108 protein-coding genes, 1 tRNA gene and 1 riboswitch (2 of these 110 running past the window's edge) are annotated in these 111,528 nt (G+C 71.7%); of the genes, 63 read left to right on the top strand and 46 right to left on the bottom strand.

Annotated elements, in window-relative coordinates; translation table 11 throughout:
• Together J3A75_RS07200 and J3A75_RS07195 are read right to left on the bottom strand one after the other, a co-directional pair.
• Positions 1–791, bottom strand: the 5' portion of a protein-coding gene (locus J3A75_RS07200) for an AtzE family amidohydrolase (RefSeq protein WP_029360680.1). It extends 610 nt beyond the left edge of the window; only the first 791 of its 1,401 coding nucleotides appear in the window; its start codon is at positions 789–791; its stop codon lies off the left edge, out of view.
• Entirely contained in the window at positions 788–982 is a 195-nt protein-coding gene (locus J3A75_RS07195; protein WP_012317659.1) for an AtzG-like protein, read from the bottom strand. Before J3A75_RS07195 ends, J3A75_RS07200 begins: the two co-directional genes overlap by 4 nt.
• A gap of 801 nt (positions 983–1,783) precedes the next feature.
• On the opposite strand from J3A75_RS07195, the gene J3A75_RS07190 reads away from it, so the two are divergent.
• The 3 genes from J3A75_RS07190 to J3A75_RS07180 all read left to right on the top strand — a co-directional run bounded on the left by J3A75_RS07190 (position 1,784) and on the right by J3A75_RS07180 (position 3,032).
• A complete protein-coding gene (locus tag J3A75_RS07190) occupies positions 1,784–2,164 on the top strand; it encodes a DUF6481 family protein (protein ID WP_012317658.1) in 381 nt (126 codons plus the stop codon).
• 170 nt (positions 2,165–2,334) lie between these two features.
• Positions 2,335–2,640 carry a hypothetical protein gene (locus J3A75_RS07185; protein ID WP_012317657.1) on the top strand — a complete coding sequence of 102 codons (306 nt, stop codon included), beginning with the start codon at positions 2,335–2,337 and terminating at the stop codon, positions 2,638–2,640.
• A 104-nt stretch (positions 2,641–2,744) separates the two neighbouring features.
• A complete protein-coding gene (locus J3A75_RS07180; RefSeq protein WP_012317656.1) occupies positions 2,745–3,032 on the top strand; it encodes a hypothetical protein in 288 nt (95 codons plus the stop codon).
• Between the two features lie 15 nt (positions 3,033–3,047).
• Here J3A75_RS07180 and J3A75_RS07175 read toward each other — a convergent pair whose 3' ends face one another.
• The 4 genes from J3A75_RS07175 to J3A75_RS07160 all read right to left on the bottom strand — a co-directional run bounded on the left by J3A75_RS07175 (position 3,048) and on the right by J3A75_RS07160 (position 5,276).
• Positions 3,048–3,254: a hypothetical protein gene (locus tag J3A75_RS07175; RefSeq protein ID WP_012317655.1), complete on the bottom strand. Its 207-nt coding sequence runs from the start codon at positions 3,252–3,254 to the stop codon at positions 3,048–3,050.
• A 189-nt stretch (positions 3,255–3,443) separates the two neighbouring features.
• Positions 3,444–4,109 (bottom strand): HAD family hydrolase, encoded by a 666-nt coding sequence (locus tag J3A75_RS07170; protein ID WP_063111572.1) that lies wholly within the window; start codon positions 4,107–4,109, stop codon positions 3,444–3,446.
• Positions 4,110–4,277: 168 nt separating this feature from the next.
• A complete protein-coding gene (locus tag J3A75_RS07165; RefSeq protein WP_063111573.1) occupies positions 4,278–4,703 on the bottom strand; it encodes a DUF2934 domain-containing protein in 426 nt (141 codons plus the stop codon).
• A gap of 111 nt (positions 4,704–4,814) precedes the next feature.
• Complete coding sequence (locus J3A75_RS07160) at positions 4,815–5,276, bottom strand: atp-dependent helicase (RefSeq protein ID WP_106427809.1); 462 nt, start codon at positions 5,274–5,276, stop codon at positions 4,815–4,817.
• 183 nt (positions 5,277–5,459) lie between these two features.
• Between J3A75_RS07160 and J3A75_RS07155 the strand changes: the two genes are divergently transcribed.
• The 11 genes from J3A75_RS07155 (at position 5,460) to J3A75_RS07105 (ending at position 17,729) form a co-directional block, all read left to right on the top strand.
• The gene (locus J3A75_RS07155; RefSeq protein WP_012317651.1) at positions 5,460–6,026 is read left to right on the top strand and encodes a NifU family protein; all 567 of its coding nucleotides are present in this window, start codon (positions 5,460–5,462) and stop codon (positions 6,024–6,026) included.
• Between the two features lie 347 nt (positions 6,027–6,373).
• Complete coding sequence (gene tsaB, locus J3A75_RS07150; RefSeq protein WP_012317650.1) at positions 6,374–7,048, top strand: tRNA (adenosine(37)-N6)-threonylcarbamoyltransferase complex dimerization subunit type 1 TsaB; 675 nt, start codon at positions 6,374–6,376, stop codon at positions 7,046–7,048.
• Positions 7,045–7,560, top strand: a complete 516-nt coding sequence (locus tag J3A75_RS07145; protein ID WP_012317649.1) for a GNAT family N-acetyltransferase — start codon at positions 7,045–7,047, stop codon at positions 7,558–7,560. Before tsaB ends, J3A75_RS07145 begins: the two co-directional genes overlap by 4 nt.
• A 4-nt stretch (positions 7,561–7,564) precedes the next feature.
• The gene (locus J3A75_RS07140) at positions 7,565–8,431 is read left to right on the top strand and encodes a lysophospholipid acyltransferase family protein (protein WP_209649870.1); all 867 of its coding nucleotides are present in this window, start codon (positions 7,565–7,567) and stop codon (positions 8,429–8,431) included.
• Between the two features lie 284 nt (positions 8,432–8,715).
• Complete coding sequence (locus J3A75_RS07135) at positions 8,716–10,452, top strand: L-lactate permease (RefSeq protein WP_012317647.1); 1,737 nt, start codon at positions 8,716–8,718, stop codon at positions 10,450–10,452.
• Between the two features lie 209 nt (positions 10,453–10,661).
• On the top strand, positions 10,662–11,999 hold the full coding sequence (gene miaB / locus J3A75_RS07130) for a tRNA (N6-isopentenyl adenosine(37)-C2)-methylthiotransferase MiaB (RefSeq protein ID WP_209649868.1): 1,338 nt from the start codon (positions 10,662–10,664) through the stop codon (positions 11,997–11,999).
• Positions 12,000–12,036: 37 nt separating this feature from the next.
• Positions 12,037–13,143 carry a PhoH family protein gene (locus tag J3A75_RS07125; protein WP_024831035.1) on the top strand — a complete coding sequence of 369 codons (1,107 nt, stop codon included), beginning with the start codon at positions 12,037–12,039 and terminating at the stop codon, positions 13,141–13,143.
• Positions 13,144–13,145: 2 nt separating this feature from the next.
• Positions 13,146–13,625: an rRNA maturation RNase YbeY gene (gene ybeY, locus J3A75_RS07120; protein WP_029361556.1), complete on the top strand. Its 480-nt coding sequence runs from the start codon at positions 13,146–13,148 to the stop codon at positions 13,623–13,625.
• A gap of 36 nt (positions 13,626–13,661) precedes the next feature.
• Complete coding sequence (locus J3A75_RS07115) at positions 13,662–14,795, top strand: hemolysin family protein (protein WP_209649866.1); 1,134 nt, start codon at positions 13,662–13,664, stop codon at positions 14,793–14,795.
• Between the two features lie 88 nt (positions 14,796–14,883).
• The gene (gene lnt / locus J3A75_RS07110; protein ID WP_245364355.1) at positions 14,884–16,515 is read left to right on the top strand and encodes an apolipoprotein N-acyltransferase; all 1,632 of its coding nucleotides are present in this window, start codon (positions 14,884–14,886) and stop codon (positions 16,513–16,515) included.
• Positions 16,512–17,729, top strand: a complete 1,218-nt coding sequence (locus tag J3A75_RS07105) for an MFS transporter (protein WP_012317641.1) — start codon at positions 16,512–16,514, stop codon at positions 17,727–17,729. Before lnt ends, J3A75_RS07105 begins: the two co-directional genes overlap by 4 nt.
• Here the strand turns inward: J3A75_RS07105 and J3A75_RS07100 are convergent.
• Together J3A75_RS07100 and J3A75_RS07095 are read right to left on the bottom strand one after the other, a co-directional pair.
• Positions 17,719–18,195, bottom strand: a complete 477-nt coding sequence (locus tag J3A75_RS07100; RefSeq protein ID WP_116655687.1) for a cupin domain-containing protein — start codon at positions 18,193–18,195, stop codon at positions 17,719–17,721. The two genes, J3A75_RS07105 and J3A75_RS07100, sit on opposite strands and share 11 nt — an antisense overlap.
• Before the next feature lie 84 nt (positions 18,196–18,279).
• Positions 18,280–19,869, bottom strand: a complete 1,590-nt coding sequence (locus J3A75_RS07095) for a catalase (protein ID WP_024831040.1) — start codon at positions 19,867–19,869, stop codon at positions 18,280–18,282.
• A gap of 136 nt (positions 19,870–20,005) precedes the next feature.
• Between J3A75_RS07095 and J3A75_RS07090 the strand changes: the two genes are divergently transcribed.
• From J3A75_RS07090 to ilvA, 5 genes are all read left to right on the top strand, one after another.
• Complete coding sequence (locus tag J3A75_RS07090; protein ID WP_012317638.1) at positions 20,006–20,941, top strand: LysR substrate-binding domain-containing protein; 936 nt, start codon at positions 20,006–20,008, stop codon at positions 20,939–20,941.
• An 89-nt stretch (positions 20,942–21,030) separates the two neighbouring features.
• Positions 21,031–22,521, top strand: coding sequence for an argininosuccinate lyase (locus tag J3A75_RS07085; protein ID WP_053620232.1), 1,491 nt, complete (start codon positions 21,031–21,033; stop codon positions 22,519–22,521).
• A gap of 110 nt (positions 22,522–22,631) precedes the next feature.
• On the top strand, positions 22,632–23,690 hold the full coding sequence (locus J3A75_RS07080; RefSeq protein ID WP_012317636.1) for an AbrB family transcriptional regulator: 1,059 nt from the start codon (positions 22,632–22,634) through the stop codon (positions 23,688–23,690).
• Positions 23,687–24,034 (top strand): diacylglycerol kinase, encoded by a 348-nt coding sequence (locus tag J3A75_RS07075; RefSeq protein WP_012317635.1) that lies wholly within the window; start codon positions 23,687–23,689, stop codon positions 24,032–24,034. Before J3A75_RS07080 ends, J3A75_RS07075 begins: the two co-directional genes overlap by 4 nt.
• 1 nt (position 24,035) lies before the next feature.
• Complete coding sequence (gene ilvA / locus J3A75_RS07070) at positions 24,036–25,652, top strand: threonine ammonia-lyase, biosynthetic (RefSeq protein ID WP_076729411.1); 1,617 nt, start codon at positions 24,036–24,038, stop codon at positions 25,650–25,652.
• Between the two features lie 18 nt (positions 25,653–25,670).
• Here ilvA and J3A75_RS07065 read toward each other — a convergent pair whose 3' ends face one another.
• The 3 genes from J3A75_RS07065 to J3A75_RS07055 all read right to left on the bottom strand — a co-directional run bounded on the left by J3A75_RS07065 (position 25,671) and on the right by J3A75_RS07055 (position 28,762).
• Positions 25,671–26,330, bottom strand: a complete 660-nt coding sequence (locus J3A75_RS07065) for an MgtC/SapB family protein (protein ID WP_012317633.1) — start codon at positions 26,328–26,330, stop codon at positions 25,671–25,673.
• An 82-nt stretch (positions 26,331–26,412) separates the two neighbouring features.
• Positions 26,413–27,351, bottom strand: a complete 939-nt coding sequence (locus tag J3A75_RS07060; RefSeq protein ID WP_209649862.1) for an EcsC family protein — start codon at positions 27,349–27,351, stop codon at positions 26,413–26,415.
• Positions 27,352–27,376: 25 nt separating this feature from the next.
• Complete coding sequence (locus J3A75_RS07055) at positions 27,377–28,762, bottom strand: AmpG family muropeptide MFS transporter (protein ID WP_024831043.1); 1,386 nt, start codon at positions 28,760–28,762, stop codon at positions 27,377–27,379.
• 203 nt (positions 28,763–28,965) lie between these two features.
• Here J3A75_RS07055 and J3A75_RS07050 point away from each other — a divergent pair, with 203 nt between their 5' ends.
• Positions 28,966–30,042, top strand: a complete 1,077-nt coding sequence (locus tag J3A75_RS07050; RefSeq protein ID WP_209649860.1) for a histidine kinase dimerization/phosphoacceptor domain -containing protein — start codon at positions 28,966–28,968, stop codon at positions 30,040–30,042.
• A 57-nt stretch (positions 30,043–30,099) separates the two neighbouring features.
• Positions 30,100–30,537, top strand: a complete 438-nt coding sequence (locus J3A75_RS07045; RefSeq protein WP_029359876.1) for a response regulator — start codon at positions 30,100–30,102, stop codon at positions 30,535–30,537.
• Positions 30,538–30,577: 40 nt separating this feature from the next.
• Here the strand turns inward: J3A75_RS07045 and mutS are convergent, their stop codons facing one another.
• From mutS to J3A75_RS07020, 5 genes are all read right to left on the bottom strand, one after another.
• On the bottom strand, positions 30,578–33,295 hold the full coding sequence (mutS, locus tag J3A75_RS07040; protein WP_058607327.1) for a DNA mismatch repair protein MutS: 2,718 nt from the start codon (positions 33,293–33,295) through the stop codon (positions 30,578–30,580).
• 142 nt (positions 33,296–33,437) lie between these two features.
• Positions 33,438–33,746, bottom strand: a complete 309-nt coding sequence (locus tag J3A75_RS07035) for a hypothetical protein (RefSeq protein ID WP_026604979.1) — start codon at positions 33,744–33,746, stop codon at positions 33,438–33,440.
• 239 nt (positions 33,747–33,985) lie between these two features.
• Positions 33,986–34,843: an alpha/beta fold hydrolase gene (locus tag J3A75_RS07030; RefSeq protein ID WP_058607352.1), complete on the bottom strand. Its 858-nt coding sequence runs from the start codon at positions 34,841–34,843 to the stop codon at positions 33,986–33,988.
• 69 nt (positions 34,844–34,912) lie between these two features.
• Positions 34,913–35,116, bottom strand: coding sequence for a hypothetical protein (locus J3A75_RS07025; protein ID WP_012317625.1), 204 nt, complete (start codon positions 35,114–35,116; stop codon positions 34,913–34,915).
• Positions 35,117–35,217: 101 nt separating this feature from the next.
• Positions 35,218–36,951 carry a patatin-like phospholipase family protein gene (locus J3A75_RS07020; protein ID WP_209649858.1) on the bottom strand — a complete coding sequence of 578 codons (1,734 nt, stop codon included), beginning with the start codon at positions 36,949–36,951 and terminating at the stop codon, positions 35,218–35,220.
• A gap of 210 nt (positions 36,952–37,161) precedes the next feature.
• On the opposite strand from J3A75_RS07020, the gene J3A75_RS07015 reads away from it, so the two are divergent.
• From J3A75_RS07015 to mmsB, 4 genes are all read left to right on the top strand, one after another.
• Positions 37,162–37,911 carry an SDR family oxidoreductase gene (locus J3A75_RS07015; RefSeq protein WP_024831046.1) on the top strand — a complete coding sequence of 250 codons (750 nt, stop codon included), beginning with the start codon at positions 37,162–37,164 and terminating at the stop codon, positions 37,909–37,911.
• 613 nt (positions 37,912–38,524) lie between these two features.
• Complete coding sequence (chvE, locus tag J3A75_RS07010) at positions 38,525–39,598, top strand: multiple monosaccharide ABC transporter substrate-binding protein (RefSeq protein ID WP_107088282.1); 1,074 nt, start codon at positions 38,525–38,527, stop codon at positions 39,596–39,598.
• Positions 39,599–39,699: 101 nt separating this feature from the next.
• Positions 39,700–41,235 (top strand): multiple monosaccharide ABC transporter ATP-binding protein, encoded by a 1,536-nt coding sequence (mmsA, locus tag J3A75_RS07005; protein WP_029359882.1) that lies wholly within the window; start codon positions 39,700–39,702, stop codon positions 41,233–41,235.
• On the top strand, positions 41,232–42,464 hold the full coding sequence (mmsB, locus tag J3A75_RS07000; RefSeq protein ID WP_053620236.1) for a multiple monosaccharide ABC transporter permease: 1,233 nt from the start codon (positions 41,232–41,234) through the stop codon (positions 42,462–42,464). The genes mmsA and mmsB overlap by 4 nt, the downstream gene beginning before the upstream one ends.
• A 202-nt stretch (positions 42,465–42,666) precedes the next feature.
• On the opposite strand, the gene J3A75_RS06995 is transcribed toward mmsB, so the two are convergent.
• A complete protein-coding gene (locus tag J3A75_RS06995) occupies positions 42,667–43,638 on the bottom strand; it encodes a polyprenyl synthetase family protein (protein WP_012317619.1) in 972 nt (323 codons plus the stop codon).
• A gap of 35 nt (positions 43,639–43,673) precedes the next feature.
• Here J3A75_RS06995 and mtgA point away from each other — a divergent pair, with 35 nt between their 5' ends.
• Positions 43,674–44,444: a monofunctional biosynthetic peptidoglycan transglycosylase gene (mtgA, locus tag J3A75_RS06990; protein ID WP_373866300.1), complete on the top strand. Its 771-nt coding sequence runs from the start codon at positions 43,674–43,676 to the stop codon at positions 44,442–44,444.
• 62 nt (positions 44,445–44,506) lie between these two features.
• Positions 44,507–45,151 carry a hypothetical protein gene (locus J3A75_RS06985; RefSeq protein ID WP_012317617.1) on the top strand — a complete coding sequence of 215 codons (645 nt, stop codon included), beginning with the start codon at positions 44,507–44,509 and terminating at the stop codon, positions 45,149–45,151.
• A gap of 46 nt (positions 45,152–45,197) precedes the next feature.
• Here J3A75_RS06985 and J3A75_RS06980 read toward each other — a convergent pair whose 3' ends face one another.
• Positions 45,198–46,436, bottom strand: coding sequence for an argininosuccinate synthase (locus tag J3A75_RS06980; protein ID WP_012317616.1), 1,239 nt, complete (start codon positions 46,434–46,436; stop codon positions 45,198–45,200).
• Between the two features lie 201 nt (positions 46,437–46,637).
• Here J3A75_RS06980 and J3A75_RS06975 point away from each other — a divergent pair, with 201 nt between their 5' ends.
• From J3A75_RS06975 to J3A75_RS06945, 7 genes are all read left to right on the top strand, one after another.
• A complete protein-coding gene (locus tag J3A75_RS06975; RefSeq protein WP_012317615.1) occupies positions 46,638–47,264 on the top strand; it encodes a 2-hydroxychromene-2-carboxylate isomerase in 627 nt (208 codons plus the stop codon).
• Between the two features lie 127 nt (positions 47,265–47,391).
• A complete protein-coding gene (locus tag J3A75_RS06970) occupies positions 47,392–48,090 on the top strand; it encodes a DsbA family protein (protein ID WP_012317614.1) in 699 nt (232 codons plus the stop codon).
• Positions 48,091–48,306: 216 nt separating this feature from the next.
• Complete coding sequence (locus J3A75_RS06965; protein WP_012317613.1) at positions 48,307–48,879, top strand: F0F1 ATP synthase subunit delta; 573 nt, start codon at positions 48,307–48,309, stop codon at positions 48,877–48,879.
• A 54-nt stretch (positions 48,880–48,933) separates the two neighbouring features.
• Positions 48,934–50,466: a F0F1 ATP synthase subunit alpha gene (gene atpA, locus J3A75_RS06960; RefSeq protein WP_012317612.1), complete on the top strand. Its 1,533-nt coding sequence runs from the start codon at positions 48,934–48,936 to the stop codon at positions 50,464–50,466.
• Between the two features lie 134 nt (positions 50,467–50,600).
• A complete protein-coding gene (locus tag J3A75_RS06955; protein WP_209649856.1) occupies positions 50,601–51,491 on the top strand; it encodes a F0F1 ATP synthase subunit gamma in 891 nt (296 codons plus the stop codon).
• Positions 51,492–51,533: 42 nt separating this feature from the next.
• Entirely contained in the window at positions 51,534–52,988 is a 1,455-nt protein-coding gene (atpD, locus tag J3A75_RS06950; protein ID WP_012317610.1) for a F0F1 ATP synthase subunit beta, read from the top strand.
• A gap of 141 nt (positions 52,989–53,129) precedes the next feature.
• Positions 53,130–53,531 carry a F0F1 ATP synthase subunit epsilon gene (locus J3A75_RS06945; protein WP_012317609.1) on the top strand — a complete coding sequence of 134 codons (402 nt, stop codon included), beginning with the start codon at positions 53,130–53,132 and terminating at the stop codon, positions 53,529–53,531.
• A 6-nt stretch (positions 53,532–53,537) separates the two neighbouring features.
• Here the strand turns inward: J3A75_RS06945 and J3A75_RS06940 are convergent, their stop codons facing one another.
• The 7 genes from J3A75_RS06940 to hrpB all read right to left on the bottom strand — a co-directional run bounded on the left by J3A75_RS06940 (position 53,538) and on the right by hrpB (position 60,612).
• Positions 53,538–54,776, bottom strand: a complete 1,239-nt coding sequence (locus tag J3A75_RS06940) for a CCA tRNA nucleotidyltransferase (RefSeq protein WP_024831052.1) — start codon at positions 54,774–54,776, stop codon at positions 53,538–53,540.
• Entirely contained in the window at positions 54,773–55,030 is a 258-nt protein-coding gene (locus tag J3A75_RS06935) for a DUF6111 family protein (protein WP_012317607.1), read from the bottom strand. The genes J3A75_RS06940 and J3A75_RS06935 overlap by 4 nt, the downstream gene beginning before the upstream one ends.
• 9 nt (positions 55,031–55,039) lie before the next feature.
• Positions 55,040–55,711 (bottom strand): CoA pyrophosphatase, encoded by a 672-nt coding sequence (locus tag J3A75_RS06930; RefSeq protein ID WP_024831053.1) that lies wholly within the window; start codon positions 55,709–55,711, stop codon positions 55,040–55,042.
• Positions 55,708–56,292 carry a DUF1285 domain-containing protein gene (locus J3A75_RS06925; protein ID WP_209649854.1) on the bottom strand — a complete coding sequence of 195 codons (585 nt, stop codon included), beginning with the start codon at positions 56,290–56,292 and terminating at the stop codon, positions 55,708–55,710. The genes J3A75_RS06930 and J3A75_RS06925 overlap by 4 nt, the downstream gene beginning before the upstream one ends.
• A 90-nt stretch (positions 56,293–56,382) precedes the next feature.
• Positions 56,383–57,606 (bottom strand): SMP-30/gluconolactonase/LRE family protein, encoded by a 1,224-nt coding sequence (locus J3A75_RS06920; RefSeq protein WP_012317604.1) that lies wholly within the window; start codon positions 57,604–57,606, stop codon positions 56,383–56,385.
• Between the two features lie 73 nt (positions 57,607–57,679).
• Complete coding sequence (locus tag J3A75_RS06915; protein WP_012317603.1) at positions 57,680–58,105, bottom strand: PaaI family thioesterase; 426 nt, start codon at positions 58,103–58,105, stop codon at positions 57,680–57,682.
• 41 nt (positions 58,106–58,146) lie between these two features.
• Entirely contained in the window at positions 58,147–60,612 is a 2,466-nt protein-coding gene (gene hrpB, locus J3A75_RS06910) for an ATP-dependent helicase HrpB (RefSeq protein ID WP_053620241.1), read from the bottom strand.
• 184 nt (positions 60,613–60,796) lie between these two features.
• Here hrpB and J3A75_RS06905 point away from each other — a divergent pair, with 184 nt between their 5' ends.
• From J3A75_RS06905 to J3A75_RS06890, 4 genes are all read left to right on the top strand, one after another.
• Positions 60,797–61,432, top strand: coding sequence for a carboxymuconolactone decarboxylase family protein (locus J3A75_RS06905; RefSeq protein ID WP_029361407.1), 636 nt, complete (start codon positions 60,797–60,799; stop codon positions 61,430–61,432).
• A 150-nt stretch (positions 61,433–61,582) separates the two neighbouring features.
• Entirely contained in the window at positions 61,583–61,816 is a 234-nt protein-coding gene (locus J3A75_RS06900) for a hypothetical protein (RefSeq protein ID WP_209649852.1), read from the top strand.
• A gap of 106 nt (positions 61,817–61,922) precedes the next feature.
• Positions 61,923–62,294 (top strand): hypothetical protein, encoded by a 372-nt coding sequence (locus tag J3A75_RS06895; protein ID WP_012317599.1) that lies wholly within the window; start codon positions 61,923–61,925, stop codon positions 62,292–62,294.
• A gap of 111 nt (positions 62,295–62,405) precedes the next feature.
• A complete protein-coding gene (locus tag J3A75_RS06890) occupies positions 62,406–63,104 on the top strand; it encodes a YoaK family protein (RefSeq protein ID WP_012317598.1) in 699 nt (232 codons plus the stop codon).
• On the opposite strand, the gene J3A75_RS06885 is transcribed toward J3A75_RS06890, so the two are convergent.
• The 5 genes from J3A75_RS06885 to J3A75_RS06865 form a co-directional block, all read right to left on the bottom strand.
• Positions 63,094–63,342, bottom strand: coding sequence for a hypothetical protein (locus tag J3A75_RS06885; protein WP_053620244.1), 249 nt, complete (start codon positions 63,340–63,342; stop codon positions 63,094–63,096). The two genes, J3A75_RS06890 and J3A75_RS06885, sit on opposite strands and share 11 nt — an antisense overlap.
• Before the next feature lie 102 nt (positions 63,343–63,444).
• Complete coding sequence (locus J3A75_RS06880) at positions 63,445–63,609, bottom strand: hypothetical protein (protein WP_012317596.1); 165 nt, start codon at positions 63,607–63,609, stop codon at positions 63,445–63,447.
• 43 nt (positions 63,610–63,652) lie between these two features.
• Positions 63,653–63,739 (bottom strand) — tRNA-Leu (locus J3A75_RS06875).
• 33 nt (positions 63,740–63,772) lie between these two features.
• Positions 63,773–64,966 carry an FAD-dependent monooxygenase gene (locus tag J3A75_RS06870; protein WP_029361405.1) on the bottom strand — a complete coding sequence of 398 codons (1,194 nt, stop codon included), beginning with the start codon at positions 64,964–64,966 and terminating at the stop codon, positions 63,773–63,775.
• 12 nt (positions 64,967–64,978) lie between these two features.
• Complete coding sequence (locus tag J3A75_RS06865; protein WP_024831057.1) at positions 64,979–65,236, bottom strand: zinc-finger domain-containing protein; 258 nt, start codon at positions 65,234–65,236, stop codon at positions 64,979–64,981.
• Between the two features lie 200 nt (positions 65,237–65,436).
• On the opposite strand from J3A75_RS06865, the gene map reads away from it, so the two are divergent.
• From map to J3A75_RS06835, 6 genes are all read left to right on the top strand, one after another.
• Entirely contained in the window at positions 65,437–66,264 is an 828-nt protein-coding gene (gene map, locus J3A75_RS06860) for a type I methionyl aminopeptidase (protein ID WP_012317593.1), read from the top strand.
• Between the two features lie 6 nt (positions 66,265–66,270).
• Positions 66,271–67,017, top strand: coding sequence for a RadC family protein (radC, locus tag J3A75_RS06855; RefSeq protein WP_209649850.1), 747 nt, complete (start codon positions 66,271–66,273; stop codon positions 67,015–67,017).
• Positions 67,018–67,113: 96 nt separating this feature from the next.
• Positions 67,114–68,553 carry a circularly permuted type 2 ATP-grasp protein gene (locus J3A75_RS06850; RefSeq protein ID WP_024831059.1) on the top strand — a complete coding sequence of 480 codons (1,440 nt, stop codon included), beginning with the start codon at positions 67,114–67,116 and terminating at the stop codon, positions 68,551–68,553.
• A gap of 65 nt (positions 68,554–68,618) precedes the next feature.
• Positions 68,619–69,566, top strand: coding sequence for an alpha-E domain-containing protein (locus tag J3A75_RS06845; protein ID WP_012317590.1), 948 nt, complete (start codon positions 68,619–68,621; stop codon positions 69,564–69,566).
• A 21-nt stretch (positions 69,567–69,587) separates the two neighbouring features.
• The gene (locus tag J3A75_RS06840; protein ID WP_012317589.1) at positions 69,588–70,415 is read left to right on the top strand and encodes a transglutaminase N-terminal domain-containing protein; all 828 of its coding nucleotides are present in this window, start codon (positions 69,588–69,590) and stop codon (positions 70,413–70,415) included.
• Positions 70,416–70,459: 44 nt separating this feature from the next.
• The gene (locus tag J3A75_RS06835) at positions 70,460–71,212 is read left to right on the top strand and encodes a peptidase (RefSeq protein ID WP_012317588.1); all 753 of its coding nucleotides are present in this window, start codon (positions 70,460–70,462) and stop codon (positions 71,210–71,212) included.
• Between the two features lie 136 nt (positions 71,213–71,348).
• On the opposite strand, the gene J3A75_RS06830 is transcribed toward J3A75_RS06835, so the two are convergent.
• From J3A75_RS06830 to thiO, 4 genes are read right to left on the bottom strand one after another with little or no spacing between them, the layout of a single operon-like run.
• Positions 71,349–71,978, bottom strand: a complete 630-nt coding sequence (locus J3A75_RS06830; RefSeq protein ID WP_053620247.1) for a thiamine phosphate synthase — start codon at positions 71,976–71,978, stop codon at positions 71,349–71,351.
• Positions 71,975–72,778 (bottom strand): thiazole synthase, encoded by an 804-nt coding sequence (locus J3A75_RS06825; protein WP_012317586.1) that lies wholly within the window; start codon positions 72,776–72,778, stop codon positions 71,975–71,977. Before J3A75_RS06825 ends, J3A75_RS06830 begins: the two co-directional genes overlap by 4 nt.
• Before the next feature lie 2 nt (positions 72,779–72,780).
• Positions 72,781–72,993, bottom strand: coding sequence for a sulfur carrier protein ThiS (thiS, locus tag J3A75_RS06820; protein WP_012317585.1), 213 nt, complete (start codon positions 72,991–72,993; stop codon positions 72,781–72,783).
• Positions 72,990–74,207 (bottom strand): glycine oxidase ThiO, encoded by a 1,218-nt coding sequence (thiO, locus tag J3A75_RS06815; RefSeq protein WP_012317584.1) that lies wholly within the window; start codon positions 74,205–74,207, stop codon positions 72,990–72,992. The genes thiS and thiO overlap by 4 nt, the downstream gene beginning before the upstream one ends.
• 70 nt (positions 74,208–74,277) lie before the next feature.
• A riboswitch (TPP riboswitch) is annotated at positions 74,278–74,406 on the bottom strand.
• Positions 74,407–74,639: 233 nt separating this feature from the next.
• Between thiO and J3A75_RS06810 the strand changes: the two genes are divergently transcribed.
• Both J3A75_RS06810 and J3A75_RS06805 read left to right on the top strand, forming a co-directional pair.
• Complete coding sequence (locus J3A75_RS06810) at positions 74,640–75,155, top strand: TIGR02281 family clan AA aspartic protease (RefSeq protein ID WP_076729403.1); 516 nt, start codon at positions 74,640–74,642, stop codon at positions 75,153–75,155.
• Between the two features lie 385 nt (positions 75,156–75,540).
• Complete coding sequence (locus J3A75_RS06805) at positions 75,541–76,662, top strand: glycosyltransferase (protein ID WP_245364356.1); 1,122 nt, start codon at positions 75,541–75,543, stop codon at positions 76,660–76,662.
• 96 nt (positions 76,663–76,758) lie between these two features.
• On the opposite strand, the gene J3A75_RS06800 is transcribed toward J3A75_RS06805, so the two are convergent.
• From J3A75_RS06800 to J3A75_RS06785, 4 genes are all read right to left on the bottom strand, one after another.
• Entirely contained in the window at positions 76,759–78,018 is a 1,260-nt protein-coding gene (locus tag J3A75_RS06800; protein WP_024831064.1) for an adenylate/guanylate cyclase domain-containing protein, read from the bottom strand.
• Between the two features lie 76 nt (positions 78,019–78,094).
• Positions 78,095–80,074, bottom strand: a complete 1,980-nt coding sequence (gene rpoD / locus J3A75_RS06795; protein WP_012317580.1) for an RNA polymerase sigma factor RpoD — start codon at positions 80,072–80,074, stop codon at positions 78,095–78,097.
• A 198-nt stretch (positions 80,075–80,272) separates the two neighbouring features.
• Positions 80,273–82,162, bottom strand: coding sequence for a DNA primase (gene dnaG / locus J3A75_RS06790; protein ID WP_209649848.1), 1,890 nt, complete (start codon positions 82,160–82,162; stop codon positions 80,273–80,275).
• A 114-nt stretch (positions 82,163–82,276) separates the two neighbouring features.
• Complete coding sequence (locus tag J3A75_RS06785) at positions 82,277–82,738, bottom strand: GatB/YqeY domain-containing protein (RefSeq protein WP_012317578.1); 462 nt, start codon at positions 82,736–82,738, stop codon at positions 82,277–82,279.
• 191 nt (positions 82,739–82,929) lie between these two features.
• On the opposite strand from J3A75_RS06785, the gene carA reads away from it, so the two are divergent.
• Both carA and J3A75_RS06775 read left to right on the top strand, forming a co-directional pair.
• On the top strand, positions 82,930–84,162 hold the full coding sequence (gene carA, locus J3A75_RS06780) for a glutamine-hydrolyzing carbamoyl-phosphate synthase small subunit (RefSeq protein ID WP_209649846.1): 1,233 nt from the start codon (positions 82,930–82,932) through the stop codon (positions 84,160–84,162).
• A gap of 205 nt (positions 84,163–84,367) precedes the next feature.
• Positions 84,368–84,745 carry a hypothetical protein gene (locus J3A75_RS06775; protein WP_012317576.1) on the top strand — a complete coding sequence of 126 codons (378 nt, stop codon included), beginning with the start codon at positions 84,368–84,370 and terminating at the stop codon, positions 84,743–84,745.
• Between the two features lie 38 nt (positions 84,746–84,783).
• Here J3A75_RS06775 and J3A75_RS06770 read toward each other — a convergent pair whose 3' ends face one another.
• Positions 84,784–85,218, bottom strand: a complete 435-nt coding sequence (locus J3A75_RS06770; RefSeq protein WP_024831066.1) for a pseudoazurin — start codon at positions 85,216–85,218, stop codon at positions 84,784–84,786.
• Positions 85,219–85,526: 308 nt separating this feature from the next.
• Here J3A75_RS06770 and carB point away from each other — a divergent pair, with 308 nt between their 5' ends.
• From carB to J3A75_RS06735, 7 genes are all read left to right on the top strand, one after another.
• The gene (carB, locus tag J3A75_RS06765; RefSeq protein ID WP_012317574.1) at positions 85,527–89,000 is read left to right on the top strand and encodes a carbamoyl-phosphate synthase large subunit; all 3,474 of its coding nucleotides are present in this window, start codon (positions 85,527–85,529) and stop codon (positions 88,998–89,000) included.
• Positions 89,001–89,090: 90 nt separating this feature from the next.
• Entirely contained in the window at positions 89,091–89,567 is a 477-nt protein-coding gene (gene greA, locus J3A75_RS06760; RefSeq protein WP_170855149.1) for a transcription elongation factor GreA, read from the top strand.
• Between the two features lie 4 nt (positions 89,568–89,571).
• Positions 89,572–90,072: a hypothetical protein gene (locus tag J3A75_RS06755; RefSeq protein WP_012317572.1), complete on the top strand. Its 501-nt coding sequence runs from the start codon at positions 89,572–89,574 to the stop codon at positions 90,070–90,072.
• A 51-nt stretch (positions 90,073–90,123) separates the two neighbouring features.
• Positions 90,124–91,173, top strand: coding sequence for a mitochondrial fission ELM1 family protein (locus tag J3A75_RS06750; protein ID WP_012317571.1), 1,050 nt, complete (start codon positions 90,124–90,126; stop codon positions 91,171–91,173).
• Between the two features lie 14 nt (positions 91,174–91,187).
• On the top strand, positions 91,188–92,168 hold the full coding sequence (gene trxB / locus J3A75_RS06745) for a thioredoxin-disulfide reductase (protein WP_209649845.1): 981 nt from the start codon (positions 91,188–91,190) through the stop codon (positions 92,166–92,168).
• A 267-nt stretch (positions 92,169–92,435) separates the two neighbouring features.
• Positions 92,436–93,326 (top strand): LysR family transcriptional regulator, encoded by an 891-nt coding sequence (locus J3A75_RS06740; RefSeq protein WP_012317569.1) that lies wholly within the window; start codon positions 92,436–92,438, stop codon positions 93,324–93,326.
• 41 nt (positions 93,327–93,367) lie between these two features.
• Complete coding sequence (locus tag J3A75_RS06735) at positions 93,368–93,628, top strand: YARHG domain-containing protein (protein ID WP_012317568.1); 261 nt, start codon at positions 93,368–93,370, stop codon at positions 93,626–93,628.
• Positions 93,629–93,724: 96 nt separating this feature from the next.
• Here the strand turns inward: J3A75_RS06735 and msrP are convergent, their stop codons facing one another.
• The 4 genes from msrP to J3A75_RS06715 all read right to left on the bottom strand — a co-directional run bounded on the left by msrP (position 93,725) and on the right by J3A75_RS06715 (position 98,986).
• Entirely contained in the window at positions 93,725–94,678 is a 954-nt protein-coding gene (msrP, locus tag J3A75_RS06730) for a protein-methionine-sulfoxide reductase catalytic subunit MsrP (RefSeq protein ID WP_043073117.1), read from the bottom strand.
• Between the two features lie 161 nt (positions 94,679–94,839).
• The gene (locus tag J3A75_RS06725) at positions 94,840–96,594 is read right to left on the bottom strand and encodes an AMP-binding protein (RefSeq protein WP_409518654.1); all 1,755 of its coding nucleotides are present in this window, start codon (positions 96,592–96,594) and stop codon (positions 94,840–94,842) included.
• Between the two features lie 99 nt (positions 96,595–96,693).
• Positions 96,694–97,425 carry a hypothetical protein gene (locus tag J3A75_RS06720; RefSeq protein ID WP_209649842.1) on the bottom strand — a complete coding sequence of 244 codons (732 nt, stop codon included), beginning with the start codon at positions 97,423–97,425 and terminating at the stop codon, positions 96,694–96,696.
• 49 nt (positions 97,426–97,474) lie between these two features.
• Positions 97,475–98,986, bottom strand: a complete 1,512-nt coding sequence (locus tag J3A75_RS06715; protein ID WP_043073116.1) for a leucyl aminopeptidase — start codon at positions 98,984–98,986, stop codon at positions 97,475–97,477.
• Between the two features lie 184 nt (positions 98,987–99,170).
• Here J3A75_RS06715 and lptF point away from each other — a divergent pair, with 184 nt between their 5' ends.
• The 5 genes from lptF to rsmA all read left to right on the top strand — a co-directional run bounded on the left by lptF (position 99,171) and on the right by rsmA (position 106,230).
• On the top strand, positions 99,171–100,331 hold the full coding sequence (gene lptF, locus J3A75_RS06710; RefSeq protein ID WP_012317563.1) for an LPS export ABC transporter permease LptF: 1,161 nt from the start codon (positions 99,171–99,173) through the stop codon (positions 100,329–100,331).
• Between the two features lie 8 nt (positions 100,332–100,339).
• Positions 100,340–101,428, top strand: a complete 1,089-nt coding sequence (gene lptG, locus J3A75_RS06705) for an LPS export ABC transporter permease LptG (RefSeq protein ID WP_024831071.1) — start codon at positions 100,340–100,342, stop codon at positions 101,426–101,428.
• Between the two features lie 77 nt (positions 101,429–101,505).
• On the top strand, positions 101,506–104,085 hold the full coding sequence (locus tag J3A75_RS06700) for an LPS-assembly protein LptD (RefSeq protein ID WP_076729400.1): 2,580 nt from the start codon (positions 101,506–101,508) through the stop codon (positions 104,083–104,085).
• Between the two features lie 140 nt (positions 104,086–104,225).
• Positions 104,226–105,341 (top strand): 4-hydroxythreonine-4-phosphate dehydrogenase PdxA, encoded by a 1,116-nt coding sequence (gene pdxA / locus J3A75_RS06695; protein WP_209649840.1) that lies wholly within the window; start codon positions 104,226–104,228, stop codon positions 105,339–105,341.
• 10 nt (positions 105,342–105,351) lie between these two features.
• Positions 105,352–106,230, top strand: a complete 879-nt coding sequence (gene rsmA / locus J3A75_RS06690) for a 16S rRNA (adenine(1518)-N(6)/adenine(1519)-N(6))-dimethyltransferase RsmA (RefSeq protein ID WP_012317559.1) — start codon at positions 105,352–105,354, stop codon at positions 106,228–106,230.
• A gap of 43 nt (positions 106,231–106,273) precedes the next feature.
• On the opposite strand, the gene J3A75_RS06685 is transcribed toward rsmA, so the two are convergent.
• The 3 genes from J3A75_RS06685 to J3A75_RS06675 form a co-directional block, all read right to left on the bottom strand.
• On the bottom strand, positions 106,274–107,248 hold the full coding sequence (locus J3A75_RS06685) for a TIM44-like domain-containing protein (protein ID WP_029358422.1): 975 nt from the start codon (positions 107,246–107,248) through the stop codon (positions 106,274–106,276).
• A gap of 173 nt (positions 107,249–107,421) precedes the next feature.
• Positions 107,422–108,519 (bottom strand): two-component system sensor histidine kinase NtrB, encoded by a 1,098-nt coding sequence (locus J3A75_RS06680; RefSeq protein ID WP_024831073.1) that lies wholly within the window; start codon positions 108,517–108,519, stop codon positions 107,422–107,424.
• 106 nt (positions 108,520–108,625) lie between these two features.
• Complete coding sequence (locus tag J3A75_RS06675; RefSeq protein ID WP_012317556.1) at positions 108,626–109,258, bottom strand: helix-turn-helix transcriptional regulator; 633 nt, start codon at positions 109,256–109,258, stop codon at positions 108,626–108,628.
• Positions 109,259–109,574: 316 nt separating this feature from the next.
• Between J3A75_RS06675 and J3A75_RS06670 the strand changes: the two genes are divergently transcribed.
• The 3 genes from J3A75_RS06670 to J3A75_RS06660 form a co-directional block, all read left to right on the top strand.
• The gene (locus J3A75_RS06670) at positions 109,575–109,925 is read left to right on the top strand and encodes a DUF952 domain-containing protein (protein ID WP_024831074.1); all 351 of its coding nucleotides are present in this window, start codon (positions 109,575–109,577) and stop codon (positions 109,923–109,925) included.
• Positions 109,922–110,998, top strand: a complete 1,077-nt coding sequence (locus J3A75_RS06665) for a quinone-dependent dihydroorotate dehydrogenase (protein ID WP_043073109.1) — start codon at positions 109,922–109,924, stop codon at positions 110,996–110,998. The genes J3A75_RS06670 and J3A75_RS06665 overlap by 4 nt, the downstream gene beginning before the upstream one ends.
• A gap of 245 nt (positions 110,999–111,243) precedes the next feature.
• Positions 111,244–111,528, top strand: partial view of an FdhF/YdeP family oxidoreductase gene (locus J3A75_RS06660; RefSeq protein WP_209649837.1) — the start only. It continues 2,013 nt past the right edge of the window; the window shows 285 of its 2,298 coding nt (coding positions 1–285); the start codon lies at positions 111,244–111,246; its stop codon lies beyond the right edge, outside the window.

The following is a 111,528-nucleotide window of genomic DNA, read 5'->3' as shown; positions in this document are numbered from 1 at the left end:
GCGACGCGCAGCCCGTCCAGGCCCGCGTCGAGCCCGGGCAGGACCGGCTCGGCCGGGCGGAGCGTCGCCACCGGATCGTCCGGATCGGGACCCTGCATGGCGTCGTAGGCGAGCGCGAGGTCGGTCACGCTCCGCGCCATCGGCCCGAGATGATCGAGGCTGCCCACGAACGGGAAGCTCCCGGCCCGCGACAGGCGGCCGTAGGTCGGCTTGAGGCCGAAGCAGCCGCAGAAGGCGGCCGGGACGCGGATCGAGCCGTTCGTGTCGGAGCCCAGGGTCAGGGGCACCATCCCGGCGGCGAGGGCCGCGCCCGAGCCGCCCGACGAGCCGCCGGTCATGTGATCCAGGGCGTGCGGGTTGTGGGCGTCGCCGTCGTGGATGTTCTCGCCGGTGAAGTCGTAGGCGTACTCGCCCATGTTGAGGGCGCCCACGAGGATCGCCCCCGCGGCCTCCAGGCGCCGGACCAGGGCGCCGTCCCGCTCGGCCGGCGGCCGCTCCCGGTTGATCTTCGATCCGGCGCGGGTGGGCAGGCCGTCGATGTCGATCAGATTCTTCACCGCGAAGGGCACGCCGGCCAGCGGGCCCGGCGGCGACCCGTTCCGCAGCGCCGCGTCCTGCGCGTCGGCCCGGGCCAGGGCGCGGGCGGACAGCACGTCGGTGAAGGCGCCGACCCGGCCGTCCAATCGGCCGATCCGGTCGAGCGCCGCCGCGACGACCTGGCGCGCGGTGGTTCGACCCTCCGCGATCGCTGCGGCGATCGTGGCGGCCGTCGCGGGGCTGCTCGCGCTCACGCTTCGAACCTCGGCGCCGCGTCGATCTCGTCGGCGAGCGGGAAGGCCTCCACCAACTCGGCCGCGGCGGCCAGGACGCGCAGGTTCGCGGTCACCGGCGCGATCCAAGCCGGATCGAGGGTGAGGCCGAGAAGGGCCGCCGCGGCCGCGGCGTAGCTCTCGGGTTCGTACGGGGGGGATGTCTCGGGCATGGCGTTCCTCAAGCCGACCGCACGGGTGGCGATCGATCGCGGCTAGCAGGCCCCGTGCCGCGAGCGCCCCGGCGCCTCCGCCCGCCGGCCGGGCGATCTGCCCAGAGCGTAGGCAGTTTCCCGGGTGCTGGCGATCGATTCGAAGGGCTTCACGGCACGTGCACAGAAAATAGGCTGTGGCGGATGGGCAGATCCTGGGCAGATGGTCGCCCCTGGGCGGGAGCCGGGCCGGGGCCGGGCGTCGGGGGAACCACGAGGAATACTCTGTCGAATTTGCAGGTCTGCTTTGTGATGGAAGTATAGGTCCATCCCTCAGCCATTGGTTCGGCGCTCGCCGGGCTGCGGCGCGCGTCGCTCGGCCAGGATGCACCCGCGGGGACCCGCCGGCGAATCTTGTCGTCGTCCCGTGCGCGACCTATCTGCCGCGTGCAGCGAAGTCCTCGGGGCGGATGCGGTCCAGGGCAGCGGGCCTCGGCCAGACGCCGGTCTGAGGTTTTTGCGCATCGCCGGCCAGGACTCTTACAGAGAGGGCCGGGATTGTCGCTGTGCCGGCCGCCTGCGCAGGTCTCGCCGATTGCATCTCGCGTGAAGCTCTGATTAAGGGCTTTGCGATCTTCGAACAATGGTCCGACCCGAGCGTTCAGACGCAGGCGAACGCTCGGGTCGGACCATCGGTACAGCCGGTGGATCGGTGCGGTTCCGGGGCGCGGGGATGGCGTCGGAACCTGCAGACTCAGTACGTGCCCGGCCCCGCCGGATGTCCCCGCGACACGCGAGACGTACCCAACTGAGAAAGGTCAGATGAGCGCATTCGACTACAGGAATTTCGACGACCGTCGCCAGAACTCGCAGAACGCCAAGGCCGCCCTGCTGGCCAAGTTCAAGGCACGCCCCGCGGCCGATGACCCCGAGGTGATCGCCAAGGCCAAGGCCCGCGCCGAAGTGGCCAAGGCCCGCGAGGAGCGCTCCCGCGAGCGCGAGGCCGCCCGGATCGCCGCCGAGCGCAAGGCCGCCGAGGAGAAGCGTCAGCGGGAGGAGGCGGAACTCGCCGCCCAGCTCGCCCGCGAGGCCGCCGAGCTGGCCGCCGCGCAGGAGCGCAAGTCGGCCGACCTGGCCGCCAAGAAGGCCCAGCGCGACGCGCGCTACGCGGCCCGCAAGGCGAAGGTGAAGACCAAGCGCTGAGCCCCGGCCGTCGGCTCCCCCGAGCATCGGACGCCCACGACGCCCGCCCGCAAGGCGGGCGTCGTCGCGTCCGGGGTCCGCTTCCGCCGCCGGCAACCAACGCGCGCGGTGACGCGTTGAGGGCGTCCGAATCGCGACGCGCCCGTGCGGCGCGGGCAGCCAAGGCCGCGATGCGATCCCGATCCCCGCTGGCGCCCATCGCGGCGCTCGTCCTCCTCGCCCTCCCCCTCGGCCTCGCGCCCCGGAACGCCCGCGCCCAGGGGACCGACTCGGTGATCGCCTGCGAGACTCTGATCGCCGCCCGCCGGATCGACGCGGCCTCGGGCAGCGGTGGCCCCGCCCCATCGGAGGCCGGCTGCAGGCGGATCCCGCGCGGCGCGATCGGCACCGTGGAGCAGCGGGCCCTGATCGGCGGCGCGCCCTACGAATGCCTGACCGTGTCCGGCGGGGGTCCGTGCCTCTGGATCGTGCCCTGAGGCGCGCGCCGTCGATTTTTGCCGGAGCCGGCACTCTGATTAAGCTTCACGGGTGATCGAGACGCTCTATCTCGGTCCTGAGCGAGTGAGGTCCGAACGTCCGTATGCCGAGTACCCTGGCAAGCACACGAGTATCGATCATCGCAGCGACCTGGATCGTCTCGGCCCTGGCCTGCGGGGCCGCCCGCGCCGAGCCGCCGATCCGGAGCCCGGAGGACGCGGCCTGCCGCAATGAGGCCCGCGCGAAGGTGTTCTCGGCGCCCAACCCGCAGGGTCTCGAACTGGAGGAGATCGGACGCCGCATCTACTTCGCCTGCATGGACCGCGTCGCGAAGGCGGCCGCACCGGCGGCGAGGAGCGGTGGCCGGCGCCATCGGCACCGGCGGCATTGACCCGCGGCGCGGGCGTCAGGCGTCGAGCGGCGCGCCGATCCGGGCGCGGAGCCGCAGCCGCAGGGCCTCGTTGCCGCCTTCGGCATCGAGGGCGGCCATCAGGCGGAGCAGCTGGCTGAGCGGGGTCGACCGGCTCTCGACCGCGTCGGCGATCTGCTCCGGCAGCGACTTGGCGGCCGGTACGAAGCGCGGTGCCGGGCCGGCCTGGTGAGTCTGGGGCATGCGAGGCGCTCGTCCTTCGAAGGAGTCCAGATTGGCGGGCGGGTCGCTACGCCTTTCGATCGACCGACACCAGTCCCTTTCGCGTGAATACGTAGCCGGCATCGCTCCGCGTCACCGCGCGGCAACAGCGTGGCGGGAAAGTGTGGACGACGTCGGGCCGGTCGCGGAATCTGCTTGCCGGTCTGCCGCTCAGCTGTCCGCCAGCGGCGACTGCGCGAATCGGTTGAGCAGATCCTCGGGGTCCCGGTAGATCGCCACGCAGCCGGCGCTTCTCAGGTCCGCCTCCGGGAAGCCGCCGCAGAGGAGGCCGACGGTGCGCAGCCCCGCCTTCGCAGCCGCCTCGGCATCGTAGGGGGTATCGCCGATGACGATGATCGCGTCGCGGGGCGCGCCGTCGAGCTTCTCCAGCGCGGCTTCGAAGATGTCCGGATGCGGCTTCGACCGGTCCGCGTCGTCCGAGCTGGTGGCCACATCGACGAGGTCGCCGATCTCCAGGATCTCGGTGTAGTGCTCGACCTCGGAGCGCTTGCCCGACGAGGCGAGCGCGATCGTCAGGCCGGCGGCGCGGATGTGCTCGAACAGCGGCCGGACACCGGGGAAGGGTCGGACCTCGGACAGGTAGCGACGCTTGAACAGGTCCGAGCGGTAGGCTTCGATCGTCTCGCCGTCCCGCGCGACCCGCTCCTCCGACAGGAAGACCGGCATCAGCTCGTCGCCGCCCTTGCCGATCTGCCGGCGGACGTCCGCGAAGTCGGTCGTCACGCCGAACTGCGCGAAGGCCTCCACCCAGGCGCGGGCATGCAGGTCGACGCTGTCGAGCAGGGTCCCGTCGATGTCGAAAATCACCGCGCGCATCGCAGCCCCGTCGCGGAGCCCGGCGCCCGCGTCAGGGCGGACAACCGATCGGCGCCGGGCCTGTTCCGTCCGGGCGCCGCGAACGCGGCTCCCTTCGACGACGGAAGCCCGCCCCTGCGCGAGGGACGGGCTTCGGAGAAGGTCCTGGCGGCGCCGGGGCGCCGGCCGTCAGTGCATCGAGGCCGGGGTCCGGGCGGGCTTCGCCTTGGCGGCGAGGCCGGCAGTCACCGCCGCCTTGGAGGCGCGGGCGGGCTTCGGGGCGGCCGGCTTCGCGGCGGCCTTCACGGTCGCGGGCTTCACGGTCGCGGGCTTGGCGACCGCGGTCTTGGCGGCGGCAGGCTTGGCGGCGGCCTTCGACGCGGCGGTCTTGGCGCTGGCAGGCTTAACGCTGGCAGGCTTGGCGGCGGTCTTCGCCGGCGCGGCCTTCGGGGCGGCCTCGGCGACCGCGACCGTCGCGGCGGCAGCGAGCATCGCGTTGGCGCGCAGCTCGGCCTCGGCGCGGATCCAGTGGGCGGCGGCCTGCCCGTGGATCCGGCCCTCGTTTTCCCAGATGTAGTAGGCGCACTCGCGCACGTGGTGCTCGCTGATCAGCATGCGATCGATCTCCTGTCCGTCCCGGGACGACGATGGGAGAGCCGGGTTAAGCGTCGGTTAACCCTGCCGCCCGCGCCCGGTCGCGGCGCGTCGGAGCCGTCGGAGCGGGGGCTACTCGGCGATCCCCAGCACCCGCCGCGCCTCGGTCAGCAGCACCGCGTGCCGGGCCGCGCCCGGGCCCTGATCCGGCGCCTCGCGGCCGGCCCGGGCGATCAGGTCCTGGAAGCGCCGCCGGTCGAGGGCCCGGTGCCCGATGCTCGCGAGCACCGCGCCGAGGACCGTCCGGACCGCCTCGGTGCGCTCGTCGGCCATCGCGGCGGCTTCGGACGAGGCCGCGCTCGCCTGGGCCTCCGCCCGCGCGACGGTCGCCGCCTCCGCGCGGGCCTGCGCATCCGCGAGCGCCGCGGCGAGGCGCTGTCCCTCCTGCCAGGCCTGGTCGTGCTGATGCGTGCGCAGCGCCAGCAGCACCTTGAGCGAGGCCGCTTCCGCCCGCGCCGCGTCCAGCTTGGTTTGGGCCTCGCGCAGATCCTTCAGCAAGTCCTGCGCGAGGGTCTGGTCCGCGGTCACGTCCACTGCCGGCTCCTCTGGCATTCGATGGCATTCGTCCTGTCGCGCCGCCGTCCGAATGTCCACTCTCGCGGGCCGGCGGGACGGGGCGACAGGTTGAGAAAATCCGCTCGCCGGTCCACATGGACAGTGGCGCCTCGGGCGCCTGTCCCGGCCGGCCTTGAACCGGCGCAGCGGAGTGTTGCCACCATGTTCATCCAGACCGAAGCCACGCCGAACCCGGCCACCCTGAAGTTCCTGCCCGGCCGCGTCGTGCTGGCGGAATCGACCTTCGAGGCGCGGGACGCCGAGGCGGCCGCCCGGTCGCCCCTCGCCGCGGCGCTGTTCACCGTCCCGGGCGTGGCGGGCGTCTATTTCGGGCACGATTTCATCTCGGTGACCAAGGCCGAGGACGGTTCGGAATGGGCGCAGGTCAAGCCGGCGGTGCTCGGCGCGATCATGGAGCACTTCCAGTCCGGCGCGCCCGTGATGGCCGAGGGCGGCCACGGCGAGATCGAGCCGGGCGACGAGTTCTACGACGAGGCGGACCACGACACCGTCGTGACCATCAAGGACCTGCTCGAGACCCGGGTCCGGCCGGCGGTGGCCGGCGACGGCGGCGACATCACCTTCCGCGGCTACAAGGAGGGTGTGGTCTACCTGGAGATGAAGGGGGCCTGCTCGGGCTGCCCGTCCTCCACCGCGACCCTGCGGCACGGCGTGCAGAACCTGTTCCGGCACTTCCTGCCGGAGATCCGCGAGGTCCAGGCGATCTGAGGGTCGACGCCCGCGCGGCGGTGTGAGCGGCCGAGCGGCCATGCCGCGCGGCCTGTTCCGCGTCCCTGAGGTTCCGCGTCACTGAGGCGGCCGCCGACCGGCCGGACCGGTCGGCGGCCGCGTTCCGGTCCCTGCCCCCGCGTCGGAGCTTCGGGCCGACGCGGCGGCCCTGTCCGGGGCCGCGGGCGCGCACCGGCGCAAGCCGGCAACACTCCGCCGGTGATCGGCGCGGCGCGGTCGCCCCGACGCTGACGAGGCGGCGGCTTTGTTCTAACACTGGAGGCTCTTGGCGCCCGTCGCGGCGCGGGAAGGCAGCGGCCGGTGCGGACCGGCTTGTGGGAGTGAGCGTGCGTATTCTGGCCATCGACACAGCGCTGGACACCTGCGCCGCCTGCGTCATGGCGGAGGAGGTCGAGGCGCCCCTCGCCGCCGAGTCGCTGCCGATGGCGCGCGGCCACGCGGAGTCGCTGCTGCCGCTGATCGAGCGGGTGATCGCCCGGGTCGAGGGCGGATTTGAGGCGATCGACCGGGTCGCCGTGACGGTCGGGCCGGGCAGCTATACCGGCCTGCGGGTCGGCCTGTCGGCGGCCCGCGCCATCGGCCTCTCGACCGGCAAGCCGGTCGTCGGCGTCGGGACCCTCTCGGCGCTCCTCGCGCCGCTCCTGGCCGAGACCGTCGAGGGGACGATCGCCGCGGTGATCGACGCCCGCCACGGTGCCGTCTACGTGCAGGCGCTGGGACCGGGCGACGGCCTCGCCCCCGCGCACCTGGCCGTCGAGGCCGCGGCCGAGCAGCTGGGCGCCGGCCCGGTGGTGCTGACCGGCTCGGGCGCGCCCATGCTGGCCGCCGCGCTCGCCGCGCGCGGCGTCGCGGCGCGCGTCGCCCATGTCGGCGGTCCCGATATCGCGTCGGTGGCCTCCCTCGGTCTCGTCGCCGACCCGGCGCAGGCGCTGGCCCGCCCCCTCTACCTGCGGGGACCGGATGCCCGGCCGCAGGACCACGCGCGGATCGCACGGCGATGACGCGCCCGCTGCCCTTCTGGCCCTTCGACTGGTGGTTCGCGTGGTGGGACGCGCTGACGCCGGAGCCCTACGTCGCCCCGCTGCGCGACGCCGCGCAGGCCCCCGCCCTCGCCCGTCTCCACGCGACCGCCTTCGCGCGGCCCTGGGACGCGCACGAGTTCGAGCGCATGCTCTGCGAGCGCTCGACCCACGCGCACGCCCTCTGGCGCGCGGGCGTGCTCCAGGGGTTCGTGCTCTCGCGCCGGGCCGCCGACGAGGCCGAGATCCTGACGGTCGTGCTGTCCCCGGCGCTGCGCGGCGGCGGCCACAGCCGCAAGCTGCTCCGCGAGCACTTGGCGAGCCTCGCCCTGGACGGCGTCGCCCGGGTTCATCTGGAGGTCGACGAGGGCAACGCCCCCGCCCTGCGGCTCTACGCCCGGCACGGCTTCCGGCAGGTGGGCTCGCGCACCGGCTACTATCTCAAGGCCGACGGCAGCCGGGCGACCGCGCTGACGATGAGCGCCGACCTGTGACGCCGTGAGCCGCCTCGGCATCGCCTGGCGGGTCGCGGCCCTCGCCCTCGCCTTCGCTGTGCTGGGACCGCCCCACTGGATCGCCCTGCGGCTCCTCGGCCGCCGCGCCACCCTGGCGCCGATCCTGTTCCACCGCGTCCTCCTGCGCCTGTTCGGCGTCCGCGTCACGCAGAGCGGCACGCCGCCAGCCCCCGGCGAGGCGGCGCTGGTGCTCGCCAACCACGTCTCGTGGCTCGACATCATCGCGGTCGGCTCGCTGCGGCCGCTCTCCTTCGTGGCGAAGTCCGAGATCGCCGGCTGGCCGCTGATCGGCGCTCTCGCGGGGCTGCAGCGGACGATCTACATCGACCGGCAGCGCCGCGGCGCGACCGCCGCGGTCAGCACCGCCATGGGGCACCGCCTCGCCGAAGGTGAGCTGGTCGTCCTGTTCGCGGAGGGGACGACCGGCGACGGCACCCGGCTCCTGCCGTTCCGCTCCTCCCTCGTCGGCGCGGCCCGCGCGGCGCTCCAGGCCGAGGCCGGGCGCGGCCGGGTGCGCCTCCAGCCCCTCGCCATCGCCTATCCCCGGCGCAACGGCCTGCCGGTGACGCGCGCCGAGCGCGCGGAGATCGCGTGGTACGGCGACATGGAGCTGGTGCCGCACCTCGCGGCCTTCGTGCAGGGCGGACCCATCGACGTGCACGTGGTCTGGGGGGCGCCGATCGCCTTCGAGGCGACCACCGACCGGAAGGCCGCCACGGCGGCCGCCGAGGCCGAGGTGCGCGCGGCCCTGCGGGGCGCCGGCAGCGGCGTCGGGACCCTGCCGGCGCCGGATCCCAGGCCGGCGGCCCCGGGGATCGGCCTCCAGGGGCCGGAGATCGCGACGGTCTGACCGGTCGGCGCCGCGGGAGCCGCGATACCCGCGCTGCTCAAGGGCTAAGGTCCTGAGCCGGCGGGGAATCCGGTCTCAGGGCTTGGATGTAGGCCCGCGCTGGACGGGTCAGATCCGCTCTCACCCGGAGAGGCGCTGTTGCGCCGGGTGAATCCGGGGATCCGCGCAAGAGTAATGTGTAGAAATCACCGCCAGAATACATGATGCAACGCATTGAGCGGTCGGAACGCCTCTGCTAGCTAGGCCGCAACCCGGAACAGACGGGACTTTGTGGAGGACGCCCGGTGCAAACCTGGAACCAGGTTTATGATCCGTTCGGGAGCCCGTGGCTCTCGACGCTCGCCGCTTCAGTGCCGGTCATCGCACTGCTCGCCATGATCGCCAGCGGGCGCGTGAAGGCCCATATCGCGGCCGTCATCGCCCTCGGCCTCGCCATGCTGGTGGCCATCGTCGGCTTCGGCATGCCGACCGATCTCGCCACCCGCGCCGCCATCCTCGGGATGGTCACGGGCTTCTTCCCGATCGGCTGGATCATCCTCAACGTGATCTTCCTCTACCGGCTGACGGTGGAGAAGGGCTGGTTCGCGATCCTGCAGCAATCGGTGGCCGGCATCACCGCCGACCGGCGGTTGCAGCTGCTCCTGGTGGCCTTCGCGTTCGGCGCCTTCTTCGAGGGCGCGGGCGGCTTCGGCACGCCGGTGGCCGTCACGGGCGCGATCCTGATCGGCCTGGGCTTCTCGCCGCTCGCCGCCTCCGGCCTGTCGCTGATCGCCAACACCGCCCCGGTGGCCTTCGGGGCGCTCGGCGCGCCGATCCAGGGCCTCGCCTCGGTCACCGGCTACCCGCCGGAGATCCTCGGCGCGATGATCGGCCGGCAGCTGCCGCTGTTCTCGCTGATCGTGCCGTTCTGGCTGATCTGGGTCTTCGCGGGCTTCCGCGGCATGATCCGGGTGTGGCCGCCGATCCTGGTCTGCGGCGCCTCCTTCGCGGTCGCGCAGTTCCTGATCTCGAACTACGTCAACCCGTGGATCGTCGATATCGGCGCCTCGCTCGCCTCGATGCTGGCCCTCGTGCTGTTCCTGAAGGTCTGGCAGCCCAAGGAGATCTGGTCGTCGCCGGCCCTGCGCGGCCACGATCCGTCGCTCGCCGTCGCCGGCCCGCGGCCCGTGGCGCTCGGCGCCGGCGTGCCCGGCACGCCCCCCGTCCATGTCGGCGCCCGCACCGCCTCGCAGGGCGAGATCCTGATGGCCTGGGTGCCGTGGATCGTCCTCTCGGTCATCGTCGCGATCTGGGGGACCGGCTGGTTCAAGGGCATCGTCAACCCGCTCTTCACCTGGAAGTACGAGGTGCCGGGCCTGCACAACGTGATCATGAAGGTGCCGCCGGTGGTGGCCAAGCCCGTCCCGGAGGGCGCGGTCTTCCTGTTCACCTACATGTCGTACACCGGCACGGGCGTGCTGATCGCGGCGATCATCTCCGGCCTGATCATGCGGTTCTCGCCGCTGCGCCTCGTCACGGCCTACTTCGAGACCATCTGGGCCCTCCGCTACTCGCTGATCACCATCGCGGCGATGCTCGCGCTCGGCGTCCTCACCCGCTACGCGGGCGTCGACGCCACGCTCGGCCTCGCCTTCGCGGGCACCGGCATCCTCTACCCGTTCTTCGGGACGCTGCTCGGCTGGCTCGGCGTGGCGCTCACGGGTTCGGACACGGCCTCGAACGTGCTGTTCGGCGGCCTCCAGAGGATCACCTCCGAGCAGCTCGGCCTCTCGGGCGTGCTGATGGCCGCCGCGAACTCGTCGGGCGGCGTGATGGGCAAGATGGTCGACGCCCAGTCGATCGTCGTCGCCTCCACGGCGACCGGCTATTTCGGTCAGGAAGGCAAGATCCTGCGCTTCGTGTTCTGGCACTCGATCGCGCTCGCCTGCCTCGTCGGCCTGTTCGTGATGCTGCAGGCCTACGTGCCGTTCTTCCAGCAGATGGTCATCGACCTGCCCGCCGCGGCACCGGCGGCCCACTGAGGCGGACCGGGGAGCGCCCCTCCCCGGGAGCCGCGCGCCGGACCGGGCGCCAGACTATGCGCCAAGCCATGCGCCGGCCGCCTGCGGGCGGCCGGTTGCGTCTCGAGGGCGCCGCGACGGGGCGCGCGAAGCGTGCTACAGGCCTCCCGCCGGCCCCGTCCCCGCGGGCCCGGCGCGGAGTGGGGCGGATCGGTTCGGGACGGCGCGCGTTGAAGAAGGCCTACGTCAAATCCTACGGTTGCCAGATGAACGCCTACGACGCGGCCCGCATGGCCGACGTCCTCGGCGCTGAGGGCTACGCGGCGACCGACACGGTCGAGGACGCGGACGTCGTGGTCCTCAACACCTGCCACATCCGCGAGAAGGCCGCCGAGAAGGTCTATTCCGAGCTCGGCCGCCTGCGTGTCCTCAAGGGCGAGCGGAAGGCGCAGGGTCTCGACACCCGCATCGTCGTGGCCGGCTGCGTCGCCCAGGCCGAGGGCGCCGAGATCCAGGCGCGCCAGCCCGCCGTCGACGTGGTGGTCGGCCCGCAGAGCTATCACCGCCTGCCGGACCTGCTGGCCCGCTCCCGCGAGCGCCGCGTCGTCGACACCGAATTCCCGGTCGAGGACAAGTTCGACCACCTGCCCCGCCGGCGGACCCTCGGGGCGTCGGCCGTCCTGACCGTGCAGGAGGGCTGCGACAAGTTCTGCGCCTTCTGCGTGGTCCCCTACACGCGGGGCGCGGAGGTCTCGCGCTCCGTGGCGGCGGTGCTCGCCGAGGCCGAGAAGCTCGCCGACGGGGGCGTGCGCGAGATCACGCTCATCGGCCAGAACGTCAACGCCTATCACGGCGACGGCCCCGACGGCGCGCCCGCGGGCCTCGCCGATCTGGTGCGCGCGGTGGCGAAGATCCCCGGCATCGCGCGGATCCGCTACACGACGAGCCACCCGAACGATTTCGACGACGCCCTGATCCGGGCCCACGCGGAGGTGCCGGCGCTGATGCCCTACCTGCACCTGCCGGTGCAGTCGGGCTCCGACCGGATCCTCGCCGCGATGAACCGCAAGCACACCGGCGACGCGTACCGCCGGCTGATCGAGCGGATCCGGGCCGCCCGGCCCGACATCGCCCTCTCGTCCGACTTCATCGTCGGCTTCCCGGGCGAGACCGACGCGGACTTCGCCGAGACCCTGCGGCTCGTGCGCGACGTCGGGTTCGAGAGCGCCTTCTCGTTCAAGTACAGCACGCGCCCCGGCACGCCGGCCGCGGACCGCACCGATCAGGTGCCGGAGGCCGTCATGGCGGCGCGGCTCGCCGAGCTGCAGGCGCTCCTCGACAGCCAGCGCCACGCCTATCAGCGGGCGGCCGCGGGCCGGGTCTTCGAAGTGCTGGTGGAGAAGCGCGGGCGCCATCCCGGCCAGGTCGCGGGCAAGACGCCGCACCTGCTGGCCGTCCAGTTCGACGCCGCGCCTCACCATATCGGGCAGGTCGTGCCGGTGCGGATCACCGAGGCGGGGTCCAACAGCCTGTTCGGGGAACTCGTCTCCGAGGCTGCGGCGGCGTGAGGATCGGAGCGGTGGGGATGATGGCGAGGATGACGGCTTGAGCGCATCGGACGGTGCGGGCGCGCGCGGCGCGCTCCGGGGTCGCGGCCCGGCGGCGCGGCCGACCGGATCGGACGAGGTGGTCGAGGTGCCGCTGACCTTCGACGACAACCGCCTCGCGAGCCTCGTCTTCGGACAGTACGACCAGAACGTCGCCCATATCGAGCGCCGGCTGGAAGTCACCGCCACCGCGCTCGGGAACCACCTCGTCATCAAGGGGCCGGCCGACGCCGCCGAGACGGCGCGGCGGGTCTTCCAGAAGCTCTACGCCCGGGTTCGGACCGGCGGCAGCACGCTGACCCTCGGCGAGGTGGACGGCGCCATCCGCGAGGCCACCGCGCAGGCGACCCTGTTCCCCGCCGAGGCGATCGCCGCCGAGGCCGACAGGCCGCATTTCGAGCAGATCGCCACCCGCAAGCGCGGGGCCGTGCGCGCGCGCAACCCGGCGCAGGACGCGTACATCAAGCTCCTGCGCACCAACGAGCTGGTCTTCGCCGAGGGCCCGGCCGGGACCGGCAAGACCTGGCTGGCCGTCGGTCACGCCGTCTCGCTCCTGGAACAGGGCCACGCCGAGCGGCTGATCCTGTCCCGGCCGGCGGTCGAGGCCGGCGAGCGCCTGGGCTTCCTGCCGGGCGACATGCGCGAGAAGGTCGACCCGTACCTGCGCCCGATCTACGACGCCCTCTACGACTTCATGGAGGCCCGCCACGTCGACCGCGGCCTGCAGACCGGCACGATCGAGATCGCGCCGCTCGCCTTCATGCGCGGCCGGACCCTCACCAACGCGGTGGTGCTCCTCGACGAGGCGCAGAACACGACCTCCATGCAGATGAAGATGTTCCTCACCCGCCTGGGCGAGGGCTCGCGCATGATCATCACCGGCGATCCCAGTCAGATCGACCTGCCGCCGGGTCAGAAATCCGGCCTCGTGGAAGCGGTCAGCGTGCTGGAGGGCGTCGAGGGGATCGGCCACGTGCGGTTCAAGGACGTCGACGTGGTCCGCCACGACCTCGTGCGCCGGATCGTCACCGCCTACGAGCGCGCCGCCCACGGCAGCGAGGAGGCCGACCGCAATCCGAATCCCCGCCGCCGGCCCCTGGCGTGACCATGCCCCACGAGATCGACCTCGCCGTCGAGGACGCGCGCTGGGAGACGGCGGTCGCCGACCTCGAGGCCCTCGTCACCCGCGCCGTCGAGGCCGGGCTCGCCGTGGCTCCCGAGAAGCCGGACGGACCCGTCGAGGTCAGCGTCCTGCTGACGGACGACGCCGCCGTCCGGGAGCTCAACCGGACCTGGCGCGGCAAGGACAAGCCGACCAACGTCCTGTCCTTCCCGGCCGCCCCGCAGCCGCGGCATGCCGGCACCGCCGCGCCCCTCGGCGACGTGGTCCTTGCGTACGAGACCCTGGTGCGCGAGAGTGCGGAGCAGTCGAAGCCGCTCCAGAATCACCTCGCCCACCTCCTCGTCCATGGCACCCTGCATTGTCTCGGTCAGGACCACGAGATCGGCGAGACCGAGGCCGATGCCATGGAAGCCCTCGAGGTCGCGGCACTCGCGACCCTCGGCATCCCGGATCCCTATGCCTGAGCGCGCGACGTCCGAGCGACCCCAGACCCGAGAGACATGAGCAACGATCGAAGTCGCGGCGCGGCCCTGGCCGCGCCCAGTTCCACCGAGGGCGAATCCCAGCACCGGGAGCCCTGGTACGACCGCCTGCTCCAGGCGCTCCACCTCAAGCCGCGCGATTCGCTGCGCGAGGGTCTTGAGGAGGCGCTGGCGGAGCCGGATGCCGGCGAGAGCGGCCTCACCCCGCTCGAGCGTGTCATGCTCAAGAACGTCCTCGGCCTGCACAAGGTGCGCGTCGACGACGTGATGGTCCCTCGGGCCGACATCGTCGCCGTCTCGAACGACACGAGCCTCGGCGACCTGCTCAAGCTGTTCCGCACGGCCGGCCATTCCCGGCTGCCGGTCTACGGCGAGACCCTCGACGATCCCCGCGGCATGGTCCACATCCGCGACCTCGTCGACCACATCGCCGCCAAGGCCGAGCCGGCCCGGCGCAGCGCGCCCGCCGTCGCGAAGCCGATCGAGGTCGCGGGCGACGGCGCGGCGGACGCGCCGGCCGCCCCGCGCCCGCGCCGGCCCGCGGCGCGCCTGCCGCGCGGGCTGGACCTCGGCAAGGTCGACCTGACGACGACGCTCGCGGCGGCCCGTATCCAGCGGCCGGTCCTGTTCGTGCCGCCTTCCATGCCGGCGATCGACCTGCTGGTGCGGATGCAGGCCACCCGCACCCACATGGCGCTGGTCATCGACGAGTACGGCGGCACAGACGGGCTGATCTCCATCGAGGATCTGATCGAGGTCGTGGTCGGCGACATCGAGGACGAGCACGACGTCGCCGAGGACAAGCACGTCCAGCGGGTCGAAGGCGAGGGCGAGGTCTTCGTGGCCGACGCGCGCACGCCGCTGGCCGAGGTCTCCGAGGTGACGGGCGTCGACCTCGTCGCGGCCGTCGGCGAGATGGCCGAGGAGATCGACACGCTGGGCGGCATGATCGTGACCCTGGCGGGCCGCGTTCCCTCGCGCGGCGAGCTGATCGCCGGCCCGGGCGACCTCGAGTTCGAGGTGCTCGACGCCGATCCGCGGCGCCTGAAGCGCCTCCGGTTCCACAAGGGCGCGGCGCGGATCGGCAACGTCGTGCCGCTCGCCCTCCCCCCGCCCGCGAACGCCCCGGTCGCCGAGACGCCGCACCCGTGACGGTCGCGGCGTGACGAGCTTGGCGGACGGTTTCGCCCGGTCGCCCGCGGCGGCCGGCGCGCCGATGCGCGGGCCGGTTCCGGGTCCGATGTCCGATCCGGAGCGGGCGCGCGTGCCCGGCGCGGTGCTGGCGATCGCGCGCCTGACCGGCTGGCGCCGCCTCGGTGTGGCGTGGCTCGCGGGCGCCCTCGGGGCGCTGGCCATGCCGCCCTACGGTCTCCTGCCGGCCCTCGCGGTCTCCCTGACGGTCGCGGTCTGGCTGCAGGACGGTGCCGCCGCCGACCGGACCCCCCTCCGGCGGTTCTGGCCCTGCTTCCTGATCGGCTGGGCCTGGGGCTTCGGCTACCTCACGGCCGGGCTCTGGTGGCTGGGCCAGGCCTTCCTGGTGGAGGCCGACGAGTTTCTCTGGGCTCTGCCGCTCGGCGTGATCGGACTGCCCTTCGTCCTCGGCCTGTTCTACGGCGCCGGTTTCGGCGCCGCGGGCCTGCTGTGGGGCCGCGGCGCGGCGCGGATCGCCGCCCTCGCCTTCGGGCTCGGCGCGGCGGACTGGCTGCGCGGCCACCTGTTCACGGGGTTTCCCTGGAACACCCTCGGGATGGCTCTGGCCCAGAACCTCTGGCTGATGCAGTGGGCGGCCGCGATCGGGCTCTACGGCCTGGGCATCCTGGCCGCCCTGATCTGCGCGGCGCCCGCGACGATCGCCACCGGGGCGAACCCGCGCGCCCGGTTCGGGCCGAGCGCGGCCGCCGCGATCGCGCTCGTCGGCATGGCGCTCTACGGCGCCGAGCGGCTCGGGCCGCCCGACCCGGTGGTGGCCGGTGTCCGGCTGCGGCTCGTTCAGCCCAATTTGCCCCAGGACGCCAAGTTCAGGCCCGAGAACCGGGCCGACATCGTCGACCGCTACATCGAGCTGAGCCAGCGCCCGACGGAGGCCGGCGCGCCGGAGCCGACCCACATCGTCTGGCCGGAATCCGCCTTCCCGTTCCTGATCCAGCGCGATCCCGACGCCCTGGCTAAGGTGGCGGCGGGCCTGAAGCCCGGGCAGCAGCTGATCACGGGGGCGGCCCGCGCCGAGGAGCCGCTGCCGGGCGAGCGCCTGCGCTTCTACAACGCCGTCATGGTGATCGGTCCGGACGGCCGGATCTCCGACAGCTACGACAAGGTCCACCTCGTCCCGTTCGGGGAGTACCTGCCGGGTCCCCTGGACGCCGCCCTGCGGGCCGTGGGCCTGCGCCAGTTCGTGGCGGTCCCCGGCGGGTTCTCGGCCGGGTCGCTCGCCGGCCAGCGGATCCTGACGGTGCCGGGCCTGCCGCCGGTGGCGGCGACAATCTGCTACGAGGCGATCTTCCCGGGCGCGATCCTGCCGGCCGGCCACGCCGCCCCGGCGCCGCGGCCGCCGGGGCTGATCCTGAACGTCACCAACGACGCGTGGTTCGGCGACACGCCGGGGCCGCGCCAGCACCTGGCCCAGGCACGCCTGCGCGCCGTCGAGGAGGGGCTGCCGCTCGTGCGCGACGCCAATACCGGGATCTCCGCGGTGATCGACCCGCATGGCCGCGTCGTCGCCCGCACCGCGCTCGACGCGGAGACTTGGCTGGACGCGGACCTGCCCGCCCGCATCGTCGGCGGCACGCTCTACGGCCAGTTCGGCGACGCCGCCTTCGCGCTGATGCTGGCCGCCTGCCTGGGCGGGGCCGTGATCGCGCGGCGGCGGCCGTGAGTTCGGACAGGGCGACCGCGAACCGGTTCCTGCTCGGCCTCGCGCTGATGCTGGTCGCGTTCAACCTGCGCCCGGCGCTCAGCACGGTCGGCCCCCTGCTGGCGACGATCCGGGACGGCACGGGCCTCGGTGCCGGCGGCGCCGCCATCCTCACGACGCTGCCGGTCCTGTGCCTCGGCATCGCCTGCGCGCTCGCCGCCCCGCTGATCCGCCGGATCGGGCCCGACCTCGCGGTGCTCGCCGGCTCGACGATCCTCGTCGCCGGCCTGACGCTCCGCGGTCTCGGCGGCCTCGTGCCGCTCTTCGCCGGGACGGCGCTGGCGGCGATCGGGATCGGGCTCGACAACGTCCTGCTGCCGGCGCTGGTGAAGCGCGATTTCGCCGGCAACGGCGGCCTGATGACCGGCCTCTACACGATGACCCTGTGCCTCGGCGCGGCCGCGGGCGCCGGCGCGTCGGTGCCGGTGGAGCACGCCCTCGGCGGCGGCTGGCCCTCCGCCCTGGCGGTCTGGTCGCTGCCCGCGCTGGTCGCGGCCTTCGTGTGGATCCCGTTCGCCCGCCGGACCGCCTCGACGGCCGCGCCCTCGGCCGGGCGGCTGCTCCGCAACCCGCTGGCATGGTGGGTGACGGGCTTCATGGGCCTGCAATCCTCGCTCGCCTACATCCTGTTCGGCTGGCTGCCGCTGCTGCTGCAGGGCCGCGGCCTGACGCCGCTCAACGCCGGGTTGTACGCCTCGCTGGCGACGCTGGTGCAGGCGCCGGGCGCGCTGCTGGTCGCCATGCTGGCGGCCCGAGCCCGCGACCAGCGCGCCTGGATCGTCGTGATTCCCGGCCTGACCGCCGCGGCCTTCGTCGTCCTCGCCTTCGGGGCGGACTCCCTCCGGATCCCCGCCGCCTGCGCGCTGGGCTTCGGGATCGGCGGCTGCTTCGGGCTCGGCCTGACCTTGATCGTGCTGCGCGCGGCGGACGCGGCCAGCGCCGCCGGCCTCTCGGCCATGGCGCAGGGCATCGGCTACACCTGCGCCGCGCTGGGGCCGCTGGTCTTCGGTCTGGCCCACGAGGCGACCGGCGGCTGGGCCGTCCCCGGGGCCCTGTTCGTCGGCATCACCGTGGCGGCGATCCTGATCGGCCTCGCCGCCGGGCGCGACCGGAAGGTCAGCGCGGCCGAGCCCGAGCCGCGGGATGCGGCCGCTCAGCCGCTGCTCAGCCGCTGACGGTGCTCCAGCCGGCGAAGCCGGCCAGCGGTTCCTGATCGTAGCGCGCCATCAGGTCGGTCATCGCGGCCGGATCGGCGAGGCGTCCCTCCGTGGCCAGCCGTGCCAGACCCTCGAAAAAGCCCTCGCGACCGAGAGCCGGCGCGAAGCTCAGCGTGAAGCGCACCGGCCGGTCGCCGGGGTTGGCGAAGGCGTGCGCGATGCCGGGCGGGATCAGCGCGAAGTCGCCCGGGCCGAGCTCGTGGTCCGCACCGTCGACGCGGAGCGCGAGCCGGCCCGCCTCGACCGAGAACGTCTCGGTCAGCCGGGCGTGGCGGTGCAGCCCGGCGCCCGGTGTCCGGGGATCCATCGTGACCCGGTAGATGCCGAGGCCGTCGGCCGTCTCGTCGCTGCGCGCCAGGTAGGTGACCCGCATGCCGCCGATGACGGCGTTCGGGCCGGGCCCGCGGTGCACGACACTCGCCATCTTCGCCCCGTCCGTTCCCCAAACGAGAACCCCGCGCGGCCGGGTGACCGCGCGGGGCTGCATCGGTGAGCGCGCGCCCGAGGCTTACTCGGCGGCGACCCGGTGGGCCTGCGAGCCGTCCGTGTAGGTCTCGGACTGCAGGCGCTTGCCCGGGGCGGCGCGGCCCGGCAGCGGCGGCAGGGCCTTGGCCTTCTCCAGATCGATCCCGGCGCCCTCGGCGACGCGGCGGCCGTAATCCTCGTCGGCGTGCCAGAAGTGCCAGACCATCCGCAGCTGGATCGGCTCCGGGCACTGCTTCATGTCGGCCACGAGGTTGGCGATCAGGTCGTCGCGCTCCCAATCCGCGAAGGAGCGGTAGCGCACGCCGGCCTGGGTGTAGTCGTCCTCGGTGCGCGAGGTCTGGTAGCGGCCGAGATTGCCCTGGACCGGCTGGTGGTAGTCCTTCGCGGGCTTCGGCGCCTCGCGCAGGCCCTCGGCCAGCGTCGACGGCTCGTAGTTGATGTGCTTGTTCGGGCCGGTGCCGTCGACCGTGTAGGCCATCTGACCGTCGCGCTGGTTCGAGTAGACCTTCACGCCGGGCTGCGGCGCGTTGATCGGCAGCTGCAGGTAGTTGGCGCCGACGCGGTAGCGCTGCGTGTCCGAGTAGGACAGCGTCCGGCCCTGGAGCATCTTGTCGTCCGAGAAGTCGATGCCGTCGACCAGCACGCCGGTCCCGAAGGCCGACTGCTCGACCTCGGCGAAGAAGTTGTCCGGCACCCGGTCGAGGACCATCCGGCCGCAGGGCAGCAGCGGGAACTGGTCGACCGGCCACAGCTTCGTGTCGTCCAGCGGGTCGAACGACAGGTGGTCGTTCGGGCCGTCCGGCATGATCTGCACGGCGAACTCCCACTCGGGGAAATTGCCGGCCTTGATGTTGTCGTACAGGTCGCGGGTCGCGTGGCCGACATCCTTGGCCTGGATCTCGGAGGCCTGCTGCGAGGTCAGGTTCCGGACGCCCTGCTTGGGGATCCAGTGGAACTTGCAGAGCACCGCCTCGCCCTGGTCGTTGACCAGCTTGTAGGTGTTGACGCCCGAGCCCTCCATCTCGCGGTAATTGGCCGGGATGCCCCAGGGCGACTTCAGGTGCGTCACCATGTGGATCGACTCGGGGTGCTGGGCCACGAAGTCGAAGAAGCGCCACGCCTCCTGGCGGTTCGTGACCGGATCCGGCTTGAACGCGTGGATCATGTCGGGGAACTTGATCGCGTCGCGGATGAAGAAGACCTTGAGGTTGTTGCCCACGAGGTCCCAGTTGCCGTCGACGGTCTTGAACTTGACCGCGAAGCCGCGCGGGTCGCGCTCCGTCTCCGGGCTCTCCTTGGCGCCGGCCACGGTGGAGAAGCGCACGAACATCGGCGTCTTGACGCCGGTCTCGTTCAGCACGCGGGCGCGGGTGTACTTGGAGGCCGGCTCGTCGCCGATCTTGCCGTAGGCCTCGAACCAGCCGTGGGCGCCGGCGCCGCGGGCGTGGACGACGCGCTCGGGGATCCGCTCGCGGTCGAAATGCGTGATCTTCTCGATGAACTGGTAGTTCTCGAGCGTGGCCGGGCCCCGCTCACCGACCGTGCGGGTGCTCTGGTTGTCGCGGACCGGGTGGCCCTGGCGGGTGGTCAGGATCGGGCGTTGATCGCTCATGCGTACCGTCTCTCCGTTCTGCGAAGGCTCTCGGTGGACAGCGGGGTCAGCCTGGAACCGTTCTGGTGAAGGGTTATGACCGCGGCATGACCCCGAGGCAAATGCATCGTCACAAAGGTTCTGATAGACGCAGCCTATGAACCTGGCCGGTCTCTCGCTCCGCGATCTCGAATACGTCGTCGCCGTCGCCGACGAGGGGCATTTCGGCCGGGCCGCCGAGCGCTGCAACGTCAGCCAGCCGACGCTGAGCGTGCAGGTCCGTAAGCTGGAAACCGCGCTCGGCCTGACTTTGTTCGAGCGGTCGAACCGGCGGATCCTGCTGACCGAAGCGGGGCAGGCCATCGTCCGGCAGGCGCGGGTCGTCCTGGCGGAGGCGCAGCGTCTGCTGGCGCTGGCCAGCGAGGGCCGCGGCTCGCCGCTCACCGGGCGTCTCGTGCTGGCGGCGATCCAGACGCTCGGTCCCTACTTCTTCCCGCTGGTGCTGCGGCCCCTGCGCGAGCAGTACCCCTTGCTGATGCTCTCGCTGTCGGAATCCCGGACGGCCGACATCGTCGAGGGCCTGCGCGACGGCCGCATCGACGCGGCCCTGGTCTCGCTGCCGCTGCCGTCCCACGGGCTCGCGGTCTCGCCGCTGTTCGTCGAGCCGTTCTGGCTCGCCTGCCCGGCCGAGCACGCCCTCGCCCGGGGCGGCGCGCTCTCCGCGACCGAGATCGCCGGCCCGGATCTGCTGCTGCTCGACGAGGGCAACTGCCTGCGCGACCAGACGATCGCGGCCTGCGGCGCCGGCTCCTCGGTCGGCCGCCACGCCACCAGCCTGGAGACGCTCCGCTCGATGGTGGCGGCCGGCGCCGGCTACACGCTGCTCCCGGCCCTGGCGGTGCCGTCGAATCCCGATCCCAGCGGCCTGACGGTCACCCGCGCCTTCGACCTCGACGGTCCCGGGCGGACCATCGCGCTGGTCTGGCGCGCGAGCGACCCGCGGGCCGCCGGGCTCGCGAGCCTGGCCGCCTTCTTCCGCGCGCACGCGCCGGCGGGCACGGCCGCCTGCCGCGACGGCGAGACCGTCGCCTGAGCCGCCGCAAACGCCCGCATTATACAGTTGTGAATAGGAAGGCGGGCCGCGACGGGTCTATCAGGACCGAGACGGCAGGGAGCGGCTCGATGCGGCGCACGATGGTCTGGGTCGCACTGGCGCTGCTGGTGCCCGCGGGGGCCCGCGCCGAGCCGAAGGACAGCTTCGCCCGGATCGACCAGATCAACCGCGCCTCTCTGGTCATGACGGTGGAGACCGGCATCGTGCCGCGGGCGCTGGGCGCGACCATCGCCCGCGCCCTCGACCGGGTCGCCGCCGACGCCGCGAAGCCGGGTGCGGAGCGGCCGGACGACTACCTGCGGATCGAGCCGCTGATCACCGCCATCGCGGGCGCCGACGCGACCCGGATGCATTCCGGGCGCAGCCGCCAGGACATCATCCCGACGGTGCTGAAGCTCGAGCAGCGCGACCGCCTCCTGAACCTCGCCAAGGCGCTCGACGAGACCCGGGCGGCCCTGCTGACCGTGGCCGAGCGCGAGGCCGACACGATCGTCCCGGCCTACACCAACGGCGTCCAGGCCCAGCCGACGACGCTCGGCCACATCTATCTGGGCTACGCGGCCGTCCTCGCCCGCGACGCGGACCGTCTCCGGGAGACCTGGGCGCGGCTGAACCTGTCGCCCCTGGGCGCGGCCGCCCTGGGAACGTCGAGCTTCCCGGTGAACCGCGAGCGGCTGGCGGCGCTGCTCGGCTTCGACGCGCCGGTGGAGAACAGCTACGATTCCGGCCAGCTCGCGCCGATGGATATGGGGATCGAGCTGACCGGGCTCGCGGCGAACCTCGCCACCACGGCCGGCAGCTTCGCGCAGGACCTCTACGCGCAGTACCACCAGACCCGGCCCTGGATCCTGCTGCGGGAGGGCGCGCTGACCGGGCCCAGCAGCATCATGCCGCAGAAGCGCAACCCCGTCGCGCTCTACAGCCTGCGCATGAAGGCCAGCGACGTCGTGGGGGCCGCGCAGGCCTTCGTCATCATGGCGCACAACGTCGATTCCGGCATGCCGGACTACAAGCGCAACCAGGCCGAGCCGCCCGGGCGGACCCTGGCCGAGGCCGCCGAGATGTGCCGGCGCTGGACCCGCGTCCTCGACGGGCTGGTCGTCGACCGGGCGCGCGCCGCCGACGAGGTCGCGGCGGACTATTCCACCACCACCGAGCTCGCCGACACGCTCCAGCGCGAGGCCGACGTTCCGTTCCGGCTCGGCCACCACTTCGCGTCCGAGCTGGTGAGCTACGGCCGCAGCCACGACCTGCGCCCGGCCGACCTGCCCTTCCCGGAGGTGCGGCGCATCTACGCCGAGGCCGCGGCGGGGTCGGGGCTGACGCCGGACCTGCCCCTCGACGAGGCCCGCTTCCGGGCGGCTCTCTCGGCCCGCGGCATGATCGACGCCGCGAAGGGCCTCGGCGGTCCGCAGCCCGCGGAGGTCCGGCGGATGCTGGGCGCCGCGCAGACGCGGCTGCGGACCGACCGCGACTGGCTCGACGCCCGCCGCACGGGCCTGGCCGACGCCCGGGCGCGGCTCGACGCCGCCTTCGCGGCCCTGACGCGCGAGCCCTGAGCCCGGCGCGGGGGCGCCGTGCCGAAACTCTGCCGTGACAGGGCCAATATTGCGGTATAGCGCGCGCCTGACGCCTGCCGGCTGAAGCGGGCCTCTCCCGATCGGTCGCCTTGCCCCCTCTCCGCACTCTCGGCCTCTGGGCCGCCCTCGCCGCCGCGTCGGCGGCCGTGTCGTACGGCCTGATGCAGGCGCAGTTCCCGGCCGCGCTGCTGCTCGGGCCGATGATCGCGGCCATCGCCTTCGGTGTCGGCGGGTCGCGCCTGCGCGTCCCGCGGGCCGCGTTCCAGGCCTCCCAGGCGGCGATCGGTTGCCTCGTCGCGCACGCCGTCACCGGGCAGATCGCCCAGACCCTGCTGGAGGACGGGCCGCTCATCGTCGCCGTCGTGCTGGTCACCGTCGCGGTCAGCGGCCTCGTCGGCTGGATCCTGACCCGCCTGCGCGTGCTTCCCGGCACCACGGCGGCCTGGGGATCTTCCCCCGGCGGCGCCTCCGCCATGGTGGCGATGGCCGAGGATTTCGGCGCCGATCCGCGCCTCGTCGCCTTCATGCAGTACGTGCGTGTCGCCGCCGTGGTGTTCTCGGCCTCGCTGGCGGCCCGCTTCCTGATGGAGACGCCGGTCGCGGGCGCGTCGGCCGGTGTGGGCGAGGTCACCGGCCCGCTCTCGCTGCTCGCGACGCTCGCGGTCGCCGTCGTGGGCGCGGGCGCGGCGCTCGCCCTGCGGGTTCCCGCGGGCGCGCAGGTCGGGCCGATGGTGCTCGGCAGCCTGCTCCACGCCACCGGGCTCGTGCGCATGGCGCTGCCGGTGCCGCTCCTCGAGCTCGCCTACGCCTGCATCGGCATCTACGTGGGCCTGCGCTTCACCCGGGAGACCCTGCGCCTGACCGTCACCGCCCTGCCGGGCATCCTGGCGGCGACCTCCTCGGTCATCGCCCTCTGCGCGGCCTGGGGCTGGGGGCTGACCCTGCTGCTGCCCATCGACCTGCTGACCGCGATCCTCGCCACGAGCCCGGGCGGGCTCGACTCGGTGGCGATCATCGCGGTCGGCTCGAAGGCGGACGTCTCCTTCGTGCTCGCCGTCCAGACCCTGCGCCTGTTCGTGGTGCTGCTCACCGGCCCGCTGCTCGCCAAGTGGATCAGCCGGTCCGTGCCGGAGGCCGCCATCCGATGAACGCCCTGGTCCTCGCCTTCCTCAACTCCTGGCGCGGCCTGCGCCACGGCGCGCGCACCGAGCGGGCCGTGCGCCAGGAACTCGTGCTCCTGGCCCTGGGCATCCCGGTCGCCCTGTTCCTCGGCGCGACGCTCTGGGTGCGCGTCGCCCTGATGGTCAGCCTCCTGCTGATGCTGGCCGCGGAGTTCCTGAACACCGCCGTCGAGAAGCTCTGCGACCACGTCCATCCGGGGCATCACCCGATGATCGGCACCGTGAAGGACCTCGCCTCCGCCGGCACCTTCATGGCGCAGATGGCGGCGCTGCTCGTCTGGGTGGCGGCGCTGGTGGAACGCCTCGGCTGACCTGCCGCGCGCGGGCCGCGCTCGCATCCGCGGGCCGGAGGGTCTATCTGGCCGGCATCGCCCCGCGCATCGGCCGAGACTCCACACCGTGACGGACTACATCCGCAAGATCCTCACCGCCCGCGTCTACGACGTGGCGATCGAGAGCCCCCTCGATCCGATGCCGCGCCTGACGCAGCGGCTCGGCCGGCCGGTCCTGCTCAAGCGCGAGGATCTCCAGCCGGTCTTCTCGTTCAAGCTGCGCGGCGCCTACAACAAGATGTCGGGCCTGCAGCCCGACCAGATCGCCCGCGGCGTGGTCTGCGCCTCCGCGGGCAACCACGCGCAGGGCGTCGCGCTCGCCGCCGCCAAGCTCGGCGCGCGCGCCGTGATCGTCATGCCGCGCACCACCCCCTCCATCAAGGTCGATGCCTGCCGGGCCCGCGGGGCCGAGGTCGTGCTGCACGGCGACGCCTTCGACGAGGCGCTGGCGCAGGCCAAGATCCTCGAGGCCGAGCAGGGCCTGACCTTCCTGCATCCCTTCGACGATCCGGACGTGATCGCCGGCCAGGGCACCATCGGCAAGGAGATCCTGGAGCAGCATACCGGCCCGATCGAGGCGATCTTCGTGCCGGTGGGCGGCGGCGGGCTCGCCGCCGGGATCGCCACCTTCGTGAAGTACCTGCGGCCCGGCACCAAGGTGATCGGCGTCGAGCCCGAGGACGCCGCCTGCATGGCCGCGGCGCTCGCGGCCGACACCCGGGTCAGCCTGCCCAGCGTCGGCCTGTTCGCCGACGGCGTCGCCGTGCGGCAGGCCGGCGAGGAGACCTTCCGGCTCTGCCGCGAGCACCTCGACGAGGTCATCACCGTGGACACCGACGCCATGTGCGCCGCGGTGAAGGACATCTTCGACGACACCCGCGCGGTCTCCGAGCCGTCCGGGGCGCTGAGCCTCGCCGGTGCCAAGCTCTACGCCGAGCGCGAGGGCGGCGACGGCACGCTGATCGCCATCTCGTCGGGGGCGAACCTGAACTTCGACCGCCTGCGCCACATCGCCGAGCGCGCCGAGATCGGCGAGCAGCGCGAGGTCCTGATCGGCGTGACGATCCCGGAACGTCCGGGCGCCTATCGCGCCTTCATCCAGGCGCTCGGTCCGCGCGCCGTCACCGAGTTCAACTACCGCCACGCCCCGGGCTCCGAGGCGCAGATCTTCGTGGGCATCAACGTCGGCGGCGGCAAGCGCGAGAAGCAGGAGCTGATCGGCTCGCTGCGGGAGGCCGGCTACCGCGTCCTCGACATGAGCGACAACGAGATGGCGAAGGTCCACGTCCGCTACATGGTCGGCGGCCGGGCCGTCGGCGTGGCGCACGAGCGCCTGTTCCGCTTCCAGTTCCCGGAGCGGCCGGGCGCGCTGATGAAGTTCCTGGAAGCGCTGGGCCCGGACTTCGACATCACGCTGTTCCACTACCGCAACCACGGCGCCGATTACGGCCGGGTGCTCGCCGGGATCGCGGTGCCGCCGGCCGAGCGCGCCCGGTTCGACGCCGTCATCGAGGCGCTCGGCTACCCGGCCACCGACGAGACCGAGAACCCGGCGTACCGCCTGTTCCTCGACGGCGAGGGCGCCGGGGCGCGCTGAGCACCGCGTCGGACGCGGTCAGCTCTCCGCCACGTCGACGGAGGTGACGTCCGGCATCGCCCGCAGCTTCGCCGCGATCGTCTCGAAGCTCGTCCGCGACAGGCGCACGAAGGTGATGGTGACCTCATCGTGGTCGGGGTCGGGGCCCGGACGGACCGTGAAGGTCCGGACGCGCGAGGCGCGCTCGCCCGTCGCCGCCTGCAGGGTGTCGATCGACATGGTGCCCCGACGGGCGGTCAGCCGCAGCGTCTGGGCGCGCATCCGGTCGCGCCAGCGCTCCTCGAAGGGCTTCACGCCGGCCAGGATGCCGACGATGAGCGCGGTCGCGGCCAGCGCCGGAACGTAGAGGCCGCTGCCGATCGCCAGCCCGATCGCCGCCACGCCCCACAGGCTCGCCGCCGTGGTGAGGCCCTTCACGACCTCGCCCCGCAGCAGGATCGTCCCCGCGCCGAGGAAGCCGATGCCGGAGACCACCTGCGCGGCGATGCGGGACGGGTCGAGCACGACGTGCTCGGCGCCCAGCACGTCGGCGAAGCCGAAGGCCGAGACCAGCATGATCAGGCAGGAACCGACGCAGACCAGCATGTGGGTCCGCAGGCCGGCCGCCCAGAGCAGCCGCTCCCGCTCCAGGCCGATCACGCTGCCGAACAGGGCCGCCATCGCCAGCCGGGCCACCATCTCGCCGTTGCCGATCAGAGCCGCCTCCGTGCCTCCGCCCCGTGCGGATGGCCCGGATCCTTGCGGCTTTACCGCGGGCGGATCAAGCGATCCCGAGGGCCGCCTTCTCGACCTCGTAGGCGGCCCGCACGGCGGCGGCGCCGTAGGCGCGCTCCAGCCGCCGCACGGTGAAATGCGCCCGCGCGGTCGACTGGAAGTGATTCATGAAGGCGGTGTTGACCGCCGCCCCGCCGAAGGCGCCGAGGATCGGCACCGCCTGCGCGGCGACCTTCTGGGAGACCACCAGACCGAAGCGCGCCGCGATCTGGGCGGTGAAGCGGATCAGCGCCGGCGCCGACTGGTCGAGGAGCGTCTTGCTCCCGGCGTAGCGGGCGGCCTCCGACAGCGTCTTGGCCAGGGCGGCGCGGACCGCGAAGTAGCCGCTCTCGGTGAGCGCCGAGCCCGCCTCGGTCTCGGCCATGGCCCGGCCGCCGAGGGCGAAGACCTGCACGCAGGCGAGCGCGCCCTCGGGCGTCTCCAGATTCTCCCCCTCCTCCCGGGCGATCTCGGCGATCGAGCGCAGCATCAGCGTGGTCGAGACCGGAAGCTCGACCGCCAGCGTGGCGAGGCCGAACGCGCCGCCGACCGCGCCCGAGAGCGCCGCCATCGCCTTGTGCTTGGCGTCGCCCGAGCCGAGCAGCCGCGCGAGACGGCCCTCGGCCTTCGCGGCGACGGCGCCGAACCCCTCGCCCTCGGCCCGGACGAGCTCCTTGCGCGGCAGCGTCGCCAGGGCGACCCGCAGCGCCCCCCGCATGGCCACCTCGGTGCTGCGGCTGACCGCCTCGGTGACCGGGGCCGGCAGCGATCGGCCGATGATGTCGAGGGGCGCGCCGGCCGCCGCGGAGAGCCGCGCCGCGAGGCTCGGTCGCTCCAGCACCTGCACGGCACGGCGCAGGGCGGCGAGGTCCGCGTCGCTCAGCACCGTCTCTGGCGTCTCCGCCGGCAGCGTCTCGCCGGCGAGGGTGAGGTCGCTCGTGCTCATCCGTCGATCCCTGGATCTGTCCCGCTCACGCGGCCCCCGGGGCGCGCGCCGTGGTAGGAAGCTCGGGCCCCGGGATGCGGTTCCCCGGCTCTTGGGCGTCCCGCGCCGGCGCCGCGGCCTCCGCCCGCCCGCTCCGCCGCCCGACCGCCAGGCAGAGCGCCAGGACGGGGATTCCCACCAGGGAGGTCATGACGAAGAAGGCCGGATAGCCGATCGCCGCGACCACGAAGCCCGACGAGCCGGCGATCAGCTTGCCCGGCAGCGCGTAGAGCGAGGAGAACAGCGCGTACTGCGTCGCCGCGTAGGCCGGGCTGGTGAGGCTCGACATGTAGGCGATCAGCACGATCCCCGCGAAGGAGCCGCAGAAATTCTCGATGGAGATGGCTACCGTCAGGCGCCAGATCTCGGGCGCGCCGGCCGCCAGCCACGCGAAGGCGAGGTGCGAGGCGGCGGCCAGGAAGGCGCCCAGCAGCAGCGTCGGGAACAGGCCGAGCCGTGCCAGCGCCCAGCCGCCCGCGAAGCCGCCCGCGATGCCGACCCAGATGCCGTAGAGCTTGGTGACGGTGGCGATCTCCTTCAGGTCGAAGCCCAGCGTCCGGTAGAGCGGGCTCGCCATCACGCCGGACAGGAAGTCGGGCAGCCGGAACAGGGCCACGAGCAGGAGGATGCCCCAGAGCGCGCCGCCGAACCGGCCGTGCAGCTCGGTCAGCGGCTCCAGGATGGCGCGGCGCATCGACCAGAACCGGGACCGGCCGGGCGTCTCGGCTCGCGCCGCGCGCGGCGCGTCGAAGGCCGGGGCCAGCAGCGCGGCGATCATCCCGACCAGCATGAGCGCGGCCATGATCAGGTAGGCCAGCGTCCAGCCCCCCGCCGAGGCGATGAACAGCGCCCCCGCGCCGGCGGTGATCAGGCCGATGCGGTATCCGAGGTTCGAGGTCGCCGCCAGGATGCCCTGGAAGTCGCTGCCGGCGGCGTCGATGCGCCAGCCGTCGATCACGACGTCCTGGCTGGCCGCGCAGAACGCCACCAGGAAGGCCCCGAGGCCCAGGAGCGCGAGGTTCGTCTTCGGATCCGAGAAGGCCATCAGGATCAGGCACAGGGCGACCGCGGCCTGCGTCGTCACCATCCAGGCGCGGCGGCGCCCGAGGCGGGCGCTCAGCACCGGCACGTTCAGGCGGTCGATGGCGGGTGCCCAGAGGAACTTCAGCGAGTAGGGCAGCGCCACGTAGCTGAACAGGCCGATCGCCCGCACGTCGATGTCCGAGAAGGCGAGGCGGAGCGTGAAGGTCCCCAGCACCAGGAGCAGCGGCAGGCCGGACGAGAATCCGAGGGCCAGCATGAGCACGATCCGCCGGTCCTCGACGATGTCGCGGAGCCGGAAGCGACGCGTCGCCTGTGGCTGGTTCGCCATGGCATGGAACTCCTGAGCGTTCGTGGCCTTGATCCCGCGAAATCGTGGCAGCCTTACGCCGCACCTGTTCTCGCTGGATCGTGCTGTCTTGCGCCCCAATCTTGGTAGAAGCTTGCTTAACGCGGTGTCCACGTCCCGCGGTCGGAGCGCGATGGTGGCGCCGCCGGACGAACGGGATCACCGCCTGACTGTGGAATGATGCGTTGAGTGCCCGATCCGAGACCGGTCCGCCCCTCGCGACGCTCGTCGACGCGTTCGCGTCGAGCCCGTCGCCGATGGTCATCACCGATGCCCGCGCCCCCGACAACCCGATCGCCTGGGCCAACGACGCGTTCCTGACCGCCACCGGCTACGCCGCCGACGAGATCGTCGGGCGCAACTGCCGCATGCTGCAGGGCCCGGCCACCGACCGGTCGACGGTGCAGCGCATCCGCTCGGCCGTCGAGGCCGCCGAGCCGATCTCCGTGGAGCTGCTGAACTACCGCAAGGACGGGTCGTCGTTCTGGAACGCGATGACCATCACCCCGGTGCGCGACGCGGAGGGGCTCGCCTATTTCTACGCCGCCCAGGCCGACATGACCCACGTCCACCAGATGGAAGTGGCGATGCGCGGCACCAACGACGAGCTGGAGCGCCTCGTCACGGCCCGGACCCAGGACCTGACAGCGGCCCTGGAGCAGAAGACCGCCCTGCTGCACGAGGTCGATCACCGGGTGAAGAACAATCTTCAGGTGATCTCCTCGCTGATGCTCCTGAAGGCGCGGCGCACGCCCGAGGGCGAGGCGCGGGACGCGCTCCAGGGCATGGCGGAGCGGATCGGCGCCCTCTCGACGGCGCACCGGATGCTCTACTCCGAGGGCGACTGCACGCACTTCAACCTCGGCGACTTCGCGGCCGAGTTCCTGGCCGACATGAATGCCGGCCTCGACCCGGAGCGGCGCCGGGTGGAGGCCGATGTCGAACCGATCGCGGTGGCCGCCGCGATGGCGGCCCCCCTCGCGCTGATGATCCACGAACTGACGGCCAACGCCCTGCGCCACGCCTTCCCGGACGAGCGGGAGGGACGCGTGTCGATCGTCGCCCGCCGCACCGATGGCGGGATGCACATGACGATCCGCGACAACGGCGTCGGCGTCGCCGCGGCGGCGCCGAACCCGGCGGGTTTCGGTCGCAATCTCGTGGAGATGGTGGTCCGGCAGATGCGCGGGACGATCGCCTGGGCGGATGCCGGTCCGGGCACGACCGTCGAGATCGACATCCCGCTCAAGCAGCTGGCTTGAGAAATCGACGTGGAGGCATCAAGCTCGTCGGCCGCGGGGCCGGAGGACGAGGAGCGCATGGGGACCGGGAACGCCGCCGCGGACGCCGCGCTCCGCATCCTCGTCGTGGAAGACGAGGCCCTGATCGCCCTCGAGCTGGAATCCCTGCTGGACGATCTCGGGCACGTCACGGTCGGCGTCGCCGGCAACGCGACGGAGGCCATCGCGCTCGGCCGGTCCACGGCGCCCGACGTCGCCCTCGTGGATATCCACCTCGTCGACGGCCCGACCGGGATCGACGTGGCTCGGGCGCTGTCGGCCGACCGGCGCACCACGGTGGTGTTCATGACCGCCAACGCCAAGCGCATCCCGGCCGATTTCGCCGGCGCGATCGGGGTGATCGCCAAGCCCTATTCCGAGCGCGTCGTGGCCAGCACCCTCGACTACGTGGCCGATCGCCGGGCCGGCCGCGACGGGCCGGCCTGCCCGGACGGGTTCTCGCCCGCTCCGGCCTGAGGATCTTCGGGCCGAGCCGCCGCGGCGCGGCCGCCGGGTCTCAGCCCCGCGCCGCGCGCTCGCGCTTCAGGCGGTAGAGCGCGTCGAGCGCCTCGCGCGGCGTCAGCGCGTCCGGATCGATCGCGTCGAGCAGCGCGCCCAGCGGATCCTCCGGCGGAGGCTCCGGTGGCGGCGGAGGAGCGAGCGCGGCGAACAGCGGCAGGTCGTCGATCCGGGCGCGGGCCGGGCGGCCCCGCTCGGCTTTCTCGAGGCTCTTGAGGATCGCCCCGGCCCGGGTCACGACGCTGCCCGGGAGTCCGGCGAGCCGGGCCACCTGCAGCCCGTAGCTGCGCTCGGCGACCCCCGGCACGACCTCGTGCAGGAACACGACGCCGTCCCGGTGCTCGGCCACCTTCAGGGTCGCGTTCTCGAGGCGCGCCAGCCGGTCGCCGAGGGCCGTCAGCTCGTGGAAATGCGTGGCGAACAGCGCCCGGCAGGCGTTCACCTCGTGGAGATGTTCGAGGCAGGCCCAGGCGATCGACAGGCCGTCGAAGGTCGCGGTGCCGCGGCCGATCTCGTCCAGGATCACCAGGGAGCGCCGCGTCGCCTGATTGAGGATCGCCGCCGTCTCGACCATCTCGACCATGAAGGTCGACTGCCCCCGGGCGAGGTCGTCGGCGGCGCCGACGCGGGAGAACAGCCGGTCGACCCGGCCGATCCGCGCCTCCGCGGCCGGCACGAAGGCGCCCATCTGGGCGAGCACCGCGATCAGCGCGTTCTGGCGCAGGAAGGTCGATTTGCCGCCCATGTTCGGGCCGGTGATCAGGCGGATCCGGCCGCGCGTATCTCCGGACAGGTCGCAATCGTTGGCGATGAACGGCTCGCCGGCCCGGCGCAGGGCCGCCTCGACCACCGGGTGGCGGCCGCCGACCACGACGAAGCTGAGCGATTCGTCGACCACGGGGCGCCGCCAGTCGAGCTCGACGGCGAGTTCCGCGTGGCTCGCCGCCACGTCGAGCCCGGCCAGCGCCTCGGCCACCTCGGCGATGGGCTCGGCCCGGGCCAGCACGCGGGCCGCGAGGTCGTCGAAGACGGCGGCCTCCAGGGCCAGCGCGCGGTCGGAGGCGCCCGAGATCTTCGACTCCAGCTCGCCCAGCTCGACGCTGGTGAAGCGCATGGCGTCCACCATGGTCTGGCGGTGGACGAACTCGCTCTGCAGGCCCTTCAGGCAGGCCTCGCCGACGGATTGCGGGACCTCGATGAAGTAGCCCAGCAGGTTGTTGTGCTTGATCCGCAGGGTCCGGCAGCCGGTCTGCTCGGCGTAGCGCGCCTGCAGGGCCGCGATCACCTTGCGGGAATCCTGGCCGAGGGTCCGCGCCTCGTCGATCTCCGGGTGGTAGCCCGCGCGCACGAAGCCGCCGTCGCGCCGGCTCAGGGGCAGCTCGTCGGCGAGCGCCGCCGCCAGCGTCGCGATGAGCTCCGGGTCGGCCTCGGCCAGGTGCTCGGCCAGCCGGGCGAGATCCACCGGGAGACCGGGGATGGCGGCGAGGCGGGCGCCGAGATCCGCCGCCACCGCGAGGCCGTCGCGGATGGCCGCGAGGTCGCGCGGGCCCGCACGGCCGAGCCCGGTCCGCGAGAGTGCCCGGGCGAGGTCGGGGGCCCGCGCCAGGGCGTCGCGCAGGCCGCCGCGCAGGCGCGCGTCCTCCACCAGGTACGCCACCGCCGCGTGCCGCCGGGCGATGGCGTCGAGGTGGGTGAGCGGGCCCGCGAGGTGCTCGGCGAGCAGTCGCGCCCCGTTCGCCGTCACGGTCCGGTCGATCGTGGCGAGGAGGCTCCCGGCGCGCTCCCCCGACAGGGTGCGGGTGAGTTCGAGGTTGGCCCGCGTCGCCGCGTCGATCGCCAGAGTCGCGCCGCCATCCTCGCGGGTCGGGACGGCCAGGGGCGGACGGGCCGCGAGCTGCGTCCGGGCGATGTAGAGGAGCGCCGCCCCGGCCGCCGCGATCTCGGCTCGGGTGAACTGGCCGAACCCCTCCAGGGTCGAGACGCCGTACTGCTCGCGCAGGCGCCGTTCGGCGGCGGCGGGCTCGAGCTCGGCCTGTGCCAGGGGCACGACGGCGGCGCGGCTCTCCTGCCAGAGCCGCGCGAGGGCCGGATCGGCGTGGATCGCCTCCGACAGGACGATCTCCCGCGGGTCGTGCCGGGCGATGGCGCCGGACAGGTCGCCGCCCGCGACCTCGCTCAGGGAGAAGCGGCCGGTGGAGATGTCCACCGCGGCGAGGCCGTAGGCGACTGCCCCCTCCCCGGTCTTCCGGCGGCCGATCGCCAGGAGGAGGTTGGCGCGGGCCGGGTCGAGGAGCCGGTCCTCCGTGATCGTGCCGGGGGTGACGAGCCGCACGACCTCGCGGCGGACCACGGATTTGGGCCCGCGCTTCTTGGCCTCGGCCGGATCCTCGGTCTGCTCGCACACCGCCACCCGGTGGCCGAGGGCGATGAGACGGTTGAGGTAGTCGTCGGACCGTTCGACCGGCACGCCGCACATCGGGATCTCGCTGCCCGCGTGCTTGCCGCGCTTCGTCAGGACGATGCCGAGCGCCCGGGACGCGGTCTCCGCATCCTCGAAGAACAGCTCGTAGAAGTCGCCCATCCGGTAGAACAGGAGGCAGTCCGGATTGGCGGCCTTGATCTCGATGTACTGCGCCATCATCGGCGTCGCGCCGGCCGGGTCCAGGCCGGGCGGGGGCGTCGTGTCGGCGGTGGGGCGGACGGCAGTTCGGGCCATGCCGCGTCTTAGCAGAGCGCCGCGGGCGAATCAGGCTGCGCGAACCGACGCGGCTGGGGAGAAGGCGCCCGGACGGCGCATCGCCGGTGGATGGCGCCCGGATCCGGCGCAGCCTGTGCGGGATCCGGACGCGGGTCGGATGTCAGTAGCGCGGGCCGCCCGTGGTGTTGCCGAGCTGCTGCTGGTAGCCCGGGCGCGACGGATTGCGGGCGTTCGGGTTGCCGTGCCGCATCGTGTTCATGCGCCGCATCCGGCGCTCGTGCCGGGTCGAGTGATGGCGGTGCATCCGGTGATGATGCATGCGGTGGTGGCGATGCATCGCCACGGTCTCGACCATGTCGGATCCGGCGAAGCCGGGCTGCGCGATCGCGGGCGCGGCCTGCGACGCGACGGTTCCGGCCAGGAGGCCGCCGAAGACCACACCCGCGGTCAGGAAAGAACGAAAAGACATCGTGGAGTAGCTCCGATCAGCCCTCGTGGGCCACCACTAAGTGGCAAGTGCTCGTCATGTTCCGGATTCGGAGGCGAAAAATGTTGCGGGGCTCCCGGAAGGCGCACGGATTACCGCTGCGGCCGGCGCGTGCTCGAACGCGCCGGCGCCGAGACTTCCGAGAACCGTCCGTGCACTGAATAGCGTTCTGCAACTTGCCCGCGTGAACCGGCCGGCGTTCCTGCGCGGGGCCCCGGCGGCTAACGGAGGAACGCGGCGAGATCGGCGTTGACCGCTTCGGGTTCCTCGTGGGCGAGCCAGTGGCTGGCCCGCTCGTACCAGCGGAGTTGGCCGGCGTCACAGTACGCGAGGCTCGCCTCCGCCAGGCCGGGTTGCAGCGCGGTGTCCCGCCGCCCCCAGAGGATCAGCACCGGCACCCGCACCCGCGGCGGCCGCGCCCGGGGCAGCTGCACCAGGGCCCGGTACCAGTTCAGCATGCCGGTCATCGCGCCGGGCTGGAGCCACGCCGCGACGTAGTGGTCGAGATCGGCCTCCGCGAAGGCGCCCGGACGGCTGGAGGTCGTCAGCGCGCGCCGCAGGGCACGGCAGCGATCCGCCGTGAGCAGCCGCTCGGGCAGGCGCGGCAGCTGGAAGAGGCCCACGTAGGTGCTGCGCAGCCACTGGCCCGGATGGTGCCGCATGTAGGCGCCGACGACGGCCGGATGCGGCGCGTTGAGGATCGCCAGCCGGTCGATCCGCTCGGGGTGGCGGCTCGCCACCCACCAGGCGACGAGGCCGCCCCAGTCGTGGCCGACCAGCCGCACCGCGGGCGCGCCGCAGGCGTCGGCCAGCGCCAGGACGTCGCCTGCCAGCCGGTCCAGGTGGTAGGCGGCGATCCCCGCAGGCTTGTCGCTGAGTCCGTAGCCCCGCTGGTCCGGCGCGATGATCCGCAGACCCGTCTCGGCGAGGGGCCCGATCTGGTGGCGCCACCCGTACCAGGATTCCGGGAAGCCGTGCAGCAGGATGGTCGGCGGACCCGTCTCGGGGCCCGCCTCGGCCACGTGCAGGGCGACCTCAGGCAGGGCGATCCGGCGAAACTTCACTCCCGCGACGGTCATCCTCGCGCGCTCCGTCATGCCCGGCATCCCTCGCGGCGGGGAACGCGCGCGGCTGCCGGTCCGATCCGCTCAGAAGCCGAGCGCGGCGCCGTCGCCGGCTTCCGGGGAGAGCTGGTCGCGCAGGCGCTCCGGCGCGGTCCGCGTCCAGAGGCACAGCAGCACGAAGGCGGCGCCGTGCAGCAGGGATTGCGGCGCGGAATGGTCGGTCGCGGTGCGCCGATCTTGCGGGGAACCGGGCACGGTGCCGGTCAGGGGCGTGGCGAGCTGGGTCATGGGTCCGGTCTCCGAACGACGCGTTGCAGCGGAGATCGTCGCCGGACGCTCCGGGTTACAGGGCCACGGGCGCCGCGCGTGCGCCTGCGCACGCGGACATCTCAGCGCACCGGGTCGAGCCAGCGCGCGAGGGTGCCGGTCGCGATGCCCGCGCGGGTTTCCCGGTAGCCCAGCTCCGCCGATTCCCGGAAGCGCGACCACGCCCGCAGGTCGATGCCGGAGAGCTGCGGCTTGAGCACCGCGGTCGCGTGGGCGGCCGCCATCAGGCTCTGCGAGTCGCTCGACACGGTGGCGGCGCGCAGCAGCAGCGGTGCCAGTCCCGGCATCGCCAGCGGCGAGCCGATCAGCTTGCGCATGAGCCGGCCGCTCCAGCCGCGCCGCGGCATGTCCTGGAACGCCCGGTCGGTCCCGACATCGACGGCCAGGACCGGCCCGCGCTCCAGCCCGGCGGCGACGTCGGCCGGAAGGTTGTTCATCATGCCGCCGTCGACCAGGACGCCCTCGTCGCAGAGCACGGGCGGCAGGAGGCCGGGGATCGCGATGCTGGCGCGCAGGGCCTTCGGCAGGTCGCCCGAGCGGTGAACCATGGTGTTGCCGGTCGTCAGGTTCGACGAGACGCAGAAGAACGGCAGCCAGAGGTCCTCGATGCGCACACCGCCGTAGCGCGCCGCGAGGCCGGCATCGACCTTGGCGCCGCGGGTCAGCGCGTGCAGCGGCAGCGTGTAGTCGTTGATCGGGTTGCTGGTGGCGAAGAACGCCTCGATCTGCGCCTGGATCTCCGCGACGCTCCAGCCCATGGCGAGGCTCGCCGCGATGATCGCCCCCATGCTGGTCCCGCCGACGAAGTCCGGCGCGCAGGAGACCTCGTCGAGGGCCTTGAGCACCCCGAGATGGGCGAGCCCCCGCGCGCCACCGCCGCCGAGGACGAGGCCCCGGGCCGACCCGCTGGCGAGCCGCGCGAGGCGATGCAGATCCGCGCGGTCGCCGTCCCGGACCTGGATGCGCATCGCCGCCGGCAGCACGGCGACCTCCGGATGGAGGGCTTTCGGGCGCCGGGCCCCGGGATCCTGGCGCACGACGAGATCCATGCGGATCCAGTCGGAGCGCACCCGGTCGAGATAGGCCGCCGCGCCCGGACGCGGCGGCGCGCCGGGCTCGGCCAGGAGCAGGACGTGGTCGCCCCGCCGCTGGCTCTGCCGGCACCAGGGGCAATCGATGTCGTGCGCCGCGAAGATCGTGCGCGCGTGGTCGCCCTCGAAGGCCTGGAACCACGCCTCGTCGGCGCCCTCCGGCCAGTCGGTCAGGCAGCCGGTCTCTCCGGGCAGCAGGACGTCGAAGGCGGCGGCGAGCTGCCGCGCCACCCGCGCCGGATCCGGCCCCTCGGTCACCGCCAGGATCGTGAAGATCCGCGGTGCGTGGTGGACGGAGTAGCCGTCGTAGATCGCCCGCAGGCGGTCGGCGAGCATCCGGGCGAAGTAGAGGAGCGTGTGCGGGTGCTCGGCGATCACCGCCTCGAACGCGTCCCTGGTGAGCTGCAGGAGGTGCGAATCGCGCAGTGCCATCACGGTGGCCGCCCGCGGGGCGTCCGACAGCAGGGCCATCTCCCCGAACGTCTCGGGCGGCCGCAGGCGCGCGATCCGGGTCGGCCGCCCGGCATGGTCGCGGGCCGAGACGCCGACCGCCCCGGAGACCAGCGTGTATAGGGCGTCCCCGGTATCGCCCTGCTCGAACAGAGTGCGGCCGCCCGGCACCGCCACCGGCACCATCCGGGCCCGCACGGCCGCGACCGCCGGCGCGTCGAGCCCGGCCAGGAACGGGATCTCGGGTGCGCTCACGCCGGAACCGCCGCGTCGATCGTCCCGCGCAGGCCTGCCGACGAACCCAGCCCCATCGTTCCGTTCCCATCCCCGCGTCTTTCAGACCATCATAGCGCATGGCGCGCGCCGGTACGCCCCGTGACCGCGGCCCGCATCTGAAACGCCGACGTATTCGCGCGGCGGCGGCCATCCGCTACAGGCGGTGCAACACCGGAACCGGAGGAACGCATGTCGGGGCTTGAGCGGATCGCGATCGTGACCGGGGCCGGGACGGGTGTCGGCAAGGCCGCCGCCCTGGCGCTCGCCGGGGCCGGATGGCGCGTCGTCCTCTCCGGGCGGCGTCAGGCCCCCCTCGACGAGGTCGCCGCGCAGATCGGCCACGGGGCCCTGGCGGTCCCCACCGACGTGACCGATCCCGACTCGATCGCCGCCCTGTTCGCGCGCACCAAGGCGGAGTTCGGCCGTCTCGACCTGCTGTTCAACAATGCCGGGATCGGCGCTCCGGCGGTCCCCCTCGAGGACCTGCCCCTCGAGACCTGGCGGCAGGTGGTCGACACCAACCTCACGGCGCTGTTCCTGTGCACGCAGCACGCCTTCCGGATCATGCGCGACCAAGATCCCCGGGGCGGCCGGATCATCAACAACGGCTCGATCTCGGCCCACGCGCCCCGCCCGAACTCCATCGCCTACACGGCGACCAAGCACGCCGTCACCGGGCTGACCAAAGCGACCTCCCTCGACGGGCGGGCCTACGACATCGCCTGCGGCCAGATCGATATCGGTAACGCCGACACGCCCATGGGCGGCAAGATGAAGGCTGGCGTCCCGCAGGCGGACGGGTCCCTGCGGGCCGAGGCGGTGATGGATCCGGACCATGTCGGTCAGGCCGTGCTCTCCATGGCGAGCCTGCCGCTGGAGGCCAACGTGCAGTTCATGACCATCATGGCCACCAAGATGCCGTTCGTCGGCCGCGGCTGAACCGCCACGGTTCTGGGGTCCGCGCAGCGACGCGCGCCGACTCCGCCCGGCGAGACAAGGCTCGACACAGCCCACCCCCGATCCGATCGCGCCGAGCGGCCGCGGCCGCCGCACCGGTCGAGCGGCCGCGCGATTCCGACCGGCTGCCTGCCCGCGGCGGCCTGTCGGGGAACCCGGGTGGACGCCTGCCCCCGGGGCCGTGCGCCCCGCCGCGCCCGAACGGAGCGCGCCAGCAGGCGATCGAACCGCGCCCGAGCCCGCTTCGCACCCACCCCTGCCCGAGCCCGCGCGGCGTGCCGGCACCCTGTCCGGGCCGATTGACGGCCCGTTTCATAACTCATACAAATTTGGAGGCGGGCGAGTCCGGGGTCGCGGTCGGTCTCTCGAAGGGGACGTCGGCGGCGCCGGACTCTCGCTGCGCCTTGCCGATCCGGCGACGTCATCCGGGCCGGCTGGCGCGACGTCGGACGGGCCGACATCAGCTGAGGACTGTCCATAGATCCGGGCAGTCAGAGAGCAATTCGCAGTAACAAGAGCAACGCGTCGATAAAAACAAAAGCACGGACTCGCTTCAGCTCAGAACGAAGTCCAGCTGTGAACATGAGGGGGGCTTATGAACGCCAGGCAGACCTTTCTCACATACTTCCTGGGCCTGTCGCTCCTGGGAGCGTCGGCCGTGACATCGGTGCAGGCGGCCGGTGGGGATCCGATCGGGGTCGCCATGCCGACCAAGTCGTCGCAGCGCTGGATCGACGACGGCAACAACATCGTCAGGCTTCTGAAGGCCAAGGGCTACAAGCCGGACCTGCAATACGCCGACGACGACATCCCGACGCAGCTCGCCCAGATCGAGAACATGCTCACCACGGGCGCGAAGATCCTGGTGATCGCTTCCATCGACGGCACGACCCTCAGCGATGTGCTGTCGAAGGCGGGCGAGCGCGGCGTCCGGGTGATCGCCTACGACCGGCTCATCAGAGGGACGCCGCACGTTGATTACTACGCCACCTTCGACAACTACAAGGTCGGCGTTCAGCAGGCGACATCCATCGTCGACGCCCTCGGCCTGAAGGACGGGAAGGGCCCCTTCAACATCGAGCTGTTCGGCGGTTCGCCCGACGACAATAACGCATACTTTTTCTACGACGGCGCCCTGTCGGTGCTGAAGCCCTACATCGACGCGAGGAGGCTCGTGGTGCGCTCGGGCCAGTTCGGCATGGACAAGGTGTCCACCCTGCGCTGGGACGCGGCGACCGCTCAGGCGCGGATGGATAACCTGCTCTCGGCCTATTACGGCACCGCCCATCTCGACGCCGTGCTCTCGCCCTACGACGGCATCTCCACGGCGATCCTCTCGTCGGTGAAGAGCGTCGGCTACGGTTCGGGCGACGTGAAGCTGCCGGTGATCAGCGGCCAGGACGCCGAGCTGCAATCGGTCAAGTCGATCATCGCCGGAGAGCAGACGGCGACCATCTTCAAGGACACCCGGGATCTGGCCAAGGTGGCGGTGGCGATGATCGACGCCATCGAGGCCGGCCGACAGCCCGAAGTCAACGATGTGAAGACCTACAGCAACGGCAAGAAGGTCGTCCCCTCCTACCTGCTCACGCCGGTGATCGTCACCCAGGCCAACTGGAAGCAGGCCCTGGTCGATACCGGGTACTACACGCTCGACCAGCTCAAGTGATCGCAGCCGGGATGGAGCCCGGCGGCTCCGCCCGATCCCATCCCCGCGCCGCGATGGCCGGCGCGGGGGCCGAACGTGCAGTCCGAGCTGGTAGGCGCCGCATGCAGCCCGTCCTCGAAATGCGGGGAATCTCCAAGACCTTCCCCGGTGTGAAGGCTCTCGACGACGTGAATCTCACCGTCGAGCCCGCCGAGATCCTCGCCCTGATCGGCGAGAACGGGGCCGGCAAGTCGACGCTGATGAAGGTTCTGAGCGGCGTGTATCCCCACGGGTCCTACACGGGCGACATCACCTACGAGGGCCGGCCGGGCCACTTCCGGGACATCACGGACAGCGAGCGCCTCGGCATCGTGATCATCCACCAGGAATTGGCCCTGGTGCCGTACCTGTCGATCGCCGAGAACATCTTCCTCGGCAACGAGCCGGCCCGCTTCGGCATCATCGACCAGGACCGTGTCCACGCCCGCGCCCGCGCGCTGATGGCGACGGTGGGACTCGACGAGAGCCCCGACACCCTCGTCACCCATCTCGGTGTTGGCAAGCAGCAGCTCGTGGAGATCGCCAAGGCGCTCTCCAAGGAGGTCAAGCTGCTGATCCTCGACGAGCCGACCGCGTCGTTGAGCGAGACCGACAGCGCGGCGCTGCTGCAACTGCTGCTGCGCTTCAAGGCGCAGGGCATCGCGTCGATCCTGATCTCCCACAAGCTCAGCGAGATCGCCAAGGTGGCCGATCGGATCACGGTCCTGCGCGACGGCACCACCGTCGAGACCCTCGACTGCCGCGGCGGCCCGATCGACGAGGACCGCATCATCCGGGCGATGGTCGGCCGCACGCTGGAGAACCGCTACCCCGTCCGCACGCCGCGGATCGGCGCGGTGCTGATGGAGGTGCGCGACTGGACGGTTCATCACCCGGTCCACGCCGAGCGGGCGGTGGTGCGCGACGTCGGCCTGAGCCTGCGCAGGGGCGAGATCGTCGGGATCGCGGGCCTGATGGGCTCCGGTCGGACCGAGCTCGCCATGAGCCTCTTCGGCCGGTCCTACGGGCAGGGCATCCGGGGCACCGTCCGGATCGACGGTGTCGAGGTCGACGTCTCGACGATCGACCGGGCGATCGCGGCCGGCCTCGCCTACGTCACCGAGGATCGCAAGCAGCTCGGGCTGGTGCTCGGCGAGGACATCGCCCGGAACACGACCCTCGCGAACCTGCCGGGCATCTCCACCGCCGCGGTGATCGACGAGGCGGCCGAGCACCGGGTCGCGACCGGCTACCGCACCAAGATGCGCATCCGCTCCCTCGGGGTGACGCAGCCGACCGTGCACCTGTCGGGCGGCAATCAGCAGAAGGTCGTGCTGAGCAAGTGGCTGTTCACGCAGCCCAAGGTGCTGATCCTCGACGAGCCGACGCGCGGCATCGATGTCGGCGCCAAGTACGAGATCTACAGCATCATCAACGAGCTGGCCGAGGACGGGCGCGGCGTCCTCATGATCTCGTCCGAGATGCCGGAACTGCTCGGCCTCTGCGACCGCATCTACGTGATGAACGAGGGGCGGTTCGTGGGCGCGTTCGATCGCGGCGAGGCCAGCCAGGAAGCGATCATGCGCGCGATCATGCGCTCCAGGGGCCTGAACGGATGACCGACATCACAGCGAGCAAATCCATGAGGCCCGGCAGCGACATCATCCCGGCCGCCGCGGCCGCGACGGGGGAGGTCCGGGCCCGGCGCGGCCGCCTGCCGGTGGCGCAGCTGCGCGCCTACGGGCTCGTCGTCGCACTGGCGGTGATCACGCTGTTCTTCGAGGTCGCGACGGGCGGCGTCCTGTTCCAGCCGCTGAACCTGACCAACCTGATTCTCCAGAACAGCTACGTCGTGGTGATGGCGCTCGGGATGCTGCTGGTCATCGTGGCCGGGCACATCGACCTGTCGATCGGCTCGGTGGTCGGATTCGTGGGGGCGCTCGCAGCCCTGCTGATGGTCCGCTTCCACGTCGACCCGGTCCCGGCCGCCCTCCTGTGCCTCGCGGTGGGGGCGGCCATCGGCGGTCTGCAGGGCTACTTCGTGGCCTACCTCGCCATACCGAGCTTCATCGTCACCCTGGCCGGCATGATGGTGTTCCGCGGCCTGACGCAGGTGCTGCTCCAGGGCACCTCCGTCGGGCCGTTCCCGGAGGTGTTCCAGCTCCTCGCCAAGGGCTTCCTCGTCAATGTCGCCGGACCCTGGACCTCCGTCCTGATCGCCCTCGCGCTGGTCGCGACGCTGATCGGGCTCGGCTGGCGAAGGCGGCAGGCGCGGCTGCGGAACGGGAGCCCGGCGGACTCCGTGGCGGCGTTCATCGGCCGCAACGGCGTGACCGCCATCCTGATCCTGGCGTTCGCCTGGCAGATGAGCGCCTACCGGGGCCTGCCCAACGTGCTCCTCGTGCTGCTGGCGCTGGTGACGCTCTACGGCTTCGTGACGACGCGGACGACGATCGGGCGCCGGATCTACGCGCTGGGCGGGAACATCAAGGCCGCGCGCCTCTCTGGCATCAAGACCGAGAGGCTGACCTTCCTGACCTTCGCCAACATGGGCGCGCTGGCGGGTCTCGCCGGCATGATCTTCGTCGCGCGGCTCAACACCGCGAATTCCAAGGCCGGCGTCGGCATGGAGCTCGACGTGATCGCCGCCTGCTTCATCGGCGGCGCCTCGGCGGCGGGCGGCATCGGCAAGGTCTCGGGTGTCGTGATCGGCGCCTTCATCATCGGCATCATGAACAACGGCATGTCGATCCTGGGGATCGGCGTCGACTGGCAGCAGGTGATCAAGGGCGTCGTCCTGCTCGCCGCCGTGTGCCTCGACGTCCACAACAAGAACAACCGGCTCTGACGGGCGCCGCGCGCTCCGCGGCCCCGCGTCCGGTTCGGATCGCCCCGATCGGGACGGCGCGGGTCCGCCCCGCGGAGCGCGTCGATCCGGCGGTGTCGCGACCGCCCGTGGCGCGCCGACCGCGGACGTGGCGCGGTGCTCGCGGTGGTCGGGCCCGGCCCGGCCGCCCGAGGCGGCCGGCGGGTTTCCCCGCCCGGCGCGATCAGGTCTTGCGGGCGACCGTGAAGCGGGCGGCGTCGCGCAGGACGCGGGCGCCCTCCCCCCAGGACGACACCGCGTCCTCGCAGACGCCGACGAGGCGGTCGCACTCGGCGCGGGCGCCGTCGATGCCGAGACGGTCGACGAGCGTCGCCTTGCCGGCATCCTTGTCCTTGCCGGTGGCCTTGCCCATGGCCTCGGGCGAAGCTTCCCGGTCGAGGATGTCGTCGGCGATCTGGAAGGCCTGCCCCAGGGCGAGGCCGTAGCGCAGGAGGGCGGCCCGCTGGTCCTTGTCGGCGCCGCCGACGATCGCCCCGGCCTCGACCGAGAAGGCCAGGATCGCCCCGGTCTTCATCGCCTGCATCCGCAGGGTGTCGTCCACGTCCATGTTGGCCGCGCCGAACCGGCCCTCGGCGGTGAGGTCGAGGAGCTGGCCGCCGACCATGCCGCCCAGGCCCGAGGCGCGGGCGAGGCCGAGCACGAGATCGGCGCGGACGCGCGCGTCCGGCTGCCAGGCCGGGTCGGCGACGATCTCGAAGGCCAGCGTCTGCAGGGCGTCACCGACCAGGATGGCGGTGGCCTCGTCGTAGGCCTTGTGGACCGTGGGCTTGCCGCGGCGCATGTCGTCGTCGTCCATCGCCGGCAGGTCGTCGTGGACGAGGCTGTAGCAATGGACCAGCTCGACGCCGGCGCCGGCCGCCAGCGCGGCGGCCTCGGAGCCGCCGAGCATCCGGGCGGTCTCGATGGCCAGGAACGGCCGGAGGCGCTTGCCGCCGCCGAGCACCGCGTGGCGCATCGCCTCCATCAGGCGCGGCGGCCGGGCGATCTCGCCGGGTCCGACCGCGGGGCCGAGGCGCTCGACCAGGAAGGTCTCGACGGTGCCGGCGACCTCCGTCAACCTGTGGGTAAAATCGGCGGCCGGCGTGACTGCCTTGACCGAACCGGTCGGTGCCTGCGTTGAGGGGGTCGGGGTCATCGGGCTTACGTCCGGTCCTGGCCTTGCGGAAACCAATCGGGTGTCAGTTGGGCGGGGACGGACTCACGGTGGACGGGGCTCGACGCAGGCGGGAGACGGCAGGTCGCGACCTTCCGCTCGCGCGCCCGCGCCGTTCCCGCCGCGTCCGCCAGGCCGTGGGAGCGCTGCTGCTGCTCCCCGCCGTCGGGTTCGTCCTCGCGCTGACGTTGGCGCTCGTCTATAGCGCGGTGATGCCGCCGTCGACCCTGATGCTGGGACGGTGGTTGACGCTTCAGCCGGTGAGCCGCGATCCGGTCCCGCTCTCGGCCATCGCGCCGGCCCTGCCCCAGGCCGTGATCGCCTCGGAGGATCAGCGCTTCTGCCTGGATCACGGCGTCGATTTCGGCGCGATCCGCGACGTGGTCGAGGACGAGGACTCGCCGAGCCGCGGCGCCTCCACGATCGCCATGCAGACGGTCAAGAACGTCTTCCTCTGGCCCGGCCGCTCCTACATCCGCAAGGCCATCGAGATCCCGCTGGCGCTGGCGCTCGACACGCTCTGGGGCAAGCGCCGCATGATGGAGATCTACCTCAACGTCGCCGAGTGGGGAGACGGGATCTACGGTGCGCAGGCCGCGAGCCGGCACTGGTTCGGCAAGGACGCGAGCCGGCTGACCCGCAACGAGGCCGCCCTCCTCGCCGCCGTCCTGCCGAACCCGATCACCCGCAGCGCCGGCCGGCCCTCTCCCGGCGTGCGCCGACGGGCCGCGCGGATCCAGGCCATGATGGGGCAGATCGACGGGCTGACGGGCTGCCTGCGGCGGTAGCAGGGGGCGGTGCGCCTCTGTAAGACGGGCCTTCCAAGCGTGAGACCCGGGACCGACCCACGATGAGCGATGCCGTTTACGACCTGAGCCTGGAGCGCATCGCCCTGATCCGCCGGATGGTCGTCGCCTGGGGCGGCGCCGCGCCGGGCGCACCGACCATCCACCCCGCGGCGCCCTACGGCAGCCTGGATCGCGACGGCGACATCGCCAACGTTACCGGCGACGACGAGGGCGCCGAGGAGGAGCACCGGGCGCTGGAGGACGGCCTCGCGGTCTTCGTCCAGAACGCGCACTTGAAGCCGGGCCGGTACCAGTACCACAACGGCCTGGCGAAGCTCGACCCGAGCGCGGTCGGCGACGTCTTCCGCGACGCGGCGACCGGCGAGACACCGGACGTCATCACCTTCGCGGTGACGCCCGAGCACCTCGCCCTGATCCCGCGGCTGCATATCGGGTGGAATGCCGAGCAGGGGGTGCCGCGCGTCGATCCGGAGCGGCCCTACGGCGCGGACGGCGCCTACACGGACGCGATGAAGCGCCATCTCGCCGGCGTGCCGGGCGCGGCCGCGAACGACGACGAGGACGCGGAGACGCGGCTCGTGCGCCTCCACCGCGAGCTGCAGCCCGCGCTGCAGATCTTCCTGCGCTACGCCGATCTTGGACCCGGTGACTTCCGTCGGGCGGCCGAGCGCTGGCTGCCCGCCTGACGGCCGAGGCCGGTCGCCGCCCGCGCGGCGGCGACCGGAAGCGGGCTCAGCCCTCGCGCTTCTTCCGCTGGGCCAGCGTGCGCAGCCGCAGGGCGTTGAGCTTGATGAACCCGGCCGCGTCGCGGTGATCGTAGGCGACAGCACCCTCCTCGAAGGTCACGAGATCCTGGTCGTAGAGCGAGTGCGGGCTCTCGCGGCCGACGACGTGGACGCCGCCCTTGTAGAGCTTCAGCCGCACCGTGCCGGTGACCTTCTCCTGGCTCTTGTCGATCAGGGCCTGGATCATCTCGCGCTCCGGCGAGAACCAGAAGCCGTTGTAGATCAGCTCGGCGTATTGCGGCATGAGCTGGTCCTTGAGGTGCGCGGCGCCCCGGTCCAGCGTGATCGACTCGATGGCGCGGTGCGCCGGCAGCAGGATCGTGCCGCCGGGCGTCTCGTACATGCCGCGGCTCTTCATGCCGACGAAGCGGTTCTCCACGAGGTCGAGCCGGCCGATGCCGTTGGCGCGGCCGAGCTCGTTGAGCTTGGCCAGCAGGCTCGCGGGCGACAGGTTCTCGCCGTCGATCGAGACGGCGTCGCCGCGCTCGAACCCGATCGTGATGATCGTCGGCTGGTCGGGCGCCTCCTCGGGCGAGAGCGTGCGCGAGTAGACGTAGTCCGGCACCTCGACGGCCGGATCCTCCAGCACCTTGCCCTCGGAGGAGGCGTGCAGGAGGTTGGCGTCCACCGAGAACGGGCTCTCGCCGCGCTTGTCCTTGGCGATCGGGATCTGGTGCTGCTCGGCGAAGGCGATGAGCTGCTCGCGGGAGCGCAGGTCCCACTCGCGCCAGGGCGCGATCACCGTGACGTCCGGCTTGAGCGCGTAGTAGCCGAGCTCGAACCGGACCTGGTCGTTCCCCTTGCCGGTGGCGCCGTGGCAGACCGCGTCGGCGCCGACCTTCTCGGCGATCTCGATCTGCTTCTTGGCGATCAGCGGCCGGGCGATCGAGGTGCCGAGCAGGTAGACGCCCTCGTAGACGGCGTTCGCCCGGAACATCGGGAAGACGTAGTCGCGGACGAATTCCTCGCGCAGGTCCTCGATGTAGATGTTCTCGGGCTTGATGCCGAGCAGCTCCGCCTTGCGGCGGGCGGGCTCCAGCTCCTCGCCCTGGCCGAGATCGGCCGTGAAGGTCACGACCTCGCAGCCGTAGGTGGTCTGCAGCCACTTCAGGATGATCGATGTGTCGAGGCCGCCGGAATAGGCCAGCACGACCTTCTTCACGGGGCTCTTCGCGGGGACGGACATGCGGCTTCCGGAACTGGGACGGGGCGTCTGCGGCTTATCGCGGGTGTCACCGGCCTGCAACCGGCGCGCCATCTCGCGCGTAGGCCAAATGCCGGAGGATCGGCCGCGTTTCGCCTCACGGCGGCCTTGCGGCTGTGTCAGAAACGGCGCGGGCGTTGCCAGTCGTCATCGCCGCGAGAGTGCATCGGAGAAGCGAAGTCTATGGCGCGCCAGCCAATTCTGGAGTTCTGGTACGAATTCGCCTCCACCTACTCCTACCTCGCGGCCATGCGCGTCGAGGCCGCCGCCGCCGAGGCGGACGTGGCGATCCGGTGGCGCCCCTTCCTGGTCGGGCCGCTCTTCGCCGCGCAGGGCTGGACCACCTCGCCGTTCAACCTCTACGCGGCCAAGGGCAAGAACATGTGGCGCGACGTCGAGCGCGAGGCCGCCCGCCTCGGCCTGCCGCCGGTGACGCGCCCCGCCCAGTTTCCACAGAACAGCCTCAGCGCGGTGCGGGTCGCGATCCTCGGCCAGGACCAGGCGTGGCTGGTGCCGTTCTCGAAGGCGGTCTTCACCGCGAGCTTCGCCGAGGGCCGCTCGATCGCGGAGCCGGCGGCCGTGGCGGAGATCCTCGATTCGCTCGGGCTCGACGGCACGCAGACCGTGCGGGCCGCCGCCGCCGAGGCCAACAAGACCAAGCTCCGGGTCAGCGTCGAGGAGGCGCGCTCCCGCGGGATCTACGGGGCGCCGACCTTCCTGGCCGACGACGGCGAGCTGTTCTGGGGCAACGACCGGCTAGAGCAGGCCCTGGCCTGGGCGACCGGCGACCGGCCGAAGGGGCTGCGCTAGGCCGCGCCGGCCACGCGGTAGGGCGACGTTCACGCCGCTCGGCCATCAAACCAACTCGACCCCCTGGTCCTGGTCCGGCTCCGCTTCGGCGCGGCCGGAGCGGGACAGCCACGCCCCGGACGAGTCCATGCCTGTTTCGAAGCCTGTCTCGCGACGCCTCCTCCTCGCCGCGGCCGCCGCCCTCGGGGCCGGCCTGACCGGCGCCTCCGCGCAATCTTACGGCCAGCGCGTCGCGGTCACCGGTGACGACGGGCGCGCGGTGGCGAACTCGATCCTGCCGGGCGAGATCACCGGGCAGATCCCGGGCCTGCGCGGCGTGACCTATGTCGGGCCGCGGGATGCCGGCACCACGCTCTACGAGTTCTTCGACTTCAACTGCCCGTACTGCCGGAAGGCGGCCGCCGACGTGGTCGCCCTGCACGACAGCGACCCGGAATTGCGGATCGGTCTTGTCCACAACCCGATCCTGTCGCCGCAATCGGCGCAGGCCGCCAAGGTGATGCTGGCGGTGCAGCGCAAGCTCGGCTCCGAGGCGGCGTGGCGCTTCTACCAGACGCTGCTGGGCAAGCCCGGCCGCATCGACGGGCCGGGCGCGCTCACGGCCGCGGCCGCGCTCGGGATCCCGCAGGCAGAAGTGGAGGCGATCGCCGACAGCGAGGAGGTGCGCGCGGCGCTCAAGAGCCAGATGCGGATGGCCGCGGATCTCGGCCTCTACGCGACGCCGTCCTACGTCCTCGGCAACAGCGGCATCCTCGGCCATCCGGGCGCCGGCGCCATGGCCAAGATGATCGCGAGCGTGCGGCGCTGCGACCGGCTCGCCTGCTGACGCGTTCCCCGCGTCACACTTCCGCCGTCCTGACGCGCAGCGACGCGCGCCTGCCGTGTTGCGCGCGGCCATGCTGGCATGCTAGGCGGTCGCCGCGCCACGAGGACAGTTCTCGACCTGTCCGCTGTCGGCGCGATCCCACGTCCCGAACGGTCTCGCACCGCGCTCCAGCCGGAGCGCGCGGAGCGGGCGGGCAACCAGAGAAGAGAGCGACGGGTGGCGCAGAACGGTTCCGAGGCTGGTCCCCTGGTCGCAGGCGTGGCGGGCCGGTACGCTTCCGCCCTGTTCGAACTCGCGCGCGACGAGCGCCAGGTCGACGCGGTCGCCGAGTCCCTCAATCAATTCGATGGGCTGCTGAAGGAGAGCGCGGATCTCCGCCGCCTCGTCCGCAGCCCGGTCTTCAGCGCCGAGGAGCAGGAGGCCGCGATCGGCGCCGTGCTCGACAAGGCCGGGATCGGCGGCCTGGCCGGAAACTTCATCCGCCTCGCGGCCTCGAACCGCCGGCTCTTCGCGCTCCCCGACATGATCGACGCGTTCCGGGCCCTGGTCCAGGACTCGAAGGGCATCGTCCGGGCCCAGGTGCGCGTGGCCGAGAGGCCGTCCGACGCGGTGATCGAGGAGATCAAGGCGTCGCTGCGCGACATCGCCAAGGCCGACGTCGACGTCGACCTCGTGGTCGACCCGAGCCTGATCGGCGGCCTCGTCGTGAAGATGGGCTCGCGCATGGTCGACGCCTCTCTCAAGACCAAGCTCAACGGTATCCGCCTCGCGATGCGGGCCGCGCGATAAGCGCCCCCATCCGAACCGAACACGCATAGACGCATCAGCGACAGAGGCCCGAGTATGGACATCCGCGCCGCCGAGATCTCCGCGATCCTGAAAGACCAGATCAAGAACTTCGGCGAAGAGGCCGAGGTCTCCGAGGTCGGGCAGGTCCTGTCCGTCGGCGACGGCATCGCCCGCGCCTACGGCCTCGACAACGTCCAGGCCGGCGAGATGGTCGAGTTCGAGTCGGGCGTGCGCGGCATGGCCCTGAACCTCGAGCAGGACAACGTCGGCATCGTGATCTTCGGCTCCGACCGCGAGATCAAGGAAGGTCAGACCGTCAAGCGCACCGGCGCCATCGTGGACGTGCCGGTCGGCAAGGGGCTCCTCGGCCGCGTCGTCGACGCCCTCGGCAACCCGATCGACGGCAAGGGACCGATCCAGTCCACCGAGCGTCGCCGCGTCGACGTGAAGGCCCCGGGCATCATCCCGCGCAAGTCGGTGCACGAGCCGATGGCCACGGGCCTCAAGGCGATCGACGCCCTGATCCCGGTGGGCCGCGGCCAGCGCGAGCTGATCATCGGCGATCGCCAGACCGGCAAGACCGCCATCGCCCTCGACACGATCCTCAACCAGAAGCCGGGCCACACCGCCGGCGGTGACGAGAAGGCCAAGCTCTACTGCATCTACGTCGCCATCGGCCAGAAGCGCTCGACGGTGGCCCAGTTCGTGAAGGTGCTGGAGGACCAGGGCGCCCTGGAATACTCCATCGTCATCGCCGCCACCGCGTCGGACGCCGCGCCGATGCAGTTCATCGCGCCCTTCGCCGGCTGCGCCATGGGCGAGTACTTCCGCGACAACGGCATGCACGCCGTGATCGTGTACGACGACCTGTCCAAGCAGGCCGTGGCCTACCGCCAGATGTCGCTCCTGCTGCGCCGCCCGCCGGGCCGCGAGGCCTATCCGGGCGACGTGTTCTACCTCCACAGCCGCCTGCTGGAGCGCGCCGCCAAGATGGGCGACGCCGCCGGCGCCGGCTCGCTGACGGCCCTGCCGGTCATCGAGACTCAGGCCAACGACGTCTCGGCCTACATTCCGACGAACGTGATCTCCATCACCGACGGCCAGATCTTCCTCGAGACCGACCTGTTCTACCAGGGCGTGCGCCCGGCGGTGAACGTCGGCCTCTCGGTGTCGCGGGTGGGCTCCTCGGCCCAGACCAAGGCGATGAAGAAGGTCGCCGGCAAGATCAAGGGCGAGCTCGCGCAGTACCGCGAGATGGCGGCCTTCGCGCAGTTCGGCTCGGATCTCGACGCCTCGACTCAGGCGCTGCTGAACCGCGGCTCCCGCCTCACCGAGCTCCTCAAGCAGCCGCAGTTCTCGCCGCTGAAGATGGAGGAGCAGGTCGCGGTGATCTACGCCGGCGTGAACGGCTACCTGGACAAGCTCCCGGTGACCAAGGTCCGCGCCTTCGAGGACTCGCTGCTGAGCACCCTGCGCTCCAAGCACAAGGACCTGCTCGACTCGATCGCCGCCTCCAAGGACCTGTCGGACGAGAACGCCGGCAAGCTCAAGAGCGTCGTCGAGAGCGTCGCCAAGTCGATCGGCTGATGTGAGGCCCCTCCCCGCGGGGAGGGATCTCGGGTGGTGCGGGGGGATCCCGGTCCCCGCTGCACCGCCCGCACTTCCGGCTCCTTCCCGCCGAGGGAAGGAGAGGCCCATAGAACGGACCTGGACCTCACCCGATGGCGAGTTTGAAGGACCTGCGCAACCGCATCACCTCGGTGAAGGCGACGCAGAAGATCACCAAGGCCATGCAGATGGTCGCCGCCGCCAAGCTGCGCCGGGCGCAGATGGCCGCCGAGGCCGGCCGTCCCTACGCCGAGAAGATGTCCGCGGTGCTCGGCAACCTCGCCGGCAACCTCGTCGGCGGCGTCGGCGCCCCGAAGCTTCTCTCCGGCACCGGCTCGGAGCAGACGCACCTGCTGGTGGTCTGCACCGGTGACCGCGGCCTCGCCGGCGCGTTCAACTCGTCGATCGTCCGCCTCGCGGTGCGCGAATACGCTCAGAAGCTCGCCGCCGAGGGCAAGACCGTCAAGATCATGACGGTGGGCAAGAAGGGCCTCGACGCGCTGCGCCGCCAGTACCGCGACCAGATCGTCGAGAGCACGGATATCCGCGGCAACCGGCCGGTGGATTACGAGTTCGCCGCCAGCATCGCCGACAAGATCCTGACGCGCTTCGAGGCCGGCGAGTTCGACGTCGCGACCCTGTTCTACTCCGAGTTCCGCTCGGTGATCTCGCAGATCCCGACCGCCCAGCGCCTGATCCCGGCGGAGCTGCCCGCTGCCGACACGACCGCGAAGGCGGCCGCCGGCAACGCCGCCCTGGAATTCGAGCCGTCCGAGGAGGCGATCCTGGAGACGCTGCTGCCGAAGAACCTGACGGTGCAGATCTACCGGGCGCTCCTGGAGAACGCCGCCTCCGAGCAGGGCGCCCGCATGAGCGCCATGGACTCGGCCACCCGCAACGCGGGCGAAATGATCAAGAAGCAGACGCTGGTCTACAACCGGACCCGTCAGGCCATGATCACCAAGGAACTCATCGAGATCATCTCGGGCGCGGAAGCCCTCTGAGGCACCGCGACCCGACCGCACAGCTTGAAGGGTAGGTTTACCATGGCGAACACCGCACTCCCCGGCACCGGCTCCAACAAGGTCGGCAAGATCACCCAGGTCATCGGCCCCGTGGTCGACGTGCAGTTCGAGGGCCACCTGCCCGAGATCCTGAACGCCCTGGAGACCAAGAACAACGGCGCCCGCCTCGTCCTCGAGGTCGCCCAGCAGCTCGGCGAGAACACCGTCCGCTGCATCGCCATGGACACGTCGGAGGGCCTGACCCGCGGCCAGGAGTGCACCGACACCGGCGAGCCGATCAAGGTTCCCGTCGGCATGAATACCCTCGGCCGCATCATGAACGTCATCGGCGAGCCGATCGACGAGGCCGGCCCGGTCCAGGCCACCACCTACCGCGCCATCCACCAGCCGGCCCCCTCCTACGCCGAGCAGTCGACCGAGGCGCAGATCCTCGTCACCGGCATCAAGGTGGTGGACCTGCTCGCCCCCTACGCGAAGGGCGGCAAGATCGGCCTGTTCGGCGGCGCCGGCGTCGGCAAGACCGTGCTGATCATGGAGCTGATCAACAACATCGCGAAGGTGCACTCGGGCTACTCGGTCTTCGCCGGCGTGGGTGAGCGCACCCGCGAGGGCAACGACCTCTACCACGAGATGATCGAGTCCAAGGTGAACGTCGACCCGAAGGAGCACGGCTCCGCCGAGGGCTCGAAGTGCGCCCTGGTCTACGGCCAGATGAACGAGTCGCCCGGCGCCCGCTCGCGCGTCGCCCTGACCGGCCTGACCATCGCCGAGCAGTTCCGCGACGACGGCCAGGACGTGCTGTTCTTCGTCGACAACATCTTCCGCTTCACGCAGGCGGGCTCCGAGGTGTCGGCGCTCCTCGGCCGCATCCCCTCGGCGGTGGGCTACCAGCCGACCCTCGCCACCGACATGGGCGCCCTCCAGGAGCGCATCACCACCACGACCAAGGGCTCGATCACCTCGGTGCAGGCCATCTACGTGCCGGCCGACGACCTGACCGACCCGGCGCCCGCCGCCTCCTTCGCCCACCTCGACGCCACGACCGTGCTGTCGCGCTCGATCGCCGAGAAGGGCATCTACCCGGCGGTGGATCCGCTGGACTCGACCTCGCGCATGCTGTCGCCGGCGATCCTCGGCGAGGAGCACTACGACGTCGCCCGCCGCGTCCAGCAGACCCTGCAGCGCTACAAGGCGCTCCAGGACATCATCGCGATTCTGGGCATGGACGAGCTGTCCGAGGAGGATAAGCTGACCGTCGCCCGCGCCCGCAAGATCGAGCGCTTCTTCTCGCAGCCCTTCTCCGTCGCCGAGGTCTTCACCGGCTCGCCGGGCAAGCAGGTGGCGCTGGAAGACACCATCAAGGGCTTCAAGGGCCTGGTGAACGGCGACTACGACGACCTCCCGGAGGCCGCCTTCTACATGGTCGGCACCATCGAGGAGGCCCAGGAGAAGGCCAAGAAGCTCAAGGCCGCGTAAGACGACACCACCCCTTCCCCGCGCGGGAAGGGGGCAGAGGCTGCGCGGGCGACCCTGACCGGTGCCGTCCGCGCAGCCTTTTCCGAGACGCTCCGCCCGCGAGGCGGGGCGCGTGCCGCCGATCCGGGAACACGTCAGGCCATGGCCACCTTCCACTTCGATTTCGTCGGCCCCGAGCGGACGCTGTATTCCGGCGAGGTGACCGCCGTTCAGCTGCCCGGCACCGAGGGCGAGATGACCGTGATGCCGGGCCACGCGCCCGTGCTGACCTCCCTGCGCGTCGGCGTCATCGTGATCACCGAGAGCCAGGGCAGCGGCAAGCGGATCTACGTCCGCGGCGGCTTCGCCGATATCGGGCCGACGGCCGTGACCGTGCTGGCCGAGCGCGCCGCCCCGATCGAGGAGCTGACCCACGAATCCCTCGACCGGGACATCGAGGCGGTCGAGATGCAGCGCGACGCCACCGAGGACCTGCAGAAGCGCGAGGAGCTGAACGGCCAGATCGTCCAGCTCCAGGAGACCAAGGCGCTCCTCAAGCTCTGATCCCGGTCAGCGGGCGCTCTCCAGCGCCCGCGCCAGCAGGTCGGCCCGCGCGGCGGCGTCCGTCGGGCAGCCCCGCTCCAGCCAGACTTTCCGCGCCGCGGCCAGCCCGCGCCCGATGCCGGGGCCCGGCGCCACCCCGGCCGCCACCAGGTCCGCACCCGCCAGGGGGAAGGCGGGCGACGCCCCCTCCCCCTCCAGGGCCCGCAGGGCCGCCCGCGCCGCCTCCGTCACGACGGGCCGCGGCTCCCCGGCCAGGATCGCCAGCGTGTCGGCCAAGGGCGACAGGCCGTACCGCGCCGCCAGGGCCCGCGCCGCGACGGCGTCCAGCGCCGCGCATCCGTGGAGATCGGCCAGCACCTCGGCGTAGCCGAGGAGGTGTCCGTGCTCGCTCTTCGAGAGACGCAGCCGCTCGCGCAGCCGGTCGGCATCGTGCCGGGCGCCGACGGCGAGAGCCGCGAGGCGCTTCACCGGGGGCAGGCCCGCCGCGGCGGCGCGCGCGAGCCGTCCGAGTTCCCCGACGCCGCCGGTGATCCGCGCCAGCAGGCCGGTCGCGCTCAGCGTCGTCATTAGTGCCGGGCCGCCGGGGGCCGCCAGCAGCTTCAGGAACTCCGCGCGCACGCGCTCGCGCGAGAGCCGGTCGAGGCTGTCCCGCGCGGCCACGCAGGCAGCCAGGGCCGCGGCGTCGGGCGCGCCGGCACCGAACCGGGCATGGAAGCGGAAGAAGCGCAGGATCCGCAGCGCGTCCTCGCGGATCCGTGTCGCCGGGTCACCGATGAAGCGCACCCGCCCGGCCGCGAGGTCGGGGCGGCCGCCCACCGGGTCGTGCAGGCTCCCGTCGGCGCCGAGGGAGAGCGCGTTGACGGTGAAGTCCCGGCGCTCGGCGTCGCGCAGGAAGTCGGTGCCGAAGCGGACGACCGCGTGCCGCCCGTCGGTCTCGACGTCCTCGCGCAGGGTCGTGACCTCGATCGGCCCGTCCTCGGTCACCAGGGTGACGGTGCCGTGCTCGATGCCGGTCGGCACCGCCTTGAGGCCGTGCGCCCGCTGCGCCGCCCGCATCACCGCCTCGGGCCGGTGCGTGGTCGCCATGTCGATGTCGGCGGTCTGCGCGCCGAGGAGCGCGTCGCGGACGCAGCCGCCGACCAGCCGGGTCTCCGCGCCCGGCGCGTCCAGGGCGGCGAGGACGCGGCGCACCCCCGGGCGTTCGAGCAGCGCGCTCAGGCCCGCCGGATCGAGGGCGCGGCTCACCGGAAGCCGCCGGGCACGAGGCGGCCGTTCTCCATGTGGGTCGGCACGTAGCCCCCCTGGCGGCGTTCGGAGAACAGCCCCTCGTAGACGAGGGTGCCGATCACCACCGCCAGCCCGGCCAGGACGAGGCGGAACAGGTGGGCGTCCCAGTGGACCCGCCGCAGGGGATTGCGGCCGGACAGCAGCAGGTAGACCAGGAACAGCGCGAAGGGGACGAGGAAGAGGCCGAACTCTTCGAGGACGCGGCGGAGCATGGGGCCAGCCTAACGCGCCGGGCGCCCGGCGTCGCCCGGCCCGGCCTCCGGGTAGAGCCGTTCGCGCAGATTATTCAGGATTCCGGCGGTGACGCCCCAGATCAGCCGCTCGCCGAAGGTCAGGGCGTAGAACCAGCGCTCGCGGCCCTGCCACGCGCGGGAGCGCAGGCGGTAGCGTTCCGGGTCCAAGAGGAACGCGAGCGGCACCTCGAAGACGTCGGCCACCTCGTTCGGGTTCGGCGTCAGGACCGCGCCGGGATCGACCAAGCCGATGACCGGGGTCACGAGGAAGCCGGTGCCCGAGAGGTACGGGTCGAGATAGCCGAGGAGCCGCACCGACTCGGGCGGAAGCCCGATCTCCTCGAAGGCCTCGCGCAGGGCCGCGTCCGCGGGCCCGGGATCGGCGGGATCGATCTTGCCCCCCGGCAGCGCCACCTGCCCGGAATGGTCGCGCAGGTTGGCGGCCCGCATCGTCAGGATCAGGGTCGGCCCGTCCGCGCGCGGCACGACCGGCACGAGGACGGCGGCTCGGCGGTGCGGCGGCGGCGGGATCACGGCCGTCCCGTCCGGATCGAGGCTGTGGTCGCCTCGCGGATTGGAGGTCGGATCGTCCGGCCCGGGCGGAGCCGGCGACAGGCCGGCGGCGGCGCGGGCGAGGAAATCGGCGAGCGGGTCGCTCACGCGGCGGCGACCGGCGCGATCGTGTGGAAGGCGCCGCCGGCCCACAGGCCGAGCCAGGGCTTCCCGTCGACGACGTGCTCCTCGGCGAGATCCACGAGGTCGTAGGTGAGCGCCCGGGTCACGAGCGCCCACAGCCCGCGGCGGACATGGAGGTAGGGCTTCAGCGCCCCGTCCGGTGCCGCCTCGAAGCGAAGGGCGTGCTCGGCATCGACGCTGACCAGATCGTCGACGTTGGTCCGGAAGGAGACGCGCCGCTCCGCCCCGCTCCCGTCCACCGCCATCTCGACGGCCACGAAGGCCGCGTCGTCCACGGTGATGCCGACGCTCTCCACCGGCGTGACCAGGACGGTCCGGCCGTCCGGCTCGCGCCGCAGGATGCTGGCGAACAGCCTGACCAGCTTGTCCCGGCGGATCGGCGAGCCGTTGTGGAACCACGTCCCGTCCGCCGCGATGCGGATGTCGATGGCGCCGCAATAGGGCGGGTCCCACCGCTCCACCGGCGGCAGTCCGCGCTTCGGCAGCTCCCCCAGGGCCGCGCTGAGGCGGCTCAAGGTCGGGTCGGGGGCGGGATCCTCGCTCATGCCCGTGACAGATAGCGTCCCGATGCCCGCTCAGCCATGGCCGACCGGAGGATCGGCGCCGCTCCCTTGCCGGACCGCAGGGGCGGGATCCTAGGCCGGACCGGCACCCTGGGTGTTCACCGTCACGGCGTAGAGCGACTGGCTCGCCGCCATGAACAGGCGGTTGCGCTTGGGACCGCCGAAGGTGAGATTCCCGCACACTTCCGGCAGGCGGATCCGCCCGATGAGCTTGCCCCGCGGTGTCCAGACGGTGACGCCGTTGTAGCCCACGGCACGACCGGCGTTGCTCGACACCCAGAGATTGCCGTCGACGTCGGCCCGCAGGCCGTCGGGCCCGCATTTCACCCCGTCCACGACGCAGTCCGAGAACAGGCGCTTGTTCGACAGCGCCGCCCCGGTCCCGACGTCGAAGGCGTAGATCTCGCCCTTGCCGCCGGGTCCGGTATCGCCGGGCCCCTTCCCGGTGGAGCAGACGTAGAGCGTCCGGTGATCGGGCGAGAAGCACAGGCCGTTGGGGTCGGGCACCTCGTCGTCGGTGAGAACCCGGTCGACCCGCCCGGACGGGTCGATCCGGTAGACCGCGTTCGGCAGCACGCGGCGCCGCGGGCCGGTCCCGGCCGGCTGGCCGAGCCGCGGATCGAGATGGCCGTGCGGGTTGCTCGGACCGCCCGCCGCGTCGGGGAGGCCCTCGTAGAGGAGCGCGCCGTAGGGCGGATCGGAGAACCAGTACGCGCCGTCCGGGTGCTGGACCACGTCGTTGGGGGAGTTGAGCGGCTTCCCCTCGAACGAATCGGCCAGGACCGTCGCCGAGCCGTCGAGCTCGTAGCGGACGACGCGCCCGGTGGCGTGCTCGCAGGTGAGCTGCCGCCCCTGGCGATCGAAGCTGTTGCCGTTGGAATTGTTGCTCGGCATGCGGAAGGTCGAGACGTGCCCGTCCTCCTCCAGCCAGCGCATCTGTCGGTTGTTCGGGATGTCGCTCCAGACGAGGTAGCGGCCGACGGCGTTCCAGGCCGGTCCCTCCGCCCAGAGGGCGCCGGTCCAGAGCCGGCGGATGGCGCTGTTCGGCACGATGTAGGGCTCGAAGGCCGGGTCGACCGTGACGATGTCCGGATCGGTGAAGTAGGTGGTCGGCGGCGCTCCCGGGCGGAAGTCGCGCGGCGGGCTCGTCACCGTGCTGGGCGGCGCGGGCTGCGCCGCCGCGTCGCCGGCCGTGACGGCGAGTGTTCCTAGGGCCGCGAGGACCGTGCGCCGGGAGGGCGGGACACGGCCGCGCTCGGCCGCGATCCCGGATGCATCGGTCCGCGACGGTCGCATACGATCCTCCCCCGCGCATCCTGCAACGGGCCGCGGCGCGCGCCGGCAGGCTAGGACACCTGTCCTGAGCCGGTCAACTGGGCCGGCGCCGCAGGATCTTCCAGACGCCGTCCGCCGAGGCGAGGAGACGGGTGCCGTCGCGGACGTCGCCGCGCATGAACACGAGGGAGCCGGTGCGCTTGACGACCTGCGGCCGGATCTCGATCCAGTCGCCGAGGCGGCCGACATCGATGAACTTCATCTCCAGCTGGATCGTCACGCAGTTGGCGCCTTCGGCGGCGCGCATCGCGGTCTCGCCGAGAGCCCGGTCGGCGAAGCTCATCAGCATGCCGCCGTGGACCACGCCGATCAGGTTGGCGTGCTTCTGATCGGCCCGGAACGCGTAGGCGCCGTCCGCGCCGCGGACGTGCAGCGGCCCGACATGGGCGATGAAGCCCTTGTCCTCCACCAGCGCCCAGCCCTCGGCGGCGGGATCGTAGGCATCCTTATCCGTAGTCATCGCGTCGGGTCCGTTCGTGTCGAGGTTTCGGTGGGCGGATGTCAGGTTCCCCGGGGCTTGGCCCGCCGGGTCGGCGCCTCGCTGAGCGGATCCTCCGGCCAGGGATGGCGCGGGTAGCGCCCGCGCATCTCGGAACGCACCGCCGCCCAGGAGCCGCGCCAGAAGCCCGGCAGGTCCCGGGTGATCTGGATCGGCCGCTGCGCCGGCGACAGCAGGTGCAAGACCAGCGGCCGGCCACCGGCCCGCGGGTGCCGGTCGAGGCCGAACAGCTCCTGCACCCGGACCGCCAGCGCCGGTTCCTCGGCCGTGTAATCCACGGGGATGCGCGAGCCGGTCGGCACCTCGACATGGGTCGGCGCCTCCGCGTCGAGCCGAGCGCGCAGGTCCCAGGGCAGCAGCGCCTGGAGAGCGTCCGCCAGATCGCCCGCCGTGACCGACGCCAGGCCGGCGCGACCCACGAGGGACGGCGCCAGCCACGTCTCCGCCGTCCGGGCCAGCGCCTGGTCCGACAGGTCGGGCCAGGCAGCGCCCTCGGCGGCGCGGAGGAAGTTCACCCGGGCTCGCCACTGCGCCAGGGCCGGCGTCCACGGAAGCCGGTCGATCCCGAGATCGGCGATGCCGCGCGCCAGAATCGCGGCGCTGTCCATGTCTGACGGCACCGGCAGCGGCCGTGATCCGAGACTGACCGCGCCGAGTCGCCGGACCGCCCGCGCCCGCAGGGCGGCTGCCGGCGGATCGAAGGCGATCTCGGTGCGCGACTCGATCCGGTCGGCGAACAGCCGTTCGATCGCCTCGGCGCCGATCGCCGCCGCGGCGAGGATCCGGGCGTTCCCGGCCGATCCGGCGAGGTCGGCGATCACCAGATGGGTCTCGCGGGCGAGCGGGCTCGCCGGGTCGAGGCGCCCGGCCCGGCCGCTCGCCATCACGAACTCGCCCTCGCGGCCGCGCGCCCGGGCCACGCGGTCCGGATAGGCGAGCGCCAGGAGCGGCCCGGCGCCGGAGGGGCCGGCGTCCGGGCTCGCGGGACCTCCCGCCCCGGCGATCCGGGCCCAGCTCTCGGCGAGCCGGCGCATGTCGGCGGCGCGCCCGCCCCGGTCGCGGCGGAACCGCTCGACCCGCTCGTCGAGGTCGACCCCGTCGCCCCCGAGGCCCCGCTCCACCAGCACGGCGGCGAGGTCGGCGGCGGCCCGGGCCTGACCGGTGCCGGCCGCCACCGTCACCATCCGGGCGAGCCGCGGCGGCAGCGGCAGCGCCCGCAGCCGCGCGCCGACCGGCGTCAGGCGGCCGTCGGCGTCGAGCGCGCCCAGCTCGCTCAGCAGGGCGCGGGCCTCCGCCAGGGCGGGCGCCGGGGGCGGGTCGAGGAAGGCGAGCGCGCCGGGGTCGGTCACGCCCCAGGCGGCGCAGTCGAGGAGCAGCCCGGCGAGGTCGGCCGACAGGATCTCGGGCCGCGTGAACGGCTCCAGGGCGTTCGTGCCGGCCTCGGACCAGAGCCGCCAGCAGAGGCCGGGCTCGGTGCGTCCGGCACGGCCCCGGCGCTGGTCCACGGAAGCGCGAGAGGCGCGGGCCGTGACCAGACGGGTCAGGCCGAGGCCCGGCTCGTAGACCGGGACCCGCGCCAGCCCCGAATCGACCACGATCCGGACGCCCTCGATGGTCAGGGAGGTCTCGGCGATGCTGGTCGCGAGGACGACCTTCCGGGTGCCGGCGGACGCCGGCGCGACGGCGCGGTCCTGCTCGGCGGGCGTCAGCGCGCCGTAGAGCGGCGCGAGCTGCACGTCGGGCCCGACCGTCTCGGCCAGCAGGTCGGTGGTCCGGCGGATCTCCGCCTGTCCGGGCAGGAACACCAGGATCGAGCCCGGATCCGCCCGCAGGGCGCGCAAGGTGACCTCGGCGACCGAGTCCTCGACCCGACGGTTCGGGTCGCGCTCCACGTACCGGGTCTCCACCGGGAAGGCGCGGCCCTCGGAGGCGACCACCGGGGCGTCGCCCATCAGCCGCGCGACCCGGGCGCCGTCGAGGGTCGCCGACATGACGAGGATCCGCAGGTCCTCCCGCAGGCCGCCCTGCGCGTCGAGCGCCAGCGCGAGGCCGAGATCGGCGTCGAGGGAACGCTCGTGGAACTCGTCGAACAGGACGGCGCCGATTCCGGACAGCTCCGGATCGTCCAGGATCATCCGGGTGAAGACGCCCTCGGTGACGACCTCGATCCGCGTGCGGCCCGAGATCTTCGAGCCGAGGCGGACGCGCAGGCCGACCGTCCCGCCGACCGGCTCGCCCAGCGTCTGGGCCATCCGCGCGGCGGCGGCCCGGGCCGCGAGGCGGCGCGGCTCCAGCAGGATGATCTTGCGCCCGTCGAGCCAGGGCGCCGCCAGGAGGTCGAGGGGCACGCGGGTCGTCTTGCCGGCGCCCGGGGGCGCCACCAGGACGGCGGCGTTCCGCGCGGCGAGCGCGCGGCGCAGATCGGGGAGCGCCGCCTCGATCGGCAGCACGGGTACGGAACCGGCCATCGCGGCCGCTGATGGCGCGGCGCGGCGCCGAGCGCAACCGGCGCGAACCCGGGTCGGCGCCGCGTCCGGCGTCCCGTGACGCCGGGCACGATTCGACACGGGCTCCCCGTCCCGAGCTCTGGCAACTGCGCGGCGCCGCCGCGATCGTGCGGCGCGACTGCACAGATCCGACGGGAGCGAAACGATGACCCTCCGCCGCCGCGCGCCTACCCTCGCCGCCCTCTCCGTGGTCCTGCCTCTGGCGGTCACGGCGGCGCCGGCGCAGGACCGGCTGCCGACCATCCCGCCCCGGGACTACTCTCCCGAGCAGAGACAGGCGGCTGAGGCCTTCGCGCAGGCGCGCGGCAAGCCGCCCTTCGGGCCGTTCGAGCCGCTCATGTACTCGCCGGAGGTGATGACGCTCGCCCGGTCGATGGGCGACTATCTCCGCTTCAAGCCGAAGATCGGCACTACGCTCTCGGAGCTGGTGATCCTGATGACCGCCCGCCGCTGGACGCAGGACTACGAGTGGTACGTCCACGCGCCGATCGCCGAGAAGGCCGGCATCTCCGCCGACATCATCGCGGCGATCCGCGACGGCCGCCGGCCGGCGAAGATGAGCGACGACGAGACCCTCGTGTACGATTTCACCGCCGAGCTCCAGGACACGAGGCGCGTCTCCGACGCGACCTTCGCGCGCGCCGAGGCCCGGTTCGGCAAGCCCGGCGTCGTCGATCTGGCGGCGATCTCGGGCTACTACACGTTCCTGGCGATGGAGCTGAACGCGGCCCGCTACCCGATTCCCGCCGACGGCAAGCCGCTGCCGCGCATGCCCGAGTGAGCCGGCTTATCCACAGCTGCCCGGCACCGGGAATGGCGTTGTCCACAGGGTTTGGCCGGTCGAGCGCGGCCGGCCCGGCCGCCGTTGACGGAACGTTAACCCTTATAGCTTGTTCTCTTTTCGTTCCCGGACGCGACGAAGGAGAACCCGATGCTGACCCAGGTCATGGCCCAGCGCGACGATCACGCCTGTCCCGTCGAGGCGATCAGCTCGGCGTATCTCGGCTTCGCGGGCGGCGATGCCGGGATCGCCCTGCGCTGCGCGATCGCCGACGCCCTGTCCGACCTGATGGAGGCGGAGCGGCGCACGCGCGAGCGCAGCCGCCTGATCTCCCGCGGCTACGTCCGGACCGCCCCCGATCCGGAGGTCGGGCCGACAAGCTGAACCGTGGCTGCAGGCCGGCTTCAGCTTCGGTGCAGCGCGGGCGCGGCATTGTCTCTCCCGTGATCCGGAGCGCCCAGGCGCTCCGTGCTTCCTCTGGAGACAGGTCATGACACGCATCGCTCTGCTCTCGGCCGCCGCGCTGATCGGCGCGGGTACCCTGGCCTCCACGACCGCCGAGGCCCGCGGCGGCGGCGCCATCGCGGCCGGGATCATCGGCGGCCTCGCGGCCGGCGCGCTGATCGGCGCCGCGACCCAGGCCCACGCGGCGCCCGGCTACGGTTACGGCGACGCGGATTACGGCTACGCCCCGGCCCCCGTGGTCGTGCGGCCGGCCCCGGTCTACCGCGTCTACGAGGAGGAGGCGCCGGTCTACGCCACCCGCCGGACCGTGACCTACGAGCGAGTCCCGGTCGGCTACGGCCCGGCCCGCCACTGGCGCGGCGAATACGAGGGTGGCTACGGCTATCGCGGCTGGTGAGCCGGGGGTTGCGCCGGGCGCCGTGACGGGGCCCGGGCGCGTGGCTTAAGACGGTGGCGGCGCCGGCCGAATCCGGCGGTCCGCACCCACCGACGGGTCATCGACGGGTCCATGCTGGTCCACGAAGGCGAGACGCGCACCCCGGAGGCCGACAGGGCGCTCGCCCTCTCCCTCGCCGGGGTGGCCGGCGCGTTGAACACCGCCGGCTTCTACGCGGTGGGCCTCTACGCCTCGAACATGACCGGGAACGTCTCGGCCATCTCCGACCGGACCGGCACGGGCGACCTGCTGCTGGCCCTGCAGGCGGGCCTGCTCGTCATCCTGTTCGTCCTCGGCGCCGCCACCGCGACGCTGCTGATCCGCCGCCGCCGCCGCGGGCGCCGTCCGGGCGCCTACGCCTACGGAGTCTGCGCGGAGGCGATCCTCCTCGTCGCCGTCGGCCTGCTCGTGCTGCCGCTCCACGAGCCGGCACGGAGCCACGCCCTCGTGCTCGGCCTGAGCTTCGTTCTTGGTCTCCAGAACGCGGCCGTGACCAAGATCTCCGAGTCGCGGGTCCGGACCACGCACGTGACCGGCATGATCACCGATATCGGCATCGAGCTCGCGCGCTGGCTCGATCGCGGCGCGCCGGGCGCCGACCCGCTGAAGGCCCACGATCCGGTGCGGCTGCGGCTGTACCTCTCGACCGTGGGCGCCTTCCTGGCGGGCGGCGTGGTGGGGGTCGTCGCCTACCGCCTCGTCGGCGTGACGCTGCTCTTCGCGGCGGCCGCGATCCTGGCCGGTCTCGCCCTCCCCGCCCTCAGGCGGTGACGTCGAGGAGCTGACCCATCATGCGGTCGGCGGAGCGCGCCACCGCGGCGTTCAGCGCGAAGGCCGACTGCGACCCGATCAGGTCCAGCGCGGCCCCCGACAGGTCCACCTGCGCGGCCGGCGGCAGGCCCGCGTCGCCGACGGGCGCGCCGCTCGCCGCGATGGTCTCGGCGGCCGTCCCGAGCCGATCGGTGGCCCGGGTCATGCCGGTCGCGGCGGTCTGAAGGGCGTCGATCATGCCGGAATCTCCCGGGCCTGACCCTGGCAGGGAGGCGCGAAGAGCCGGTTTCGGCGATCGCTCGAATGCGACCGATCCCGCGCATTCCGGACCGCCCGGCGCTCACCCCTTCGGCGCGCACACGGTGACCGGGGAGGCGCCGCCATAGGGCCGTTCGGCGTCCGCGATCTGCTTCGCGGCGGCCTCGCAGGCCTGCCGGGTGTTGAACTCCACGGACCCGATCGCCGAGCCCGAGCCGGCCAGCATGATGATGAGCACGTAGACCACGCCATTCCCCTCCGGAGCCCCGGTCCGGCGTCGCGATGCGTGCTGGTGCGGACGGCGGGACTCGAACCCGCACGGCCTTGCGGCCGCAAGATTTTAAGTCTCGTGCGTCTACCGGTTCCGCCACGTCCGCATGCGCCCTCGGTAGCGGGGGCGGCGGGTCCGATCAAGCGGGGGGCGTCCAGCCGTACAGCCACGCGTAGCGGTCCCGCATGCCGTCCGGGCCGAGGCGGGCCATCACGGCGTTGCGCACGAACGCCACCACGCCGCCGGCGTGGTAAGTCCGGCCGTTGCTCCGCGCCGCCTTCTGGACCCGCCGCACCCGGGCGGTCCGCGCGCCCGAGAACGCCGCGAGCGCGGCCGGCACGTCGGCGTGGTCCGCGAGGGCACGGGTCAGGACCGCGGCGTCCTCGATCGCCAGGGCCGCGCCCTGCGCGAGGTAGGGCAGCACCGGGTGGGCGGCATCGCCGATCAGCGCGAGCCGGTCGCGGGCGAGCGGGCGCGCCACGGCCCGGTCGGCGAGCGACCAGACCAGCCAGGAATCCGGCAGGCTCAGGAGGTCGCGCAGCGGCGCGGCGCAGCCGCGCAGATGCCCGCGCAGCACGGCCGGTTCGCCGAGCCGCCCCCAGCCCTCGTCGCCCACCGCTTCGGGCACGACCGCCACCACGTTGAGGAACTGCCCGTCCCGCACCGGGTAATGCACCACGTGCCGGCCGCGGCCGAGCCACAGGCCGGTGGCGGCACCGCGCAGCGCCTGCGGGGCCGCCTCCATGGGGATCAGCGCCCGCCACGCCGCGGCCTGTCCGGGCCGGAGCGGGGCCGGATCGAGATGCGCGCGCAGGCGCGACCGCAGCCCGTCCGCGCCGACCACGAGGTCGAAGGCGGCCGGCTGGGCCCCGCTCGCGCCCTCGACGGTGAGGACGGCCTCCGAGGCCGTTCGGGACACGGCCGTGACGGTGCGGCCCATCAGCAGGCGGATCGTCGAGCGACTCCGGAGCGCGTCGAGCAGCAGCGTCTGCAGGTCGGCGCGGTGGATCACGTAGTAGGGCGCGCCGAACCGGCTCAGCGCCTGCGCGCCGAGCGCCACGCCGCCGATGCGGCGGCCGCTGTCGAGGGCGCGCACCTCGACGGCGGGCGGCTCGCTCGCCGCCCGACGCAGGGCCGCCGAGAGCCCGAGCCCGGCCAGGATCCGGCTCGCGTTGGGCGAGATCTGGATCCCGGCCCCGACCTCGCTGAAGCCGGTCCGGCGCTCGATCACCGTGACGGCGTGGCCGGCATCCGACAGAGCCAGCGCCGCCGTCAGGCCGCCGATCCCGGCCCCGACGATCCCGATCCGCAGAGATGGACTGCCAGAGGGCACGGTCGGCGGCGCCTACTCCGCCGCGACCTTGGCGTCGTCCCGCCACACGCAGGCCTGCGGCTCCGCCTGATCGGCCTTCAGGCCGGCCCTGTACCGGTAGAGCGTCGAGCAGTACTGGCAGATGATCTCGCTGTCGGCGCCCATGTCGAGGAACACGTGCGGGTGGTCGAACGGCGGCAGCGCGCCGATGCACATGAACTCCTTCACGCCCACGGTGATCACCGGCACGCCCGGCTCGTTGTGGAAGTGCGGTACCGCCTTGCCTGCCATCCGGCCCTCGCCTGCCCCGCGACCGACCGCGCGGCGAATCTGCCTGCGCGCACCCGGGCGTCTCGCGGCCGCTTATGCCGCCAGCCCCGCGACCGGCGCAAGCCTCGCCCGACCGGTGACCGATGCGGCTTGGACTCCCGCGCCCCGCGCCGTACATAAGGCGGAGCCCGATTGACGCCGCCGCGAAAAAAGTCCCGATCATGCAGCAGGAACAGGCCAGTGCGCAGGGTGCGCGCCGCGCCCCGGAACCGCCGATCCACGGTCCCGAGGGATTCGAGGGCATGCGCCGCGCGGGGCGGCTCACCGCCGAGGCCCTCGACCTGCTGATGGAGGCGACGCAGCCCGGCGTCACCACCGAGGAACTCGACAAGCTCGCCTACACCTTCGCGATGGATCACGGCGCCTATCCGGCCTCGCTCCTCTACCGCGGCTACCCGAAGTCGATCTGCACCTCGATCAACCACGTGGTCTGCCACGGCATCCCCAACGACAAGCCGCTGCGCGAGGGCGACATCGTCAACCTCGACATCTGCCTGATCCTCGACGGCTGGCACGGCGATTCGAGCCGGATGGCCTATGTCGGCGAGGTGCCCCGCAAGGCCCAGCGCCTGTGCGAGATCACCTACGAGGCGCTGATGCGCGGCGTCGCCGCCGTGAAGCCCGGCGGCTCGACCAACGATATCGGCCGGGCGATCCAGTCCTACGCCGAGGGCGAGCGCTGCTCGGTGGTGCGCGACTTCTGCGGCCACGGACTCGGGCGCACCTATCACGACGCGCCCACGATCCTGCACTACGTCGAGGCCAGCTACGACGTGCCGTTCAAGCCCGGACAGTTCTTCACGATCGAGCCGATGATCAATCTCGGCCGGCCCGCCGTGAAGGTCCTGGGCGACGGCTGGACCGCCGTGACCCGCGACCGCTCGCTCTCCGCCCAGTTCGAGCACACCGTCGGCGTCACCGAGACCGGCGTCGAGATTTTCACGATCTCGCCGAAGGGGCTGCATCAGCCCGTCAACCCGGCCGCCTGACCGGCCGTGTCGCCGCGGCCGGACGACGGTGAGGCGGGGCTGTTCGCCGACAGCGCCGCCCCGACCCCGGTCGAGAAGGAGGCGCCGCACTACCACGGCCATCGCGACCGCCTGCGGGAGAAGTTCGCGACGGCGGGGGCCGACGCGCTGCCCGATTACGAGCTGCTGGAGCTGGTCCTGTTCCGGGCGATACCCCGGCGGGACGTCAAGCCCCTCGCCAAGGCGCTGGTTGCCCGGTTCGGCAGCTTCGCCGAGGTAGTCAGCGCCGAGCCGGCGCGGCTGATGGAAGTGGAGGGCGTGAGCGCCGGGGTCGCGTCCGACCTCAAGGTGATCGAGGCCGCGGCGCGGCGGCTCGCCCGGGGCGCGATCCGGGAGCGCGCGCTCCTGGGCTCGTGGAGCGCGCTGCACGAGTACCTGCGCGCCACCATGGCGTTCGCCCCGCGCGAGGAGTTTCGCGTCCTGTTCCTCGACAAGCGCAACCACCTCATCGCCGACGAGGTGCAGGGACGCGGCACCGTCGACCACACGCCTGTCTATCCGCGCGAAGTCGCCCGCCGGGCGCTCGAACTGTCGGCCACGGCCATCATCCTGGCCCACAACCACCCGTCCGGCGACCCGGCCCCCTCCGCGGCCGACGTGGCGATGACCCGCGAGATCGTGGCGGTCCTGGCGCCGCTCAAGATCGTCGTCCACGACCACGTGATCCTCGGCCGAAACGGTCACGCCAGCCTGAAAGGCCTCAAGCTGATCTGATCCTCCGGCCGCCTTGAGCGTTATCGCCCGCGGATATAGCCATGAACGGGTGGCGCGCCTCTTGCCTCAAGAGCGGGAGCGTACGGGAGGAGCGAGATGGCGGTGACGGCCTTCGACGAGATGAACGGACTCGGCACCGGCGCCGCCGATCCGGCCGCCGTTCGCGACGCCTACGGCCAGCTCAAGGCGTGGCTGGACTCGACGCCGCCGGAGCACTTCAACACCCGCCGCAGCCAGGCCGAGCTGCTGTTCCGCCGGATCGGCATCACCTTCGCGGTCTACGGCGACAACGAATCGACCGAGCGGCTGATCCCGTTCGACATCATCCCCCGGGTGATCACCAAGCCGGAATGGGCTTTCCTGGAGCGCGGGCTGACGCAGCGGGTCACGGCCATCAACCTGTTCCTGAAGGACATCTACGGCGCCCAGGAATGCATCAAGGCCGGCATCATCCCGGCCGACCTCGTCTACCGCAACGCCCATTACCGCATGGAGATGCGGTCCTTCCGCGTGCCGCACGACCTCTACGTCCACATCGCGGGCATCGACATCGTCCGGACCGGCGAGAACGACTTCTTCGTGCTGGAGGACAACGCCCGCATCCCCTCGGGAGTCTCCTACATGCTGGAGAACCGGGAGGTGATGCTGCGCCTGTTCCCGGACCTGTTCTCGAAGCACCGGGTCGCGCCGGTGGAGAACTACCCGGACGCCCTGCTCGCCACGCTGCGCAGCCTCGCGCCGGGCTCGGCGACCCGCGACCCGACCGTCGTGCTCCTGACCCCCGGGCGCTACAATTCCGCGTTCTACGAGCACTCGTTCCTGGCCGACAAGCTCGGCGTCGAGCTGGTGGAGGCGTCCGACCTCTTCACCAAGGACGACGTCGTCTACATGCGCACCACCGAGGGGCCGCGGAAGGTCGACGTGATCTACCGCCGCCTCGACGACGACTTCCTCGACCCGCTGGTCTTCCGCCCGGATTCGGTCCTCGGCGTGCCGGGGCTGATGAACGCCTACGAGCGCGGCTCGGTGACCCTCGCCAACGCGGTCGGGACCGGCATCTCGGACGATAAGGCGGTCTACAGCTACATGCCCGAGATCGTGAAGTTCTTCACCGGCGAGGAGCCGATCCTGCACAACGTGCCGACCTACCGCTGCCGCGAGAAGGACGCCTTCGCGTACGTGATGGACAACCTGTCCGACCTGGTGGTGAAGGAGGTCAACGGCTCGGGCGGCTACGGGATGCTGGTCGGGCCGCACGCCAGCAAGCGCGAGCTCGACGACTTCGCCAAGAAGCTCAAGCACGCCCCGGACGGGTTCATCGCCCAGCCGACCCTGTCGCTCTCCACCTGCCCGACCTTCGTGGCCTCGGGCGTCGCGCCCCGCCACGTCGACCTGAGGCCCTTCGTGCTGTGCGGGGCCGACAAGATCCGCATCGTCCCGGGCGGCCTGACCCGGGTGGCGCTGAAGGAAGGTTCCCTGGTGGTCAATTCCAGCCAGGGCGGTGGCACGAAGGACACCTGGGTGCTCGACGCCTGAGGTCCAGGCCGTCCCGACGTTCCGAGGCGCGGACATTGTGGTCCGCACGACTTGGCTGAAGACCGATGCTCTCCAGGACTGCCGACAACCTCTTCTGGCTCTCGCGCTACGTCGAGCGCGCCGATTTCGTCGCCCGCATCCTCGACGCGGCGCACCGCTTCGCGTCGCTGCCGACGAGCTACGGCGGCGGCGGGAGCAACGAGTGGGAATCGGCCCTCGCCTCGGCCGGCGACCCCGACGCGTTCAAGACGCACTACAGCGCGGTCAACGCCGACACGGTCTGCGACTTCCTGGCCTTCAGCCCGCATAACCCGTCCTCGATCCGCTCCTGCATCGAGGCGGCCCGCGAGAATGCCCGCTCGGTGCGCACCGCGCTGACCACCGAGATGTGGGACGCGATCAACGGCGCGTGGCTGGAGCTGCGCAACTATTCCGGCAAGGACCTCAACCGCGACGAGTTCGGCCGCTTCCTCGACTGGGTGAAGACGGTCTCGCTCACCTTCGACGGCTCGGCCTTCCGGACGATGCTGCGCAACGACGCCTTCTGGTTCACGCGGCTCGGCACGGCGATCGAGCGGGCCGACAACACTGCCCGGATCCTCGACGTCAAGTACCAGATCCTGCTGCCGCACGACGAGACGGTGGGCGGCAGCCTCGACTACTTCCAGTGGACCACGATCCTGCGCGAAGTGTCGGCCTTCAACGCCTACCACTGGGTCTACCGGGAGAGCATCAAGCCGCTGCTGGTGGCCGACCTCCTGATGCTCAACAAGCAGATGCCGCGCTCCTTCGCGAACTGCTACGGCGTGATCGTCGAGTATCTCGACCTGATCGCCGACGCCTACGGCCGCCGGGGACCGAGCCAGCGCCTCGCGGGCAACATGCTGGCGAAGCTGGAGGGCGAGGACATCGACCGGGTCTTCGCCACGGGGCTGCACGAGTTCGTCGAGGCGTTCATCGCCGAGAACAACAGGGTGGGCGAGGCGATCGCCAAGCAGTATCTGGTCGGCTGAACGAGACGGACGGGACGGCGCATGCGCATCCGCGTGGTTCACGAGACCATCTACACCTACGAGCAGCCGGCCCGCGGGCTCGTGCAGGTCCTGCGGCTGACGCCGCGGGATCATGACGGGCAGTACGTCCGCGGGTGGCGGATCGATACCACTGTCGACGGGCGGCTGACTGCCCGCGAGGACGGGTTCGGCAACGTCGTCCACTGGTTCACCCCGGACGAGCCGGCCGACGCCCTGACCATCCGGGTCACCGGCGAGGTCGATACCGACGACACGCACGGCGTCGTCCGCGGAACGGTGGAGCGCCTGCCGGACGAGTTCTACCTCCGCGACACGGACCTGTGTGCCGCCAGCCCGGAGCTGCACGCCTTCGCGGAGCGCGTTGCCGCCGAGGGCGACGGCGCCGTCCTCGGCTTGCTCCACCGGCTGATGGGGGCAGTCCACGGCGCGGTGGCCTACGAGGCCGGACCTGCGAGCAACGCGGTGCCGGCCGCCAAGGCGTTCGCGGCCGGAAGCGGCGTCTGTCAGGACCTCGCGCACGTCTTCATCGCCGCCGCGCGTCACATCGGCGTCCCGGCCCGCTACGTCGCCGGCTACCGGGCCCGGGACGACGGGCAGGCGGATGTCGAGGCGCCCCACGGGTGGGTCGAGGCCCTGGTGCCGGATCTCGGTTGGGTGGCGTTCGACCCGTGCTACGACGTGAGCCCGGCGGACAATTACATCCGCGTCGCCACCGGCCTGGACTACCTCGGGGCCGCGCCGATTCGCGGCAGCCGCACCGGCGGTGGCACCGAGACACTGGACGTGAAGCTGCGGGTCGAGCAAGGCAGGGCCGCCGCTCAATCCTGATCGTTCCGACACCGGTCCGCCGACCGCACGAGAGCCCGAAGACGATGACCTACTGCGTCGGTGTCCTGGTGGAGGAAGGGTTGGTCATGGTCGCTGATACCCGCACCAATGCGGGGCTCGACGATATCTCGACCTACCGCAAGCTCCACCATTTCAACGTTCCCGGCGAGCGGGTGATGATGCTCGCCTCCGCGGGCAACCTCTCGATCACCCAGTCGGTCCTCAGCTTGCTCCAGGAGGGTGTCCCCGGCGAGGAGGAGGGCGAGCCGCTGCAGAAACTCGTCGAGGCGCCGACCATGTTCCAGGCGGCACAGCTGATCGGCCGCGCCATCCGGCGGGTGCGCGCCATCGAGAAGGACGGGTTCGAGGCGGCCAACATCCGCTTCTCGATCTCGCTGCTGTTCGGCGGCCAGATCGGGGACGGCGAGATGCGGCTGTACCTGATCTACTCGGCGGGCAACTTCATCGAGTGCAGCACTGACGCGCCGTTCCTCCAGATCGGTGAGCACAAGTACGGCAAGCCGATCCTCGACCGGGCGGTGAAGTACACGACCGACCTCTACGACGCCCTCAAGGTGAGCCTCGTCTCGATGGACTCGACCATGCGGTCGAACCTCGGTGTTGGCCTGCCGATCGACATCGCGGTCGCCCGCCGGAACGCGCTGACGCTCGAGGTGAATCACCGGATCGAGGCCGGCGAGGGCTATTTCCACGATCTGCGCGAGCGCTGGTCGGCGGCGCTCCGCGCAGCGCACCGGGCGATCCCGCGGCCGCCCTACGGGCCTACCAGCTCCTAGTGCTGCCCCGGCATCGGCCGTCCTAGCGCGGCGCGGGCGATCGAGGGCCGCGCGGCATCCCCGGACGTCGCGCGTCCCCGGATGGCTTCGCTGTGCTCGCAGAGCCGGCGGCTGACTTTCACGGGGCGGCGGAGATCTACGTGGCGCCCCACGCCTTCAAGAGCGCCCGGGTCGCTTCGATGGGATCCGCGGCTCGCATCAGGCCGCCCATGATAGCGAAACCCGCCGCCCCGGCCGCGCGACAGGGCCCGACCGCCCCGGGACCGAGACCGCCGAGCGCCACCACGGGCAGGCCGGCGCCGAGGCTATCCGTGAGTCCCTCGAGACCCAGCGCCGGCCCGTAGCCGGGTTTGCTCGCGGTCGCGTAGATCGGGCTGAGGGTGACGTAATCGGCCCCGGCCTGCGCGGCGGCCGCGGCCTCGCGCGGCGCGTGGACCGAGACGCCGATCAGCGCGCTCGGACCGAGCGCCGACCGCGCCGCGGCGATCGCCTCCGGCCCCGCGCCGCCGCCGAGATGCGCGCCGTCGGCCTCCAGCGCCCGCGCCAGCGCGACGTCGCCGCCGACCGTCAGGAAGCCCCCCAGGGCCCGCACGCGCGCGGCGACGCCCGCGCCGAGGCGCCGACGCGCTTCCGGCTCCAGGTCCTTGTCGCGGAACCAGATCCAGCGCCCGCCGCCGTCGAGGACCGCCTGCACGGTCTCGGCGAGGGGCCGCGGATGCCCGTGCCGATCCGTCACCGTGAGCAGCGGCGACGGCAGCGCCCTCACGAGCCGACGAGGCCCAGCTGCGGGCTCGACGGCTCCGCCCGGCCGCGGCGGGGGATCCGCCCGGCGCGGTGCGCGTCGCGCCCGGCCTCCACGGCCCGGCCCATGGCGCGGGCCATCCGCACCGGATCGTCGGCTTTGGCGACGGCGGTGTTGATCAGGCAGGCGGAGGCGCCGAGCTCCATGGCGATCACCGCGTCCGAGGCGGTGCCGATGCCGGCATCGACCACCACCGGCACCGTCGCCCGGCGGCAGATCAGCTCGAGGTTGGCCGGGTTGGCGACACCCATCCCGGAGCCGATCAGCGAGCCCATGGGCATCACGGCGGCGCAGCCGACATCCTCCAGGCGCTGGCACACGATCGGGTCGTCGTTGCAGTAGGGCAGCACCACGAAGCCGTCGTCCACGAGATGGCGGCAGGCCTCGATCAGCTCCATCACGTCCGGGTAGAGCGTCTCGCGGTCGCCGATCACCTCGACCTTGATCCAGTTGGTGTCGAGCGCCTCGCGGGCGAGTTCGGCGGTCATGATCGCGTCCCGGGCGGTCTCGCAGCCGGCCGTGTTCGGCAGGAAGCGCTTGCCCTTCAGGATCTTGACCGTGTCCGAGCCGTGGCCCTGGAGCGAGACCCGTCGGATCGAGGCCGTGACCACGTCGGCGCCGCTCGCCGCGACGGCGTCGCGCATGATCGCCTGCGTCGGGTAGCCGGCGGTGCCGATGAACAGCCGGGACGACAGCGTCACCCCGGCGATGGTCAGGCTGTCGTCCCCGCCCTCGGGGCGCGGTGGCGTGTGACTCTGGTCCATGCTCAACCTCCCTGCATGGCGCGGACGATCTCGACGCGGTCGCCCTCCGAGACCGGGGTCTCGACCCAGTCCCGGCGGCGCAGAACCCGGCCGTTCAGCGCGATGGCGACGCCCTGCGGGCTCTCGATGCCGCTCTCTTCCGCCTCGAGGCGGAACAGGGCGTCCACCGTCTCGACCGCGCACTCGCGCGGCTCACCGTTGACGAGCAGTTTCATGCCGAGGCCCTCAGCGCTTCCGGCTGGCCGAAGCGCGCGCGGGTGAAGGGACGCGCCACCGCCGGCAGCGCGCCGCGCAGCACCAGCGCGGCGACCGCGTCGGCGGTGACCGGGGCGAGCAGGTAGCCGTTGCGGTGATGCCCGGTGGCGGCGACGAGGCCCGGGGCGATCGCGTCCAGGATCGGCGCGTCGTCGTCGGAGGTCGGACGGTAGCCGCTCCACACCGCCTCCACCTCCATCTCCTCGATGCCGGGCAGCACCCGGCGGGCACCCTCGAGCAGGGCGTAGAGGCCGCCCGCGGTGACGCCGGGCCGGAAGCCGCAATCCTCGACCGTCGCGCCCACGATGAGTTGGCCGTCGCTCTTCGGCGCCATGTGGACCTGCTCGGTCCAGACCATCCGCGCCAGGGTACCGGTGCGGGCGGTCGTGCGCAGGGCCAGGGACTGGCCCTTCAGCGGGCGGACCGGCAGGGCGAGCGCGTCGGGCAGCAGGCCGCCCTCCCCGCTCCAGGCGCCGGAGGCGAGGATGACGGTCTCCGCCGCGACGACGCGGTCGCCGGCGCGGATCCCGGTCACGCGGCCGCCCGACCAGTCCAGGGCGGTGACGGGGGTCCGCTCCACCAGGATCACGCCGGCCCGGCGGCAGGCTTCGGTGAGGGCGTCCATCACCAGACGGGGGTCGACCTGATGGTCGAGCGGGCAGTGGATGCCGGCAGTGACGGAGGGGCGCAGGCCCGGCTCGAGGCGCCGCACCTCGCTGCCCGGCAGCCAGGTCGCCTCGAGCCCCGAGCGGCGCTGCAGGTCGTAGCGGAAGCGCAGCCGTTCGACCTCGTCGCGGCCGACCGCCAGCACCAGGGTGCCGTCGGCCCGGTAGTCGATCGCGCGGCCGGACTCCGCCTCCAGGGCGTCGCGGAACTCGGGCCAGAGCCGGAGCGAGTCCAGGGCGAGCGGGAGCAGCGGGTCCGAGCCCGGCTCGTGCTCGGCCGCCGGGGCCAGCATGCCTGTGGCCGCGAGGCTCGCGCCCGCCCCGATCGTGTCCCGCTCCAGCACTGTCACGGCGCTGCCGGCCTGGGCGAGGCGCCACGCGATCGACAGCCCGATCAGCCCGGCGCCGACCACGGCGACGTCGGTCCGCGCCGGAAGGGTTTCGGGCGCGACACCGCCGTCGGGGCTGCGGCGGCGGCCGATCGGTGAGGCGGGGCGGTCGAGGGGCACGGGCGTCTCCGCGAATTGCCGTCGCGGGGACCGGGCCGTCTGCTTCTGTGAGAAGCTGTGGCCTGCCTTTCGGGCGGCCGCGGTCCAATCCCTACGCCGGTATGAGCCGGATCAGGTTCGAAGGATTTCCGCGCCGCAGGTCCTGACGGACGTGCCAGCGGTTTCTCAGCCCCTTGCCGGGGATCTCCCTGGAACAGATGCAGATGTGGCCTCCCGGCCGGTGCCGGTCAACCCCGCGCCGCGTCCAGGACGGCTCTCCCGCGACAATCGGCCGATCGCGGTGACGGACTGGACACCAAGCGGAGCGGAATCCGTCCGCCGGTCGCGGCCCTGCTCGCGATCGCGCACCATCCCTTCACGGGTCTGGCATCTCATCGCCGGGATCCGGGAACTCCGCGGATCGCCGCCACTCCACGTCACGGGCGAATTCGCGTGCGTACAATCCTCTTGATCTGCATGCTCGGCTTCCTCGGTGTCACGGCACTTCTGAAGCTGCGTGACGGCGCGCGGTCGGTGCCGGTAGCACTCGCCATCGCGCCGGCGCCGGCGCCGGAACCGGATCTCGCGGGCGCTGCCGTCGCCGGCGTAGCCCTCCAGGCCGGCCGCAACGGCCACTTCTTCGTCAACGCCCTCGTGGACGGCCGTTCGCTACCGATGATGGTGGATACGGGGGCGAGCGCCTGCGCGTTCTCGGAGGAGGACGCCGCGCGGATCGGGATCCAGGTCGGACCGTCCGATTTCACGCGCGTCTGGAATACCGCCAACGGGACGGTCCGCGTCGCGCCGATCCGGATCGCGATCGTGCAGATCGGATCGATCACGGTGCGGGACGTCGACGCGGTCGTGATCCCGCGCGGGCTCCTGTCGACCAGCCTGTTGGGCATGTCGTTCCTGAGGCGCCTGCGCGATTTCGGCGTCTCCGGCAGCACGATGACGCTCAGGGGCTGAAACGCGCGCGATGCGTGCAGATCTCCGGGCCGCGGCAGGACGGCTGGAAGGCCGCCCGGCTTGCCTTCCGAGATCGATCAGGGGAGCCGGTCGACCGCGCACTCCGTTTTGAGCCGTTGGAGTTTCCGGCACCGGTCTCACCCTTCCACCAAATCGAATCATCTCGAATCATGTATATATGAGCCGTAGTTCGCTATAATTCCGTATCCGGCACGCACTTATTTCGACGATTGACCCGTTTAATCGAAGCTTTACCTACAATCTCGATCGCTTTGTCAATGCATGTCGGCGGTGCTAGATGCATCGACGGCCGCGGATGCGAGTTCTGAGCGCGCGGTGGGGCAGAGTCAGGATGAAAAATCGCGGATCGACGATCTGTTTGTCCATGATCGTGAAGGACGAGGCCCACGTTATCCGTCGGTGCCTCGATTCTGTTCGACCGCTCATCGATCACTGGGTCATCGTCGATACCGGGTCGACGGACGGAACCCAGGATATCGTCCGCGCGGCGCTCGCGGACATTCCGGGGGCGCTGGTCGAGCGACCGTGGGTCGATTTCGCCTACAATCGAAACGAGGCCCTGAAACTCGCGCGGCGTCATGCGCAGTACACCCTGATCATCGACGCTGACGATGAGCTGATCATCCCCGCGGACTTCACGATGCCGAAGCTGCGCGCGCCCGGCTATCGGTTCGAGATCATCGACGAGCACACGCGATACTGGCGCAACCAGCTCGTCAGCAACCGGGAGAACTGGCGCTACCGGGGCGTCCTGCACGAATTCCTCAGCTGCCCCGGTGTGTCGGAGACTCCGATCCTCCCCCTCGCGATGCGCCGGGGCGACGACGGCGCCCGGCACCGCGACACGACTGCGGACGCGCGGGATATCGCCGTCCTCGAGAAGGCGCTGGCGGTCGAGACAGACCCCTTCATGATCGCCCGGTACACGATGTACCTCGGGACCACCTACGATGCCGCCGGCGAGTACCGGAAGGCCCTCGCATGCTTCCTGAAGCGCGCCGATCTCGGCGGATGGGACGAGGAGATCTATTTCAACCTGCTGATGGCCGCGGTGAACGCGGAGCGCCTCGATGAGCCGGAGGACAGGGTGCTGCAGCTCTACGAGCGCGCGACCTCCGTCCGTCCGGCGCGGGCGGAAGCGCGCCACGGGGCCAGTCGGTTCTGCAGGCTCAGGAAGCGGTTCGCGGACGGGTATCGATACGCGGAGGCGGGCCTTGCGCTCGCGCTTCCGAGCGAGGGGATCTCCCTGAATCCGTGGGTCTACGAGTACGGCTTACTCGATGAGTTCGCCCTCAACGCGTACCATCTCGGCCAGTACAGCGCCTGCGGACATGCCTGCTTGAAGATCCTCGAACGGACCCAGGTCCCAAGGGAGGTCGCCATACGCGCCGGCGCCCTGGCACGGGACGTGATGGCGAAGATGATCGACCCGGTCTGGGGATGCCGGCACACCCCCTACGCGATGCCGTTCGTGCCGACGTGGTGAGGCGGCCGGCGCACAGGCACGCTGCGGGCTCGCGAGCGGATGTTGGCGGCCGCCGCGCGACGTCGGGACCGGGCCGGACCGCGATCGGAGACCTGGTCAGCTGGATCTGCGCGGGCGCAGGAACTTCGGCCGGAACACCGCCATCGGCTCGTCGAAGCCGTTGAGCCGGTGCTCGCCCAGCGGGATCGGGTCGCCCCAGAGGAAGTCCACGAACGGCTTCGACATCAGCAGCGGCTCGCCGAGGGCGCGGTTCAGCTGCGCGATGCGGCTCGCGAGATTCACGTCGCGCCCGATCACCGTGAAGTCGAGGCGGGAGCCGGACCCGACATTGCCGTAGGCGGCCTCGCCGTGGTGGAGCGCGATGCCCGCGGCCACCGGCACCGGGAACTGGTGCAGGGCGTTCGCCTCATCGAGGGCCGCCAGGGCGTGCTGCGCCGCGGTGAGCGCGCCCTTGGCCGCGCCGCCGAGGTCGTCACCGGACTCCCGGAAGATCGCCAGCAGGCCGTCGCCGAGATACTTCAGGACCTCGCCGCCCTCCCGCTCGATCGGCGGCACGAGGCAGTCGAAGAACACGTTGAGCAGGCCCACGGCCTCCTCGGGCGTCATGTCGGCGGTGGTGCGGGTGTAGTCGCGCATGTCGGCGAACAGGATCGCCGAGCGGATCCGGGTCACCTGCCCGCGGCGGATGTCCCCGGCCAGGATCGCCCGGTGCGGCTCGTCGCCGACGTAGAGCCGGAGCACGTGGTCGAGCTGCTTGTTGAGGACGCGCATCTCCATCACGGCCGCCAGCGCCGGCATGACGAAGCGCAGGATCGCGATGTCGTCGTCCCGGAACCCTTCGGGTGCGCGGGTGGCGAAGGTGATTCCGTTCTGCGTGCCGTTCGTGAAGAACAGGGGCGCCACCACGTAGTGGGTGTAGCCGCCGGCTTTCAGGTCCGGAACGATCGCGTAGGCGTCGTCCGGGGTCTTCGACAGGTCGAGGATCAGCCACTCGCCGGTCTCGTGGACCGTGTGGAACGGGCTGTTAAGATAGGCGTCCGTCGAGCGGGCGCCGTGCGGGAACAGCCGCACGGTGGTGCCGCCGTCCCGGGTCCAGATGCGGCCGACGCCGGCATATTCCGAGTGCAGGGTGTCGATGGCCGTGGAGGCCCGGTCCACCGGCACGCCGATCGCGATCAGGCGCTCGGCGAGCCCGGCCAGCATCTCCTCGGCGTTGGGCATCCGCGCGCCCTCGCCGAGCAGCCAGTCGCGGATGCCCACGGAGGGCTGGAGCGCGCCGAAGGGCACGTCGTCAGCCTCCGAGCCGTCCGCGAAGGCCGTCGGGGATCCGGGCGTTGGCGGGCGGCGTTCGAGCATGGCGCCAGACTGGATGCCGCGCGGCACCGGGGCAACGCGGGCGACGGGGAAGCGCCGCGCGATCCGCGGCGCAGGCTCAGTTATCCAGGAAGCTCCTCAGCTTCCGGCTGCGCGACGGGTGCTTCAGCTTCCGCAGCGCCTTCGCCTCGATCTGGCGGATGCGCTCGCGGGTCACCGAGAACTGCTGGCCGACCTCCTCGAGGGTGTGGTCGGTGTTCATGCCGATGCCGAAGCGCATGCGCAGCACGCGCTCCTCGCGGGGCGTGAGCGAGGCCAGCACGCGCGTCGTGGTCTCGCGCAGGTTCGACTGGATCGCCGCGTCGATCGGCAGGACGACGTTCTTGTCCTCGATGAAGTCGCCGAGATGGCTGTCCTCCTCGTCGCCGATCGGCGTCTCGAGGGAGATCGGCTCCTTGGCGATCTTCAGGACCTTGCGGACCTTCTCCAGCGGCATGGCCAGCTTCTCGGCCAGCTCCTCCGGGGTCGGCTCGCGGCCGATCTCGTGCAGCATCTGGCGCGAGGTGCGGACGATCTTGTTGATCGTCTCGATCATGTGCACCGGGATGCGGATCGTGCGCGCCTGGTCGGCGATCGAGCGGGTGATCGCCTGCCGGATCCACCACGTGGCGTAGGTCGAGAACTTGTAGCCGCGCCGGTACTCGAACTTGTCGACCGCCTTCATCAGGCCGATGTTGCCCTCCTGGATCAGGTCCAGGAACTGCAGGCCGCGGTTCGTGTACTTCTTGGCGATCGAGATCACGAGGCGCAGGTTCGCCTCGATCATCTCCTTCTTCGCCTGCCGGGCCTCGCGCTCGCCCTTCTGGACCATGTTGACGATGCGGCGGTACTCGCCGATCTCCAGGCCCGTCTCGGAGGCGAGGTCGAGGATCTGCGCGCGCAGCTCCGCGACCTGCTTCGAGCCGCGCTCGACCAGGTTCTTCCAGCCCTTGCCGCCCAGCGTCCCGACGCGCTCCATCCAGTTCGGGTCGAGCTCGTAGCCCTGGTAGTGGCGCAGGAACTCGTCGCGGGCCACGCCGTGGCTCTCGGCGAAGCGCATCAGCCGGCCCTCGTGGCCGATCAGCTGCTTGTTGATCGAGTAGAGCTGGCCGACCAGCGCCTCGATGCGGTTGTTGTTCAGCGAGAGGGACTTCACGTCGGCGACGACGATGTCCTTCAGCTCGGCCTGCTTCTGGTCCTGAGCGGGCGTGTTCTGCTCGCCGGCGGCCTTGCGCTCCGTGCCCTCGATCTGGAACTTGCGCAGCTTGCGGTAGTTCGCGGCGATCGCGTCGAAGGTCTCGAGGACCCGCGGCTTGATCTCCGCCTCCATCGCGGCGAGCGAGACGTTGTTCTCGAGGTCGTCCTCGTCGTCGCCGCCCTCCGGGGGCGCCGGCGGCTCGCCGTCCTCGGATTCCTCGCCCTCGGCGAGCTGCGGCGCGTTCTTGCCGTCCGGGCCCGCGTAGGTCGCCTCGAGGTCGATGATGTCGCGCAGGAGGACCTTGCCCTCCACGAGCTCGTCCCGCCAGATGATGATCGCCTGGAAGGTCAGCGGGCTCTCGCAGAGACCCGCGATCATCGCCTCGCGGCCGGCCTCGATGCGCTTGGCGATCGCGATCTCGCCCTCGCGGGACAGGAGCTCCACCGAGCCCATCTCGCGCAGGTACATGCGCACCGGATCGTCGGTGCGGTCGGTCGGCTCCTTGGTGGTCGTGGCGACTGCGACGGCGCGCGCCGGAGCGACCTCGGCGACCTCGCCGCCTTCGGCCTCCTCCTCCTCGCCGTCCGCGGCCTTCTCGCCGGCGGCCTCGTCGGTCTCCTCGGCCTCGACGACGTTGATGCCCATCTCGGAGAGCTGCGACAGCACATCCTCGAGCTGGTCCGGATCGGACTGGCCCTCGGGCAGAACCTCGTTGACCTCCTCGTAGGTCACGTAGCCGCGCTTCTTGGCGAGCTTGACCATCCGCTTGACCGAAGCATCCGTCAGGTCGAGGAGCGGCCCGTCGGTCTGCTGCTCGGGGGCAGCGTCCGTCTCGTCCCGTTCCGTTGCCTTCGTCGCCATGATCAGCCTATTGTTTCGCACGCGGCGCGTTGCGGAGGCCCTGATGAGGCCGGTCCACGCCGTCGGCGCCGCTGTATGAGGTCGGCGCCGGATCGCTCCAGTCGCCGTGAGTCGTCGGTTTCCGTATGCAAGCCCGAGGCTTGACCGATTGTTAACTATGGCGGGACCGGGTCCCCCGCCACCGCCATGACACAGGCATTACACGGCCGTCGAGTCGCTCGACACCGGTGTATCGGCCTCCGCCTCGGCGGCGATGACGGTCTCCAGCCTCGCCTTCACTTCGCAGAGCCATGCCCACCCGGCATCGGTCGGATCGTCCTCAAACGCCTGCCGTGCTTCGCGAAGTTCGCTATGTAGCGCTCCTGCCTGCCGGTGCAAGATCATCGCCTGTCGGAGCGCGTCTGCGCGGTGGGCCGGATCGGCGTGCGGAGCCAGGGTCGTGCGGTCCCGCGAGCGGGCCAGGGCGAGGATTCGGTCGGCCGCCCCTGTGAGTCCGGCGCGATTGATGCGGTTCTGCAACACCTCGGGCGCCGCGTGCTCGTCCTCGGCCGCGCAGGCCAGCAGGACCGACAGCAGCGCCCGCGCGTCCGGATCCTCGAAGTCGAGTTCGGCCGCCTCCTCGCCGAACTCCGCCATCATCTCGGGATGGGCCAGCAGGGTACCGACGATGACCGCCTCGCGGACCGAAGCGGCGCCCGTGAAGCCCGCCGAGGCCGTGACCGAGGGGCTCGGACTCCCGGTGATGCGCGGCGAGACGGGCTCGCCGGGGCGGGTGAAGCGCTGCCGCCCGCGCGGGGCCGCGCCGGCGGCGCGGTTGCCGCGGGGCGACAGGCCGCGCAGGCGCTCCTCGATATCGTCGCGGTAGTAGCGCCGCACGGTCTCGTCGCGAATCGTCGCGACGGTGGTGCGCAGGGTCTGCGTCAGGCCGGCGCGGCGCTCCGGCGTGTCGACCGGTCCCGCCTCGAGGGCGCGCCGCCACAGCAGTTCCGACAGGGGGAGCGCCGCCGTCAGCACCTGGTCGATAGCCGTCGGGCCGCCCGAGCGCAGCAGGTCGTCCGGGTCCTGGCCGCCCGGCAGCAGCGCGATCCGCAGCGAGCGGCCGGGTTCGAGGAGCGGCAGCGCGATGTCGAGGGCCCGGTAGGCCGCCCGTTGGCCGGCCTTGTCGCCGTCGAAGCAGAGAATCGGCTCGTCGGCGTGGCGCCAGAGCAGGGCGAGCTGGTCCTCCGTCAGGGCGGTGCCCAGCGGCGCCACCGTCTCGGGGTGGCCGGCGAGCGTCATGGCGATGACGTCGACGTAGCCCTCGACCGCGATGATCGATCCGCGCTCGTGGGCGGCCTTGCGGGCGCCGTGCAGGTTGTAGAGCGTCCGGCCCTTGTGGAAGAGCGGCGTCTCCGGCGAGTTGAGGTACTTGGCGCGCACCTCCTTGGCGAGCGCCCGACCACCGAAGGCCACGACCCGGCCGCGGGTGTCGGTGATCGGGAACATCACCCGGTCGCGGAAATAGTCGTAGGGGACCGAGACGCCCTCCCCGGCCGCGAGCAGGCCGAGTTCGACCATCAGCGCCTTCTCGACGCCCTGCCCGGCGAGGTGGTCGCGCAGGGCGTAGCGGTCGTTCGGCGCGTAGCCGAGGCGGAAGGCCCGCTGCGTCTCGTCCCGCAATCCGCGGCGCTTGAGGTAGGCGCGGGCCTCGCTGCCCTGGCCCGACCGCAGGCGCTCCTCGAACCAGCGGGCGGCCATCTCCATGACCTCGATCGCCCCGGCGCGCTTCTGCTCGCTGGCGCGGTTGTCCTCGGTGGGCGCCGGCAGGCTGACGCCGGCCTCGCCCGCCAGCCGCTCGACCGCCTCTGGGAAGCTGAGGCCTTCCGTCTCCATGAGGAAGGTGAAGATGTCGCCGTGCTTCGAGGACGAGAAGCAGTGGTAAAACTGCTTCTGGTCGTTCACGTAGAAGGACGGCGTCTTCTCGGCGTTGAACGGCGACAGGCCGCGCCACTCGCGGCCGGCCTTCTTCAACTGCACGCGGCGGCCGACCACCGACGAGGCCGGCAGCCGGGAGCGAATCTCTTCCAGGATGTGGGGCGGATAGCGCACGGGGCCTGGGACGGGTTGCGTGAACCCGCTCCTATAGCGCGAGAGGCGTGACCGAGTCCCTCACATCCCCGGAACTCGGCGGAGGATTGCGGGGAGAGGCTCGGCCCTAGAGGGTCAGCCCTTCGCCGCCAGCGCCGCCTTCACGAGCCCGCTCGCCTTGCCGAAATCCATGCGGCCCGCGAACGTGCCCTTCAGGGCGGCGATCACCTTGCCCATGTCCTTCGGCCCGGCCGCGCCGGTCTCGAGGATCGCCGCCTCGACCGCCGCCTTCATCTCGGTCTCGTCCATCTGCTTCGGCAGGAAGCTCTCGATGATGGCGATCTCGGCGCGCTCGTTGGCGGCGAGTTCCGGGCGACCGCCCTGCTCGTAGACCGAGGCCGATTCGGTGCGCTGCTTAACCATCTTCTGGAGAAGCGACAGGATCTCCTCGTCGGAGATCGGCTCCTTGCCGTTGCCGCGAGCCTCGATGTCCCGGTCCTTGAGGGCGGCCTGGATCATCCGGATCGTGGCGAGCCTGTCCTTGTCGCCGGCCTTCATGGCCTCCTTCATCTCGGTGGTGAAGCGCGCGCGCAGCATCTCGGTGACCTTCCAACGATCGAAGCGGGGGGCTGGCCTGCGGTTTGCGAGTGTTGAGCCCTGCGGGAGGCGGAGCCACATTGACCCCATCGCGGGCCGCTCGCTAAGAGCGCCGCACACGATCATGCCGCAAGCCGAGAGCGCCGAAACCCGGCGCCCGCCTTCGGCCGGACATAAGCGAGACTCAGCCCATGCTGCAAGACGCCGCCGCGCATGCCCCCGAGCCTCAGGCTCCCGAGCCCTGGGCCGAGCCCGTCGCGACGGCTCTGCTGGTGCTGGCCGACGGCACCATCCTGGAGGGCTTCGGCATCGGCCAGACCGGCGTGGCCGACGGGGAGGTCTGCTTCAACACCGCGATGACCGGCTATCAGGAGATCCTGACGGACCCGTCCTATGCCGGTCAGATCGTCACCTTCACCTTCCCGCATATCGGCAATGTCGGCACCAACGACGAGGACCTCGAGAGCCTCGAGGCGGCGCCGGCCTCGGGCGTCCGCGGCACCGTCGTCGCCTCGGCGGTGACGAACCCGTCGAACTGGCGGTCCTCGTCGCATCTCGATGGGTGGCTCAGGGCCCGCGGCATCGTCGGCATCACGGGGGTCGACACCCGGGCGCTCACGGCCCGCATCCGCGACCAGGGCATGCCGAACGCGGTGATCGCCAACGATCCCGAAGGCAAGTTCGACCGCGAGGCCCTCAAGGCCCGCGCGGCGGCCCTCGCGCCCATGGAGGGGCTCGACCTCGTGCCGCCGGTGACCAGCCGCGCGTCGTCGGAGTGGTCCGAGACCGTCTGGGCACTCGGCAACGGTTACGGCAAGCGCGCACCCGGCGAGGGCCTCAAGGTCGTGGCCATCGACTACGGCGTGAAGCGCAACATCCTGCGCCTCCTCGCCCAGGCCGGCTGCGACGTCACCGTGGTGCCGGCCACCACGACGGCCGACGAGATCCTGGCGCTGAAGCCGGACGGCGTGTTCCTGTCCAACGGTCCCGGCGACCCGGCCGCCACCGGCGCCTACGCGGTCCCGGTGATTCGCAAGCTGCTGGACGAGAAGTTGCCGACCTTCGGCATCTGCCTCGGCCACCAGCTCATGGGTCTGGCCCTCGGCGGCCGGACCGTGAAGATGGGCCAGGGCCATCACGGCGCGAACCACCCGGTGAAGGACAAGACCACCGGGAAGGTCGAGATCGTGTCGATGAACCACGGCTTCGCGGTGGACCCGGGCAGCCTCCCGGAGACGGCGGTGGAGACGCACGTGTCGCTGTTCGACGGCTCGAATTGCGGCCTGACCCTCACCGACCGCCCGGCCTTCTCGGTGCAGCACCACCCGGAGGCCTCCCCCGGCCCGCGCGACAGCCACTACCTGTTCGAGCGCTTCGTGACGCTGATGCGCTCCGGCGCGCCGGAGACCGCGAAGGGCGCCTGAGACCCGGGCGCCGGCATCGGCCCGCCGTCATCGCTCCGCAGCGCGGTGACGGCCGGGGACAGATAAGCCGGCGCCGCGATCCCAATCGGGCCGCGGCGGGGCCATAAAATCCGCCAGATCGGACGGCTTAAGAGAGCCCACGACGGTCCCTGAACGGCGGCGCATCCGCGCCCGGCGACGGCGGTCCGTTGCAGGGGATTGCCGGATGACCATCGACGAGGCGCGCGACGATTTCTCCCGCCTGCACCGCAGCTTCACCTTCCATCTCGGCGTCGCCGTGGGCCTGTCCTGGCTGACCGCCCTCTACGCCGCCTTCTACGCTCCGTGGGTGCGCAACATCCGGGCCCTGATCGATCCGACCGGCGGCTTCGACCGCGTCGAGAGCACGGTGTCCTACCTGTTCGCCATGCCCGCCGTCCTCGCCCTCGCCTGGGTCTCGGTCTATTTCGGCCGCGAGGCCCTGCGCCGCGCGCAGACGCTCTCGAACGTCGCCGTCGAGTTTGCCGCCGCCGCCGTGGTGGCCTTCGGTGTGTTCTACCTCTCGATCGACCGGGCGGTCGCGGCGCTCCACGCCGGATTCTGAGGCGGGACGGGGCGGTTCGCGCCGCCCCGACGGCCGACTTACTGGATCTTCTCGAATAGCGGCTCGAACCGCTTGGCGGCCAGCTTGTTCTGCGGCACCGCCTTGGCCGCCTCCAGATTGTCGGGTCTGTCGCCGACCTGGACGAGGCCGACCATCCCCATGATGTAGTGCGGCGAGCACTTGATGCCGTAGAGGCCGGGCTTCTCGAAGGCCACGGTCTCCTCCTTGCCGACCACCGTCTTGAACGGCGCCGCGCCGTCGGGCGCCATGCCCTTGATCAGTTCGGCATTGTGGCCCTTGTCGGTCGGCACGAACCGGACCGTGTCGCCGGGCTGGATTTTCACGAAGGCCGGGTCGAAGACCATCATCCCGCCCGGGCCGCTGTTCAGGGTCTTGATGGCAACTTCCGAAGCGTTCGCGCTCACGATCGTGCCGATCAGAAGCATCGCGGACAAGGGGGTTCGGCTGATCATCTTCTATCTCGAATAATTACGATATCGATCGGCGGGATGGCCGGTCGGCCGAGTCCTACGTTCGGCTCCGAAGTGCGCCAAGAACTTCGTGCAATCGTGCGCGCGTTTATAAATACTCCACTTCGACGGACTGCCGGCGCCTCCATGCGCCGGGCGCGCGTCCAATCTGCGCGGTCGTCCCGGCCTTCCAATGCGCCCGTGGCCCGTGTAAACGCGGGGCTCAACGACATTCCCGCCACGCGCGTCCGGGAGCAGGGCCTCAGTCGAGCCGTGCCCGATCGGGCGCGCTTGGCCTGAGAAGGCCCACGATGCCCAAACGCACCGACATCTCCTCGATCCTGATCATCGGTGCGGGTCCGATCATCATCGGACAGGCCTGCGAGTTCGATTATTCCGGCACGCAGGCGTGCAAGGCGCTCCGCGAGGAGGGCTACCGCATCGTCCTGGTGAACTCGAATCCCGCGACCATCATGACCGACCCGGACATGGCGGACGCGACCTACGTCGAGCCGATCACGCCGGAGATCGTCGCCAAGATCATCGAGAAGGAGCGCCCCGACGCGATCCTGCCCACGATGGGCGGCCAGACGGCGCTCAACTGCGCCCTGTCGCTGCAGAAGATGGGCGTGCTCGCCAAGTACGGCGTGCAGATGATCGGCGCCACCGCCGAGGCCATCGACAAGGCGGAGGACCGGAGCCTGTTCCGCGACGCCATGACCAAGATCGGGCTCGACACCCCGAAATCGGCGCTCGCCAACGCCTCGGCCGCGAAGAAGGCCGACCGCCAGGCCTACCTGGCCGAGATCGCCCGGATCGAGGCGGCCAACACCGATCCGGCGGCGCGCCAGGCGGCGCTGGCGGCCTACGAGAAGAGCTGGGCGGCGGGCGAGACCGAGCGGCGCAAACGTTACGGCGAGCACGCCCTCGGGCAGGCGCTGATCGCGCTGGCCGAGGTCGGCCTGCCGGCCATCATCCGGCCGTCCTTCACCATGGGCGGCACCGGCGGCGGCATCGCGTACAACCGCGAGGAGTTCCTCGACATCGTCGAGCGCGGCATCGACGCGTCTCCGACCAACGAGGTGCTGATCGAGGAGAGCGTGCTCGGCTGGAAAGAGTACGAGATGGAGGTCGTCCGGGACCGGAACGACAACTGCATCATCGTCTGCTCCATCGAGAACATCGACCCGATGGGCGTGCACACGGGTGATTCGATCACCGTCGCACCCGCGCTGACGCTCACCGACAAGGAGTACCAAGTGATGCGCGACGCGTCGCTGGCAGTGCTCCGCGAGATCGGCGTCGAGACCGGCGGCTCGAACGTGCAGTTCGCGATCAACCCCGAGAACGGGCGCATGATCGTGATCGAGATGAACCCGCGCGTGTCGCGCTCCTCGGCGCTCGCCTCGAAGGCCACCGGCTTCCCGATCGCCAAGGTCGCGGCCAAGCTCGCGGTCGGCTACACCCTCGACGAGATCGCCAACGACATCACCGGCGGCGCGACCCCGGCCTCGTTCGAGCCGACGATCGACTATGTCGTCACCAAGATCCCGCGCTTCGCCTTCGAGAAGTTCCCGGGCGCCGAGCCGACGCTGACCACCGCCATGAAGTCGGTGGGCGAGGCCATGGCGATCGGCCGCTGCTTCGCCGAATCGCTGCAGAAGGCCCTCCGCTCGCTGGAGACCGGCCTGACCGGCCTCGACGACATCGAGATCGAGGGGCTGGGCAAGGGCGACGACCACAACGCCATCAAGGCGGCCATCGGCACGCCGACCCCGGACCGGCTGCTCAAGGTCGCGCAGGCGCTGCGGCTCGGCGTCAGCCATGAGCAGGTCTACGCCTCCTGCAAGATCGACCCGTGGTTCCTGGAGCAGCTCCAGGCGATCATCGACCTGGAGAACCGCGTGAAGGCCCACGGCCTGCCGAAGACGGCCGGCGCCTTCCGCCAGCTCAAGGCCGCCGGCTTCTCGGATGCCCGCCTCGCGGTGCTGGCCAAGATCGACGAGGCCGCCGTCCGCGCGGCCCGGCGCGCCCTGGCGGTGCGCCCGGTCTACAAGCGGATCGACACCTGCGCGGCCGAGTTCAAGTCGCCCACCGCCTACATGTACTCGACCTACGTGGCGCCGTTCGCGGGCGCGGTGGTGGACGAGGCGCAGCCCTCGGACCGCAAGAAGGTCGTGATCCTCGGCGGCGGCCCGAACCGGATCGGTCAGGGTATCGAGTTCGACTATTGCTGCTGCCACGCCTGCTTCGCGCTGTCGGACGCGGGCTACGAGACCATCATGGTCAACTGCAACCCGGAGACGGTCTCGACCGATTACGACACCTCGGACCGGCTCTACTTCGAGCCGCTGACCGCCGAGGACGTGCTGGAGATCATCGAGACCGAGCGGCAGGCCGGCACTCTGCACGGGGTGATCGTGCAGTTCGGCGGCCAGACTCCGCTGAAGCTCGCCCGCGCCCTGGAATCCGCCGGCGTGCCGATCCTCGGCACCTCGCCCGACGCCATCGACCTCGCCGAGGACCGCGACCAGTTCAAGCGGCTCCTCGACAAGCTCGCGATGAAGCAGCCGAAGAACGGCATCGCCTACTCGGTGGAGCAGAGCCGGCTGGTCGCCGCGGATCTCGGCCTGCCCTTCGTGGTCCGCCCGAGCTACGTGCTAGGCGGCCGCGCGATGGCGATCATCCGCGACGAGACGCAGTTCGCCGACTACCTCCTCGACACGCTGCCGAGCCTGATCCCCTCCGAGGTGAAGGCCCGCTACCCGAACGACAAGACCGGCCAGATCAACACGGTGCTGGGCAAGAACCCGCTCCTGTTCGACCGCTACCTGTCGGACGCGGTCGAGGTCGACGTCGACGCGGTCTGCGACGGCAAGGACGTGTTCATCGCCGGCATCATGGAGCACATCGAGGAGGCCGGCATCCATTCGGGTGATTCGGCCTGCTCCCTGCCGCCGCGCTCGCTCTCGACCGAGATCATGGACGAGCTGGAGCGGCAGACGAAGGCCATGGCGCTGGCGCTCAACGTCGTCGGCCTGATGAACGTGCAGTACGCCATCAAGGACGGCACCATCTACGTGCTGGAGGTGAACCCCCGCGCCTCGCGCACGGTGCCGTTCGTCGCCAAGGTCATCGGCGAGCCGATCGCCAAGATCGCCGCCCGGATCATGGCGGGCGAGCCGCTCGCGACCTTCGGCCTGCGGCCGAAGACCCTGCCGCACATCGCCGTGAAGGAGGCGGTCTTCCCCTTCGCCCGCTTCCCCGGCGTCGACGTGCTGCTCGGACCGGAGATGCGCAGCACCGGCGAGGTGATCGGGCTCGACGCGAGCTTCGGCGTGGCCTTCGCCAAGAGCCAGCTCGGCTCGGGCACGCAGGTGCCGAAGGCCGGCGCCGTGTTCGTCTCGGTGCGGGATGCCGACAAGGCGCGCATCCTGCCGACCATGAAGCTCCTGTCGGACCTCGGCTTCACCATCCTGGCGACCGGCGGCACGCAGCGCTATCTGGTGGAGAACGGCGTGCCGGCGGAGCGGATCAACAAGGTTCTCGAGGGTCGGCCGCACGTGGTCGACGCGATCAAGAACGGCGGGATCCACCTCGTCCTGAACACGACCGAGGGGGCCGGCGCCCTGTCGGACTCGCGCTCGCTCCGGCGCGCGGCCCTCTTGCATAAGGTGCCGTATTACACCACTCTAGCCGGCGCGATGGCCGCGGCCGAGGGGATCAAGGCCTATCTAGAAGGCGATCTCAAGGTCCGCGCGTTGCAGGAATACTTCGCGGCCTGAACCTCAGGGTTCCGCTGACTTCATTTCATGGCCCGGGGAGAGTGCTTCACTCTCGGCCGGGCCTCTTCATTGTGGCGCGAGACGATGGCGATAGACAAGGTTCCGATCACCGTGCGCGGGCTGGCAGCCCTCGAAGAGGAGCTGAAGCACCGCCAGCAGGTGGAGCGCCAGCGCATCATCCAGGCGATCGCGGAAGCCCGCGCGCTCGGCGACCTGTCGGAGAACGCCGAGTACCACGCCGCCAAGGAGGCGCAGTCCCACAACGAGGGCCGCGTCCTCGAGCTCGAGAGCATGATCGCGCGGGCCGAAGTGATCGACGTCACGAAGCTCTCGGGCGACAGGATCAAGTTCGGCGCCACCGTGAAGCTCGTCGACGAGGACACGGAGGAGGAGAAGACCTACCAGATCGTGGGCGAGCCGGAGGCCGACGTGCGCTCGGGCCGCGTCTCGATCACCTCGCCGATCGCCCGCGCGCTGATCGGCAAGGGCGTCGGCGACACGGTCGAGGTCACGACCCCCGGTGGCGGCAAGTCCTACGAGGTCGTCGCCGTCCAGTACGGCGGCTGAGCCGATGCGCCCGCGTTCCTGGGGCCGGCTCGCCGGCCTGATCCTCGGTGCCGTCGCGGGATCCGCGGCGGCGAGCGACTTCCCGCCGACTCCGGTCTTCTCCGACGTCCGGGTCGACGTGCGGCCGCTCCTCGACAAGGGCGCGGGGCTGCAGGCCGAGGCGCTGGCCGGCGACCTGACCGACGCCCTGCGGAAGAACTTCGCCGGACGGATCGGCGGACGGGGGCCGCGCCTCGTCGTGGTCGTGACGAGCCTGTCGCTGCGGCCCTATGCCGGCAGCGGTGCCCTGCGCGGCTACGGCGGCAATTTCCAGACCGACTATATGGAGGGCGAGGCGCTGCTCGTCGGGCCCAAGGGGCAGGTGCTCGGGCGCTACCCGCAGATGACCGCGACGCCGTCGAGCTACGGCGGGGCGTGGTACGATCCGCAATTCGAGCAGCGCCGGCTCGCCGCCATCGCCGACATCTACGCCCAGTGGCTCGCCCGCGACCTGCCGCGGGACTAGAAGACGGCCGCCGGCCCCGGCCGGCGGCGTGGGGCGTATCCGGTGAGGAGCATGGCAAGCATCGACGTGTCGGAGGCGCAGACCGCGCCGGTCAGCAGTCCGGATCCGCGGCGTGCGCGCCTGCCCGAACTCGCCCGCGCCCGCGCCTGGATCGTCACGGACGGCAAGGCCGGCGACGAGAACCAGTGCGTCGGCATCGCCGAGACCCTGGGCCTCGACTTCGAGATCCGGCAGGTGCCGGCTTCCGGGCCGTTCGGCTGGATGGCGCCCTGGGGACCGATCGACCCGCGCGAGGGGCCGCGCCGCCGCGCCGGCGCCCTGTCGGGTCCCTATCCCGACATCCTGATCGCCTCCGGGCGTCGGTCGGTCCCGTACCTGCGGACGGTGCGGCGCGCGACCGGCGGCCGGACGTTCACGGCCTTCCTGAAAGATCCGCGGACCGGCGCGGACAGCGCCGACTTCATCTGGGTGCCGGATTACGACGACCTGCGCGGCCCCAACGTGTTCACGACGCTGACGGCGCCGCACCTCGTCACGGCGGCGCGCCTGGCCGCGGCCCGGGCCCGGCCGGATCCCCGGCTCGCGCGCCTCGACGGCCCCCGCGTGGCGGTGCTGGTCGGCGGCGACAGCCGTCACCTGAGCTATCGCAAGACCGACATGATCCGCCTCGTGGAGGATCTGCGCGGACTGGCCGAGCAGGGCTGCCGGCTGATGGTGACGATCTCCCGCCGGACCCCGAACCCGCTGCGCGAGGCCGTCAAGGCGCTCGCCGCCGAGACCGGCGGGTTCCTCTGGGACGGCAGCGGCGACAACCCCTACGTGGCCATGCTGGCGCTCGCCGAGGCGATCGTCGTGACCTCCGACTCGGCCAACATGGTCAGCGAGGCGGTGGCCACCGGCGCGCCGGTCCTGCTGTTCGATCTGCCCCGTACCTATATCCGGCACCGTCGCATGTTCGCCGGGTTGGCGATCGCCGGAGCGCTGCGGCCGTTCACCGGTCAGTTGGCAGATCTGACGTACAAGCCGATCGACGCGACGCCGGTGATCGCCCAGGCGCTCGCCGACGCCTATGCCGCGCGCCGCGCGGCCGGACCGGCCTGAGGAGACCGAGACAGATGGCCCACACCCACGCCAAGCTCGTGATCATCGGCTCGGGACCCGCCGGCTACACGGCGGCGATCTACGCGGCCCGCGCCATGGTCGAGCCGCTGCTGATCTCCGGCTTCCAGCCGGGCGGCCAGCTCATGATCACCACGGACGTCGAGAATTACCCGGGTTTCGCCGAGGCGATCCAGGGCCCGTGGCTGATGGAGCAGATGCGACTCCAGGCCGAGCATGTCGGCACTCGGATCGTCTCGGAATACATCACGAAGGTCGACCTGAAGCAGCGGCCCTTCCGCCTCGAGGCCGATTCGGGCGAGACCTACTCGTGCGACGCCCTCGTCATCGCCACCGGCGCCCAGGCCAAGTGGCTCGGCATCCCCTCCGAGGCGGCATTCCAGGGCGGCGGCGTCTCGGCCTGCGCGACCTGCGACGGGTTCTTCTTCCGCGGCAAGGAGGTCGTGGTGGTCGGCGGCGGCAACACCGCGGTCGAGGAGGCCCTGTACCTCGCCAACATCGCCAGCAAGGTCACGGTGGTCCATCGCCGCGACAGCTTCCGCGCCGAGCGGATCCTGCAGGAGCGCCTGTTCAAGCACCCGAACGTCGAGGTGCTCTGGCACCGCGAGATCGCCGAGATCTGCGGAGTGCAGAAGCCGGCGCCGAACGTGACCCACGTCCGTCTCAAGGATCCGCGCTCGGGCGAGATCAGCGAGGCGAAGGCCGACGGCGTGTTCGTGGCGATCGGTCACCAGCCGGCCACCGCGATCTTCGAGGGGCAGCTGCCCATGCGCCACGGCGGCTACCTCACCGTGAAGCCGGGGACGACCGAGACCGAGATCCCGGGCGTCTTCGCCGCGGGCGACGTCACGGACGACGTCTACCGCCAGGCGATCACCGCCGCCGGCATGGGCTGCATGGCGGCGCTCGAGGCCGAGAAGTTCCTGGCCAACCTCGACATCGGCGAGAGTCCCGTCCAGGCCGCCGCGGCGGAATGACGGCTGCGCCGGTCTCCGCGCCCCCCGCGCGGAGCCGCCGCGCCTAGCATTTCAACAAGTTCGCGCTGCTCGCGCTTGCGCAGCACCATGCACCGTGTGCATAGGAGTGCTGACTGCGCCGGGATGCACGGATTGCATGCCCGCGCGGTGCCGCGAGCGGCCATCCGCGCGCGGCACCGCGCAGTTCGCCCGGTGATCTGCCCGCCGCTTCGCGCCCACTCCACCCCGGGCGCGTCCCGCGGGCGCGCGCTGGTAGGGGTTCTCGCCTTGGACTGGGACAAGATCCGGATCTTCCTCAACGTCGCGGAGGCGGGGAGCTTCACCAAGGCGGGTGACGATATCGGGCTCAGCCAATCGGCGGTGAGCCGCCAGATCAGCGCCCTGGAGCGCGAGCTGAAGGCGCCGCTGTTCCACCGCCATGCCCGCGGCCTGCTGCTGACCGAGCAGGGCGACCTGCTGTTCCGCGCCGCGCGAGATATGAAGCTGCGCCTGGAGAATACCCGGGCCCGGCTCGTGGAGACCTCCGAGCGGCCGACCGGCGATCTCAAGGTGACCACCACGGTCGGCCTCGGCACGTCCTGGCTGTCGCAGCGTGTGGGCGAGTTCCTCGACCTCTACCCGGACGTGCGCATCGAGCTGATCCTGACCAACGAGGAGCTCGATCTGGCCATGCGCGAGGCCGACGTGGCGATCCGCATGCGGCGCCCGGCGCAGCCGGACCTGATCCAGCGGCGGCTGTTCACCGTGCACTACCACGCCTTCGCGAGCCCGGATTACGTCAAGCGCTTCGGCGAGCCCAAGACCATCGAGGAGCTCGACGACCACCGCCTCGTCTCCTTCGGCGGCAACGAGCCCTCGTACCTGCTGGCCGCCCACTGGCTCGCCGATGCCGGCCGCGAGGGTCGCGAGCGTCGCCAGGTTCACCTGACGGTGAACAATATCGGCGCCCTGCAACGCGCGATGGAGGCCGGCGCCGGCATCGGCATCCTGCCCGACTACGCGGTGGATGGCGGGCAGCAACTCGTGCAGGTGTTGCGCGAGACCGAGATGCCGAGCCTCGAGAGTTACCTCGTCTACGCCGAGGAGATGCGCTCGGTCGCCCGCGTGCAGGCGTTCCGCGACTTCCTCGTCTCGAAGGCGCAGCGCTGGACCTACTGAGCATCCGATGGTTGACTCCGCCTCCTCACGGAGACGATTCGATGCGCGCTGCTCTCTACGCTCTGATCCTCGTCGCGGGACCAACCGGCGTGATGGCGGATGACTGCGCGGAAGCTTGGTACCAGCGCAACCTGATCTACAAGCAGGCGGGCTACTGCTTCAGCACGCCGCGGGCGATCCGAACCTTCGGCAACGCCGATTGCCGGTACGACGCCATGGATCGCGTGCCGCTCTCGCGGCAGGAGCAGGCGACCGTGGCGGATCTGCAGGCCTTCGAACGGGCCCACGCCTGCCCGCGCTAGTCCGCGGGCCGTCGAGGGGGACGGCTGGGCGGCGTCGGGGCCGCGTTGTCGAAACGGGAGCCGCCCCGGCGCCGACGCGGCTCCACCGGGTCCGCCTCAGACGAACAGGCGCTCGCCTTCGAGGCCCTTGTAGAGGCCGGCGACCTGCTCGCCGTAGCCGTTGTAGATCAGCGTCGGCACCCGCTGGTCGGTGCCGAGGACGCGCTCCGTCGCCTGGCTCCAGCGCGGGTGCGGCACGGCCGGGTTCACGTTGGCCCAGAAGCCGTACTCGGAGGCCTGCAGCCCCTCCCAGAAGGTCTTCGGCCGATCGGCGGTGAACGAGATCTTCACCAACGACTTGGCCGATTTGAACCCGTATTTCCACGGCACCGCGAGGCGGATCGGTGCGCCGAACTGGTTGGGCAGCGGCTTGCCGTAGATTCCCGTCACCATGAAGGCGAGGTCGTTGCCGGCCTCCGCCAGAGTCAGGCCTTCCGTGTAGGGCCAGGGATAGAAGAAGGCCCGCTGGCCGGGCGCCATCGCCTTGTCCAGGAAGGTCTCGAAGCGGATGTACTTCGCGCCGGAGGTGGGCTTGGCGAGCGCCACGAGCTTCGCCAGCGGGAAGCCGGTCCACGGCACCGCCATCGACCACGCCTCGACGCAGCGGTGGCGGTAGAGCCGCTCCTCCAGGCCGACCTTCCGGATCAGGTCGTCCACGCCGATCTCGAACGGTTTCTCCACGAGGCCGTCGATCTTCAGCGTCCAGGGCTGGGTCTTGAGGGCGTTGGCCGCCGGCAGCACGGTCTTCGACGTGCCGAACTCGTAGAAATTGTTGTAGTCGGCGCTGAAGCGCTCCGGGGTCAGCGGGCGATCGAGCGTGTAGGCGGGGTTCTGCGGCGCCGGGTAGAGCGCCTGGTCGCCCGCGGCCGCCCAGGCGGCGCGGCCGCCCAGGAGCGAGCCGGCCGCCAGACCGGCCGCGCCGCCGATCAGGGTCCGCCGATCGAGGAAGACGGCCTCCGGCGTCGCCAGATGGTCCGGTATCTCCCAGCCGCGCCTGCGCTTGATCAACATGGCCGTCTCCTCGGATCTCCTGCGCGCACAACCCACAGATCGGCCGCGGCCGACAGGGGTACAAGCGCCGCAGCCTCACCTTTCGGCGAACGGCCCGCAGGGGTTACACCGCCCGCGAGCGGCACGGGGCCGCAGGCGCCGAGCCGCCGCGCCGGCGCCTCTCAGGCCGGCGGCGTCTCGTCGCGCAGCATCCGCCGCAGCACCTTGCCGACATTGGTCTTCGGCAGGGTCTCGTGGAGCACCACGCGGCGGGGCACTTTGTAGCCGGTGAGTTGGGTGCGCGCGTGCGCCCGCAGGACATCGATGGAGACCGCCGGGTCCTTCAGGACCACGTGGGCCACCACCATCTCGCCGGTCTCCTCGCTCGGCGCGCCGACCACCGCGCATTCGAGCACGGCCGGATGAGCCGCCAGCACATCCTCGACCTCGTTCGGATAGACGTTGAAGCCGGAGACGAGGATCATGTCCTTCATCCGGTCGACGATCCGGACCTGCCCGTCCGCCTGCAGGATCGCGACGTCGCCGGTCCGGAAGAACCCGTCCGCGGTCATCGCCCGCGCGGTCTCCTCCGGCCGGTTCCAGTAGCCGCGCATCACCTGAGGGCCGCGCACGCAGATCTCGCCCGGCTGCCCGTTCGGGAGGGGGGCACCGGAGATGTCGCGGATCGAGACTTCTGTCGACGGCAGCGGGTAGCCGATCGTGCCGGAGAAGTCGCGCATGCCCCGCGGGTTGACGCACACGACCGGCGAGGTCTCGGACAGGCCGTAGCCTTCGATGATCGTGTTGCCGGTCAGGGCCTTCCAGCGCTCGGCCACGGCGCGCTGGACGGCCGTGCCGCCGCCGACCACGAAGTCGAGGTTGGCGAAATCCACCGTTCCGATCTTCGGGTGGTTGATCAGCACGTTGAACAGGGTGTTCACGCCCATCAGGTGGGTGAAGCGCGTGCGACTCAGCGTCTTGACCATGCCGTCGCAGTCGCGCGGATTGGGGATCAGCAGGCAGGAGCCGCCGCTGCGCATGAACTGGAAGAAGCACGCGGTGAGTGCGAAGATGTGGTAGAGCGGCAGGGCCGTGACCACGCAGCGCGTGACGCTCGGATCCTTCGAGTTGAACCAGAGCTGCGACTGCTCGACATTCGCCATGATGTTGCGGTGGCTCAGCATCGCCGCCTTGGCGATGCCCGTCGTGCCCCCGGTATACTGCAGGAAGGCGAGATCTTCCGGCTCCACCGCTGCCGAGACGCGCGGCAGCGACCGGCCCCGGCGGAGCACCGTGGCGAAGGGGATCGCGAGGCCCTCGGGCAGGCGGAACGCCGGCACCGCCTTGCGGACGTGCCGGCTCGCGAGGTTGATCACCTGCCCCTTGAGCCCGAGCCCGTCGCCCGGGCTCACGAGGACGACCCGCTCCAGAGCCACGTCCGGCAGGGCCGCGGCGATCGTGGCACCGAAATTCTCCAGGACGATCAGGATCCGCGCGCCGGAATCGCCGATCTGCTGGGCGCATTCGCGGGGCGTGTAGAGTGGGTTGGTGTTGACCACCGTCCCGCCTGCCAGGAGCACGCCGAAGATCGCCACCGCGTAGGCGGGGACGTTCGGCAGCATGATCGCCACGCGGTCGCCCTTCGCCAGCCCCTGTCCCCGCAGCCAAGCAGCGAGGTCGCGCGCCTGCTGGCCGAGCGTCGCGTAGGTCATGGTCGAGCCGAAGCACAGCATCGCCGGCCGGCCCGCGAAGGCGGTCACGCTGGTCTCGAACAGGTCGACCAGGGTCCCGAGGCCCGCGACGTCGATCTCCGCCGGGACGCCGGGCGGATAGGCGGCCAGCCAGGGCCGGTCGGAGGCCCCGTTGCCCGGCGCACCCGGCATCGCTCCGGCCGTGGCGGCTTGAGCGCCGTGCTCCATCACGTTCGCCTGATGCATCGCGATGCCTCCCGCGGGCCCGACTCTCGGGGGCCGAGTCCCGCAACGCCTGTCGCGCCGACTCTGCGGGAACGGAGGCCGGCCCGCAAGGCAGGCGGCTCAGAGGGCTGGACGATGCCGGAGCAATGTCGCCAGCGCGGCGTGCGGCAGAGCCGCGGCGACCAGCAGGCCGGCGGCGAGTGCGGCCTCCTCCGGCCGCATCGCGCGGCGGGGCCAGGGGCCGACACCGAGGTCGCCCGCGAGTCCGATCAGGGTCGCGCCGAACCACAGGGCCAGGAAGGCGAGCGCCCCGTACACGATCCGGCGCAGGCGCGGCCGCAGGGGCCGGTTGGCCGCGATCGCGAACAGGCCGAGGACGCCGCCGAACATCAGGGCGCCGACGGCTGTGCCGAGCCCGTAGGCCAGCCACAGGGGCTGGTGGGTGAGGAAGGCCATGCCGCCGGTCGCGAAGGCACCGCGCAGGACGAGGCCGCCGAAGGTCGGGTAGAGCCCGGCGGCGAGGAGCGCGGCCGCGCCCGCGAGGCCGAACACGACCCGGCGCGGTGCGGAGGCCGGGCCCGGGCCCGTCGCCACCCGCGCGAGGTGCCCGAGCCCGTAGACCAGCGCGAACGCGAAGAGTGGGTAGCGGCCGATGAAGTAGCCGAAGATCCAGGGCTCCAGCGCCTCCGGCACGGCATGGCGCTGGCTCAGCCCGGTCGCCGCGACGAGCGCCAGGGCGGCCAGCATGGCGAGGATCGGCCCCGCCGCCGCCAGCGGGCCGCCGGCGCGGCCCCCGGACGTCCCGGCGACCGGGCCGGCCCGGTCGAGCGCGGCGTTGGCGTGTGCGGCCATGCTGGGATCGCCCGGACAGGCGCGCGGCGTCAGGAGCGCCGCGGCCGCCTCAGCGGGCCTCGTAATGGTCGCGGATCAGCCGGTCGAGGAGGCGCACGCCCCAGCCCGCGCCCCAGCTGCGGTTGATCTCGCTGGCGTTCGACGACATCGCGACGCCGGCGATGTCGAGATGCGCCCACGGCACGTCCTCGACGTAGCGCTTGATGAACGAGGCCGCGGTGGCGGCGCCGCCGTGGCGGCCACCGGTGTTCTTCATGTCGGCGAACTTGGAATCGATCGCCTTGTCGTAGGCGGGGATCAGCGGCATCCGCCACACCTTCTCGCCGGTCGCCTCGCCGGCGGCGTGAATGTTGCCCGCCAGCGTGTCGTCGTTCGAGAACATTCCGGCGATGTCCTGACCGAGGGCCACGATGATCGCGCCGGTCAGCGTCGCGAGGTCGACGATCGCCTTGGGCTTCGTGCTGCGGATGACGTGGGTGATCACGTCGGCCAGCACCAGACGGCCCTCGGCGTCGGTGTTGATCACCTCGATGGTCTGGCCGGACATGGAGGTCAGGATGTCGGACGGGCGGTACGCGCCACCGTCCGGCATGTTCTCCACGATGCCGATGGCGCCGACCACGTTGCAGCGCGCCTTGCGGGCCGCCAGCGCGTGGAGCGCCCCGACCACGGCTGCGGCGCCGCCCATGTCGCCCTTCATGTCCTCCATGCCGCCGCCCGGCTTGATCGAGACGCCGCCGGAATCGAACACGACGCCCTTGCCGATCAGGGCCACGGGCGCCTCGGCCGCGGGGCCGCCGTTCCAGCGCATGATCACGATCCGCGGCTCCCGGGCCGAGCCCTGCGCCACCGCGAGCAGCGCGCCCATGCCGAGCTCCCGCATCCGGGCCGGCTCCAGCACCTCGATCTCGACGCCGAGCTTTGCGAGCTCCGAGGCGCGGCGGGCGAATTCCGCCGGGAAGAGCACGTTCGGCGGCTCGTTCACGAGGTCGCGGGCCAGGATCACGCCGTCCGACAGGCTCCGGGCGCCCTCGCCCTCGCGGGCGGCCGCGCCGTGATCGGCGAGCAGCAGGGTCAGCGCGGTGACGGACTTGTCGTCGGCGTCGGGCTTCTTCTTGGTCTTGTAGCGGTCGAACGCGTAGGTCCGCAGGCGCGCGCCGAGGGCGAACTCGCCGGCCTGCGCCGCCGTGACCGTCGTGCCGGGCCAGTCGAGCACGACCCGGGCGGTCCGTCCCGCCACCTTGCTCGCGGTGAAGCCGCCGAGCGCCGGCCAGTCGGTCTTGGCCCGGTCCTTCTCGGAGCCGAGACCCACGACCACGAGGCGGTCGGCACCGACGCCCGCCGGCGCCGGCAGGGACAGGGCGCTGAGCGAGCGGCCCTTGAACTTCTCCGAAGCCGCCGCGCGGGCCACGAGATCGGCCCCTGAGGCGCCCAGCGCCTCGCGGGCCGCCGACCCGAGCGACAGGTCATCGCCGACGAAGACCACGAGATCGCCGGATCCGCCGGGGCCCTGGCCGCTCTGCTCCAGGGGACCGAAACCGATCTCGATACCGTCCGCCATACCCGTCGCCCTGCCCGTTATCCCGGAGCCGTACTACGCACCCGCGCGCCACGGCGCGGGCCATCCGCCCTGTGTAGCCGCTGAGACGGAGAACGCAACGCGGCGTGACAGCCCTGGAATCGCCCCTTTTGTCGGGTCCCTGCCGCCCCGAGGGCGCGAGAGGACGAGCGGGACTGCCGGGCCGATGAGGCAGATCGAGCGCTACATCTTTCGGATCGCCCTGGGCGCCACCCTCGCCTGCCTGATCGGGCTGACGGGCACCATCTGGCTGACGCAGGCCCTGCGCGAGCTCGATCTCGTGACCGCCAAGGGCCAGACGCTGCTGGTCTTCCTCTTCGTCACGGGCCTGTCGCTGCCGACCCTCGTCGTCGTCATCGCCCCCGTGGCGCTGTTCATCGGCACGATCTACGCGCTCAACAAGTTGAACGGCGATTCCGAGTTGATCGTTATGTCGGCGGCCGGGATGCCGCCGCGCTCGCTGCTGCGGCCCTTCCTCACCCTGGCGCTGTTCGTCAGCTTCCTGGTGGGGTTCCTGGTCGTGGTGGTGATGCCCGCGAGCTTCCAGGAGCTGCGCGACGTGATCACCCGGGTGCGCGGCGACTTCATCGCGAACGTCGTCAAGGAAGGGCAGTTCACCCAGCTCGACAACGGCATCACCTTCCACTTCCGCGAGCGCGGACCGGGCGGCACGCTCAAGGGGCTGTTCATCCAGGACCGGCGCGAGGCGGGCAAGACCAAGGTCTACCTCGCCGAGCGCGGCAACGCGGTCGACGTCGACGGCCAGAGCTACCTGATCCTGGAGAACGGCAGCGTCCACCAGCAGCAGAGGGAGTCGCGCGATTCCTCGATCCTGACCTTCGAGCGCTACACAATCGACCTCGCGGCCTTCGCGCCCCCGGATTCCGACACGATCTACAAGCCGCGCGAGCGCTCGACGGCGCAGCTCCTGTTCCCCGACACGACAGAGGGCTACTACAAGCTGCAGAAGGGCCGGTTCCGGGCCGAGCTGCACGACCGCCTCTCGGCCTGCCTCTACCCGCTCGCCCTGGTCTTCATCGCCTTCGCGGCCCTGGGTGATCCCCGCACGACCCGGCAGGGGCGCGGCGTCGCCATCGCGGGCGCGATCGTCGCCGTCGTGGCGCTGCGCATCGGCGGCTTCGCGGCGGTCAGCGCCGCCGCGCGCAGCCCCGCGGCAGTCCTAGCGGTCTACAGCGTGCCGCTTGTCGCGATCCTCCTGTCGAGCCTTCTCATCTTCTACGGCCCCCGGGTGCGCGCGTTCAACGCCGCCCTGGCCCGCGCCGTTCGCGGGCGGTTCCGCGGTCCGCGCCTCGCGCCGGCGGCCTGATTCCGATGATGCTGATCGGCCCCACCCTCGGGCGGTACTTCGCCGCCCGCTTCCTCCGCACGGTGCTCGGCGTCTTCGTCACCGTGTTCGCGCTGGTCTACACCCTCGACTTCGTCGAGCTGCTCCGCCGCGCCGGCGAGGCCCAGGGCGCGTCCGCGGGCCTGATGGCGCAGCTCTCGCTCTACCGCACCCCCGCGGTGGCGGAGGGCGTGCTCCCCTTCGCGGTCCTGTTCGGCTCCATGGCGGCCCTGCTCCAGCTGTCGCGCAAGCTGGAGCTGGTGGTCGCCCGCGCGGCCGGGATCTCGGCCTGGCAGTTCCTGCAGCCCGGCCTCTTCGTGGCCCTCGCCCTCGGCGCCCTGGCGGTCGGCGTCTACAACCCGGTCTCGGCGATGCTGAAGCAGCGCTCCACCGAGATCGAGGCGAAGATCTTCGCCAAATCCACCAAGGCGAGTTCGGGCAAGGACCTGTGGATCCGGCAGAAGGGCCTCGACGGCGAGGCGATCCTCCGCGCCGAGACCGCCGTCGAAGGTACGACCACCCTGGCGGGAGTATCGGTCTTCACCTTCGACGCGGCCGGGAAGTTCGCCGAGCAGCTCGTCGCGGCCCGCGCCATGCTCCACGACGGCTACTGGGAGCTCTCCGATGTGCGCGTTCTCACACCGGACGCACCGCCCGAGTCGTTCGACACGTATCTGATCGCCTCGAACCTCGACCCCGGGCAGGTCCGGCAGCGCTTCACCCCCCCGGAATCTGTGCCTTTCTGGCAACTTCCCACAACCATCGCGCGGACCGAGCGGGCCGGTTTGGACGCCACCCGCTACCGTCTCCAGTACGACGTCCTGTGGGCGCGGCCGGTGCTGTTCGTGGCCATGGTCATCGTCGCCGCAACCGTTTCCTTACGGTTCTTCCGCTTTGGTGGGGTCGGTAAACTCGTCCTCGGTGGCGTCGCGGCCGGCTTCGCTCTCTACGTGGTCCGACAGGTCATGGAGGGGCTCGGAGCGTCCGGACTCGTCGCCGCACCGGTGGCGGCCTGGTTCCCGGCCGTGGTAGGCAGTCTTCTCGGTACGCTCACGCTTCTGTACCAGGAAGACGGCTGACTTCCGCGATCCTTCGCGGGACGGGAGACGGGTGTTGAGGTTGGTGGCGGCAGACGTCACAGGGGTTGGGACGCGCGTTGCGTAAGGTCGCCGACATCCTGCGGAAGGCTGGTTTCCGGGCCGCGCTGGCGCTCGCCGCGCCGCTGGCGGGTGGCCTGTCCGCCCATGCCCAGGGCCTGCCCGCCGTCGCGGCCGGCAAGCCCGGCGACAAGCTGCTCGTCGAGGCCGACGAGCTGATCTACGACAACGACCGCGGCACAGTGACGGCGCGGGGCAACGCCGAGCTGCATTACGGCCCGCGGACCCTGCAGGCCGACCGCGTGCGCTACGACCGGAATTCCGGCCGGGTCTTCGCTGAGGGCAATGTCCGCCTCACCGAGGCCGACGGCGGCGTCGTGACCGGCGCGCGCATGGAACTCACCGACGACTTCAAGACCGGCTTCGTCGACGCTTTCCGCGGCCAGCAGACCGTCCAGCGCAAGTTCGAGACGGTGCGCACCCGGTTCTCCGCGCCGCGGGCCGAGCGCCTGAACGGCGAGCAGACCAGCTTCGAGTCCGGCAGCTACACGGCCTGCGAGCCGTGCAAGGACAACCCTGAGACGCCGCCGCTGTGGCAGATCAAGGCGAAGAAGATCATCCACGACAACGAGACCCACACGGTCTACTTCGACGATTCGACGCTCGAGATCGCCGGCATCCCGGTGGCCTACCTGCCGTATTTCGAGGCGCCGGACCCGACGGTGAAGCGCAAGACCGGCTTCCTGACGCCGCGCTTCGTCACGACGACCGCGCTCGGCAACGGCGTGTCGCTCCCGTACTTCATCAACCTCGCGCCGAGCTACGACCTGACGCTGACGCCGACCCTGCTCAGCCGCCAGGGCCTGCTCGCGCAGGGCGAGTTCCGCCAGCGGATCGACAACGGCTTCTACAACATCCGCCTGTCGGGCATCTCGCAGACGACGCCCTCGGCCTTCCTCCCGAGCCCGCTCGGCGCCGGCGAGCGGGACTTCCGCGGCTCGGTCGAATCGCAGGGCCGGTTCTACATCAACCCGCGCTGGCGCACGGGCTGGGACCTTGTCGGCGTGACCGACAAGTGGTTCCTCGACAATTACCGGATCCGCAACCAGAACATCACCACGGACTATTTCCGCGAGGCGACCTCGACCGCCTTCCTGATCGGCCAGGGCGACCGCTCGTGGTTCGAGGCCCGGGGCTACTACTTCAAGGGCCTGTCGAGCTTCGATTGGCAGAAGCAGCAGCCGATCGTCGCGCCGGTGATCGACTACGACAAGCGGGTCAACGGCCCTTCGGAGATCGGCGGCGAGGTGCGCTTCCAGGCGAACATCACCAGCCTGACCCGCGAGACGACCCAGTACCAGGGCCTGCCGCGGACCTCGAGCTACCTGTTCTCGCCGAGCGTCAACGGCGTCAGCTTCCCGCTTTACCAGACCTGCACGGTCTTCCAGCGCGGCCTGTGCGCCATCGACGGGCTTGCCGGCACCAACACCCGCGCCTCCGCGGAGCTGTCCTGGCGCCGCAGCTTCATCGACGACTGGGGCCAGAAGTTCACGCCGTTCGCGTACCTGCGCACCGACGCGTTCTTCACCAACCCGAGCTTCTCCGGGTACCAGAACGACCTCGCGCCGCAGGTGGCGAAGATCGACGACGGCTTCGCCGGCCGGGTCATGCCGGCGATCGGCCTCGACTACCGCTACCCGTTCGTCGCCAATTTCGGCGCGCTCGGCGTCCACACCCTGGAGCCGATCGGCCAGATCATCGCGCGCCCGTCCGAGACCCGGATCGGCCGCCTGCCGAACGAGGACGCGCAGAGCCTCGTCTTCGACGACACCTCGCTGTTCGAGTGGGACAAGTTCTCGGGCTACGACCGGGTCGAGGGCGGCGTGCGCACCAACCTCGGCGGCCAGTACTCCGTCGTGACGCCGTCGGGCTGGTACGCGAACGTCCTGTTCGGCGAGTCCATCCAGCTCGCGGGCGTCAACTCGTTCCGCCGGGGCGACATCGCCAATGTCGGCCTGGATTCCGGGCTCGAGACGCAGCGGTCGGACTTCGTCGGCCGCTTCCAGGTCTCGCCGAACCAGAACATCACGTTCATCAGCCGGGCCCGGTTCAACCAGTCCGACTTCCACGTGGCGCGGTTCGAGACCGGCGCGACGGCGCGGTTCGCGCCGTTCCTGCCGCTCACCGTCTCGGCCTTCTACTCGTACTACGAGGCGCAGCCGCTGCTGGGCTACAGCCACTACCGCGAGGGCATCACCGCCACCGCGACCTACAACATCACGCCGAACTGGTTCGTGTCGGGCTCGCTGCTCGTCGACCTGACCCACTACCTCGACGTGCGCAACACCTACACGGACGCGCTGACCTCGTACCTGGCGAACCCGATCGGGACGGTGCCGATCTACCAGAACCCGGGCCGCTTCTACCTGTCGGGCGCGAGCTTCGGCGGCGGCTACCAGGATGAGTGCACCACCGTCTCGCTGAACTACATCAACTCGCCGATCGCCACCGCGACGGGCGTGCGCGAGCGCAACCAGACGGTGCTGCTGCGGGTCGAGCTGAAGACGCTGGGTGAGGCCGACCTGCGCCAGAACGTCGGCACCGCCACCACCGCGGACGGCATCGCCTCGGTGCGGTGAGGAACCGGGACCGGCGGCGCTCCGTTTCGGCGCCGCGTCCGTCGCGGTCCCATCGCGCGCCGGGCGGCGGGATCCGGCTCCGCGCACGGCCGCGCTCTGCCGAGGATGCGCCCGCGCCGCGCGGGCGCTATAGAGCGCCCATGCCGCCCCTCGCCCTCACCCTCGGAGATCCCGCCGGCATCGGTCCGGAGCTGGCGCTCAGCGCGTGGCTCGGTCGGGGCGGCGCAGATCCGCTGCCGCCCTTCTTCCTGGTGGCCGACCCGGACTTCGTCGAGCGCCTCGCTCACCGCCTCGACCGCCCCGTGCCGGTGGCGGAGGTGGATCCCGAGACCGCCGCCGAGGTGTTCCCGCGCGCGCTCCCCGTGGTGCCCCTGCCGAGCGGCGCCCGCGTCGCCGCCGAGCCGGGCGTACCCGATTCGGTGAATGCCGGCGCGACCATCGAGTCGATCACCGCGGCGGTGGAGTTCGTGAAGGCCGGGCGCGCGGGCGCGGTGGTGACCAACCCGATCGCCAAGTTCGTGCTGACCCGGACGGGCTTCGCCCATCCCGGCCACACCGAGTTCCTGGCCGCCCTCGCGGTGCCGCCCGGCGTGACGCCGCCCCGGCCGGTGATGATGATCTGGAGCGCAGACCTCTCGGTGGTGCCGGTGACGATCCACGTCCCGCTGAAGGACGTGCCGGACCTGCTCACCCAGGAGCTCGTCGAGGAGACCGCCGCGATCGTCGCCCGCGACCTGCGAGAGCGGTTCGGCCTGCCCGAGCCGCGCCTCGTCCTCGCGGGTCTGAACCCGCACGCGGGCGAGGCCGGGACGATCGGCCACGAGGACCGCGACGTCCTCGCCCCCGCGGTGGCACGGCTGCGGGCGCGGGGCATAGACATCCGCGGGCCACTCCCCGCCGACACCCTGTTCCACGCCCGCGCCCGTGAGACCTACGACGTCGCCCTCGCACCGACGCACGACCAGGCCCTCATCCCGATCAAGACGATCGCGTTCGACGACGGCGTGAACGTCACCCTCGGCCTGCCGTTCGTGCGCACCTCCCCGGACCACGGCACGGCCTTTGACATCGCCGGTAAGGGCGTCGCCCGGCCCGACAGCCTCGTGGCGGCCCTGCGCCTCGCCGACCGGCTGGCCGCCAACGCGGCGGCGCAGGACGAGGCCCCCGGCGGGGCCGAGATCATCCCGTTCAGCGTCTATGCCGGCCGGCCGCGCCCTGCGGGGGCCCGCCATTTCGATCCCGAGGACGAGCTGTGAGGGACCCAGCATGAGCGCCGGGGACGGGCTTCCGCCGCTGCGCGAGGTGGTCGCCCGCCACGGCCTGGAGCCGAAGAAGGCGCTCGGCCAGAACTTCCTCTACGACCTCAACCTGACCGGGCGGATCGCCCGGGCCGCCGGTCCCCTCGCGGGCGTGACGGTGGTGGAGGTCGGTCCGGGACCCGGCGGCCTCACGCGCGCGCTCCTCGCCGAGGGGGCCGCCCGCGTGGTGGCGATCGAGCGCGACCCGCGGGCGCTCCCGGCGCTCGCCGAGATCGCCGCCCACTATCCGGGACGCCTCGAGGTGGTCGACGCCGACGCCCTCGCCTTCGATCCGCGGCCGCTGGTGGGCGACGCCCCGGCGCGGATCGTCGCCAATCTGCCCTACAATGTCGGCACGGCCCTGCTCACCGGCTGGCTCGACGGGGAGGCCTGGCCGCCCTGGTGGGATCAGGCCGTGCTGATGTTCCAGCGGGAGGTGGCCGAGCGGATCGTCGCCGGCCCGGAGGAGCGGGCCGATTACGGCCGGCTCGGCGTCCTGTGCGGCTGGCGCACGGAGGCCGAGATCCTGTTCGACGTCAGCCCCTCGGCTTTCGTGCCGCCGCCGAAGGTCACGTCGAGCGTGGTTCGGCTGGTGCCCCGCGCCCAGCCCCTGCCGTGCCGCGCCGGCGCGCTCGAGGCCGTCACCCGCGCGGCCTTCGGCCAGCGCCGGAAGATGCTGCGCCAGAGCCTCAAGGCCTTGACCCCCGCGGCCGGCGACCTGCTGGCCGCCGCCGGCCTGTCCGAGACCGCGCGGGCCGAGGAGATCCCGGTGGCGGGCTTCGTCGATCTCGCCAATCGGTGGGACGCGCACAGAAAGGCCGGCGCCCCGGTGGGGACGCCGGCCTGAATGAGCATCGTGACTCCGGCCCGAAGGCCGGAGCGCGATCGGATCACCGGGTCTGCTGGATCGCCGAGAGCACCCAGCCGCGGCCGGGCTGGCGCAGGAACGTCCAGAGCTCCGTCGCCTCGGACGAGTCCGTGGAGACGACGCGGCCGCTCGACCGCTCGATCATCACGTCCTTGAGGGCGTAGCGCATGGCCACGGTCGCGTAGTCGGTGCGGTCCTCGCCCCAGGCCTCCGCGAGGTCGCCCTGCAGCAGCTTCACGTCCGAGATCTTGTTCACTACGCCGCGGGCCGCGTTGCCGCGCAGCTCCTCGTCGAAGTAGCCGACCATCTCGGGCGTCGACAGGTTGCCCAGGGTCACCCGATCCTCGCGGGAATAGGCGTCCTGAATGTCGCCGAGCAGGCGCTCGAAGGCTTGGTAATCGGCCGGTCCGATCTGCACCGGGCGCGTCTGCGGCGGGCGCTGCCCACCGCCGAACATGCCGCCGGCGGCGGGGCCGCCCGGAGCGCCGCCCATCGGGCCGCGGGCGCCCGGCTGATCGTCGAGCGACGTGCGGGCGTAGGGCGCGCCGGCGCCGGCCGGCTCGTTCCGGCGGCGGAAGAACCGCAGGGCCAGCATCACCACCAGCACGACGAGCCCGACCTGGAACAGCAGGCCGATCATCGAGGCGAGGCCGCCGAGGCCGCCGAAGAAGCCGCCGCCGAGCAGCGCGCCGATCAGGCCGGCGCCGAGCAGGCCCGCGAAGAACCCGCCGCCGAAACGGCGACCCTGCGCGGCCGGAGCCTGCATGCCCGGGCTGCCCATGCCGGGCGACGGCGCGGTCTGAGAGCGCTGCATCGTCATGCCGCCGCCCGGAGCGGTCGGCGTGGCGGAGGGCGCCGTGTAGGTGCGCGAGCCGCGGGACCCGAAGGACCCACCGCCGCCCGGACGGGCTTCCGCGACGGGCGCCGCGACGGTCAGCGCAGCGGCCAGCGCCAGGAGGGCGGCCACACGCCGGCGGCGCGAAATCTCAGTAAACATGTACACGCCTCAGAGGACGAGAACCGGATGGCGCGGAGCGCCAGTGACGATATGGGAACGGTCGGGCGGCGGTTTTAGTCCAGCCCGCCGTCGCCCGAACGACGTTTTCCACCGGATCGTCGCGCCGCCCGGACGACGCTCTCGCCGAGGCCGCTCTCCGGGACGGCGCGGCTCTAGTGGAGCGTGCGCTCGGGCGCGGCCGGGAAGGACAGGCGGACCTGCGTCCCCTCCCCGCTCCGGCTGTCGAGGGTGATGGTCCCGTTCTGCCGCTTCATCAGCCCGTGCACGATCGCGAGGCCCGCGCCGCGCCCCGCCTCGTGGCTGGTCTGGAACGGTGCGAGGGCCCGGGCGAGCATCTCGGGGGACATGCCCTGCCCGGTGTCGCCCACCGCGATCCCGACGCTGCCCTGGCCCGGCTGCTGCAGGGACCGGTCGCCGGGATCTACCCGGAAGGTCGACAGGGTCAGGGTCCCGCCCGACGGCATGGCTTCGCAGGCATTGGCGACGAGATGACGCAGGGCGAACTCGATCTGCGTCGGATTGCTGATCGCCCGCGGCAGGCCCGGCGTCGCCGCCACAGTGAGGCGGATGCCGGGCGGCAGGTCGGGTTCGAGGCGCCCGGCGAGGTCGGCCACGATGGCGTCGAGGTCGACCGACCGGACGTCGGGCGCGATGCGGCGGGAATAGGCGAGCAGGTGCCGGGTCAGGATCGCCGCGCGCTCGGTGGCGTCGGCCGAGCGGGCGATCGCCCGCTGGACGAACGGCTCCTGCCGGTCCCCGAGCCGCCGCTTGAGGCCGTCGATGTAGCCGATCAGGATCTGCAGGAAGTTGTTGAACTCGTGGGCGACGCTGTTGGTCAGGAGCCCCAGGGCCTCGCGCTGGCGGGAGAGCGCGAGCGCGCCCTCCGCCTCCCGCCGGGCCGTCTCGTCGCGGATCTGGCCGATCCGGAACGGGGTTCCGGGCAGGGGCGCGGTCTCCAGGCGGGCCCAGAAGCTCGTCCCGTCCGCGCGAGCCGCCAGGAAATCCTGAGGCTCGGCGCCGGCGGGATCCAGCGGCGCCGTGCGCTGCGCCAGGATTAGGTCGAGCCCCTGCGCCACGAGTCGCTCCGCCGAGTAGCCGGCGAGCTCCTCCAGGGCGGGATTGGCGTGGCGGACACGGCCCTGCGGATCGAGCAGGAGGCTGGGCGTCGGCAGCGCGTCCAGGAGCGTGCGGGCCTCGTCCGCGAGCGGCGCGGCTTCGGCCGCGCTGTGATCCGTCCCGGGCTGCGCCATGCTGCGTTCGCGCTCAGCGGATGCGGAAGGTCCGCGACGGGCCAGCGATAGCGATGAACGGCCTCACGGCCAAGCGCCGAACCACCGTGACCCGTCCGGGCACCGCCTACTGGCGCACCCACATCACCCGCGCCATCCAGGCCACCTCGCCGAGGTTCAGGACCCGGTCCTCGTGCTCGGGGTTCAGGGAGGCCAGTTCCACGGTCCGGGCGGTGCGCCGCCGCAGCTCCTTGGCCAGGACCTCGCCGCCGTGCAAACGGACAACGACGCGATCGCCCTTGCGGACGCTGGCCGTGGGCGACACGATCAGAACGTCGCCGTCCCGGAACAGCGGCAGCATGGAATCGCCCTGGATCTCCAGCGCGAAGGCCCGCTCCTCGCCGAGATCCGGAAACTCGATCTCCTCCCAGCCGGCGCCGCCGGTGGGCATGCCCTCGTCGGTGAACAGGCGGCCGGCCCCGGCCTGCGTCAGGCCGATCAGCGGGACCATCGTGCGAGCGGGGATTTCGCGCGCCTCGATGAGCCGCAGGAACTCGTCGAGGCTCGATCCGGTGGCGGCCAGGACCTTCGACACGGATTCGGTGGACGGCCAGCGCTTGCGGCCGTCGGCGCCCACGCGCTTCGACCGGTTGAAGCTGGTCGCGTCGAGGCCGGCACGGCGGGCGAGGCCCGAGGCCGAGTAGCCGTGGCGCTCGGCGAGCCGGTCGATGGCGTTCCAGATCTGCTCGTGCGACAGCATAGCGGGCTCGGAAGCTCACCCTGAGCGGGCCGGCACCCCCGTCTCACCAGCCGGAATCCGGCTGCCTCGGAGGCACGGAGACGGTTCGCCCGCCGGGTCCGTTCGACACCCGCCGGGTACGCGCGGAGATACTTGACAATTTGCTTTCCGGATCCGCTCTGCCGGTCCGGACAGGGCAGTGTGACGTCCAGCCTAGTCGTAGGAAAGTAGAACTACGGGCGGCAGATTGCAATCGCTCCTCGAATCACGCGCGGCGCGGCGCGGTTGCCGCCGCGGCCGGGCGCCTCTATCGCAGCGTCGTTTCGGGGGAGCTTCGATGCCGCTCATCTACAAGATCTGTCCGCGCGCCCTGTGGCGCGAGGCCGAGGCCGCGGGCCGGTTCACGGGCGCGCCGGTCGATCACCAGGACGGCTTCATCCACTTCTCCACGGCCGCCCAGGTCGCCGAGACGGCGGCCCGTCACTTCGCCGGCCAGGACGACCTGCTCCTCGTCGCGGTCGAGGCCGGCGCGCTGGGCGACGGCCTGCGCTACGAGCCGTCGCGCGGCGGCGACCTGTTCCCGCACCTCTACGGCCCGCTGCCGCTCTCCGCCGTGGTCGCGGTGGACGAAATGCCGCTGGACGCCGACGGGCGGCACGCCTTCCCGGCCGGGATCCTGCCGGCATGATCGCCGCCGCCTTCCCCCTCGTCCGGCCGCTGCTCCACCGCCTCGACGCGGAGCGCGCGCACGACCTGACGCTCCGCGCCCTGGCGCTCCTGCCCGCCGGCCCCCGGCCGGCGGACGACCCGCGCCTCGCCGTCGACCTGCTGGGCCGCCGCTTCCCCAACCCGGTCGGCCTCGCGGCCGGATTCGACAAGGGCGCGCGCGTGCCCGACGCGCTGCTGGGCCTCGGCTTCGGCTTCGTCGAGGTCGGCGGGGTCGTCCCGCGGCCCCAGCCCGGCAACCCCCGGCCGCGGGTGTTCCGCCTCGCCGCCGACCGCGCCGTGATCAACCGCTTCGGCCTCAACAGCGAGGGGCTGCAGGTGGTGGCCGACAGGCTCCGCGTCCGGAAGGGCCGGCCCGGGATCGTCGGCGTCAACATCGGCGCGAACAAGGACTCCGCCGACCGCCTCGCCGACTACGCCGCCTGCACCGCCACCCTGGCCCCGCTCGTCGACTTCGTCACGGTCAACGTCTCCTCGCCCAACACGCCGGGCCTGCGCGACCTCCAGGGTGAGGCCTTCCTCGACGAGCTGCTCGCCCGCACGGTCGAGGCCCGGGACGCGGCGGGTGCCGGCGCGGCGATCCTCCTCAAGATCGCCCCCGACATGGCGCTGGACGCCCTCGACGCGGTCTGCGCGACGGCGCAGCGGCGCGGGGTCCAGGCCCTCGTCGTCTCCAACACCACGGTGGCCCGGCCGGCGAGCCTGCGCGAGCAGGGTCTCGCGCGGGAGACCGGCGGCCTCTCGGGGCGGCCGCTCTTCGGCCCGGCGACGCGCATGCTCGCCCAGACGCGCCTGCGCGTCGGGGACGCGCTGCCGCTCATCGGGGTCGGCGGTGTGGATTCGGCCGAGGCGGCCTGGACCAAGATCCGGGCCGGCGCGAGCCTCGTGCAGCTCTACTCGGCCTTGGTCTACGAGGGGCCGGGCCTGGTCGGGCGCATCAAGGACGGGCTCCTGCGGCGCATGAGCGAGGCCGGTGTCGCCTCTCTCCGGCACGCCGTCGGGCGCGACGCCGCCGATCTGGCCCGCGGAGATTGAGCGGCCGCGGCGCGGTGCAGCCGGTCTCGCACCGCCGCGGATCGCGTCGCCGGCCATGGCGCGCGTGAACGGGACCGGGCAGACAAATTTTTTGCGGGGGCAGTTTAGAAAGGCTTTGCACAGCGGGAGCTTAGCCTGTGCCCCGTGCATGAGGGGCCTGCGCCGGCACGCCGTTGTGAGAGACCTGGAGAGACGCTTATCTCGCGGTTGCGAGACACATCGCGTCAGCCAATCCAGGACGGTTCATGGCCCAGTCTGAAGGGTCCACCAAGCGCTCCTCCGCCGCCGGCGGCTGGGGTGCTCTGAAGAGCTGCGGCAAGCACCTGCTCGGCAGCCGCGCCCCCCTCACCGGCGCCCGCGCGCTGCTGAAGGCGAACCAGCCCGACGGGTTCGACTGCCCCGGCTGCGCCTGGGGCGACCCGGAGCACGGCTCGTCCTTCGAGTTCTGCGAGAATGGCGTGAAGGCGGTCTCCTGGGAGGCCACCGACAAGCGCACGACACCGTCCTTCTTCGCCAAGCACACCCTGACC

Source organism: Methylobacterium sp. PvP105 (assembly GCF_017876975.1).
Taxonomy (GTDB): domain Bacteria; phylum Pseudomonadota; class Alphaproteobacteria; order Rhizobiales; family Beijerinckiaceae; genus Methylobacterium; species Methylobacterium radiotolerans.
This window is presented reverse-complemented; position numbering and strand designations above follow the sequence as displayed.

What these genes read in the sequence shown, in the direction of transcription:
- J3A75_RS07055 (WP_024831043.1), bottom strand. Translation starts at nt 28,762, where the DNA reads ATGGCGAACCAGCCACAGGCGACGCGTCGCTTCCGGCTCCGCGACATC.
- J3A75_RS06785 (WP_012317578.1), bottom strand. Translation starts at nt 82,738, where the DNA reads ATGCTGCGCGCGCGCTTCACCACCGAGATGAAGGAGGCCATGAAGGCC.
- J3A75_RS06825 (WP_012317586.1), bottom strand. Translation starts at nt 72,778, where the DNA reads ATGGACCAGAGTCACACGCCACCGCGCCCCGAGGGCGGGGACGACAGC.
- J3A75_RS07100 (WP_116655687.1), bottom strand. Translation starts at nt 18,195, where the DNA reads ATGGCGAGTGTCGTGCACCGCGGGCCCGGCCCGAACGCCGTCATCGGC.
- J3A75_RS07175 (WP_012317655.1), bottom strand. Translation starts at nt 3,254, where the DNA reads ATGCCCCAGACTCACCAGGCCGGCCCGGCACCGCGCTTCGTACCGGCC.
- J3A75_RS07035 (WP_026604979.1), bottom strand. Translation starts at nt 33,746, where the DNA reads ATGTCTTTTCGTTCTTTCCTGACCGCGGGTGTGGTCTTCGGCGGCCTC.
- J3A75_RS06925 (WP_209649854.1), bottom strand. Translation starts at nt 56,292, where the DNA reads ATGAGCGAGGATCCCGCCCCCGACCCGACCTTGAGCCGCCTCAGCGCG.
- lptF (WP_012317563.1), top strand. Translation starts at nt 99,171, where the DNA reads ATGAGGCAGATCGAGCGCTACATCTTTCGGATCGCCCTGGGCGCCACC.
- mmsA (WP_029359882.1), top strand. Translation starts at nt 39,700, where the DNA reads ATGCAGCCCGTCCTCGAAATGCGGGGAATCTCCAAGACCTTCCCCGGT.
- J3A75_RS06720 (WP_209649842.1), bottom strand. Translation starts at nt 97,425, where the DNA reads ATGGCCGCACACGCCAACGCCGCGCTCGACCGGGCCGGCCCGGTCGCC.
- J3A75_RS06845 (WP_012317590.1), top strand. Translation starts at nt 68,619, where the DNA reads ATGCTCTCCAGGACTGCCGACAACCTCTTCTGGCTCTCGCGCTACGTC.
- J3A75_RS07015 (WP_024831046.1), top strand. Translation starts at nt 37,162, where the DNA reads ATGTCGGGGCTTGAGCGGATCGCGATCGTGACCGGGGCCGGGACGGGT.
- chvE (WP_107088282.1), top strand. Translation starts at nt 38,525, where the DNA reads ATGAACGCCAGGCAGACCTTTCTCACATACTTCCTGGGCCTGTCGCTC.
- J3A75_RS07085 (WP_053620232.1), top strand. Translation starts at nt 21,031, where the DNA reads ATGCGGCGCACGATGGTCTGGGTCGCACTGGCGCTGCTGGTGCCCGCG.
- mutS (WP_058607327.1), bottom strand. Translation starts at nt 33,295, where the DNA reads ATGGCCCGAACTGCCGTCCGCCCCACCGCCGACACGACGCCCCCGCCC.
- carB (WP_012317574.1), top strand. Translation starts at nt 85,527, where the DNA reads ATGCCCAAACGCACCGACATCTCCTCGATCCTGATCATCGGTGCGGGT.
- pdxA (WP_209649840.1), top strand. Translation starts at nt 104,226, where the DNA reads ATGCCGCCCCTCGCCCTCACCCTCGGAGATCCCGCCGGCATCGGTCCG.
- J3A75_RS06865 (WP_024831057.1), bottom strand. Translation starts at nt 65,236, where the DNA reads ATGGCAGGCAAGGCGGTACCGCACTTCCACAACGAGCCGGGCGTGCCG.
- J3A75_RS06725 (WP_409518654.1), bottom strand. Translation starts at nt 96,594, where the DNA reads ATGCATCAGGCGAACGTGATGGAGCACGGCGCTCAAGCCGCCACGGCC.
- J3A75_RS07060 (WP_209649862.1), bottom strand. Translation starts at nt 27,351, where the DNA reads ATGAGCACGAGCGACCTCACCCTCGCCGGCGAGACGCTGCCGGCGGAG.
- J3A75_RS07030 (WP_058607352.1), bottom strand. Translation starts at nt 34,843, where the DNA reads ATGACCGTCGCGGGAGTGAAGTTTCGCCGGATCGCCCTGCCTGAGGTC.
- J3A75_RS06680 (WP_024831073.1), bottom strand. Translation starts at nt 108,519, where the DNA reads ATGGCGCAGCCCGGGACGGATCACAGCGCGGCCGAAGCCGCGCCGCTC.
- J3A75_RS07185 (WP_012317657.1), top strand. Translation starts at nt 2,335, where the DNA reads ATGCGATCCCGATCCCCGCTGGCGCCCATCGCGGCGCTCGTCCTCCTC.
- J3A75_RS06915 (WP_012317603.1), bottom strand. Translation starts at nt 58,105, where the DNA reads ATGACTACGGATAAGGATGCCTACGATCCCGCCGCCGAGGGCTGGGCG.
- J3A75_RS06665 (WP_043073109.1), top strand. Translation starts at nt 109,922, where the DNA reads ATGATCGCCGCCGCCTTCCCCCTCGTCCGGCCGCTGCTCCACCGCCTC.
- J3A75_RS06750 (WP_012317571.1), top strand. Translation starts at nt 90,124, where the DNA reads ATGGCAAGCATCGACGTGTCGGAGGCGCAGACCGCGCCGGTCAGCAGT.
- J3A75_RS06900 (WP_209649852.1), top strand. Translation starts at nt 61,583, where the DNA reads ATGCTGACCCAGGTCATGGCCCAGCGCGACGATCACGCCTGTCCCGTC.
- J3A75_RS06670 (WP_024831074.1), top strand. Translation starts at nt 109,575, where the DNA reads ATGCCGCTCATCTACAAGATCTGTCCGCGCGCCCTGTGGCGCGAGGCC.
- mmsB (WP_053620236.1), top strand. Translation starts at nt 41,232, where the DNA reads ATGACCGACATCACAGCGAGCAAATCCATGAGGCCCGGCAGCGACATC.
- J3A75_RS06850 (WP_024831059.1), top strand. Translation starts at nt 67,114, where the DNA reads ATGGCGGTGACGGCCTTCGACGAGATGAACGGACTCGGCACCGGCGCC.
- J3A75_RS06905 (WP_029361407.1), top strand. Translation starts at nt 60,797, where the DNA reads ATGACCCTCCGCCGCCGCGCGCCTACCCTCGCCGCCCTCTCCGTGGTC.
- atpA (WP_012317612.1), top strand. Translation starts at nt 48,934, where the DNA reads ATGGACATCCGCGCCGCCGAGATCTCCGCGATCCTGAAAGACCAGATC.
- atpD (WP_012317610.1), top strand. Translation starts at nt 51,534, where the DNA reads ATGGCGAACACCGCACTCCCCGGCACCGGCTCCAACAAGGTCGGCAAG.
- J3A75_RS06945 (WP_012317609.1), top strand. Translation starts at nt 53,130, where the DNA reads ATGGCCACCTTCCACTTCGATTTCGTCGGCCCCGAGCGGACGCTGTAT.
- J3A75_RS06755 (WP_012317572.1), top strand. Translation starts at nt 89,572, where the DNA reads ATGCGCCCGCGTTCCTGGGGCCGGCTCGCCGGCCTGATCCTCGGTGCC.
- J3A75_RS07165 (WP_063111573.1), bottom strand. Translation starts at nt 4,703, where the DNA reads ATGCTGATCAGCGAGCACCACGTGCGCGAGTGCGCCTACTACATCTGG.
- lnt (WP_245364355.1), top strand. Translation starts at nt 14,884, where the DNA reads ATGTCCGATCCGGAGCGGGCGCGCGTGCCCGGCGCGGTGCTGGCGATC.
- J3A75_RS06805 (WP_245364356.1), top strand. Translation starts at nt 75,541, where the DNA reads ATGATCGTGAAGGACGAGGCCCACGTTATCCGTCGGTGCCTCGATTCT.
- ybeY (WP_029361556.1), top strand. Translation starts at nt 13,146, where the DNA reads ATGCCCCACGAGATCGACCTCGCCGTCGAGGACGCGCGCTGGGAGACG.
- J3A75_RS06995 (WP_012317619.1), bottom strand. Translation starts at nt 43,638, where the DNA reads ATGACCCCGACCCCCTCAACGCAGGCACCGACCGGTTCGGTCAAGGCA.
- trxB (WP_209649845.1), top strand. Translation starts at nt 91,188, where the DNA reads ATGGCCCACACCCACGCCAAGCTCGTGATCATCGGCTCGGGACCCGCC.
- J3A75_RS06685 (WP_029358422.1), bottom strand. Translation starts at nt 107,248, where the DNA reads ATGTTTACTGAGATTTCGCGCCGCCGGCGTGTGGCCGCCCTCCTGGCG.
- thiS (WP_012317585.1), bottom strand. Translation starts at nt 72,993, where the DNA reads ATGAAACTGCTCGTCAACGGTGAGCCGCGCGAGTGCGCGGTCGAGACG.
- J3A75_RS07025 (WP_012317625.1), bottom strand. Translation starts at nt 35,116, where the DNA reads ATGACCCAGCTCGCCACGCCCCTGACCGGCACCGTGCCCGGTTCCCCG.
- J3A75_RS06770 (WP_024831066.1), bottom strand. Translation starts at nt 85,218, where the DNA reads ATGATCAGCCGAACCCCCTTGTCCGCGATGCTTCTGATCGGCACGATC.
- rsmA (WP_012317559.1), top strand. Translation starts at nt 105,352, where the DNA reads ATGAGCGCCGGGGACGGGCTTCCGCCGCTGCGCGAGGTGGTCGCCCGC.
- J3A75_RS06970 (WP_012317614.1), top strand. Translation starts at nt 47,392, where the DNA reads ATGCCTGTTTCGAAGCCTGTCTCGCGACGCCTCCTCCTCGCCGCGGCC.
- J3A75_RS07090 (WP_012317638.1), top strand. Translation starts at nt 20,006, where the DNA reads ATGAACCTGGCCGGTCTCTCGCTCCGCGATCTCGAATACGTCGTCGCC.
- J3A75_RS06800 (WP_024831064.1), bottom strand. Translation starts at nt 78,018, where the DNA reads ATGCTCGAACGCCGCCCGCCAACGCCCGGATCCCCGACGGCCTTCGCG.
- J3A75_RS06975 (WP_012317615.1), top strand. Translation starts at nt 46,638, where the DNA reads ATGGCGCGCCAGCCAATTCTGGAGTTCTGGTACGAATTCGCCTCCACC.
- lptG (WP_024831071.1), top strand. Translation starts at nt 100,340, where the DNA reads ATGCTGATCGGCCCCACCCTCGGGCGGTACTTCGCCGCCCGCTTCCTC.
- hrpB (WP_053620241.1), bottom strand. Translation starts at nt 60,612, where the DNA reads ATGGCCGGTTCCGTACCCGTGCTGCCGATCGAGGCGGCGCTCCCCGAT.
- J3A75_RS06955 (WP_209649856.1), top strand. Translation starts at nt 50,601, where the DNA reads ATGGCGAGTTTGAAGGACCTGCGCAACCGCATCACCTCGGTGAAGGCG.
- J3A75_RS06835 (WP_012317588.1), top strand. Translation starts at nt 70,460, where the DNA reads ATGACCTACTGCGTCGGTGTCCTGGTGGAGGAAGGGTTGGTCATGGTC.
- J3A75_RS07115 (WP_209649866.1), top strand. Translation starts at nt 13,662, where the DNA reads ATGAGCAACGATCGAAGTCGCGGCGCGGCCCTGGCCGCGCCCAGTTCC.
- J3A75_RS06885 (WP_053620244.1), bottom strand. Translation starts at nt 63,342, where the DNA reads ATGATCGACGCCCTTCAGACCGCCGCGACCGGCATGACCCGGGCCACC.
- J3A75_RS06890 (WP_012317598.1), top strand. Translation starts at nt 62,406, where the DNA reads ATGCTGGTCCACGAAGGCGAGACGCGCACCCCGGAGGCCGACAGGGCG.
- map (WP_012317593.1), top strand. Translation starts at nt 65,437, where the DNA reads ATGCAGCAGGAACAGGCCAGTGCGCAGGGTGCGCGCCGCGCCCCGGAA.
- J3A75_RS06775 (WP_012317576.1), top strand. Translation starts at nt 84,368, where the DNA reads ATGACCATCGACGAGGCGCGCGACGATTTCTCCCGCCTGCACCGCAGC.
- J3A75_RS06675 (WP_012317556.1), bottom strand. Translation starts at nt 109,258, where the DNA reads ATGCTGTCGCACGAGCAGATCTGGAACGCCATCGACCGGCTCGCCGAG.
- rpoD (WP_012317580.1), bottom strand. Translation starts at nt 80,074, where the DNA reads ATGGCGACGAAGGCAACGGAACGGGACGAGACGGACGCTGCCCCCGAG.
- J3A75_RS07075 (WP_012317635.1), top strand. Translation starts at nt 23,687, where the DNA reads ATGAACGCCCTGGTCCTCGCCTTCCTCAACTCCTGGCGCGGCCTGCGC.
- J3A75_RS06985 (WP_012317617.1), top strand. Translation starts at nt 44,507, where the DNA reads ATGAGCGATGCCGTTTACGACCTGAGCCTGGAGCGCATCGCCCTGATC.
- J3A75_RS07065 (WP_012317633.1), bottom strand. Translation starts at nt 26,330, where the DNA reads ATGGTGGCCCGGCTGGCGATGGCGGCCCTGTTCGGCAGCGTGATCGGC.
- J3A75_RS07180 (WP_012317656.1), top strand. Translation starts at nt 2,745, where the DNA reads ATGCCGAGTACCCTGGCAAGCACACGAGTATCGATCATCGCAGCGACC.
- J3A75_RS07095 (WP_024831040.1), bottom strand. Translation starts at nt 19,869, where the DNA reads ATGAGCGATCAACGCCCGATCCTGACCACCCGCCAGGGCCACCCGGTC.
- J3A75_RS07145 (WP_012317649.1), top strand. Translation starts at nt 7,045, where the DNA reads ATGACGCGCCCGCTGCCCTTCTGGCCCTTCGACTGGTGGTTCGCGTGG.
- J3A75_RS07170 (WP_063111572.1), bottom strand. Translation starts at nt 4,109, where the DNA reads ATGCGCGCGGTGATTTTCGACATCGACGGGACCCTGCTCGACAGCGTC.
- J3A75_RS06840 (WP_012317589.1), top strand. Translation starts at nt 69,588, where the DNA reads ATGCGCATCCGCGTGGTTCACGAGACCATCTACACCTACGAGCAGCCG.
- J3A75_RS06715 (WP_043073116.1), bottom strand. Translation starts at nt 98,986, where the DNA reads ATGGCGGACGGTATCGAGATCGGTTTCGGTCCCCTGGAGCAGAGCGGC.
- J3A75_RS07190 (WP_012317658.1), top strand. Translation starts at nt 1,784, where the DNA reads ATGAGCGCATTCGACTACAGGAATTTCGACGACCGTCGCCAGAACTCG.
- carA (WP_209649846.1), top strand. Translation starts at nt 82,930, where the DNA reads ATGCTGCAAGACGCCGCCGCGCATGCCCCCGAGCCTCAGGCTCCCGAG.
- J3A75_RS06935 (WP_012317607.1), bottom strand. Translation starts at nt 55,030, where the DNA reads ATGCTCCGCCGCGTCCTCGAAGAGTTCGGCCTCTTCCTCGTCCCCTTC.
- J3A75_RS06895 (WP_012317599.1), top strand. Translation starts at nt 61,923, where the DNA reads ATGACACGCATCGCTCTGCTCTCGGCCGCCGCGCTGATCGGCGCGGGT.
- J3A75_RS06735 (WP_012317568.1), top strand. Translation starts at nt 93,368, where the DNA reads ATGCGCGCTGCTCTCTACGCTCTGATCCTCGTCGCGGGACCAACCGGC.
- J3A75_RS07195 (WP_012317659.1), bottom strand. Translation starts at nt 982, where the DNA reads ATGCCCGAGACATCCCCCCCGTACGAACCCGAGAGCTACGCCGCGGCC.
- J3A75_RS06980 (WP_012317616.1), bottom strand. Translation starts at nt 46,436, where the DNA reads ATGTCCGTCCCCGCGAAGAGCCCCGTGAAGAAGGTCGTGCTGGCCTAT.
- J3A75_RS07045 (WP_029359876.1), top strand. Translation starts at nt 30,100, where the DNA reads ATGGGGACCGGGAACGCCGCCGCGGACGCCGCGCTCCGCATCCTCGTC.
- J3A75_RS06920 (WP_012317604.1), bottom strand. Translation starts at nt 57,606, where the DNA reads ATGCGACCGTCGCGGACCGATGCATCCGGGATCGCGGCCGAGCGCGGC.
- J3A75_RS07155 (WP_012317651.1), top strand. Translation starts at nt 5,460, where the DNA reads ATGTTCATCCAGACCGAAGCCACGCCGAACCCGGCCACCCTGAAGTTC.
- msrP (WP_043073117.1), bottom strand. Translation starts at nt 94,678, where the DNA reads ATGTTGATCAAGCGCAGGCGCGGCTGGGAGATACCGGACCATCTGGCG.